The following is a 115,343-nucleotide window of genomic DNA, read 5'->3' as shown; positions in this document are numbered from 1 at the left end:
TACGTCGAGGAGATCCCCTCGTCCCAGAAGGTGCTGACCTCGGCGCCCACCGCCGTGACGGCCTTCGTGGGCTTCACCGCGTCGGCACCCACCGACGACCCGGCCGACCCGCAGGGCCTGGCCCCGCGGCTGGTGACCAGCTGGACCCAGTACGAGGCGCTGTACGGCGGGTTCGTCGAGGGCGCGATGCTGCCGCTGTCGGTGTACGGCTACTTCCTCAACGGCGGCACGCAGGCGTACATCGTCCGCGTCCCCCACGCGGAGCCGTCGGGCAGGCCGGCGACGCTCGAGCTGCCCGCGGCGGACCGCGCGCTGGGGCTGCCCGTCGCCGTCGAGTCGGTCGAGCCCGACGCGCAGCTGTCCGTCGCGGTGCGCAGCGACGACGCCCCCGAGGACCTCGAGGGCCCGACGACGTTCACGCTGACCGTCCTCGACGGTGGCGAGGTCGTCGAGGAGCACCCGGGCCTCAGCCTGGGCGGCCCGCGCGACGCCGCCACCGTGGTCAACAAGACGTCCACGAAGGTGAAGCTGGAGATCCGCCTCGACGAGGCGACCGACCTGTCCAGCCAGCTCGAGCTGCTGCGCCCCGGCACCTACGACCTGCAGCAGGCCGAGCCGGTCAAGGTGCCGGTCACGGGCCGCAAGTTCGCCGGCTCGGAGGCCGCCCGCACGGGCATCAACGGCCTGGCGATCGCCGAGGACGTCACGATCGTGGCGGTCCCCGACCTGGTCACCGCCGCGACGCGCGAGGACGGCACGCTCGACCTCGGGCTGTGGAAGGCCGTGCAGACGGCCCTCATCGCGCACTGCGAGCAGCACGCCAACCGCATGGCGCTGCTCGACGCGCCCCCCGGGATGACGCCCCAGCAGGTCAAGGAGTGGCGCTCCGAGGTCGCGCAGTACGACTCGGCGTTCGCGACCATGTACTACCCGTGGATCAAGGTCGAGAACCCCCTCGGCTCGGGCGCGTCGGCGGAGATCGTCGTCCCGCCGTCGGGGCACGTCGCCGGCGTGTGGGCCCGCACCGACGAGACGCGCGGCGTGTGGAAGGCCCCGGCCAACGACACGATCCGCGGCGTCCTGGACGTCGAGCGCACCGTGTCGCAGACCGAGCAGGGCTTCCTCAACCCGGTCGGCGTCAACGCGATCCGCCCGTTCGGCACCCGCGGCATCCGCATCTGGGGCGCCCGGACCCTCACGTCGGACACCGACTGGCAGTACGTCAACGTGCGCCGCCTGTTCAACATGGTCGAGTCGACGATCCTCGAGGGCACCCAGTGGGCCGTCTTCGAGCCGAACGACGTGACCCTGTGGGAGGGCGTCAAGCGGACCCTCACCGGGTACCTGCACGGTCTGTGGCAGTCCGGCGCGCTGTTCGGGTCCACCGCCGAGCAGGCGTTCTTCGTCCGCTGCGACGAGACCACCAACACCCCGGAGTCCATCGACGCCGGCCGCCTCGTCGTCGAGGTCGGGCTCGCGCCCGTCAAGCCCGCGGAGTTCGTCGTGTTCCGCATCAGCCAGAACAAGCAGAGCGCGGCCTGACGGCCCGAGCCCGCCCCCCACCACCACAGGAGCACCCCATGGCAAGCAGCGGCACCGGCCTGTTCAGCGCCGACCCGATCGTCTCCCAGAACTTCTTCCTCGAGATCGACGGGCAGGTCGTCTCGGCCCTCATCTCGGTGTCCGGCCTCGACGTCGAGGTCGGCGTCGGCAAGGTCACCCAGATCGGCGCGGACGGCAAGAAGCAGCAGGTCAAGTTCCTCGGCCAGACCGTCGAGGTGCCGGACCTGCAGCTCACCCGCGTCGCCCCCGGCGACGTCACCAACGACCCGCTGTGGAAGTGGTTCAAGGCCGTGCGCGACGGCGGTCTGAGCGGGTCGCGCGACACCAACCGCAAGAACGGCTCCGTCGTGCTCTACGACGCCGGCGCCAAGGAGGTCGCGCGGTTCAACTTCTTCAACGGCTGGCCCAGCAAGATCTCGACCGACCAGCTCTCGGTCGACGGGTCGGACGCCATCAAGGAGACCGTCTCGCTGGTCATCGAGCGCCTCGAGAGGGTCAAGTGACCCTGCGCACCCGGTACGAGTTCACGCTCCCTCGCGGGTACGTCGACCGCGAGGGGGCGCTGCACCGGCAGGGCGTCATGCGCCTGGCGACGGCGCGCGACGAGCTCGAGCCGCTGCGCGACCCCACGATCAGCGGCCCGGACGACCCGCGGCTGACCGTCGTGGTGCTCGCGCGGGTCGTCGAGCGCCTGGGGGCGCTGGAGCTGGTGACGACGCACGAGATCGAGGGCCTGTTCGCCGCCGACCTGGCGTACCTGCAGGACTTCTACGGCGTCATCAACTTCGGCACCCCCGCCGAGGTCGAGGAGTTCCTGGCCGGCCAGGACGACGTGGCCGCCGTGGCCCCCGCGGCGCCCGCCGCCGTCGAGGAGCCGACCCCGGCCGCCGACGTCCCGGACGCGGGCTTCGTGCCGTCCGCGCGTCCGGCGCGCTCGGCGATCGAGGAGCTCCCGGCCGAGACCCGGTGAGCGGACGGTGCTGCGCTACCCGGTCGACGCGGTCTGGCAGGAGATCGCCTACCTGGCGTACCACCTGCACTGGCCGCTCGACGACCTGCTGGACCTCGAGCACCTCGACCGGGTCCGCATGGTGCGGGCGGTCGCGGCGATGAACGAGCAGGCGTGGGAGGCGGTGCGCGACAGTGTCTGAGCAGACGCCCCTGGGCGGTGGTGTGCCGACGACGTCCGGCAGGTTCCTGCTGGAGGTCGACGGCGTGGAGATCGGCACGTTCCGCGAGGTGCAGGGCCTGCGCCTCGACGTCGACGTCGTCGAGCACGTCGAGGGCGGCCAGAACGGGTACGTGCACCAGCTGCCCGGCGTGATGCGCTGGCCGCACCTGGTGTTCACGCGCGGCATGGTGCAGTCCGACGCGCTCTTCGGCTGGGTGCAGCGGTCCTCCGGGCAGGGCTTCGCCGGCAACGGCGACACCCTCACGCGCGCCACCGGCGCCGTGACCGTCCTCGACGACCGGGGCAACCGCATGCGCTCGTGGGAGCTCGACGGCGTCTTCGCCGTGAGCTGGACGGGCCCGGCGCTGTCCGCCGACTCCGACGCACCCCTGACCGAGTCCCTCGAGGTCGCGCACCACGGGTTCCGCGCGGTGACGCGGTGACGGGCCCGGGCGCTCCGCGGCCGACCCCGGCGACCCCGCTGGGCGCCGCCGTCGCGCAGCGGTGGCGGCGGCCCGGCCCCGTCGGCCGGGCGCGCCCCGCCGCGATCGGGTCGCTCGCGTCCGCCGCCGTGCGGTTCGCGGCCGGCACCGGACGCCCCGTGGCCGTGCGGCGCGCGCTCGCGGGCCCCGCCGCCGCGCCCGCCCCGGTCCGCGTGGTCGACGACGTGCGTCCGCCCCGCTGGTGGTCGCCCGGCCTGGCCGCCGAGCGTCGGGCACGCGCCGCGCAGGACGCCGGCGTCGTCGCCGCTCTCGGTGGCCGCCCGCGTGGCCTGCCGCGTTCGGCGGACCGGCTGCCCGACGAGCGCGGCCACCGCCCCGGCGCGGTCCAGGCACGCCTCGCGCCGCGCGTCGTGCCGATGCGCCTGCCCGACGCGGTCCGCGCGGTCGGCACCATGACCACCCCCTCCGACGTCGCCCCACGACGCCGGACCGCCCGGGGCCGCCCGGGGCCGACCACGGCGCCGCAGCAGCCGTCTCCCGGCCGTCCCGCGCCGGGCGCTGCGGCGCCGACGAGCCCGACGGTCCCCGGCAGCGCCGCTGCCCCCTCCGGTCGCCCCGGTCCCGGGGGTGCGCTGGTGCGCCGCCAGGTCCACGCGGGTGCCGCGGTGCGCCGCCACGCGGCTGCGCGCGCCGAGCGCGCGTCCGAGGTCGCGCGCCGGTCCGTCACCGAGCGGACTGCAACCGAGCGGACTGCGACCGAGCGGACTGCAACTGAGCGCCCTGCGACCGGGCGCACCGCGACCGGGCGCACCGCGACCGGGCGCACCGCCGCCGACGGCACCGCGGGCCCCGCCGCGCGGGAGCCCGGGCGGCCTCCCGCCGCCGGCGCGAGGCCGGAGCGACCCCTCGCCGACCGACCCCTCGCCGGGGGTGCGGGTGCGACGGGCGGGCCGACCGGGTCGCCCGCGCCCGCCCACTCCTCCCCGGGCGCCGGCGAGCAGCCCGGACGGGTCGGGACGCTGCACCGACCTCTCGCAGGACCCCGCGCCGGCGCGGTGCGCCACCCGGCAGCCGGTCTGCCGACCGCGACGGCTGCCCTCGCCGGGCCCGTGCGCCGCGCCGCGCTGGCGCTGCGCGGGCCGCGCGACCTCGACGTGCGTGTCTCCGTCCCCGGCACGACCCTCTCGGGTCGCGGGCCCGTCGCTGCGGTGCGGCGGTGGGCTGCGGAGACCCGCTCCACGACGGCATCCGACCGGACCGGCCTGTCGGTGCCGGCGTGGCCCGCTGCGGTCGGGTCTCCGGCGTCACCGTCCGCCGCGGGGGCCCCGGGCCGTCGCGACCCCGCCCTGCCCCCGGCGTCGGGCGCCGTCGACCGCGGACGCGTCCTGACGGGTCGCCCGGGCGTGCCCGGATCCCTGGCGGGATCGTCCGACGCAGGCTCCCTGGCCACCGCGTCGGCGATGCCCGGCGCGCACGGCATCGGCCCGGTCGCGTCCGGGCGCAGCGCCGGGCGGGTGCCGGGCGCCGGCCACCGGCGCGGCCTCGTGCGGCGCTCGGCCGGGCTCGGCACGGGTGCGCCCGCGCTGCCTGTCGGGCGTCACGGCACCGCCGCCCACCCCTCCCTGCGGGCGGCCACCCGCACACCGGCCACCGGCGCCCGGGCAGGAGCCCGTCCCGTCGGGCCCGTCGCCCCGGGCATCGCCCCGGCAGCCGGACCGGCCGTCGGGTCGCGCCCCGCCGCGGGCGCCCAGGACGTGCAGCCGAGCACCGTGCGCCGGTCGCTCGCCCCCGCAGCACCGGCCGTCGCCGCCGCGGCCCGCGCCCCGCAGGCCGCGACCCACGTCATGGTGCCGGCCGCTGTCTCGCGGCCGGGCGGACCGGCGCGACCCGGTTCGGCGGGACCCGGCTCGGCGCAACCCGGTTCGACGGGACCCGGTTCGGCGGGACCCGGCGCGGCACCCGTCCCGACGTCCCGTGCCGCGACGCCCGTGTCGGTACCGCCTGCCGCGACGCCCGCGTCGGCACCGGCCACCGCGAGGTCCGTCGCGGCTCCGCTCGCCGCGGCCTCCGCCGCACCGCGCGCGACGTCCGCACCGGCCCGTGGCACACCCGTCGGCACCGGCGGCGACCCGCACGGGCACGCCGGGTCGGCACCCCGACCGGCGCCCACCGGAGGAGCGGTGCGACGCTCCGTCGTGCGCGCCGGCGGTCCGGCGGCTCGCACGCCCGCTGTCGCGTCGCTGCGGGGGGCCGGGGAGCTCGCCCGTGCGGTCCAGCCCGTCGGGGTCCGCGCCACCGCGCCCGCCGGCGCGCTGCGCACGGCCGTCGCCGCACCGGTACTCCCTGCCGTCGCGCGCCGGGGCAGCGGGTCGGCCGCCGCGCTCCTCGCGTCCGGTGGCGGCCCCGGGCGCGCCGGGGCACCGGTCCCCGGGCTCGGGACGTCCGTCGCCCCGCTCGGCGCGCCGAGCACCCCCCGTGGTCGGGGACTGCCCGGCGCACCGGCGGTTCCCGCGGTCCCGCACCCGACGTCGCACGGGGCACGGAGCCGCGTGCCCACCGGTCGCGCAGCGGCGGGTGGCCCGTCGACGTCCGGGGCGCACGCGACCGTCGCCGGCGCCCTCACACCCGCCCCGGCGTTCGCCGCGGCGGGCGTCGTCCGACGCCTGACGGTGCTGCCGCCGCGCACGGTCGTGCGCCACGACCCCGTCACCGCACCGCCCACGGCACCCGCGTCCGGCGGGCTCCCGCCCGCGGCCACCCGCGGCGCGCCCGGTGCCGCCCCTGCCACCCCCGCCTCGGCCGCGGGCGCCACCGTCGTCCGGCGGTGGCTGCCGCCGGCCGGCCAGGAGAGGACCCCCGTGCACGACGAGGTACGCCCACCCCACGCGGACGTCGAGCGCCGGCTGCGCGCCGAGCTGACGTCGTGGCTGGAGCACGAGCTCGACGACCGCGTCGTGCGGCTCGTCGAGGAACGGCTGGCCGAGCAGGACGAGAGGCGCACCTGGCGCCGGACGCGGGAGGTCTTCTCATGACGGCGACGACGGCCCCGGTCAAGGCGTTCCTCGAGATCGAGGGCGGGCAGAAGGTGCCCTGCCTGTTCAACCCGGCGCAGCTGCAGCTCACGCGGGAGAACCACTGGGTGGGCGACCCGCGCCCGGGCCGCGGCGTGCCCCGGCTGCGGTACGCCGGGTCGTCGTCCGGCGTGCTCAGCGTCGACCTGTTCTTCGACACCACGCACGACGGCACCGACGTCACCCGGCACACCGGACGCCTGCTGGAGCTCATGGAGGTCGACCCGTCGCTGCCGGGTGCGGACGAGGCCACGGGCAACGTCCGCCCGCCGACCGTCACGTTCCACTGGGGCGACCTGCACTCGTTCACGGCGGTGGTCGCGGCCCTCGAGCTGACGTTCACGTACTTCTCCGCGTCGGGGACCCCGCTGCGGGCCCGGGCGGGGCTGGAGCTGCGGCAGTACGAGCCGTCGCGCGCGTTCGGCCCGCAGAACCCCACGTCGGGCACGCCCCAGCCGCACCGCGTCCACCGGGTGCAGGCCGGCGAGACGCTGGACCGCATCGCCGCGCAGCACTACGGCGACCCGACGCGGTGGCGTGCGCTCGCGCAGGCCAACGGCATCGACGACCCGCTGGACCTGCGCCCCGGCACCGTCCTGTCCGTCCCGCGGGGTGACGCGTGAGCACGGACGTCGGGACCGCCCGGCTCAACCCGCTCGTGCACACGTCCTTCGACGTGCGCCTCGGTGGGCGCGCGCTGGGCGTCACGGAGCTCGACGACCTGCTCGACGTGCGGGTGCAGCGCGGCGTGCGGACCGTCGGCCGGGCGTCGCTGACGTTCGTGGACCGCGGGTACCGGCTGGTGACCTCGCGCCTCGCGATCGGGCAGGACGTCGAGGTGCGCGTCGACGGCACGGCCCTGTTCACCGGGACCGTCACGGCGCTGGGCACCCGCGCGGACGACCGCGGCAGCACCACCACCGTCACGGCCCACGACGGCGCGTACGCGCTGACCACCGACGCGGGGGTGGTGGCGCGCGCCAACGTCGACGCCTCCCAGGTGGTCGCCGAGCTGGCCCGCGCGGCCCGTCTGACCGTCCAGGGCTGGCCGGTCGCGCGCACCGAGCCGTGGCACCTGCAGGCGGACTCGCCGCTCGGGCTGGTCGACGAGCTCGCGGTCGCCTCCGGGCTCGACTGGGTGGTCGACGGCACGACGCTGCGCGTGTGGCGGCGGGCCGACGGCACCGCGTCCGGGTCGCGCCGCCCGCGCCTGACGGTCGGCGTGGACCTCGAGGAGCTGTCCGCGCGCCAGGTGGGACGTCCCGACGCGACGTACGTCGTGCAGGGCTGGGACGCCGCGACCACGACGTCCGTGCGCGCCACCGCCGACGCACCGGCGCCGCGCGCCGGGTTCACCGCCCGGGTGGACGCCGGGGGCGCCACGCCGCAGATCCAGGTCGGCGGGCTGCAGGTGCGTTCCGCCGAGGAGGCGCGGGTGCGCGCGCAGGCCGTGGCCGCCCGGCACGGCCGCGTCGAGGCGCAGGGGCGCGGCCCGCTGCTGCCCGAGGTCGTGCCCGGTGGCGAGGTCGAGGTCGTCGAGGGCGGCCCCCTCGACGGCACGTACTACGTGCAGGAGGTCGAGCACCGGTTCGACGGTCGCGCCTCGCGCACGACGTTCGTCGCGGGCGACCGTGAGCCGGTCCGCCTGGGCGGCGCCACGGGGGAGCGGGCCGTGCGGTCCGCGCGGCACACCGGGCTCGTCGTCGCGACCGTCAACAGCACCGACGACCCGGACCGCCTGGGTCGCGTGCGCGTCACGTTCGTGACCGCGTCGGACCGCACGTCGTCCGACTGGGCCCGCGTGCTCGCGCCCGGCGGCGGCAGCGCGGGCGGCATGGTCCTGCAGCACGAGCCGGGGGACGAGGTGCTCGTCGCGTTCGAGGGCGGCGACGTCAGCCGGCCGGTCGTGCTGGGCGGGCTGCACTCCGCGCAGGCGCTGCCGCCGCAGACCGTGCGCGCCCAGGGTGGTCCGCGCGTGCGGGCCCTGCACTCGCGCCACGGTCAGCGCCTCGTCCTGGGCGACGGCGAGTCGGGTGACGACGCGTACGTCGAGCTCGCGCTGGGCGCCGCCGGTCACGGGCTGCGGATCTCGCAGCAGCGGGCGGTCCTCGAGGTGGGGCAGGTCCCGCTGCGCATCGTCGCCGGGTCGTCGTCGATCGAGCTGGACGGCACGGGCAAGGTCACCGTGCGCGGCACCGACGTCGCGGTGCAGGCGGACAACGAGCTGCGGCTGAAGGGCACGACCGTGAGGATCGAGGGCACCGCCAAGGTCGAGGTCACGGGCGCGCAGGTCGCGCTCAAGGCCAGCGGCACCGCCGAGGTCTCCGCGTCGGGGCCGACGAAGGTCGTGGGCAACCCGGTGGCGATCAACTGATGAGCGACCTCCAGCACCCGTCGGCGCGCATGACGGCGGCCGCGGACTTCGTCGGCCGCGGCTTCGCCTGGCCCTTCGCGGTCGACCACACCGGGTCGATCGCCATGACCGACGGGACCGGTGACGTCGAGGACGCCATGCGTGTCGTCCTGCTCACCGCCCCCGGCGAGCGCCTCATGCGCCCCGCGTTCGGCTGCCGCATCTGGGACCTGCTCTTCGAGCCGATCACCCCGAACCTCGTCGGGCTGGTGCGCCAGGCCGTGCGCGACGCGCTGGCCCAGTGGGAGCCGCGGGTCGACGTCGAGGACGTGCGTCCCGTGCAGGACCCCGGCGAGTCCGGCCTGCTCCACATCCAGATCGACTACCGCGTCCGGTCCACCAACGACCGCCGCAACCTGGTCTTCCCCTTCTACGTGATCCCCCGCGAGGACTCCTGACATGCCGCCGCTCGACCCGCCGAACCTCGACGACCGCCGGTTCCAGGACATCGTCGACGAGACCAAGCGCCTCATCCCGCGCTTCACGCCCGAGTGGACCAACCACAACCTGTCGGACCCCGGCGTCGCGCTCGTCGAGCTCTTCGCGTGGGTCGGGGAGATGGTGCTGTACCGCGTCAACCAGGTGCCGGACCGCATGTACGCGCACTTCCTGGAGCTCGTCGGCGTCGAGCCGTTCCCCCCGTCGGTGGCGCGCACGCGGCTGACGTTCCTGCTGGCCGCACCGGCCACCGAGCCCGTGGTGGTGCCCGCGGGCACCACGGTGTCGACCGTGACGGTGGGGGGCCAGGACGCCGTGGTGTTCGCGACGTCCGCCGAGGCCGTCGCGGTCCCGCCCGTGCTGGTCGCGGCGCGGACGGCCGGGCCCGACGGCGCCGCGTCCACCGACGCGTGGGAGGCGCTGCAGGTGCCCGGCGAGTCCGTGCGCTGCTTCCCGTCGTCACCGATCCGCGACGGCGACGCGCTGTACCTGGGCTGCACCGGCCCGCTCGCGGACCTGGTGCTGCGCCTGGACGTCACCGCGCACGCCGAGGGCATCGGCGTGGACCCGACCCGGCCGCCCCTGGCGTGGGAGGTGTGGAGCGGTGAGGCGTGGGTGCCCACGGTCGTGGACGACGACACCACGGGCGGGCTCAACCGCGACGGCACCGTCACGCTGCTGGTCGGCGACCGGCACGCGCCCCTGACGATCGGCGGCACGACCGCGTACTGGCTGCGGGCGCGGCTGCTCGACCGCGCCGACGGCCGCCCCGCGTACCAGGCGTCCCCGCACGTGGGCTCCGTGCAGGTGCGCACGGTCGGCGTCGGCGTGCCCGCGGAGCACGCGCAGGCGATGCCGGCCGAGGTGCTGGGGCGGTCCGACGGGCGCCCGGGCCAGCGGTTCGCGGTGTCCGCCGCACCGGTCGCCACGCGGCGCCCGGACGAGCGCGTGGTCGTCGTGGACCGCACCGGCGCGACCGAGTGGGACGAGGTCCCCGACTTCTCCGCCTCCGGCCCGGACGACCGGCACGTCGTGTGGGACTCCGCGACGGGTGAGGTGCGCTTCGGCCCCGCCGTCCGCCAGCCCGACGGCCGCACGCGCCGGCACGGCGCCGTCCCGCCGGACGGTGCGCAGGTGCGCGTCACCGGCTACCGGACCGGCGGCGGGTCGCGCGGCAACGTCGGTGCCCGCACGCTGACGTCGCTGCGCACCGCGCTGCCGTCGGTGCGCTCGGTCACCAACCTGGTCCCGGCCACGGGTGGCGTCGACGCCGAGACGGTCGAGGAGGCCAAGGTGCGCGGGCCGCTGGCGCTGCGCGCGGGGCAGCGTGCGGTCACGGCGTCGGACTTCGAGCAGGTGGTCCGGCAGGCGTCCGTCGAGGTCGCGCGGGCCCGGTGCCTGGTCGTGCCTCCCGACGGGCCGGTGCGACCGGTGCACGTGCTGCTCGTGCCGCAGGTGCGCACGGACCCGCGCAGCCACACGATCGACGACTTCGTGCTCTCCCCGCGGCTGCTCGACACCGTCGCCGCCGAGCTGGACCGGCGCCGGACCGTGGGGGTCTCGGTGGGGCTGGGGGCGCCGTACTACCACGGGGTGTCCGTCGCGGCGCTGGTCCGGGCGGTCCCCGGGCGGCCCGCGCAGGCCGTGCGCGAGCGCGTCGTCGAGGCGCTCACGCGGTTCGTGCACCCCCTGGTCGGTGGTCCGCAGGGCACCGGTTGGCCGTTCGGCCAGACGCTCACCGCGACGGCTGTCGCGCAGGTCGTCGAGGGCGTCGACGGCGTCCTCGGCGTCGACGAGGTCACGCTGTTCGGGTACGACCTGCGCAACGGGCGGCGCGTCGGCGAGGGACGGGAGTCCCTGACGATCGACGCGGACACGCTGCTGCTGTCCGCCGGGCACCGCGTGGTCGTGCGATGACGGCGGTGCTGACGACGGCGGTGCCGACGACGGCGGGGGTGGACCGTGGGACGCGCTGACGACTGGCTGCTGGCGCAGCTCCCCGGCGGGATGGTCGCGGAGGACTTCTTCGCGCGCTTCGTGCGGATCTTCCAGGCCGAGGCGGAGACGCTGCTCGCCCACCCGGACTCCCTGCCGCACCTCGCGGACCCGCGGCTCGCGCCGCCGGAGATGGTCCGGTACCTGGCCCGCTGGATCGGCCTGCCCGGTCTGGACGCGGACCTCCCCGACGACCTGCAGCGCGACCTGCTCGTCGCCGGCGCGGCCGCGCTGCCGTGGCGGGGGACGGCCCACGGGCTGCGCCTGCTGCTGGAGGGGTACACCGGCGGGCCGGCGCGGGTCGTGGACGGCGGTGGTGTGCACCCGCTGGGCGAGGAGCCGGACGACGACACCGCGTGGGTGCGGCTCGAGGCCACCACCCCGGGGCGGTTGACGCAGGACGAGCTGGTCGAGCTGGTGCGTGCCGAGGTGCCGGCGCACGTGCGGGTCGAGCTGGTGGTGGGCGGTCGCACGGTGTGGCCGCGACCCGAGGAGGGGTCCCGATGACCGAGGTGGTCCGTGAGCCGGTGCTGCCGGCGCGTGCGGGTGCGGCGGGAGGCACCCTGACCGTGTGCCCCGAGTGCGGCACACGCACGGCGCTGGACCTGCTGCGCCGTGACGCGTCCGGGTTCTGCCCGCAGTGCGACTTCCCGCTGTTCTGGGCCGACCGTGGCGGCGCGGGGGCGCCCCACGGGGACACCGACCCGGGCGCCGTGCGCCGGTCGCCCGGCGTCGAGGGCGAGGTCGCGGACGTCGTCGTCGTCTGCCACGGCTGCGGGGAGCACAACGGGCACACGCGCGGTCCGTGCGTGCGGTGCGGCGGGGACCTGACGCCGCCGCAGGCGCCGCTGCTGCTGCCGCCGCCCCCGGCGCCGGAGCCCGCGCCCGTGGTGGTCGAGGTGCCCGTGCCGGTGCCGTGCGGGCACCCCCGCACGTGGGTGGTCGCGCTGGTGTCCGGCCTGCTGGGTGCCGGTGCGGCGTTCGTGGCGGCGATGCTGCTGCTCGGCTGACCGTCGGGACCTCGCCGCAGCCCGTCGGGACGGCGAGGGCGGCGGGGCGGCCTCAGCGCGGGAGCGTGAGGATCTCCGCGCCGTCCTGCGTGATCGCCACGGTGTGCTCGCTGTGCGCGGTGCGGCAGCCCGTCGCGCTGCGCAGCGTCCAGCCGTCGGGGTCCGTGACGAGCCGGTCCGTGTCCGCCATGACCCACGGCTCGAGGGCGAGCAGCAGGCCGGGACGCAGCGGGTAGCCACGGCCGGGACGGCCGGTGTTGGGCACGTGCGGGTCCTGGTGCATGGTCGTGCCGATGCCGTGCCCACCGAACTCGGTGTTGACGGGGTACCCGGCGTCGGTGAGCACGGTGCCGATGGCGTGCGAGAGGTCACCGACGCGGGCCCCGGGCCGCGCGGCGGCGATGGCGGCGGCCAGCGCGCGCTCGGTCGTCTCGATGAGCGCGACGTCGGCGGGGTCGCGCGGCGTGCCCACGACGAAGCTGATCGCGGAGTCCGCGGCGATCCCGCGCAGCGACACCGCCAGGTCGAGCGTCAGCAGGTCCCCGTCGCGCAGCGCGTAGTCGTGCGGCAGGCCGTGCAGGACGGCGTCGTTGACGGCCGTGCAGATGTAGTGGCCGAACGGGCCGCGGCCGAACGACGGCGCGTAGTCGACGTAGCAGGACTGCGCACCGGCGTCGACGATCATCTGCTGCGCCCACCGGTCGATCTCCAGCAGGTTGGTGCCGACCGTGGCGCGGCGGCGCAGCGTCTGCAGGATCTCGGCGACCAGGGCTCCCGTGTCCCGGGCACGGGACACCTCGGAGGGGCTGAGGATCTCGATCACGTGTCAGTCCTTCTCGGCCGTGCGGCGCGACGCGTGGTGCCACGCGTGCGCCCCATCCTCTCCCACGGTGCGGCTCACCCGTCGACGAGGGCAGTGCCGCCCTGGCCGCCCCCCTGGTCGCCCCCCGGGGTGCCCCCGCCGCCCGGTCCCGGGACGACCGCCGCGGGCTGCACCTGCACGCCCACGGTCGTGCTCGACGGCGCCCACGTCGTCGTCGACGCGGGCACGTAGCGGACCGCCAGCGTGGTGCTCCCCGGCGACCAGCCGGTCGTCGGAACGCGGACGGCGGCGGTCCCGCCGGCGAGGGGGACGGCGGCACCCCACACGGTCGGGGACCCGACGCCGACCTGCACCTGCCCGGCCGGTGTGCCGGAGGCGGTGGTCACGGTGACCGTCACGGTCAGGTCGGCGCCGACCTCGACCGGTCCGGACGTCCGCGCGGACACCGTGGTCACCGCGGGCACGGGCGTGGTGGTCGCGGTGACCAGCAGCTGCGTCGCACCGGCGGGCACCGTCGCCTGCGACAGCGCGACCCGCCACCCGGCGCTCGTCGTCGCGGTGAGCGCGGCGGCCGGTCCGCCGGTGGACCCGGGCACGTACAGCACGGAGTCGCTCGCGCCGTCGAGCAGACGCACGTCCACCGGGGTGCCGCCGGTCGGCGCGATCGTGACGTCCACCGCGGGCGCCCCGCCCGTCGCGCGCAGCCGCAGCTCGACCTCGCGCAGCTCCAGCGGCAGGGTGGTCGGACCGGACACCTGGACCGTCTGCTGCACCGTCGCCAGGTGCCCGGCGGGGCCCGCGGCGCGCACGGTCCACGTGCCGGGCGGCACCTGCGGGAACGTCGTCACGTGCCGCGTGCCGGACCGCGCGACCGACTGCGGCCCGAGCACCGTCCCGGTGCCCGACGTCAGCGTCACGAGGCCACCGGTCAGGTCCGCCCCGATGCTCGACGTGAGCTGCACCGTCACCGCGTGCCGTGTCAGCGGGAACGTCACGTCCAGCACGGTGCCCTGCCCGGGCACGACCTGCACACCGCGCGTGAGGGTGGTCCCGGACGCGGTGAACGTCAGCGCGTACGTGCCGCCGCCCAGCCCGCTGAGCAGGTAGCGCCCGTCGGCGTCGGTCGTGACGGAGACCCCGTCGGTGCTGCCCTGCGGCGTCGCCGTCACGGTGACGCCCGGCAGCGCGCCGGACGACCCGTCGGCGGCCTCCTGCGTGACCTGGCCCTGCACCGCACCCGTGGGGGTCGCCAGCGGCACCTCGACGCGCCCCGGCTGCCCCGGGCCGACGGTCACGCGCGTGCTGACGGTCGTGTACTCGCTGGTCGAGGGCACCACCCACAGCGTGTACGTGAGCGGCAGCAGGCCGCTGAACACGAACTCGTCGTCCTCCACCGTGGGCGGTGCGATCGTCACGGCGTGGTCGGAGTACGCCAGGCGCACGCTCAGACCCGACGTCACGGCGGCACCCGCGGCGTCGGTGACGCGCACGGTGAGGGTCGAGCCGAGCGGGTCGAGCTCCACGTGCGAGGTCGTCGCGCCCGGTGCGACGACGGCCCGGACCGTGGCAGCGGTGTGGGCGTCCGCCGAGGCGGTGACGTCCCAGTCGCCGTCCCACAGGCCCTCGCGGTCCAGGTCGCCCACCAGCGTGAACGCGCCCGAACCGTCGGACCGTGCCGTGAACGTGACGTCGCCGGACCCGGTGCCGTCCGCGGGGCCCACCGCGCGCACCTCGGCCCCCGGCAGCGCGACCGTCCAGCCCGCACCCAGGCGGGTGGACACCGTGCCGTGGATGCGGCCCAGGCCAGCGAGCGGCACGGACGGCGTCGCGACGGACCCCGCACCGACCTCGACGCCCACGGGTGCGGGCGTGCGGAACCCGGCGGCCACGACCTGCAGGTCGTACGCCCCCACGGGCAGGGCGCCCAGGTCGACCACGGGCGTGCCCGTGACGTCCCGCTGCGCGACCACGGCCCCGCCGGCGGACAGCGTGACGCGGGCGGCGGCCAGCGGCGCGGCCCCGTCGGGGGCGAGGGTGACGCGCACACCGCCGTCGCGCAGCAGCACGGTCTGCGAGCGCGTCGTGCCCGCCGTGCCCGTGGTGCGGTAGGGCACGTCGACGACGACCTCGGTGGTCGCGGTGGGCGTGCTCCACCCCGGGGCGCGCAGCGCGAAGCGGTACGTGCCGGGGCGGATGCGGTTCTCGACGCCGATCGCGGTGTCGACGAACGTCAGGGCCACGCGCGTCGCGGGTCGCGCGTCGGGCACCTCGCCGTGGGTCGTGGCCGTGCCGGTGGCCGCCGGCGTGAGACGCACGGTGCCCGTGCCGGGCGGCGCGGACACCAGCTCGAGGGCCAGGTCCGGCACGGCGGCGACGGCGGGGACCAGCAGGACCGACGCGTCGAGCAGCTGGTACGACGGGGTCAGGACCACCCGGTCCACCGCGCCCAGCTCGACCGCGCCGAGGCGTTGCGCGTCGAACCCGTCGGCCTGGACCGCGATGTCGACCTGCCCGGACACCAGCGCCAGCACCGGCAGACCGGCGCAGGCGGCGGTCGCGGCCGTGCAGACGAGCACCTCGCCCGACGCGTCGGTGGTGAACGTCTGGCTGCGGCGCACCTGCGTGGTCCCCGAGTACCCCACGACGCCCGTGACGGTGACGCGGGCACCGGGCAGCGCCTGGTAGGCGTCGTCCGCGGACTGGACGACGACCTGCACGACCTGGTCCCCGACGGGTGACGCGAGCACGACGGTCGCGTCGAGCTGCTGGTTCAGGGAGATGTCGCGATCGACCGCGACCTCGACGCCCGGGTCGTCGGGTGCGGAGGTGACGATCCGGTACGTGCCGGGGGTGAGCCCGCGCAGCTCGGCGACGCCGTGCGTGTCGCTGACGGCCGTCCGGACCGTCGGGCCGCCCACCTGCTCGGCCCGCACGGAGGCGTCGCGGGCCACGTCGATCGCGCCGGTCGCGTCGGCGCGCAGCGTCGTGACCCGGATGATGCCGAGGCGTTCGATGGTCGCGTCGTACCGCCGCGTCTCCCCGGGCAGCAGGACGACCTCGACGGGGTCGGGCGTCACCCAGTCGTCACCCGGCAGCCCCACGACGACGACCTCCCACGTCCCGGCGGGCAGGCGCCGCAGCTCGTACATGCCCTGCGTGAGCCGGGCGCAGCGTGCGTCGGCGCCCGTGCAGGTCGCGGTCGCGGGGGCGCACGTGGTGGCGGACCCGGCGGGGCGCGCGACGACGCACACGTCGGTGGGCAGGGCGCCGACGCGTGGCAGCACCGAGCCGACCAGGGACGGCGACGGCGTCAGGGCGACCGTCGCGGCCTCCACGACGACGCCCATCGGCACGGTGACGGCGACGGTGCCGGTCTCGTACCCGGGCACCGACACGGTGAGCGTGTACCGGCCGGGCAGCAGGCCGCCGTCGCCGTCGGCGGGCAGGACGTACGCGTCGTCCGGGGCGGCGGTCGCGGTGACGGTGCGCGTCGTGCCGTCCAGGCCGGCGGCGGTCGTGGTGACCGTCACCAGGCAGGGCTCGGTGGTGGCCGGGCACTGCACGCGCCCGCCGGTGGAGGCGTCGGTGACGCGGCCCGTGACGCCCGCGGTCGCGACGAGCCCGTCACCGGGCACGGACGTCAGCACGAGGTCCGAGGACGCCGCCGCACCGGCGGCGACCTCGACCTGGGCGTGCCCGGTGACGTACCCGAACGCCTCGGCAGACAGCACGTACGTCCCGGCGGTGACGCCGACGAACCGGTAGGACCCCCGGCCGTCCGAGGACGACATCGACTTGTACGTGGTGGTGCCGTCGCTCAGGGTGAGCCCGGCCGCGGTGACCCCGGCGTCGTCGGCGTCTCGGACCGTGCCCGAGACGGACCCGCCGACGGCCGTCATGGCGACCTCCCACCCCGCGACGCCTGCCGCGGTGAGGTCCAGCTCGCGCGTCACCGTCGCGTACCCCGGGCCGCCGACCGTCACCGTGTACGTGCCGGGCACCGGCAGGTCCGCCAGGACGAACCGGCCGGCGTCGTCGCCGGTGAGGGTCGTGGCGGTCCGCGTGACGGTGCCGTCGGTCGCGGTGACCGTCAGGCCGCCGATGCCGCCGACGCCGCCCAGGGCCGCGGTGCCGACCGCGACGCCGGTGACCGCCGCGACCCCCGGCTCCACCGCCAGGTCGACGTCGCGCTCACCCGCCGCGCCCAGCGCCACGAGCCGCGACGTGCTGCCCCAGCGGTCGGACGACGCCGTGACGAGGTACGTGCTCGGTGTGCTCAGGCCCTCGACGGACCAGGTGCCCACGCGTCCCTCGGTGACGGTGCGCGTGGTCACCGTCGTCGTGCCGTCGGTGAGCGTGAGCTCGACGCCGCCGACGGGCCCCTCGGGGCCGGTGACGAGGCCACGCAGCGCGCCGTCGCCGGCGCGCAGCTCGGTGCGCAGCGGCGTCGCGGACAGCTCGGCACCCGTGAGCACGTACCGCTGGGTGCGGTAGCCGGGCTTGGCGACCGTCACGAGGTAGCGCGTCGTGGGGGACAGCCCGGCGACCGCCCACGTGCCCGCCGCGTCCGTCGTGGTGCGCAGCCGCTGCGCGGTGCCGGTGGTGCCCTCGACGGCCAGCGCGGTGCCCAGCAGCCTGCCGGGCGCCGCGTCGGCGGTGCCGGCGAGCACCCGGCCCACGGCGGCGGCGACCGGACCCGCGGCGGGGGCCAGCGCGGCGGTGACGGCAGCCCCGAGGGCCGCCCGTCCCACGGCGGCGACGGACGTCGGGGCGTCGGTGCCCGTCGTCGTCGCGGGACCGGTCGAGGCCCACAGCTCCGACGTCGGCACCACCTGCACGCTCGCGTCGCCGGGGTCGGGCCCGGAGACCTGCCCGGCGACGCGCAAGGTGGAGGTGCCCGGGGCGGCGTCCGGAGCCGCCGGCGCGTCCCCGGTGCCGTCCCCGCCGTCCCCGCCGGTGGCCGTGCCCGACCCGTCGCCCGACCCGTCGCCCGACCCGTCCGCCGCCGGGGACCCGGGGTCCACCACGAGCGTGTCGCCGTCCCGGTCGCCGAGCGCCGTCACGACGCGCGGGATCCCGACCAGTGCCCCGCCGACCCACAGCGCGAGCACGGCGACGACCGCGGCGACCTTGAGCACACCCGGCCCCAGCCACGCGCGCGACGTGAACGTGCCCGGCACCTGCTGCGGCGCGCCGCGTCCCGTGACGGTGACGGTGTACGTGTGGCGCTGCGCGTGCCCGACCCAGCGGGGCGCGGTCCGCAGCACGGCCGGCACGCGCACCGTCCCCGCGGCGGGGACCTCCACCGCCGCGTGCGGCACGGCGACGTCGACGCCGTGGCCGGTGGCCGACAGCCGCACGGACGCCGGGGTCGCCGCGGTGTTGGCGAGCACGACCTCGACGCGGCGGCGGCCGCGCCCCCGCGCGTCCGTGGGCTCCACACCGGCGACCAGCCCGCCGGCCACGGCGAGCGTGAGCACGGCGTCGGTGACGGTGCGCCCAGCGGCGCTCTCGACCACCACGAGGAACGGGTAGTCGCCGGGGGCGGCGCCCGCCGGCGGCGTCACGCGCAGCGTCGTGCCCGCGGTCGCGCCCGGTGCCAGGGCGGGCACCGTCACGGCCTGCGCGGCCCACGCCGGCTCGAGGCCGATCGCGTGGACCCGCACGTCCAGCGGCCCGGCGGCGACGTTGCGGACGCGGACGGTGACGTCCACGTCGCGGCCCGGGGACCCGTGGGCGTCGCTGCCGACCGTCACCGTCGGGGCGGTGGCGCTGCTGCGCCGGGAGGCGTCGCTCACTGCGGTGCTCCGATCCGGCGTGCCGCGGCACGCGCGCTCACGAGGTCACGTCCACGGTCCGCTGCTCGCTGGCGCCCAGCGTGAACGGCGCCGAGACGCCGAGCACGGAGCCGCCCGCGACCACGCGGACCTCGACGAGGTAGTTCTGCGGTGCGTCGACGTCGTCGAGGGCGTACGCACCGGCGGCGTCGGTGGTGGTCGACGCGACGGGCTGCGCACCCGCCAGGCCGTAGTCCGCGGCGCGGAACAGGCGCACGGTCGCACCGGCGGCCGCGGCACCCGCGCGCGTGACCGAGCCCCGCACGCCCGCGGGTCGCACGAGCACCGGGCTGAGCGTCGCGTCCTGCCCGGCCTGCACCACGACGATCTGCGACACGCTGCGTGTCCCGGCACGCGTGAACGTCACGGTGTACGTCCCGGGCGGCAGGGCGTCGACCGCGTACCGGCCCACGGTCCCGGCGGGTGTCGAGGCGGTCGTGACCGTGCGGGTGACGGTCCCGGACGCCACCTGCACCGTCACGTTGCCGGCCGGTGCCGCGGCACCGGCGGCGTCCTGCTGCTGCACGGTGCCGGACAGCGTGCCCGTCGCGGAGCGCATCGTGACGTCGAGCCCCTGCGCGGACGCGGCCCCCGACGTGACGCGCCCGAACCCGTCGACACTCACCGACAGCACCTGCGACTGCAGGTCCGCGCGCGCGAACGTCACGGTGTACGTGCCGGGCACGGGGACCCCGGTCATCCGCCACGTGCCCGACCCCGACCGTGCGGCGGTGCGCCACGTGCTCGCACCGTCGGTCACGGTGACCTCGACCCCGCCGGGGTCGCCGAGCGGCACGCCCACCGTCCCGCCGAGGGCGCCCTCGGCGTCCCCGAGCACCACGGCGACGCCCGTGAGCTGCTGGCCCTCGCCGAGCGTCAGGGTCAGCGTCGAGGGGGCGCGACCGTCGGCGCTGACGACGACCGTGTAGGTGCCGGGGGTCGGCAGGCCGCGCAGCACGAACGAGCCGACGGCGTCCTGCGTGAGCGACACCGTCTCGACGCGCACCGCAGCGGACGACGCGACCACGGTGGCGCCGCCCAGCGGGCCGCCGCCGCCGCCGACCGTGCCGCTGATCGTGCCGTCACCGAGCAGCAGCGCCAGCTCCAGGCCGCTGCGGGACTCCCCGGCGGCCACGTCGACGCGCTGCACGTGCGTCGCGAACCCCGGCTTCGCGACCACGAGGTCGTACACCGCCGGCGACGGGACGTCGGCGACGTCGAACGTGCCGTCCTCGCCCACGGGCACGGTCCGCACGACGACGCCGTCGCCCGCCACCGGTGCGCCGCCCTCGCGCGCGACGTCCGTGCCCAGCAGCGGCGCGGTGTCCAGGGGCATCTGCACCTGGACGGTCGCACCGCCCACGTCGTCGCCCGTGACGACGCCGGTCAGGGTCGCGGGCACGCCGCCGACCACGACCACGAGCCCCTCGGTCGCGGCGCCGTCCTCGACGTCGACGGCGGTGGCGTCGTCCGGTGACGACGCCGCGGGGTACCAGACCTCGGCGAACCCGGCCCCGCGCACCCGCAGCAGGTACGACCCGCCGGCGAGCCGCCCGACCGTGAACGTCCCGTCGGGTGCGGTGGCGACCGTGGCGACGGCGGCGGTCGTGTCGTCCGGGTCGACGACCTCGACGCTGACGCCGCCGAGCGTCGCGCCCGTCGTCAGCTCCACCACGGTGCCCGCGACGCGCGCGGTCCCGCTCGTCGCCGCGGCGTCCCGCGCCTGCGCGACCTGCAGCGCCAGGTCCCGGTCCGCGGCCGAGCGCTGCACGACCGTGCCGAGCGCCAGCGCGATGACGGTCGCGAACACCGTGACGGCGGCGAGCAGGCCCACCAGGGCCAGCGCACCGCGGGTGAACCGCGGGCGCTGCACGAACACGCCGGTCGCGGCCGGGGGCGCGTCGAGGGCGGGTGCGTGCGGGCCGGTGGTCCGCAGCTCGAAGGGCCGCAGCAGGGGGTCCCCGACCCACGGGCGGCGGGCGCGCGCGGTCAGCGTCACGGACGTCGACGCGCGCGGGGGGACGACGACCTGGGGCGGGTCGAACGCGAAGACGGCCCGCGCCTCGGGGTCGACCGCCGCGAGCCCGCCGACGTGCTCGGTGTTGCCCTCGTTGTGCACGACGGCCGTGAACACGGCCTGCCGGCCCGCGGTGACGGTCGGCGGGTCCAGCACGACGCGCGTGCGGCGCACCGCGGGCACCTCCAGCACGACCTCGTGCAGGCTCACGGCCGCCGGGTCCGCCAGGTCGACGACCTCGACGGTCGCGGTCCCGCGGCCCGCGGGGGCGTCGGGCGGGAGCGTGAGGGCGATCCGCACGCCCACGGTCGCACCGGGGAACAGCCGGGGCTCCGGGTCCCCGACGTGCACCCACGCGGGGTCGACGCCGAGGACGCGCACGGCGAACCCGGTGATGACGTCGCGCGTGTTCGTCAGCGTGACGACGACCTCACCGGTGACGCCGGCTCCGGCGGGCAGGTGGCGGGGGGTGACGTCGACGTGCATCAGGCGCCCGCCACCGTCAGGTCGGTGCGCACCGACGCGCCACCGGTCACGGTGACCAGCGTGGTCACCAGCACGCGGCCGTCCGCGTCCAGCACGGAGACGGTCCACCGGCCGGCGTGCAGGCCGTCGAGGGCGTACGTGCCCGCACCGAGCGTCCCGCTCTGCGCCGACGTCGTGGTGCGGACCTCGGCCCCGTCCGTGGCCCGCACGGTCAGCCCCGCGGTGCCGGCGCCCCCGCGCAGCACGCGCCCGCTCACGGTGCCGGCCGCGGGCCGCAGGGTGACGGTCCCGGCGGACCCGGACGGGGGGTCCACCGCGACCGTGGTCGACGTGTACCCGTCCCGCGTGAACGTCAGCGTCAGCTCGCCCGCGCCGACACCGGCCAGGGTGAACGCGCCGACGTCGCCCGCGGTGAGCGTCGTGGTGGTGCCGCCCGCGCCGCCCGCGGTGACCTGCACACCACCGAGCCCGGTCCCGGCGGGGTCGACGACCCGGCCCGTGACCGTGCCGGCGCCCGCGGGCAGCGCGACCCGCACGTCGTCGCGCTGCTCGCCGGCGGCGAGGTCGACGACGAGCGTCTGCGTGCCGTAGCCGGTGCGCGTGAACGTCAGCACGTACGTCGCCGGCGTCGGCAGCGCGGGCAGCACGAACCGGCCGACCTCACCGACCGTCGGCGTGCCGACCTGCACCTCCTCGCCGTCGACCGTGGTCGTCACCGTCACGCCGCCGAGCGGACGGACGCCGTCGGTGACGACCCCCGCGACCTGCCCGGTGCCGGCGCCGAGGGTCACGGCCGTCGCGATGCGCTGCTGCCCGCCGAGCACCCGCTCGGTGGTGGTGGTCGGCGCGTACCCCTCGGCCGTGAACGTCAGCGTGTACGTGCCGGGCGCGGGCAGCCCCTCGAACAGGTAGGTGCCGCCCTGCGTGGCGGTCGTCCACGTGAGCGCCGGGTCGGCGCCGTCCCACGCAGCGGTCGCGGTGACGTCGACGACGACCTCACGCGTCGTCTGCCCCACGTCGACCGTGCCCGTCAGCGACGCCGCGTCGCCCGTGACGCGCAGGTCGACGCCCTCGGTGGCCTGCTGCGCGGGGGCGCGGACCTCCCGGGCCGCCCCGTCGGTCGGCGCCGCCGGGTACCAGAGGGTCGTGTACCCCGGGGACTGCACGCGTACCAGGTACGGCCCGGGGAAGAGCCCGGACATCGTGTACGTGCCGTCCGACTGCGTCGCGGCCGACGAGACCACGCTCAGGCCGTCCCGGGTGCGCCGCAGGGCGTCGACCGTCAGCCGTCCGACCCCCGCGCCGTCGACGGCCGACGTGACCGTGCCGGTGAGCGTCGCGCCGACGGCCGCGGGCACGGCGCCGTCCTTCGGCAGGGCACCGTCCGGGGTGGCACCGGCGCCCACGGTCGCCGCGTAGAAGGACCCCGCGACGACCTTGCCGACGGGCTCGGCGCCGAGCGCCGTGCGCATGCCGAACCACATCGCCGCCGCCCAGCCCGCCACGATCGCGACCAGGACGAGCGCGGTGACGGCACCCCGGCCCACCAGCGGACGGTGCCGCAGCGTCAGCAGGACGTCGCCGCGGACGGCCACGTCCCCGAGGCCCGCCGCCTCGACGCGCACCGCGCGGTCCTGGTCCGCACCGAGCAGGCGGCGCGGCGCGTGCACGACGACCGTGCTGCCGGCGGTCGCGGCCACCGGCAGGTGCAGGGTCGAGGGGGTGAGCGTCGCGGTGAGCGCGCGGTCGGTGTCGACGGCCCGCAGCGCCAGGTCCAGCGGGACGTTGCCCGTGTTGGTGGCCTGGACGGTGTACGCGGCCCGCCGGCGGGCGCGCACGAGCGTGGGCGCCGCCCCGAGCCGCGTGCCGGGCCGCGCGGGCACCGTCAGCTCGACCGGCAGCGGTGCGGGCGTCGCCCCGCCGGTGCGGCCGGTCAGCACCACCGACAGCACGTGCGTCCCGGCCGGGAAGGTCCCGGGCAGCCGGAACGTGAGCTGCACGTGCGCGGTCGCGTCGGGGAACAGCACCACCCGGCTGGGGCTGACCTCGACCGCGCCGGCGGGCACGCCGAGCACCTGGACGGTCAGCTCGTCGATCACCCCGGAGGTGTTCTGCACCTCCAGGGGGACCGTCCCGGTGCCGCCGGGCGCGACCTCCAGGGCGCTGGGTGCGCTGACCGCCCTCATCGTCGCCCGTCGACGCGGGGCGACAGCTCCGCCTCGACCCCGGAGACGGCGGTCGGTGCGTCCTGCCAGGGGTAGGCGTCCGCGGCCACCGTCGCGACCAGCGTGAACGACGCGCGGACCTGCCCGCCGAGGGACGTCCACAGGTCGCGCGGGCGGTTGCGCTCGTCGGACGCGATCGACAGGTCCACGGGCGAGGCCAGCGCGGCGGGCGCGAGGTCGGCCGGCACGGTCGGGTGGGCGAGCAGGCGCGTCAGCACGTCGCCCAGCAGCTGGTGCTCGTCGCGCGTCGAGCCGGCCCACGCGCTGACGAGGAAGCTCAGCTCGACCATCGGCAGCGGGAACCGGCGGCGTGCGACGGTGCCGTCGGCGTTGCGCACGGGTGCGTCGACGCGGGCGGGCCGGCCCGATCGTGCGACGTCGTAGAGGAAGAGGTTCACGGTCAGGCGGTTGACGGTGGCGGACCACGTGGACGTCGGCGCGTCGAAGACGACGTCGCCCTGCTGCTCGCTCAGCGGCAGCGCGGTGCGCAGGAGTCGCTCCAGCCCGTCCTGCACGGCGGGGATCAGCACGGCACCTCCCGGCGGGCAGCGGACCACGGACACGCCCGTCCGGCGCCGGCGCGCAGGAGAGTGCTGCGGGACCTGCCGTCGGGTGGCCCCACGCTACGGACGGGTCCGTGCGGCGGGCATCGGTAATCGCTACGGAACCTGCCGCGGACCGCTCGACGTGCCGTCGCGCGGGGTGCCAGGGTGCCGACGGGCGAGCGGACCGACCGCACGCGGTCCGGGCGCGACCCGGCGGAGGTGGGGGAGCACGGTGGGCACGTCGGGAGCGCTGCGGGCGTTCGGGGCAGCGGTCGCGCGACGCGGCCCCGGGTGGGCCGACGGGGCCGCGGCCCGCGGGGCGCTCGACGCGCTGACGGCGGACGCCCCGGGGCTCGGCGCCCTCGACCCGGCCCTGGACGACCTCGTCGACGCGTGCGCGCTGACGCCGACCGACCGGCAGGTCGTCGCCGTCGCGCTGCTGGCCGAGACGCACCCGGTCGCGCACCTGCTGTGCGGGCTGCTCGCGGGGGACGGCGCCGCAGGGCTGCCGACGACGGCGCTCGCGGTGGAGCTCGCCGGTGCGTCCGTGCTGGACCCCGCCGCGCACGGCCGGTTCGCCCCGGGGGCTGCGCTGCGCCGCGCCGGGCTGCTGCGGCTGGTGGCCGCCGGCACGTTCGCCACGACGCGTGTCGGGCTCGTGCCGCGGGTCGTCGCCCACCTGCTGGGCCGTCGTGACGCGGCCGCCGAGGTGCGTCCCCTGCTCACCGAGGCGGTGCCCGCGGACGTCACCGGGTACGCCGAGGTCGCGGCGGCGCTGGCCGCGGACGAGCCGCTGGTGTGGGTGCACGCGCCGGTGGGTGCGGCGGGCACGGGCCTGGCGGTCGCGGCGTGCCGTGAGCTCGACGTCGCGTGCGTCGTCGTCGACCTGGAGCGCGTGCCCGCCGTCGCCGGCTCGGACGGGCCGGCGCGGGCGGCGCTGCACGACGCGGTGCGGGCCGCGCAGCTCGAGGCCGTGCTGGGCCGCTGCGTCCTGGTGCTGGCCGGTGCGCACCTGCCCGGCCCCGACCTGGTCCGCCTCGTCACCGACGGGGCCGTGCCGGTCGTGGCGGTGGGCGGCACCGTGTGGGACCCCCGCTGGGCGGGTCCGCTGCCGCCCACGGTCACCGCCGGGAGGCTGACGCTCGCGCAGCGCGCCGAGCGGTGGGCCGCGATGACGGGCCCGGACGTGGCGACCGCGGACGTCGTGTCGCTGCGCATGACCCCGGAGGAGATCGTCCGGGTCGGGCGCCGGGCGCGGGCCGACGCGGCACGGGACTCCCGCGACGTCGACGTCGACGACGTGCGCCGCACGGCGCGGCGCCTCGGCGGGGCCGCCGGCTCGCGCGTGCGCACCCAGGGCACGGCCGCGACCCTCGACGACCTCGTGCTGCCCGACCACACGCGCCGCGAGGTCGAGCGGCTCGTCGCGTGGGCGCGGCACCGCGACGACGTCCTGGCGCTGGGCGACCTGCACGGCAAGGGCGGCAAGGGCACCGGCATCAGCGCGCTGTTCTCCGGCAGCCCGGGCACCGGCAAGACGCTCGCCGCGCACGTCGTGGCCGACACCCTCGGCATGGACCTGTTCCAGGTGGACCTGTCGTCGGTCGTCGACAAGTACATCGGGGAGACGGAGAAGAACCTCGAGCGCGTCTTCCGCCAGGCCGAGTCCCTCAACGCCGTGCTGTTCTTCGACGAGGCCGACGCGCTGTTCGGCTCCCGCTCCGCGGTGACGGACGCCAAGGACCGGTACGCGAACCAGGAGGTCGCTTACCTGCTGCAGCGCATGGAGGCGGCCGAGGGCCTGACGATCCTGGCGACCAACCTGCGGGGCAACCTCGACCCGGCCTTCGCCCGACGCCTGCACTTCATGGTCCACTTCCCCGACCCGGACGTGCCCACGCGCCGGGCGCTGTGGCAGCACCACCTGGCGCAGCTGCCGGCCACGGACCCCGAGGACCCCGTGGACCTGGACCTGCTGGCCGAGACCGTGGAGGTCTGCGGCGGCGACATCCGCAACGTCGTCCTCGCCGCGACGTACGACGCGGTCACCGGCGGGGTGCCGCTGGGGATGCGGCACGTGCGTGCCGCGACGGAGCGGGAGATCGCGAAGCTGGGGCGGCGGCTGACCGACCCGCGGTGGTGAGCGCCAACATGCGTAGTGCTTACCGATGTGCCGGACCGCGGCCCGCGGCGAGGCTGGGCCGCGGGCACGTCCCGGCGTCCCGGCGCTGCGGCCCGCCCGTCCCGCACCCGTCCGCGCACCGTCACCGGAGGCACCGATGAGCACCCACCACGCGCGCGTCCCCGTGCCGACGTCGGCCGCACCGGGCCCGGCCACGCCGCAGCCCGCCGCCCCGACCGCGCCGGAGGCGCTGCGTCCCGCCGCCGCGACGCTGACGGTCGGTGCCGCCGACGACCACGCGGAGCACGCCGCCGACGCGCTGGCCGACCGCGCGCTGTCCCGGCTCGACGGCGAGGACCCGCACCGGCACACCCCCGGGTGCGGGCACCTGCGCCGGTCGTTCGACGGGGCGTCGGGCGTCGTCGGGTCCGACGGCGGGGCGCTGGACGCCGACGTGACGTCGCAGGTCGAGGCCGCCCGGTCGGGCGGCACGGGGCTGCCCGGCCCGGTGCGCCGGCGCATGGAGTCCGCGTTCGGCACGGACCTGGGGCACGTGCGCGTCCACACGGGCCCCGAGGCGGGGCGGCTGTCGCGGGCGATGTCGGCCGAGGCGTTCACGACCGGCGACGACATCTTCTTCGGCCACGGTCGGTTCGCGCCGCACGACCCGGTGGGGGAGAAGGTGCTGGCGCACGAGATCGCGCACGTGGTGCAGGAGACCGGATCGCGGGCCGTCCGCCGGTTCTCCAACCCGTTCAAGAAGCTCTTCGGCAAGGGCGCCCCGACCGCGCCGACGCAGAAGGAGCTCGACGCGCAGAAGGTCAAGGAGGGCAAGGTCGCGGAGAAGGCCGAGCTCGCCGCCCTCGCGCGGGACCGGGCCACGGGGCAGCAGGGCCGCGCGGACCTGTCGAGCATGGTCCACGAGGACGACGGCCTCACGTCCGTCACGGCCGGCGAGCGCATGGACGTCCTGTGGGCGCGGTTCGACATGGCGCTGGCCCACGAGCTGCGGATCTACCGCAAGGTCCTGCGCAGCGGCGTCCCCCAGGAGGAGGCCGCGACGTACGCGTACGACAAGACGTGGCACGGCACGTTCCGGTCCCTGGAGTCGGTCCGGCCCCCGCGCGAGACGGCCGCCGAGCGGCTCATGCTCCAGGTGCGCTCCGCCCGGGACGTCGAGGCGCGCCACGAGGAGGCGATGGAGTCCGAGGAGGAGGAGCTCGCCGGATCGCGCGTCATGCCGAAGGACCTCGAGGACGTGTACGACCGCATGGTCACCGCCATGCGGTCCATCACGACGGCCGAGCCGGAGGTGCACCCGGAGCTCGCCCGCGACCGGGCCGCCAAGCAGGTCCGCGACTCCCTGACGCCGAAGGTCGCCGGGCGGCTGCCGCTGCGCAACTCGGCCGTCGACCGCGAGGCGTGGGCGCTGGCGGAGCAGCGCGCGCCGATCCTGGAGGCGCGCCGCGAGCGGCAGGCGCAGGGCGTCGCCGCGAACCTCGAGGCGCTCGGCGGGCTCGACAAGGCCGACGCGACGTCGGGCACGGTCGAGTCCGCGGGCGGCTCCGTGCTGTCGATGATCGGCACCGTCGGCGGCAAGATCGCTGACCACTACACCCCCGAGCTCGCCAAGGCCCCCGGTGCGTCGAACCTGAAGATCCCGAAGAAGGTCGACGGCGGCGCGGTCAACAAGATCGTCGAGGCGAAGTACCGCACGGGCAAGGGCCTGAGGTCCGACGACGACTTCGAGAAGGGCGCCGGCGACCCGCTGAAGACCGCGGGCGGGCGGGCCAAGGAGGGCATCTCGACGGTCACCGGGATGCTCGGTGGCCTGCTCACGGCGGTGCGCGAGGCGTTCGCGACCGCGCGCTCGGTGCGCGACGCGTGGAACGAGAGCGACCCGTACGCCGCGATGTCGGCGACGAAGTCCGGCGCGTCGGCGGTCGACGGGCTGGTGTCCGCGGCGAAGTCGACGGCGAGCCTCGCCAAGCTCCTCGGCGACAAGGGGGTGGCGGACGGCGTCGCGAAGGTCGTGCCCGGTCTGGACATCGTCGCCTCGGCGCTGGCCATGGTGAAGGCCGTCACCGACGTCGCCGTCGCGGGCATGCGCCAGCACGAGACCGACACCGCCATGTTCTCCGCCCGCGTCAACCGCCCCGGCAAGAACGCGAACGTCATGGTGTGGCCGCTGATGAACGTGTCGCGCAGCCACACGAAGAACCTCGAGAGCACGACGTGGGCGCTGGGCTCGTCCGTGGTCGACCTGGGTCTGTCCATCGGGCAGGTCGCGTCCGCCGGCGGGTTCGGCATCCCCGCGGCGATCAAGGGCGTCAAGTCGGTCGTCGACAGCGTGCACTCCCTCGGCCACTTCATCGCCGACGAGGTGTTCGTCGTGCAGGCGCAGGCCGCGGAGCGCGAGTCCGCCGTGCAGCATCTCGAGGGCGGCGCCGAGCACGAGCTGCGCCGCCACCCCAAGGCCGCGGTCGACGGGATCATCCTGCGCGCCGCCGCCGGTGACGAGACCGCCAAGGCGTTCCTCGCCAACTACCGGGTGCAGGGCCGCCCCGTGGGGCCCGACCTGCTCAACCGCATCAAGCCCCGGACGGTCGTCGCGCACGACCCGCAGAAGCGGCGCTCGTCGCCGCAGGACCTGCGCGCCGCGGAGAAGGAGCAGCTGACGACGGACGACGGCGCGCTCGCGCTGATCCGGGAGGCCGTGCTGGAGTCCATGGGCGTCGACGCCGACCCGCAGACCGTGTTCGAGCGGACGCGTGCGGCGTTCGAGGACGCCGTCGGCGCGGCGGGCGGCACCGCGGGCGGGCTGCTGGACCGCTGGCGGCGGTCCGGCTCCCTCGCGGGCGAGCGCAACACCGCGCAGGCGGGTGCCGAGGCGAACGGCGGCAGGGTCCGCGACGACCGTGGTCTGTTCTGGCGCGTGCGGCAGACGCTGAAGGGCGAGGAGCACCTGGCCCGCAAGGAGCGGATGACCGCGCTGCTGACGGCGCAGGGGACCGGCGCCCCGGCAGCGGGCCTCGTCGTCGGGGCGCACACGCTCGCCCCGGACGCCACACCGCCGCAGTTCGCGCAGTTCGTCGACACGGTCAGCGTCGAGGACCTGGAGGCCGAGCTGGCAGCCCGTCCGCAGCGCAACTCCCCGGAGATGGTCGACCTGCTGCTCGAGCTGCTGCAGCGCAAGCTCACCGAGGCCGCGGGGGCCACCCCGTGAGGCCGCTGCTGACCGCGGTCGCCGCAGCCCTCGCCCCGGCGCGTCCCCTGCGCGTGGACGACGCCGCGGGCACGCTCGACGTCGCCTCCCAGCTGCCCGGCGGGGAGCCGGTGCTGGTGCTCGTCCGGGAGGAGGCCGCCACGGTCACCTGCTACGGCCGTGTGCCCGTCGACGTCCCGGCGGACCGTGCGGCCGACGTCGCCCGGCTCGCGGGTGCGCTCACGGCCGACCTGTTCACGACGTGCGTCGAGGCCGGGTCACCGACCGGGACGGTCGCCGTGCGCGGCTCGCTGGCCCTCGGTCCGCTCGCACCGGTGCCCGACGGCCGGCCCGTCCTGCACCCCGACGTGCTCGGTGCGCTGCTGCTGGCGGTCGTCGAGGACGTCGAGGCGACGGTCGAGCGCGTCCTGGACGCGGTCGAGGACGTCGTCGCCGGCACCCGCGGTCCCGCCGAGGCCGCGTACGACGTCCGCACCGCGGACCTCGACGCGCTCGTCCTGCAGGTCGAGGCGCTCGAGGCCGACTGACCGTCAGGCGACCGTCGTGCGGACCGGGCCCGGCACCACGACCTGCACCACGCCGCCGTACGCGCACACGCACATCGCGCCCTGCGCGAGGACCGGCTGGCCGCCGACCACGGTGCGCGGGGCGGCGGGCGTCCACGTCCCGGTCGTGGCCGGCACGCACGGCATCGGGGTCAGCACGCCCAGGGCCGCCGCCGTCGCCGCCGCGACCTGCGGGTTGGCCAGGGACAGGCACATGGCGAACGGCGGGACGTTGACCAGGGGCGCCGCGTCGGAGACGGTCGCGACCGGGCGGCCCTCGACCAGCACGCGCGGCGTCGGGAGCGCGACGAGCGTGGCGGGCGCCGTCCCGAACGAGCAGGTGACGGTGGCCGACGTGGTGACGGGCAGGGGCACGGCTCAGCGCCCCGAGCCCGCGACCGACGCGATGAGCTGCTCACCGGTGGTCGTGACGAGGCAGGTCACCGTCGTGTCGCCCTCGGACCAGCCGCGCGCCGACGGCAGCAGGTAGGTGAGGAAGAGGTCGGAGTCGCGGTAGTCCACGCCCACGTACCCCGCGAACCGCTCGGCGCACACGCCGTCGGCGAACGCCGCCAGGGCGTCGACGCCCGGGTGGGCCTCGGGGCCGTCGAGCGCGTCGGGCACCAGCGCGTAGACCTCCATCTGGTGCGGGGCGTCGCACGCGACGGTGGTGACGTCGGTCAGCTCGGCCTGCACGTCGTCGGGGGTGACGACGCAGTCGCCCACCGCGAGGTCGAGCACCTGCGTCGCGTTCGTCCCGTCGTCGCCGAACCACGCGCAGCCCGCGACGGCGACGTTCGTCAGCAGTGCCGCCCCGACCAGGGCTGTCGCCCGGGGCCGTCGCGTCGCCGTCCTGCGTCCCACTGTCCCTCCCACCGTGCTGCCGGTGCGCACCGGCCCGTGCAGCGTAGGTCGCGGGTGGGGCGGTGCCATCCGTAGTCGATGCGCAAGTCCGGTGCGCACGACGGCGGCAGCGGGGTGGGAGACCGGGCTCCGCCTGCGGCGAACACGGGACGTGGCGGAGGTACCCCGCCGTTAGCATCGAAACACGCCGCTTCGTCGGCTCCGCCCGGACCCCTGCCGGGTGGCGCAGCCGGGGCACGCCGCTCGTGAGGAGTGCACATGTTCGAGAGATTCACGGACCGAGCCCGTCGCGTGGTCGTCCTCGCCCAGGAAGAGGCGCGGATGCTCAACCACAACTACATCGGCACCGAGCACATCCTCCTGGGTCTGATCCACGAGGGTGAGGGTGTCGCGGCCAAGGCCCTGGAGTCCCTCGGCATCTCCCTGGAGGCGGTCCGCGCCCAGGTGCAGGAGATCATCGGCGAGGGCCAGCAGGCGCCGAGCGGGCACATCCCGTTCACGCCGCGCGCCAAGAAGGTCCTGGAGCTGTCGCTGCGCGAGGCGCTGCAGCTCGGCCACAACTACATCGGCACCGAGCACATCCTGCTCGGCCTGATCCGTGAGGGCGAGGGCGTCGCCGCCCAGGTCCTCAACAAGCTCGGCGCCGACCTCAACCGGGTCCGCCAGCAGGTCATCCAGCTCGTCTCGGGCTACCAGGGCAAGGAGCCGGTCGCGTCGGGCGGCCCCGCCGAGGGTCAGCCCTCGGGGTCGGCGGTGCTCGACCAGTTCGGCCGCAACCTCACGCAGGCGGCCCGCGACGGCAAGCTCGACCCGGTCATCGGGCGCGAGAAGGAGATCGAGCGGGTCATGCAGGTGCTGTCCCGCCGCACCAAGAACAACCCGGTGCTGATCGGCGAGCCCGGCGTCGGCAAGACGGCGGTCGTCGAGGGCCTGGCCCAGGACATCGTGCGCGGCGACGTGCCGGAGACGCTGAAGGACAAGCAGCTCTACACGCTCGACCTCGGCGCCCTGGTCGCCGGCTCGCGCTACCGCGGTGACTTCGAGGAGCGCCTGAAGAAGGTCCTCAAGGAGATCCGCACGCGCGGCGACATCATCCTGTTCATCGACGAGATCCACACGCTCGTCGGTGCGGGTGCCGCCGAGGGCGCGATCGACGCCGCGTCGATCCTCAAGCCCATGCTGGCGCGCGGCGAGCTGCAGACCATCGGTGCCACCACGCTCGACGAGTACCGCAAGTACGTCGAGAAGGACCCGGCCCTGGAGCGCCGCTTCCAGCCGATCCAGGTCGCCGAGCCGAACCTGCAGCACGCGATCGAGATCCTCAAGGGCCTGCGCGACCGCTACGAGGCGCACCACCGCGTGTCCATCACGGACTCCGCCCTGGTGGCCGCCGCGACGCTGGCCGACCGGTACGTCAACGACCGGTACCTGCCGGACAAGGCGATCGACCTGGTCGACGAGGCCGGCGCCCGCCTGCGGATCCGCCGCATGACGGCCCCGCCGGAGCTGCGCGAGCTCGACGAGCAGATCGCCGAGACGCGTCGCGACAAGGAGTCCGCGATCGACGAGCAGGACTTCGAGAAGGCCGCGCGCCTGCGCGACGAGGAGAAGCAGCTCGGGCTCAAGCGCGCCGAGAAGGAGAAGGCCTGGAAGAACGGCGACCTGGACGCCGTCGCCGAGGTCGACGAGGAGCTCATCGCCGAGGTGCTGGCGAACGCCACGGGCATCCCGGTGTTCAAGCTCACCGAGGAGGAGTCCAGCCGGCTCCTGCACATGGAGGAGAACCTGCACAAGCGGGTCGTCGGGCAGGACGCGGCGATCAAGGCGCTCTCGCAGGCCATCCGCCGCACGCGTGCGGGTCTGAAGGACCCGAAGCGTCCCGGTGGGTCGTTCATCTTCGCCGGCCCCACCGGCGTCGGGAAGACCGAGCTGGCCAAGGCGCTCGCCGAGTTCCTCTTCGGGGACGAGGACGCGCTGATCCAGCTCGACATGTCGGAGTTCTCGGAGAAGCACACGGTGTCGCGGCTGTTCGGGTCGCCTCCCGGGTACGTCGGGTACGACGAGGGCGGGCAGCTCACCGAGAAGGTGCGTCGCAAGCCGTTCTCGGTCGTCCTGTTCGACGAGGTCGAGAAGGCGCACGCGGACATCTTCAACTCGCTGCTGCAGATCCTCGAGGACGGTCGCCTGACCGACTCGCAGGGCCGCGTCATCGACTTCAAGAACACCGTGATCATCATGACCACGAACCTCGGCACGCGGGACATCGCCAAGGGCGTCATGACCGGCTTCCAGGCCGGTGGCGAGCTGGCGACGGACTACGAGCGCATGAAGTCGAAGGTCAACGACGAGCTCAAGCAGCACTTCCGGCCCGAGTTCCTCAACCGCGTCGACGACGTGGTGGTCTTCCCGCAGCTCTCGCAGCCCGAGATCTTCCAGATCGTCGACCTGATGATCGCCAAGCTCGACAAGCGCCTGCGCGACAAGGACATGGCCATCGAGATCACGCCGGCGGCCAAGAAGCTGCTGTCGGAGAAGGGCTACGACCCTGTCCTCGGTGCCCGTCCGCTGCGTCGCGCGATCCAGCGGGACATCGAGGACGCGCTGTCCGAGAAGATCCTGTTCGGTGAGCTGAAGGCCGGTCAGAAGGTCATCGTCGACGCCCAGGGCGAGGGTCTGCTCGGGGAGTTCCTGTTCCGTGGCGTGCCGCGCGGCGCGCAGGACGTGGACCCGCTGCCGGTCGGTGCGTCCGTCGGCACGCCGGGCTCCGGCACCGACGTCCCGGCGGCGCCCACGGCGCCGGCCCGCGGTGACGGCGGCACGGGGCTCGCCCCCGCCTGACCCGCACGCACGACGCACGCAAGGCCCCGGTCCCGCGAGGACCGGGGCCTTGCGCGTGCCCGGGGCCGGGGGCGGCCAGCACGCCGCCCGTGGTGTTCTGCCCGTCCTGCCCTCTGCTGGGTGTTTGACGATATATCTCCCGCCCTGGGAGAGTCGGTCAGCCGTCGACGGCAGGGCACGTCCGGTCGGTGCCCGACGAGGGGCGCGACGCACCGGGCGGTACGCGAACCGGTGGACCTGGCGTCGGCAGGGGGCCCCGGGCGTCGCCCGGGATCAGCTGGCTCGACGAAGAGGACAGATCTGATGAGGGTGACGAGGACGGTGGCGGCATCGGCCGCGCTGGTCATGGGGGCGCTGGTGCTGGCCGCGTGCGGCGGCTCCACCGACGAGGGCGGGCAGGAGGACGGTGCCGTCACGATGACGTTCTGGCACAACTCCACCACCGACGCCGGCAAGGCGTACCAGCAGGAGATGGTGGACGCCTTCGAGGCCGAGAACCCCGGCGTCGAGATCACCCTGCAGGTGGTCCAGAACGAGGAGATGGACGGCAAGCTGCAGACGGCGCTGAACTCCGGCGACGCGCCGGACATCTTCATGGCCCGCGGTGGCGGCAAGCTCGCGGACATCGCCGAGGCGGGCCAGGTGATGGACCTGACCGACCTCGTCGACGACTCCACCCGCGACGCCCTGGGCGGCACCATCGAGGCCTTCACGATCGACGGCAAGGTCTACGGCATGCCCACGGCGGTCCTGCCCGGCGGCATCTTCTACAGCAAGGACCTGTTCGCGCAGGCGGGCATCACGTCGACGCCGACGACCATGGCCGAGCTCGAGCAGGCCGTCGCCGCGCTGAAGGCCGCCGGCATCGAGCCGATCGCCCTGGGGGCCAAGGACGCGTGGCCCGCGGCGCACTGGTACTACTTCTACGCCCTGCGGTCGTGCTCGCAGGACACGATCGACCAGGCGGCGAAGGAGCGCAGCTTCGACGACCCGTGCTGGACGCAGGCGGGTCAGGAGTTCGCCGACTTCGCGGCGCTGCAGCCGTTCAACTCGGGCTTCCTCACCACCAGCGCGCAGCAGGGTGCGGGGTCGTCGGCCGGCCTGGTCGCCAACCACCAGGCGGCGATGGAGCTGATGGGCGCGTGGAACCCCGGTGTCATCGGCGGGCTGACGCCCGACGGCGAGCCGCTGGCCGACCTCGGCTGGTTCCCGTTCCCGCAGGTCGAGGGCGGTGCGGGTGACCCGACCGCGATGATGGGCGGCATCGACGGGCTCAGCTGTCACGTCGACGCCCCGGCCGAGTGCGCCGAGTTCCTCAACTTCCTGCTCCGCAAGGAGAACCAGGAGGGCTTCGCGGAGGCGTTCGTCTCGCTGCCCGCCAGCAAGGAGGCCCAGGGCGTGGTGACCGACCCCGCGCTCCAGGAGGTCCTGGCCGCCTACGACGACGCCGCGTACGTGTCGGTGTGGCTCGACACGCTCTTCGGGCAGAACGTCGGCAACGCGCTCAACGGGGCCGTGGTCGAGATGCTCGCGGGCGACGGCGACGCCGCGGGCATCGTCTCCGCCGTCAACGACGCGGCCGCCAAGGAGTAGCGGTGACGGGGCGCCGGTCGACCGGTGCGGCGTGCACGGCACCGCGTCGCGCAGGTGCGGCGGGTAGGACCTCGGTCCGTGGTCGGCCCGACGGCGTGCCCACTATGACGGAGGAGCGTCGGCCGACGTCCAGCACATATGCCCCCACTGTTTCGATATCGTTATCGAACCAGTTTGACGATCCCGCGAGGCCGCTGTCAGAGTCAACGACAGCCCCGTACAGCGGGGTGAGGGTGGAGGCGCCGCACGGTTGCGTCGCACGTCGTCCGGACGTGAGCGCACTGCAACGCTCGACCCGCCCTCGAGGCGGCCCCCACGGGCTCGTCCAACCACTGTGTGGCTCAACGAAGAGGGACAGACCATGAAGGTAAGGAAGACACTGGCGGCCACGGCCGCCGTGCTCATGGGCGCTCTGGCGCTCACCGCCTGCGGCGGCTCCGACGACAACGCCGGCGGGGGCGACGGCGGCGACGCCGAGCTCACGTTCTGGCACAACTCCACGACGGGTGACGGCAAGGCCTACTGGGAGGCCACCGCGGCGGCCTTCGAGGAGGCCAACCCGGGCGTGACCATCAAGATCCAGTCCATCCAGAACGAGGACATGGACGGCAAGCTCCAGACCGCCCTCAACTCGGGCGACGCGCCGGACATCTTCATGGCGCGTGGTGGCGGCAAGCTCGCCGACATCGTCGACTCGGGCCAGGTCATGGACCTCACCGACAAGGTCGACGACGACGTGCGCGAGGCCGTCGGCGGCGCGCTCGACGCGTTCAAGGTGGACGGCAAGATCTACGGCATGCCGACCGCCGTGCTCCCCGGTGGCATCTGGTACAGCAAGGACCTGTTCGCGCAGGCCGGCATCACCGAGACGCCGAAGACGATGGCCGAGCTCGAGGACGCCGTCGCCAAGCTCAAGGCCGCGGGCGTCCAGCCCATCGCCCTGGGCGCCAAGGACGCCTGGCCCGCCGCGCACTGGTACTACTTCTTCGCGCTGCGTGCCTGCTCGCAGGACACGATCAACGAGTCGGCCGCCGAGATGAACTTCGACGACCCGTGCTGGGCCGAGGCGGGCAAGGCGTACGAGGAGTTCGCCGGTGTCGAGCCGTTCAACAACGGCTTCCTGACGACGACGGCGCAGCAGGGTGCCGGCTCCTCGGCCGGTCTGCTGGCCAACCACCAGGCCGCGATGGAGCTCATGGGTGCGTGGAACCCGGGCGTCATCGCCGGTCTGACGCCCGACGGCGAGCCGCTGGCCGACCTCGGCTGGTTCCCGTTCCCGGCGATCGAGGGTGGCGAGGGTGACGCGACGGCCATGATGGGTGGCGTCGACGGTTACGCCTGCCACGTGGACGCGCCGGACGTGTGCGCCGACTTCCTCAACTTCTACATGGGGCAGGAGCACCAGGAGGGCTACGCCGAGGCGTTCGTCACCCTGCCGGCCTCGAAGGACGCGCAGGGCGCCGTCACCGACCCGGCCCTGCAGGACGTGCTCGCCTCGTACAACGACGCCGCCTACGTGAGCGTCTGGCTGGACACCCTGCTCGGCCAGAACGTCGGCAACGCGCTCAACGGCGCGGTCGTCGAGATGCTCGCCGGCAACGGTGACGCTGACAGCATCGTGTCCACGGTCCAGGCCGCGGCAGCCAAGGAGTAACTGGTCCGATGAGCAACTCCCAGGGCGGGAACGCGCTGCTGAGGACGTCGACGCCCGGGGATGGCTCGGTCGTCGGGGGCGGTGCCGGTACGGCACCGTCCCCGGCGCGCCGGCCCCGCCGCAGGGGTGACTGGCGCAAGCGTGCCGAGATCACCCTCCTCGCAGGCCCCGCGATCGTCGTCTTCGTCGCGTTCGTCATCTTCCCCGTCGTCATGGCGGCGTACTACGGGTTCTACAAGTGGAAGGGCTACGGGGTCCCGACGGACTTCGTGGGACTGGAGAACTACGCCACGATCCTGCAGGACACCACCTTCCACGACGCGTTGATGCACAACGGCTTCATCGTCGTGATGTCCCTCGTCATGCAGGGACCGGCGGCCGTGGTCCTCGCGCTGCTGCTCAACCGCAAGATGCGGGGCCGCGGGCTCATCCGCGTCCTGATCTTCGTGCCCTACGTCGTCTCCGAGGTCATCGTCGGGACCGGCTGGAGCCTCATGCTCCAGACCACGGGTGCCGTGAACGACCTCTTCGCCAAGATCGGGCTCGAGGGGTGGGCGGTCGACTGGCTGTCCGACCCCGACGTCGCGATCTGGTCGCTGATGATCATCATCACGTGGAAGTACATCGGCTTCGCCGTGATCCTCTTCCTCGCGGGTCTGCAGTCCATCCCCGAGGAGCTCCACGAGGCCGCCGCGATCGACGGCGCGTCCTACTGGCAGGCGCAGCGCAGCATCACGCTGCCGCTGCTCGGCCCGACCGTCCGCATCTGGGCGTTCCTGTCGATCATCGGGTCGCTCCAGCTGTTCGACCTCGTCTACATCATCTGGGGCCAGTACGTGTCCGCCACGGCGGGTACCTCGACGATGGCGACCTACATGGTGCTCAACGGGCGCAACGCGGGGAACTACGGCTTCGGTAACGCCGTCGCCGTGGTCCTCTTCCTCATCTCGCTGGTCATCGCGCTGACCTACCAGCGCTTCGTGCTCAAGCGGGACACCGAGGGCGCGCTCACGGGAGGGAAGAAGTGATGGCCGCCAACGCGGTTCAGGCAACCCCGGCGAAGCTGCCCGCACCCGTGCGGCGGCGCGTCAAGACGCTCGACAAGGTCAACCCGCTCGTCTACGTGGTGGCGTGGCTCCTCGTCGGCATCTGCGTCGGGCCGGTCATCTACATCATCCTCGGCGGTCTGCGCACCAACTCGCAGATCACCGCGGACCCCTCCGGGTTCCCGACGACCTGGGAGTGGGGCAACTACTCCGCGGTCCTCAACAGCTCGCTGTTCTGGCAGCAGGCCGGCAACTCGGCGATCAGTGCGATCGCCACGACGGCCGGTGTCGTGATCCTCGGGGTCATGGCGAGCTTCGTGCTCGCCCGCTACGACTTCAAGGCGAGCACGGCGATGTACTCGCTGTTCGCCGCGGGTCTGATGTTCCCGATGACGGTCGCGATCACGCCGCTGTACATCATGATCAAGAACCTCGGTCTGATGAACAGCCTCGCGGGCATCATCCTCCCGCAGATCGCCTTCGCTCTGCCGACGACGATCATCATCCTGGTGCCGTTCCTGCGGGCCATCCCCAAGGAGCTCGAGGAGGCCGCCGCGATCGACGGGGCCAGCCGCATCGGGTTCTTCTTCCGGATGGTCGTCCCGCTGTCGGTCCCGGGCGTCGTCACGGTCGGTATCCTCGCCTTCGTGGCGGCCTGGAACAGCTACATGCTGCCGTTGTTCATCCTCAACGACGAGTCGATGTACACCCTGCCTCTGGGTGTGCAGTCGTTCGCCTCGCAGTACTCGGTCGACACCGCCCGGGTCCTCGCGTTCACGTCGCTGTCGATGATCCCGGCGCTGATCTTCTTCTCGCTGTTCGAGCGGCGGATCGTCGGCGGTCTGACCGGCGCCGTCAAGGGCTGACGACCCCTTCTGCGCGCCCGTCCGGGTTCGTCCCGGGCGGGCGCGCAGCCGTACCACCTCGCCATACCTTCCGAAGGAGCACCACCCCGTGTCCGACACCCTCGGCAGCGCCGCCCAGCAGCGGTCGTCGCACGTCCCCGCCATGCCCGTCGTCTCCTCCCGGGTGCGTGACCTGCACGCCCGGATGACCCTCGAGGAGAAGCTCGCGCAGCTGGTCGGCTACTGGCTCGACCAGAACGGCACCGTCGCCCCCATGCAGTCCGAGATGGCCTCGGGCCAGAAGGACTCGGGGCAGCTCGCGGAGATCACGCGGCACGGCCTCGGGCACTACACCCGCGTGTACGGGACGCGTCCTGTCGAGCCGGCCGAGCGCGCCGCGTGGCTGTGGGCCGAGCAGCGTCGCCTCAAGCGCGAGACGCGCCTGGGCATCCCCGCGCTGGTGCACGAGGAGTGCCTCACGGGCCTGGCCGCCTGGCAGGCCGCCAGCTACCCGACGCCGCTCGCGTGGGGCGCGTCCTTCGACCCCGAGCTGGTGCACGAGGCCGCGCGGGCCATCGGCGACTCGATGCGCGAGCTGGGCATCCACCAGGGCCTGGCCCCGGTGCTCGACGTCGTCGGCGACCCCCGCTGGGGCCGCGTCGACGAGTGCATCGGCGAGGACCCGTACCTGGTCGGCACCGTCGGCACGGCGTACGTCCGCGGCCTGCAGGACGCCGGCGTCCACGCCACGCTCAAGCACTTCGTCGGGTACTCGGCCTCCGCGGCCGGCCGCAACCACGCACCGGTCCACGCCGGCCCGCGCGAGCTCGCCGAGATCTACCTCCCGCCGTTCGAGATGGCCGTGCGCGACGGCGGCGTCCGCTCGGTGATGAACTCCTACGCCGACGTCGACGGCATGCCGGTCGCGGCGGACCCGCACTACCTGACCGAGGTGCTGCGCGAGCAGTGGGGCTTCGACGGTGTCGTCGTGGCCGACTACTTCGCGGTCGCGTTCCTGCAGGTCATGCACGGTGTCGCCGCGGACCGCGGCGAGGCGGCCGCCCTCGCGCTGGCCGCCGGCCTGGACATCGAGCTGCCGACCGGTGACGCCTTCCTCGAGCCGCTGGCCGAGCGCGTGCGCGCCGGCCTGACGGACGAGGCGCTCGTGGACCGCGCGGTGCTGCGCGCCCTCGCGCAGAAGGAGGAGCTGGGTCTGCTCGACCCCGAGGCGTTCGAGGACGAGCCTCCCACCGAGATCGACCTCGACTCGCCGCGGCACCGCGAGCTCGCGCGTCGCCTCGCGCAGGAGTCGGTCGTCCTGCTGTCGAACGACGGTGTCCTGCCCCTCGCGCAGCCGCGCAAGGTCGCCGTCGTCGGCCCCAACGCGGCCCGCCCCGAGGCGCTCATGGGCTGCTACTCCTTCGCCAACCACGTGCTGGCGCACCACCCCGGGCTCCCGCTCGGCTTCGAGATCCGCAGCGTCCACGAGGCGCTGGCGGCGACCCTGACCGGCGACGTCACGTTCGCCGAGGGCTGCACGGTCGAGGGCGACGACACCAGCGGCTTCGACGCCGCGGTGGCCGCCGCGCAGGACGCCGACGTGGCGGTCGTCGTGGTCGGCGACCAGGCCGGGCTCTTCGGCCGCGGCACGGTCGGTGAGGGCAACGACGTCCAGTCGCTCGAGCTGCCGGGCGTGCAGCGCCGGCTCGTCGAGGCGCTCGTCGCCACGGGCACGCCCGTCGTCATGGTGCTGCTGACCGGGCGTCCCTACGCCATCGGCTGGGCGCTGGACGGCGAGGGGCCGCGGCCCGCCGCGGTGGTGCAGGCGTTCTTCCCCGGCGAGGGCGGCGGCGACGCGATCGCCGACCTGCTCACCGGCGTCGCGAGCCCGTCCGGCCGGCTGCCCGTCTCGCTGCCGCGTGCCGCGGGTGCCCAGCCGTTCCGGTACCTGCACCCGGTGCTCGGTGGCCCGTCCGACGTGACGTCGACGGACCCCACGCCGGTCCGGCCGTTCGGCTTCGGCCTCGGCTACACCACGTTCGCGTACGACGACCTGCAGGTGGACCCCGAGGTCGACTCGGCGGGCGTCTTCACCGCGTCGGTCACGGTGACCAACACCGGTGACGTCGCCGGGGCGGACGTCGTCCAGCTCTACGGCCGCGACGTCCAGGGCTCCGTGGTGCGTCCCGTCGCGCAGCTGCTGGGCTACGCCCGCGTGGAGCTCGAGGCGGGTGCGTCGCGCCGCGTGACGTTCCGCGTGCCGACCACGCGCCTGGCGCTGGTCGACCGCCGCCTGGTGCGCGTGGTCGAGCCCGGTGACGTCCAGGTCTGGGTCGCCTCGCACGCCGGTGTCGCGGACCCCTCCGACGTGGCCGCGGCCACCGGCGGTGCGATCACCAACAGCCGCGAGGTCACCCGCCACGTGCTGCCGGGCAGCAGCACGCGCCGCGCCGCCCTGCGGGTGACGGGCGCCGTGCACGAGGTCACCGCCGCCGACCGGCGGATCGTCGACGTGGAGGTCGACCACGCATGAGCACCGTGAGCAACCCGATCCTTCCGGGGTGCTACCCCGACCCCTCGATCTGCCGGGTCGGTGACGACTACTACCTCGTCACCTCGACGTTCGAGTACCTGCCGGGCCTGCCGGTGCTGCACAGCCGCGACCTGGTGAGCTGGGAGCAGATCGGGCACGTCGTCGACCGGCCCGGGCAGCTCGACTTCACGGGGATCGCGTCGTCCGGCGGCCTGTACGCGCCGACGATCCGGTACCACGACGGGCAGTTCTGGGTCGTGTGCACGCTCGTCGACCAGCGGGACGGCAGCCGCGGCGGCAACTTCCTCATGACCGCGAAGGACCCGGCCGGGCCGTGGTCCGACCCGATCTGGCTGGAGTCGTTCGGCATCGACCCGTCGATCTTCTTCGACGACGACGGTCGCATCTGGGTGCACGGCACCCGCCTGGCCCTCGAGCCCCGCTGGCACGACCAGACCGAGGTCTGGGTGCGGGAGCTCGACCGCGAGACGATGCAGTGGGTCGGGCCGGAGACCGTCATCTGGCACGGCGCCGTCGAGGGCGTCGTGTGGTCGGAGGCGCCGCACATCTACAAGGTGGACGGCACCTACTACCTCATCGCGGCCGAGGGTGGCACCGAGTTCCACCACGCCGAGAGCGTCGCGCGCTCGGACTCCGTGACCGGCCCGTACGTCGGGACCAGGGGCAACCCGGTGCTCACGCACCGTCACCTGGGGCGGCGGCACCCGGTCGTCGGTGCGGGGCACGCCGACCTCGTCGAGGCGGCCGACGGCAGCTGGTGGGCCGTGCTGCTGGCGATGCGCACCTACGGCGGGTACCACTACCCGCTGGGCCGCGAGACGTTCCTCGTGCCGGTGGTCTGGGAGGACGGCTGGCCGGTGTTCGCACCGGGCGTCGGCAAGATCCCCGACGAGGTCGAGGTGCCGTTCGCCGGCACCCCGACGCCCGGCGTGGTCCAGGGCGCGGCGTCCGGCGTCGTGCCACCGGCCGACCTGCGCTGGACCGCCGTGCGCGCCCAGCCGAGCGAGGTCGCGACGCCCGCCGGTGAGGGCTGGGACCTGCCGCTGCGCCCGGCGACGCTCGCCGACCTGGAGGTCCCGGCGTTCCTCGGGCTGCGGCTGCAGCACCGGGACGCCGACCTCACGGCGCGCGTGCGCGCCGACCTGGGCCAGGGCGAGGAGGTCGGGCTGGTCGTCCGGCAGTCCGAGAAGGACCACGCGCGGCTCGCGGTCACGGCCGACGGCGACGTCCGGCACGTCCGCGTCGTGCACCGCCAGGGCGGGCAGGAGCGGGTGCTCGGCGAGGTCACGCTCGCGGCGTCCGCCGACGCACCGCTGGTGCTGGGCGTCCGGGCCCGCGGCGCGGACCTGCAGCTGCTGGCCGGCGTGGGTGACACGGCTCCCGTCGTCGTGGCCACGGCCGACGCGACGCAGCTCGACACCGTGGCGACCGGTGGCTTCCTGGGCCTGTGGCTGGGGGTCTACGGCACGAGCGCCGGCGCCCCGACGCAGACCGTGGCGCACGTCGAGCGCGTGGAGTACGCCCCCGCCGGCTGACGTGCCGACGGGCGGCCGGCGCACCGCACGGCCGCACGACGACGAGGCCCGACCCCCGCGCGGGGGTCGGGCCTCGGTCGTCGTCGGGTCAGGCGACGGCGCTCATCATGCCGACGACCGCCCCGAGCACGATGCCGATGACCGTGGCCACGATCGAGATGACGAACGCCACCGTCCCGAGCGGCTCGCGCCGCGAGAACTTGGCGATGCTGGCGAGGACGATCGCGACACCACCGAACAGGATCGGCACGAACAGCAGCGCGATCGCCGACAGCGGGAACGAGATGATCGACAGCAGGTTGGACCGCTTGGCCGGCATCGGCGGCAGCGAGTCCTGCTGGTCGGAGGCCGGGTAGGACGGGTACGGGGCCTGGGACATGTGGCTCCTCGGTGAGGCGGGTGGGACCCCGAAATCTCATCACCAGGACGCGGGGCCCGCCCCTCGAGCGGCGACGCTCACCCGTTCGCCGCAACGCCCCCGTGCCGCGCCCCGCCCGGGCCCCTCCCGCAGCCCGACGCAGCGGACGCCGGCGGGTCAGCGCCGGCGGGTGGTGGGGTCGGTGACCGACGGGGGGTGCCAGCCCGCGTCGGCGGGGTTGAGGGTGACGCCGGGCGGGACGATGCGGTCGATCTCGTCGAGGACGTCCGCGGGCAGCCGGACGTCCAGCGCCGCGAGGGCCGCGTCGAGGTGGGCCTGGGTGCGCGGGCCGATGATCGCGCTCGACACCGCCGGGTGCTCCAGGACGAACCCGAGCGCGAGCTGCACGAGCGTGAGCCCGGCGGCCTCGGCGACCTTGGTGAGCTGCTGCACGGCCACCGCCTTGCCGACGTTCTCCGGCAGTGACGGGTCGTGCCGTCCCGGCTGCCGCTCGTGGCGGGGCGAGCCCGCGCGGGACCCGTCGAGCGCGCGGCCCGACAGCCAGCCGCCGGCCAGCGGGCTCCACGGCAGCACGCCGAGCCCGTACTCCTGGGCCAGCGGCAGCACCTCGCGCTCGACGCCGCGCGCCAGGATCGAGTACGGCGGCTGCTCGGTCGCCGGCCGCGCGAGCCGCCGGTCGGCCGCGACCCACTGCGCCTGCACGAGCTGCGAGGGCAGGAACGTCGACGTCCCGACGTACAGCACCTTGCCGGCGCGCACGAGGTCGTCGAGCGCACCGAGGGTCTCGTCGAGGGCCGTCCCCGGCTCGGGGCGGTGCACCTGGTAGACGTCGATGCGGTCGGTCTGCAGCCGGCGCAGCGAGTCCTCGACGGCCCGCACGATCCACCGGCGCGAGCTGCCCGCGTGGTTGACCTCGTCGGACAGGCGGCCGTGCACCTTGGTGGCCAGCACGACGTCGTCGCGACGACCGACGAGCGCCTTGCCGACGATCGTCTCGGACTCCCCGCGGGCGTACACGTCGGCGGTGTCGACGACGTTGATGCCGGCGTCGAGCGCGCGGTGCAGGATCGCGACCGTCTCGTCGTGGTCGGGGTTGCCCCAGGCGCCGAAGTTCATGGTCCCGAGCGTCAGCGGGGACACCTGGACCCCGGTGCGGCCGAGCGGGCGGTACGTGGTCATGCGTGTGCTCCTTCGTGGGTGGTGCCGGAGGTGGCGTCCGCGGCGAGGACGCCGATGCCCAGGCCGGGCGTGGTGCGCGTGCGGGGGTGCGGGGGCCTCGCGAGCCCGTAGTGGTCGCGCAGCGTGGTGCCGGTGTACCCGCTGCGGAACAGGCCCCGGTCGACGAGGACGGGCACGACCTGGTCGACGAACTCCTCCAGGCCCGACGGCAGCACGGCGGGCATGATGTTGAACCCGTCGGCGGCGCCCGCGTCCCACCACTCCTGGATGGCGTCGGCGACCTGCTCGGCCGTCCCCGAGAACGTGCGGTGCCCGCGGCCGCCCCCGAGCCGGCCGATGAGCTGCCGCACGGTCAGGTGCTCGCGCCGCGCCAGCTCGACGATCAGCGTGTACCGCGACTTCGCACCCTCGATCTCGTCCTCGCTCGGCAGGTCGGCGGGCAGCTCGCGGTCGAGCGGCAGGTCGTCGGGGTCGACGCGCAGGGTCTTGGCGAGCTGGGCGCGGGCGTACTCGGGCCGGATGAGCCGGTCGAGCTCCTCCTCCTTCGCCCGCGCCTCATCCTCGGTCGCCCCGATGACGGGCACGATGCCCGGCAGCACGAGCAGCCCGGCGGGGTCCCGGCCCCACTCGACGGCCCGGCGCTTGAGGTCGGTGGTGAACGCCAGGGCGTCGTCGAGCGTCTGCTGCGCCGTGAACACGGCCTCGGCGTAGCGCGCGGCGAGGTCCTTGCCGTCCTCCGAGGACCCGGCCTGCACCAGCAGCGGGTACGCCTGCGGCGACCGCGGCGTCGTCAGCGCCCCGGCGACCCGGAAGTGCTCGCCGACGTGCTCGGGCGGGTGGATCCGCGTCGCGTCGCCCCACAGTCCGGCCTCCTTGTCGCCGATCTCGACGTCGTCCTCCCACGAGTCCCACAGCCGCAGCGCGACGTCGATGAACTCCGCGGCGCGCTCGTAGCGGGACCGGTGCGACGGCAGCTCGTCCTGGCCGAAGTTGCGGGCGGCCTCCAGGTGCGCCGTCGTCACGATGTTCCAGCCCGCGCGCCCGCCGCTGATGTGGTCGACGGACGCGAACCGGCGGGCCAGGTTGTACGGGTCGTTGTAGGTGGTCGACGCGGTCGCGATCAGCCCGATGCGGCTCGTCACCGCGGCGATCGCCGCCAGGACGACCGTCGGCTCGAGCGTGCCGGACGGGCGTCGGCCCACGTCGCGGAACAGCGCCGGGCCGTCGGCGAAGAAGATCGAGTCGAGGTGCCCGCGCTCGGCCGTCTGCGCGAGCCGCTGCAGGTAGCCGATGTCGGTGCTGCGGTACGACGGGTCGGACTCGGGCAGCCGCCACGACGCCTCGTGGTGGCCGGTGCTCATGAGGAACGCGTTGAGGTGCAGCTGCCCCTCGCGTCGGGGTGCGGTCATGGGGTGCTCCTGTGGGGCAGGGAGGTGGGCAGTGAGGTGGACGGGGTGCCGGACGAGGGGACGACCGGGGGCACGCCGAGGGCGTCGAGCAGCCCTCGGCGCAGGGCCACGAACCCGGGGTCGGCCGGGTCGCGGTGGGTGACGGGGGTGTCGAGGGTGATGCGTCCGGCGTCGAGGACGACGACCCGGTCGGCCAGCACGATCGCCTCGTCGACGTCGTGCGTGACCAGCAGGACCGCCGGCCGGTGCCGCGCGCACAGGTCGCGCAGCAGGGCGTGCATGCGGGTACGGGTGAGGGCGTCGAGCGCCCCGAACGGCTCGTCGGCCAGCAGCAGCTGCGGCTCGCGCACCAGGGAGCGGGCCAACGACACCCGCTGCTGCTCACCGCCCGACAGCTCGGTGGGCCAGGCGCGCTCGCGGCCCGCGAGCCCCACCTCCGCCAGGCGCTCGGCGCCCAGGTCACGCGCCCCCGGGCCGCGCAGGCCCAGCACCACGTTGTCGAGGACCCGCGCCCACGGCAGCAGCCGCGAGTCCTGGAACACCACGGACACGCGCTCCGGCACGGCGATCGTCCCGGTGCCGTGCACGTCGTGGTCGAGGCCGGCCAGCGCGCGCAGCAGCGTGCTCTTGCCCGAGCCGCTGCGTCCGAGGATCGCGACGAACTCCCCGGCGGCGATCGTCAGGTCCAGGCCGCGCAGCACACGCCCGTCGCCCTCGCCCAGGCCGTAGGCCCGGGCCAGGTCCCGCACGCGCACCGAGCCGTCGTCGGTGGTGACGCGCTCGTCGGCGAGCACCCCGTGCGCGGGTGCCGGCACGGCCGAGCGGACCGGGACGCGGGTGTCCTCCGTGGGGCCGGGTGCGGTCAGTCCGCCAGGGTGCGTCGCCACGACAGGGCCCTCCTCTGCACGATCCGGACGAGCAGGTCGGAGCCGTAGCCGAGGATCCCGTAGAGGACGAGACCGACGACGATCACGTCGGTCTGCCCGTACGTGCGGGCCAGCTCCATCATGTAGCCGATGCCGGCGGTGCCGTTGATCTGCTCGACGACGACGAGCGCCAGCCAGCAGCCGGTGACGGCGAACCGCAGCCCCAGCAGGAAGCCCGGCAGGGCGCCCGGCAGCACCACCCGGGTGAGGAACCCCCACCGCGACAGCCCGACGGTCTCGGCGAGCTCGACGTACCGCGCGTCGATGGTCCGCAGGCCGTTGTGCGTGTGGATGTAGACCGGGATGAGCACGCCCAGCAGGATCGTGACGATCTTCATCGTCTCGCCGATGCCGAGCCACAGGATGAGCAGCGGCAGCAGCGCGAGGCTCGGGACGGCCCGCTTGAGCTGCACCGGCCCGTCGACGACGGCCTCGCCCCAGCGGCTGAGGCCGGCGACCACGGCGAGCACCGTCCCGGCCAGGACGCCGAGGACGAGCCCGGACAGCGCGCGCCCGGCCGACACCGCCAGGTGCTCCTGGAGCCGGCCGTCGGCGACCAGGTCGGCGGCCGTGGTCACCACGGTCCAGGGCGCCGACAGCGTGCGCTGGTCGATGAACCCGACGGCCGAGCCGACGGACCACACGGCGAGCAGCGCGCCGAGGCCGATGAGCGTGCCGCCGCGCAGCGGACGGCCGGGGCCGAGGCGCCGGGTGCCGCGGGCGCGACGCCGGGCGGGTGCGGCCGGTGGTGCCGTGCGGGCGGCGGGCCGGCGGGCCAGGCCGTGGGGGAGGGACAGCGTGGACATCAGCCGGCCTCCCTCGCGCGGTAGTCGGCGGCCGCCTGCGCGACCACGGGGGCGAACCGCTCGTCCCACAGGTCGGCCGCGTCCAGCACCTCGTTGCCGGTGGCGGCGGCCAGCAGCTCGACCGTCTCCTGGTGCCGGGCGATGTGCTCGGTCCAGTCCTCGGGGATGTCGGGGACGCCGGCGCGCTCCACCAGGTAGTCCGCGTCCTGCGGGCTCAGGCCCTGGTCCTTCACGTAGTACCCGGCCTTCCACTCCTCCGGGTGGTCGTGCACCCAGAGCTTGGCCTGCGTCCACAGCTGCACGTAGGCGCGCAGCGCGGCGGCCTTGGCGGGGTCGTCCAGCACGGACGTCGGCACGTAGAGGTGGCTCGGGTCGTCGCGCAGGCCGTGCCGCACGGTGTGCGCCCCGTCGACGCCGTACTTCTTGAGGTAGCGCGCGATCTGCACGCCGCCGATGGGCGCGATGTCGACCTCGCCCGCGGCCAGCGCGGTGGTGTAGACGTCGCCGTTGCTGGGCAGCTCGACGAGCGTGACGTCGTCGGTCGTGAGACCCGCCGCCTCCAGCGCGCGCAGCACGATGACGCCCTGGGCCTGCCCGGGCGAGTACGCGATGCGGTGCCCGGCGAAGTCCTCGAGCGACTCGACGCCGTCGACGTCGGGGCCGACCCCGAACTCGTAGATGGGGTTCTGCTCCCAGTCCTCGCGGTAGACCGCCGCGACGATCTTGACGTCGAGCCCCGTCCACTCGGCGTGGATGGGCGGGATGTCCGCGACCGCGCCGACGTCCAGGGCGCCGGCCCGGAACGCCTCGCTGGTCTGCGGACCGCCGGACAGGTTGGCCCACTCGATGGTGAAGCCGAGGTCCGCGTCGAGGTCGTCGCCCGCGATCTCGACGGCCTCCTGCGTGGTGGGGTCGCCGACGACCAGCGTGGTCCCGGCGGGTACCGCGGTGGGCAGGGCCGACGGGGCGCCCGTCGCGGCGGGGGTGTCGGCCACGGCGTCGCCGGTGCACGCGCCGAGCAGGGCGGGCAGCAGCGCGGCGGCGGCGAGCGCGGCGAGCCGGCGTCCACGGACGCGAGCGGGCACGGGCCGGGCGGTGGGCGGGGCGGGTGTCCGGCCGGTGACCGGGCCGGGGGGTGCGAGGGGCATGACGGGCCTTCCGGGCAGGGTGCGGGTGCCGGGCGCGAGGTGCGCACGGCGGTCGTGGTGGGGGTGGTGCGGGCACGCCTCGGGGTGTCGGCCTGCGGGTGGTGGGCGTGACGGAGGCGTGCCGGGATCAGGGGCGGGGACCGGCGGGACCGGTGACGGCGGGACCGCGCGGCCGGGCGGCGGCGGGGTCCGGGGCGCTGGTCAGCGACAGCGCGGGGCCGGGCACGACCGACACGCGCGGGACCGCAGCACGGGGGCGGCGGCGTGCGTGGGGGTCGGTGCGGGCATGCGTCGACAATTGCATACCGGATCAGTCGGGAATAACCCGGTGATCGCATCCTGAGACGTCACGGGCGCGACGTGCCGCGGGATCCGCCGTGCCGCCCGCTGCGGGCGCCCGCACCGGCTTGCTCCCGGCGGCCCGACGTGTCGTACTAGCCGCAGGTCCGTGGCGCGCGCGCCGCACCGCGACACGAGGGAGGGCGGGACCCATGGCGGAGACCGACCGGGTCGAGCTGGTCGACGAGGACGGTCGGGCGACCGGCACCACGACCGTGGCCGAGGCCCACCGCGCGCCGGGACGGCTGCACCGCGCGTTCTCGGTCGTCCTCACGCGCCCCGACGGGCGCATGCTGCTGCAGCGCCGCGCGCTGACCAAGCTGCGGTTCGCGGGCCTGTGGACCAACTCGTGCTGCGGCCACCCCCTGCCCGGGACCGACCTGCACGAGCGTGCCGCGCTGCGCGTCCGCGAGGAGCTGGGCGTCGAGCTGGTCGACGCCCGCGAGGTCGGCACGTTCCGCTACCGCGCCCCCGACGACGTCTCCGGGCACGTCGAGTGCGAGTACGACCACGTCCTGGTCGGCCGGTGCGAGGGCGAGCTGGCCCCCGACCCGCTCGAGGTCGACGGCACCGAGTGGGTCACGCCGGCCCGCGCGCACGAGCTCGTCGCCGCCGGCGTCGTCACCCCGTGGTTCGCCGACGTGCTGCGCGTGCTCGACGCCGCCGCCGTGGGGGCCTGAGCCCGACCCTGCCCGTCACGACCCGACGGTCCACCAGGTCTGCGCGTCCGGCGTGAACGTGCTCCCGAGCCGGTCACCCGTACCCCGGAGCAGCGCACCCGTCGCCGCGTGCAGCAGACGGACGCGCGACCCCTCGCGCCAGGCGCCGCCCCCCTCGACGACGACGCGCCACGCCTCCGGACCGGGTGCGTCGTGGCCGCCCGGCGCCCCTGCCCCGGCCGGTGGGTCGGCCAGCGCGGGGCCGTCGGGACCCAGGGTCAGCGCACGGGGTGCGTCGCCCGCCGCCACCAGCAGCACCAGGGCGCCGTCGGCCAGGCCCCGTCCCGTGCGCGGTGCGGACGGCGCCCACGTCGTCGTGCCCTGCGCCCGCAGCGCCGGCACGCCGTCGGCCACGACGAGCCGGCGCCCCGTCGCGACGTGGACCAGGGCGAGCGACGCGTCGGGCCGCACCGCGGTGCCGGGGCGTCGCGACGCGCCCGGCAGGGGCGGCGGCGTCCGCGGCCGGTAGGTGTGGGCGAAGAACCCGCGCCACAGCCGCCCGTCGTCCGCACGCCAGCCGTCGGCCGTCGCATGCAGCGTGACCTCGCGCCGCGGGCTGTTGGGGTCCAGCACCGTGAGCGTCACGGCGCCGGTCACCGGGTCGCGGACGAACCCCGTCGCCACGACCTGGTGGTTGTCCCCGGAGCGCACGAGGGTGCGCGCGACGACCAGGCCGAGCACCACGGGGTGGCCCTCCGCCAGCGCGCGCAGCACGCGGGGCAGCTCGCGGCACGTCCGCGTGCGGACCCCGGCCAGCGGCCCGACGTCGGCGTCGGGCAGCACGGACCACGTGAGGAACCGCAGCGCCGAGGCGGAGCGGAACGAGTCGAGCTGGCGGGCGCGCAGGTGGTCCGCCACGAGGTGCCCGTCGGGCGGCACCCGCCCCGGGGCGAACAGGGCGGGCGGCCAGGACGGCGCGTCGCGTCCGGCGGCCAGGTGGTCGAGCACGGAGAACGACATGCCGCCGCACCGGCCCGCCGTCCGCACGCGGACGCCGCCGGGCAGGGTGGCGACCACGTTGACGAACTCGTTGGCGAACGCGTAGCCGGCCCGGGCCGCCTCGCGGGCGGTCGTGCTCGTCCCGCCCGTGCTGTCCGTCCTGTCGGTCACGTCGCCTCCCGGCGCCCACCCTCACACACCTGCCGTGCGCCTCGCACCCGCGCCCTCGCGCCCGCGCGGGGTGGCCCGGCGCGGACGCGACGACGCCCCCGGAGGCGGTCTCCGGGGGCGTCGGTGCGTCGGTCGCGCGGCGGGGTCAGGAGATCGCCGCCTCGACCTCCTGGACGAACTGCTCGGCGGCCTGCTGCGGCGTCATCCGGCCGAACAGCACCTCGGCGTTCAGGCGCTTGGTGATCTCCGTGACCTGCCCCGCACCCGCGGGCGGGACGACGGGGCCGTCGACGATCTCGTCCTCGAGCGAGGACAGGAACTCGGCGGCCTGCTTGTCCGTCTCGGCGAACTTGTCGGTCACCGCCGCGCGCACGTCGGTGTTGGCGGGCAGGCCGCGGTCGGACAGCAGGATCGCGCCGGCGTCGGGGTCGTTGAGCAGGAAGTCGACGAGCTTCGCGGCGGCCTCCGGGTGCTTGGACTTCGACGACACCGAGTAGTACATCGCGGGCTTGAAGTACATGCCGGTGCGGTCGAACTGCGACTCGCCGGGCACGCGCAGCAGCTGCAGCGGACGGCCGGACGCGTTGGACAGGGCGGTGAGCTGGTTGGACCAGAACCACGCCATCGCACCGGTGTTGGTGCCGACCAGCGACTGCTCCGGGCCGCCCGCGTCGACCTCGACGGTCTTCGCGGCCTCGGGCTGGCCGCCCGCCGCCTGCATGTCGAGCGAGTGCTGCCACCACTGCGCCAGCAGCTCGGGCTCGAAGCCCAGCGCGCCGTCCTCGTCGTACAGGGACTGGCCGTTCTGGCGGGCCAGGATCGAGAAGCCCGGCTCGTTGAACCCGTAGTCCTGGGCCCCGTAGACGGCGCCGCCGGACTTCTCGGTGATCTCGTTGGCGATCTCGACGTAGTCCTCCCACGTCCAGGTCGTGTCGTCGGGCATCTCGACGCCCGCGTCGGCGAAGGCCTGCGGGTCCGCGACCACCGAGTACACGTTGACGCCGGTGGCGATGCCGTACACCGCGTCGTCGATGGTGCCCGACTGCAGGATCGTGTCGTCGATCTTCGAGGTGTCGACGTCGAGGGCCGACAGGTCCGCCAGGACGCCCTTGGCGGCGTAGTCCGCCAGGTAGCGCTCCTCCTGCGTGATGACGTCGGGCGCGTCGCCGCCGGCCACGGAGACCGAGAGCTTGTCGAAGTAGCTGCCCCAGTCGGTGTAGTCGGGGACCACGGTGATGGTGGGGTTCTTCTGCTCGAAGAGGTCGATGACCTCCTGCGTGAGCGTGTGGCGGGTGTCCGAGCCCCACCACGACCAGCGGATGGTGACCGGCTCGTCCGGGTCCGCGGCGTCGGACGTCGCGGAGCCGCCCGTGTCGGCGCTGCCGCCCTGGGCGCAGGCGGTGAGGGCGAGGGCGGCGGCCAGCAGGCCGGCGGTCAGGCCGGCGGGCCGCAGGCCGCGGCGGGTGCGAGGGGTGCGCATGTCTCTCCTAGGGGTGAGCAGGACGGCGGTGTCCGTCACGACGACAGCCCCGGCCGGGCCGGGGTGCTACTTGATGCCGGTCGTGGCGATGCCCTTGACGAGGTACTTCTGGCCGAGCAGGAACACGAGGAAGATCGGCAGGATCGAGACGATCGACATGGCGAACATCGGGCCCCAGGAGCTCTGGCCGGTGGCGTCGATGAACGTCCGCAGCGCGATCGGTGCGGTGTACATGTCGGGGTTGGTGAGGAAGATCAGCTGGCTGAAGAAGTCGTTCCACGTCCAGATGAACGTGAAGATCGCCGTGGTCGCCAGGGCAGGCATCGCCAGCGGCATCATGATCCGCAGGTAGATGCGGCCGTGGCCGCACCCGTCGAGCCGCGCCGCCTCGTCGAGCTCGCGGGGGATGCCCCGGAAGAACTGCACCATGAGGAAGACGAAGAACGCGTCGGTGGCCAGCAGCTTGGGCACGATCAACGGCAGGAACGTGTTGATCCACCCCAGCTGGGAGAACAGCACGTACTGCGGGACGATCACCACGTGGATCGGCAGCATGATCGACATGAGCATGATCGCGAACCACACCCTGCGGCCGCGGAACTCGAGGCGCGCGAAGGCGTAGGCAGCCATCGAGCACGCCACCAGGTTGCCGACCAGCGACCCCAGGACGACGATCGCGGAGTTCAGCATGTAGTGGCCGAAGGGGTGGAGCAGCGCGTTCCAGCCCTCGGTGTAGTTGGTCAGGTCGACCTGCGTGGGGATGATCGACACGTCGCGGAAGATCAGCTCGCTGGGCTTGATCGAGCTGACCAGCAACCAGATCAGCGGGTAGATCATGGCCACGGCGAGCAGCACGAGGGCCACGTGCTTGCCGACGGAGCGCAGGCGCCGGGGCCACGGGGAGCGCGGGTGGCGGCTCGTGCTCTCGGCGGCGAGGGCGGACGTGCGCGCGGCCAGGCCGGCGTCGCGGGGGGCAGGGGGGTGCGGATCGGTGCGCACGCGGACCTCAGTCATCGTAGAAGACCCAGTACTTCGAGGCGAGGAAGTTGATGGCGGTGAGGACCGCCACGATGATCACCAGCAGCCACGCCATCGCCGAGGCGTACCCCATCTCCAGCGACGTGAACCCCTTCTGGTACAGGTAGAGGGTGTAGAACATCGTGGAGTCGGCCGGGCCGCCGGTGCCGCCGGAGACGACGAACGCCTGCGTGAACGACTGGAAGGCCCCGATCACCTGCAGGACGAGGTTGAAGAACACGATCGGCGTGAGCAGCGGCAGGGTGATGTGGACGAACTGGCGCACGCGTCCGGCGCCGTCGATGGACGCGGCCTCGTAGTACATCTCGGGGATCTGCCGCAGCCCGGCGAGGAAGATGATCATCGGGGCGCCGAAGGTCCACACGTGCAGGATCACGAGCGTCCACAGCGCGGTGTCGGGGTCCGACACCCAGCCCCGGCCGGGCACGCCGAAGAACGCGAGGAACGAGTTGACCAGGCCGTCGACGCCGAAGATCTGGCGCCACAGGATCGCGATCGCCACCGAGCCGCCGAGCAGCGAGGGCAGGTAGAACACCGAGCGGTAGAAGGGCAGGCCCCGCATGCCGCGGTCGAGCAGCATGGCCAGCCCCAGTGCCACGACGAGCTGCAGCGGCACACCCGTGAGCACGTAGGTGAACGTGACGCGCAGCGCGTTGTGCAGCCGGGTGTCGTCGAGCATCCGGGCGAAGTTCTCCAGGCCGACCCAGCTGGGGTCGGTCAGGAGGCTGTAGTCCGTGAAGGCCAGGTAGGCGGACGCGACCATCGGTCCCACGGTGATGGCGAACAGGCCGAGGAACCACGGGGCCAGGAAGACGGCGGCCGCGCGGCCGTCGCCCCGTCGCAGCGGAGCTCGCCCCGGTGGGCCCGGCGGTCCGGGGCGCGCCGCGCGGCGCAGCTCGGAGACCACGGACATCGTCGATCACCTCTTCGTGCTCGGCCCGGCCCCGTCGCGTCGTCGCGGCGGAGGCTGCGGTGCGCGGCCCGGCTCCGCGGTGCCGCGTCGACGCGCTTCACCCGGAACTGGAAACCGGTTCCCGGCCGGGACGCTACCACGCACGATGTCCGCTGGGAACCGGTTTCTCGTGGTGTATGGTCCCGACCACAGTGCTGGGTCCGGGTGCCACGACGGCGTGGCCCACGCCGACCCGCCCGACCCGCAGGAGGCCGCAGTTGACCACGCCACGGCCGCAGACCCGCCGACCGCGGGGCACGGCGACGATCGCCGAGGTCGCGGACGCCGCCGGCGTCTCGCGCGCGACCGTGTCCCGCGTGATGAACGGCCACGACACCGTCGACGCCGACCTGGTCGCGCGTGTCCGGGAGGTCGCAGACCGCCTGCACTACCGACCCAGCAACGTCGCCCGCAGCCTGTCGCTCGGCCGCACCGAGACCGTCGCCGTCGTCGTGCCCGACCTGGCCAACCCGATGTTCCAGCAGGTGCTGCGCGGCGTGGCCACGGCCGCCGGTGACGCCGGCTACCGCGTCCTGGTCGCCGACACCGCCGAGCACGCGGGCGAGGAGGAGCGCGTCGTCCTCGACGCGCGCATGCGGTGCGACGCGCTCGTCCTCGTGTCCCCGCGCATGCCGGAGCGTGCGCTGCGCGCACTGCTGCCCGAGGTGCGGCCCGCGGTCGTCGTCAACCGTGCGCCCGACGGCACGACCCCCACGCTCGAGATCGACTACGCGCACGGCATCGGCCAGATCGTGGAGCACCTGCTCGCGCTCGGGCACCGGCACCTGCTGTACCTGGCCGGTCCCACGGAGAGCGCGTCGCACCGGCGCCGGCTCGAGGCGCTGCGGGCCGCCGCCGCCCACCGCGCGGACGTCCGGCTCTCGGAGATGCCCGCGGGCGCCACCGTCGAGGCCGGCTACGTCGTCGCCGAGGACGTGCTCGCGGCCCGCCCCACCGCCGTCGTCGCCTACAACGACCTGGTCGCCTTCGGGCTGCTGGCGCGCCTCAACGAGATCGGCGTCGCCGTGCCCGGGGACCTGTCGATCGTCGGGTTCGACGACGTCGAGCTCGCGCGCTTCGCGACCCCCTCGCTCACCACCGCCGCCGTCCCGCAGGCCGAGCTCGGCCGCCTCGCGTGGCAGCACCTGCGGCCCCTGCTCACCGGGGAGGACCCCGTGCCCGATCCTGTCCCGATCCGACCGCGGCTGGCCGTGCGGGCGAGCACCGGGCCGGTCCCGCCGTCCGTACGGCTCGCCCGCACCGCCGTCCCCGGCGGCGCGCAGCCCGCCGACCCCGCCCCGCTGCGCGACGTCGCGTGGCGCCTCGCGGCGGTCGGCGCCGACGCGCCCGACGGTGCGGAGCCGCACCCCGGTGCCGCCGTGCCGACGGCCGAGCTGCTGGGCACCTCGCAGGCCGCCGGGATCGGGGAGCTGCCGCTGGCGCGCTACGTCACCGGCGCCGCCGTGCCGCCCGTGCACTCCCCGCGCCCCTACCTGCACCCCGTGCACACGCCGGGGGGCACGTCGCTCACGGACGTCAGCCCCGTCGACCACCGGCACCACTACGGCATGTCCTTCGCCGTGCCGGTCGTCAACGGGACGTCGTACTGGGGCGGGCGGACCTTCCTGCGCGACGAGGGCCCCACGCTGCTGCCCAACCACGGCCGGCAGGTCCCCACGGCGCGCCGCGCTGCCGGCGCGACGCTCCACGAGGACCTCACGTGGCTGGACGAGTCCGGCCGCCCGCTGCTGCGCGAGGAGCGCACCCTCGACGCCGCGCCCTGGCCCGACGCCCTGGCGTGGGCGCTGCGCTGGCGCAGCGTGCTGCACGCCGAGCACGGCGCCCTGCGCATCGAGAGCCCCGCCACCAACGGCCGCCCGCAGGCCGGGTACGGCGGGCTGTTCTGGCGGCTGTCGGCCGCCGACACCACGTCCGTGCTGGGCGACGGGCTCGTCGGGGAGGCGGCCGTGCACGGGTCGCGCTCGCCGTGGCTGGCCTTCGTGCAGCGCCGCGAGCTGGCGACCACGACGCTGCTGCTGGTGCAGCCGCCGGCGCAGGTGCGCCCGTGGTTCGTGCGCGTGTCCGAGTACCCCGGGGCCGGGCCGTCGCTCGCGTGGGACCAGGTCTGCGACGTCCCGGACGGCGGCACGCTCGACGCCGGGCTGGCGGCCGTGCTCGTGGACCGGGCCCTGTCCGCCGACGAGGCCGCCGACCTGGCCGCCCGGGCCTGGGCGTGAGCGCGCCGGCACGCGTCGCCGTCGTCGGCGTGCACGGCCACGGCAGCAGCCACCTGCGCACCGTGCGCGCCCTGGCGGCCCGCGGCCGGGCGGTGCTGCACGCGGTGGTGGACCCGCGGCCCGTCGCGGGCACGACGCTGGCCGCCGACGGTCCGCAGGGGCCGCTCGTGCCGGCCGCCACGCCCTGGTACGCCGACCTCGGCGCGCTGCTCGCCGACTCCCCGCCGGACGTCGTGGTGCTGGCCACCCCGATCCACACGCACCTCGACCTCGCGCGGTCCGCGCTGCTCGCCGGGTGCGACGTGCTGCTCGAGAAACCGACGGCTGCGTCGCTGGCCGAGCACGACGCGCTCGTCGCCGCCGCGGCAGCCGCCGGCCGCCGGGTCCAGGTGGGGTTCCAGACGTTCGGGTCCGGGGCGCTCGCCGAGCTGGCGCGGGTCGTCGCGAGCGGGGAGCTGGGGGACGTCACCACCGTGGCCGCGGTGGGGACCTGGGTGCGGACGTCCGCCTACTACGCCCGCTCGCGCTGGGCGGGCCGGCGCACGCTCGACGGGGTGCCCGTCGTCGACGGCGTGGTCACCAACCCCCTCGCGCACGCGGTCGCGTCCGCGCTGCTGGTCGCCGGTGCCACGCGCGCGGCCGACGTGCTCGACGTCGAGACGGACCTGTGGCGCGCGCACCCCATCGAGGCGGACGACACGTCGTCCGTCGTCGTGACCCTGGCCGGGGGGCGCCGCGTCGCCGCGGGCCTGACCCTGTGCGCGCCCGAGCGTGCCGACGCCACGGTGGTGGTGCGCGGCACCGAGGGCAGCGCCACGCTGCGGTACGAGCACGACGACCTGCGGATCACCTCGCACCGTGGGACGCGCGGCGTGAGCGCGACGCGGACGGACCTGCTGGAGAACCTGCTCGCCGCCCGGGCCGACCCCTCGGTACGGCTGAGCTGCGACGTCGCCGACACCGGGGCGTTCATGGCGGTCCTCGACGCGGTCCGCACCGCCCCCGCCCCCCGGCCGATCGCCGCCGAGCACGTCACGTGGCAGGGCGACGGCCCGGACGCCCACCCGGTCGTGCACGACGTCGTGGCGTGGTGCGACCGCGTGGGCCGGGAGTCCGCCACCTTCACCGCCCTCGGCGCCCCCTGGACCCGCTGACCCGCCTCGCACCGGCAGGACCGGCGCAGCGGGTCAGCGGACGTAGATCCTCGGCTGGGCGGGCGCCGTGAACGGGTCGCCGAGGAAGAACGACGGGTGCGGGGGCTGGTTGTAGGCGGTGTTCTGCCAGGCCAGCGCGACGCGGTACATCGAGTCGTGGAGCAGGGTCGGCACCCGCAGGGACGTCAGCGCGGGCGTCGCGTAGATGCGCAGCCCGCCCTCGTCGGACCGCGCCCACACGACCTCCTCGCGCCAGTCGCCGAGGATGTCGCCCGACAGCACCGGCGTCGCCTTGGTGCCGTTGTTCGACCGGACGTCGGTGCCGGTCAGCAGGCGCGTGTCACCGCCCGGTCCGTACTTGTCGATCCGCGTCTGGTCGAGCAGCTCGCGCACGGGGTCGCCGTCCCACCAGGCCAGGAAGTTGGCGGACGACGGCTTGCGGCCCACGGACGCACCGGTGGCGGCGTTGCGCAGGTCCGCCTCGGCCGACGACCACGCCTCGGCGCCCGGGCTGCCCGCCCACACGTCGCCGGCCACCCCGCGCCCGTTGTCCGCGCCGCTGCCGCTGCGCCAGAGGGTCTGGCCCGTCCGCGCGTCGGCCACCCACATGTTCGGCTGGTTCGTCGCCTCGGTGACCTTGAAGTACTCCAGCCCGGGCCGCGACGGGACCAGGTCGCCCACGTGCCCGGCGTCGCCGTGGCCCGTGCCGTTGACCCACAGCCCGCGGCCGTCGTCGTCGATGGTCGACGCGCCGTACACGATCTCGTCGCGCCCGTCGCCGTCGACGTCCGCGACGGACAGCGAGTGGTTGCCCTGGCCGGCGTACGCCGCGTTGCCCGGCGTCGAGCTGGTGGAGTCGAACGTCCACCGGCGCGTCAGGCGCCCGTCGCGGTAGTCCCACGCCGCGACGACGGTCCGCGTGTAGTAGCCGCGCGCCATGATGATCGACGGCCGCTGACCGTCCACGTACGCGGTGCCGGCCAGGAAGCGGTCGACCCGGTTGCCGTAGGAGTCCCCCCAGCTCGACACCGTGCCGCGCGGCGGGACGTAGTCCGTCGTCGCGCCGATCGCCCCGGTGTCGCCGCGGAACACCGTGAAGTACTCCGGACCCGAGAGCACGTAGCCCTCGGAGTTGCGGTGGTCGGCCGACGCGTTGCCGATGACCTGGCCGGTGCCCGAGCGCGTGCCGTCGGCGGTCTTCACCGCGACCTCGGCGCGCCCGTCGCCGTCGTAGTCGTAGACCTGGAACTGCGTGTAGTGGGCGCCCGCGCGGATGTTGCGGCCCAGGTCGATGCGCCACAGCCGCTGGCCCTGCAGCGTCACGCCGTCGAGGTAGACGTTGCCCGTGACCCCGGCCTGGCTGTTGTCCTTCGCGTTCGACGGGTCCCACTTGAGGACGACGTCGAGGTCGCCGTCGCCGTCGAGGTCGCCGACGGAGCCGTCGTTGATGACGTGGTCCGACGACGGGCGCTGCAGCGGCACGTCGAGGTAGCCGTCGTCGAACGTCAGGGACGGCGCGGACGCGGGCTGCTCGGCGCCGCCCACCACGGCGCGCACCGTGTACCGCGCGCCCGGGGTCACCGCGGGGTCGAGGTGGTTGGTCGAGCCGGTGACCGGGGACGACGTGATGCGCGTGCCGTCGCGGTACACGTGGAAGCCCGTCGTGCGGTCCTCCCAGCCCAGCAGCCGCCACTGCACGAGGTTGCCGGTGCCGGACCGCACGGAGATCAGCCCACGGTCGAGGTTCTCGAGCTGTCGGGAGCCCGCGACGGGCGTCGTGGGGACGGGGACCGGTACGGCCGTGGGCGACGGCGTGGGGGACGGCGTGGGCGAGGGCGTGGGCGAGGGGTCGCGCGTCGGCTCCTGCGTGGGCGACGGCACCACCGTCGGCACCACCGTCGGGGACGGCGCGGGCGACGTCGGGGCGGCCGACCCGGTGCAGGCCGTGCCGTTGAGCGCGAACGACGTCGGCGCGGGGTTGCTCCCACCGGAGCTGCCGTTGAACCCGAACGAGAACGTGCCGCCGCTCGCGACGCCGCCGTTCCACGACGCGCTGGTCACGGCGACCTGGGCGCCGGACTGCGACGCGGTGCCGTTCCAGGCCTGCTGGACGGTCTGGCCACCGGTGAAGGCCCAGGTCACGGTCCAGCCGGACAGCGCGTCACCGAGGTTGTCGACGCGGACGTCCGCGCCGAAGCCACCGGGCCACTGGTTGGTCACCGTGTACGTGACACGGCAGGCCACCGCGGCGGACGCGGCCGGGGCGGTGACGACGGTCGCGACCGCCGCGGCGACGGCCAGGACGGCGAGGGCAGAGGACGTCCGACGTGGCATGGCTGAGCCCTCCGGGGGTCGTCGCGCGGCGAGGGCACCGGTCGCCGCGGCGCTGCGGCGCCCGGTGCCGTGCCGAACGTACGAGCGAGCGCTTGCCGGCGCAGGGCGTCGAAACATTTCACCGGGGGACCCGGGTGGGACGGCCGTCCACCGGACCGGTGCCCGACGCATGGCAGGCTGGGACCGTGCGCACGACCCCGCCCGCGATCCTGCCCGTGGAGACCGCCGGTGGCGGGCGCGCATCGGCGCTACTGTGCCAGGAGCGGCTCACGGTGGAGCCCGGTCCGGCCGACGACCAGGTGGAGGTGAGCCCCGTGCCTGCCGCTGCCCGTGCACCGATGCCCGCGGCACCCGTCCGCCCGGTACACCTCCGCCCCCGGGGGGACGCCCGGTGAACGCGCGCCCCCGCCCACCGGCCATCACCGACGTCGCCAGCGCCGCGGGCGTGTCCTACCAGACGGTCTCGCGCGTCATCAACGACCACCCCAACGTCGCGACGGACACCCGTGAGCGCGTGCTCGACGCCATGCAGCGCCTCGGGTACCGCCGCAACATCGCGGCGCGCGCCCTCAAGACGCGGCGCACCGGGGTGTTCGGCGTCGTCGCGTCGGGATCGCACCTGTTCGGACCCACGCGCACGCTGGTCTCGATCGAGCAGGCCGCGCGGGCCAAGGGCCTGTTCGTGTCCCTGGCGACGGTCGACCTGCAGCACAAGGACGAGGTCGCGGCCGCCATCGAGCACCTGCTCGACCAGGGCGTCGACGGCATCGTCGTCGTCGCGTCGCACGACGAGGCCGCCGCGGCCGTGCTCGAGTCGACGACGCAGGTGCCGGTGGTGGTGGCGGGGCGCGCCGGCGGGGAGCACGCGCTCGCGGTGGCGATCGACCAGGAGGCCGGGGCCAAGGTGGCGACGCGGCACCTGCTGGACCTGGGGCACCGTGACGTGCTGCACCTGGCGGGTCCGGCACCGTGGGTCGACGCGCGGGCGCGGGCCGTGGGCTTCCGCGAGACCATGGCCGCCGCGGGACTGGCGCCGCGCACGCTGTGGGCCGACGACTGGAGCGCGGAGGTCGGGTACCTGGCCGGCCAGGAGCTGGTGGCCCGCGTCCGCCGGCGGCGGTCCACGCTGCCGACCGCGATCTTCGCGGCCAACGACCTGCTCGCGCTGGGCATGATGCACGCGCTCGCGGACGCCCGGCTGAAGGTGCCGTACGACGTGTCGGTGGTCGGGTACGACGACGGCGACGGGTCCGCGCACTTCGTCCCGCCGCTGACGACGGTCGCCCAGGAGCTGGAGGAGCTGGGGTACCGCTGCGTCGAGCTGCTGCTCGCCGCCCGGGACGGGACGGCGACGTCGTCGTCCGTGGCGGTCTCGCCGCGGCTGCTGGTGCGCGAGAGCACGGCACCGCCGCGGGACCCGGCGCGCGTGCTGCTCTGACGGCGCACGGGGCGAGGAGGCGGGCCGTGGCGCGATGTGATCGCTCACACGGGCGCCCGCCCGCCCGGCGGTTTCCGCTCGTGGCCTGCGTCGACACCCGTGATCGAACCGCAACCAGAGACCGTTGACGTGTCCGTTGAGAACGTTCACACTCAACGCGTCACACGCATCCTGGACCGGTCGACGACGACGTCGGCCGCGCTGCTCGAGGAGGAGTTGCATGAAGGGCATCAACCGCGCGCGGACCGGCATGGCCGGTGTCGTCGCGACGTTCACGATCCTGGCCCTCGCCGCCTGTGGCGGCGGTTCCGACACGGCGGGCGACGGCGGCGACGGCGAGGACGGTGGGGGTGACGTCATCCGCGTCGGCTTCTCCCAGCTCGGTGCCGAGTCCGGCTGGCGCACCGCCAACACCGAGTCCGTCAAGGAGAGCCTGTCGGAGGAGAACGGCTTCGACCTGACGTTCGTCGACGCGCAGCAGAAGCAGGAGAACCAGATCAAGGCGCTGCGCGACTTCGTCGCCCAGGACGTCGACGTCATCGCGTTCTCGCCCGTGATCGAGACCGGCTGGGACGAGGTGCTGCAGGAGATCAAGGACTCCGGGATCCCCGTCGTGCTCGTCGACCGCACCGTCGACACCACGGTGGACGACCCGTTCGTCACGTGGATCGGTGCCGACTTCACGCAGGAGGGCACCACCGCCGGCGAGTGGGTCAAGGAGAACGCGCCCGACGCCAAGATCTTCGAGCTGCAGGGCACGCTCGGCTCCGGTGCGCAGGTGGACCGCGAGGAGGGCTTCGGCGAGGTCGTGGGCGAGCAGGTCATCGGCAAGGCGTCGGGCAACTTCACCCGCGCCGAGGGCAAGACCGCCGTCGAGGCGGCCCTGCAGGCGTACCCCGACATGACCATGATCTTCACGCACAACGACGACATGGGCCTCGGCGCCATCGAGGCCATCGAGGCGGCCGGCAAGGTGCCGGGCAAGGACATCCAGATCGTGTCCGTCGACGGTGTGCGCGACGGGCTGCAGGCGCTCGTCGACAAGAAGTTCAACTACGTCGTCGAGTGCAACCCGGTGTTCGGCGACCAGCTCGCCGAGCTCATCAAGAAGGTCTACGACGGCGAGGACGTGCCGAAGGAGACCATCGTCATCGACGAGGCGTTCGACCAGACCATCACGCAGGAGACGGTCGACGCCCGCGCGTACTGACACGTGACCGGTGCCCCGGACGGCAGGTGACCACCTGCCGTCCGGGTCCCGTCCGCAGGAAGGACACCGATGTCCGCACCACTGCCCGACGACGCGCGCGGCGACGCGCTCGACGACACCCCCGGCGACGCGCTCGACGACGACCGTGCCCCCGGCCGCCCCACGACATCCGGCCCCCACAGCGGTGCGCCGGTCGTGCAGATGAGCGGCATCTCCATCTCCTTCCCGGGCGTCAAGGCGCTCGACGACGTGTCGTTCCGGCTGTTCCCGGGCGAGGTGCACGCGCTCATGGGGGAGAACGGTGCGGGCAAGTCGACCCTGATCAAGGCGCTGACCGGTGTGTACACGATCGACGCCGGGCACATCGAGGTCGACGGCCGCGACCTCCGGTTCGACGGGCCCAGCCAGGCGCAGGCCGCCGGCATCTCGACCGTGTACCAGGAGGTCAACCTCTGCGCGAACCTCACCGTGGCCGAGAACGTCATGCTCGGCCACGAGGTGCGCCGCGGGCCGTTCATCGACTGGCGGGCCACGCGCCGGCGCGCGGCGGAGTTCCTCGCCCGTCTCAACCTGGACCTCGACCCGCGCTCCATGCTGTCGTCGCACACCATCGCGGTGCAGCAGCTGTGCGCCATCGCCCGCGCGCTGGTCGTCGACGCCAAGGTCCTCATCCTCGACGAGCCGACGTCCAGCCTCGACAACGCCGAGGTCGCCGAGCTGTTCCGCGTCGTGCGCCGCCTGAAGGACGAGGGCGTGGCCGTGCTGTTCGTCTCGCACTTCCTCGACCAGATCTACGAGATCTCGGACCGCGTCACCGTGCTGCGCAACGGCAGGTTCGTCGGTGAGCACCGCATCGAGGACCTGCCGCGACGCGAGCTCATCGCCGCCATGATCGGCAAGTCCGGCGACGCGCTGGCGGGCATCGAGGAGAAGGCGCGCTCGACCATCACCATCCACTCCGAGCGCGAGACGCCGTTCCTCACCGCGGTCGGGCTCGGCAAGTCCGGCTCCGTCCAGCCGTTCGACGTCAACCTGTACGCCGGGGAGATCCTCGGGGTGGCTGGCCTGCTCGGCTCGGGCCGCACCGAGATGGCGCGGCTGCTGGCCGGCGCCGACCGCCCCGACGCCGGGGAGGTCCGCGTCCAGAGCGTGCTCACCCGCCTGACGTCGCCGCTCGCCGCCCTCGCCCGTGGCATCGCGTACTCCACCGAGGACCGCAAGAAGGAGGGCATCGTCGCCGACCTCACGGTCCGCGAGAACATCGCCCTCGCCCTGCAGGCCCGCCGCGGCACCTGGCGTCCCCTGCCGCGCCGGCAGCTCGACGACGTCGTCGCGAAGTACATCACCGCCCTGCAGATCAGCCCGCCGAACCCGAACGCGCTGATCCGCAACCTGTCGGGCGGGAACCAGCAGAAGGTGCTGCTCGCCCGCTGGCTGGCCACCGCGCCGCGCCTGCTCATCCTCGACGAACCGACGCGCGGCATCGACGTCGGTGCCAAGGCCGAGATCCAGAAGCTCGTGACCGAGCTGGCCCAGGACGGCATGTCCGTCGTGTTCATCTCCTCCGAGCTCGAGGAGGTCCTGCGCCTGAGCCAGCGGCTCGTCGTGATGCGGGACCGGGAGAAGGTCGACGACCTCGTCAACACCGACGACGTGACCACGTCGACCATCCTCGAGACCATCGCCGCGACCGTCCCCCCGAGCGGAGCCCACGCATGACCCCGACCACCCCCGCGCCCGCCCCCGCGGCGTCCCGCGGTGCCGCCGTCTGGCGCGAGGTCACCCACCACGGCCTGTTCTGGCCGCTCCTCGCGCTGGTCCTGCTGATCCTCGCCTGCGGTGTGGCGAGCCCCGGCTTCCTCGACGTCACGGTCCGTGACGGGCACCTGTTCGGCCAGCTCGTCGACCTGCTGCGCAACAGCGCCACGCCGCTGCTGCTCGCGCTCGGCATGTGCCTCGTCATCGCGACCGGTGGCATCGACCTGTCCGTCGGCGCGGTCATGGCGATCGCGCTCGCGGTGTCGCTCACGTACCTCGACAACGCGGCCGACCCGCGGTCCGTCGCCACGGTGCTCACGGCGATCGTCCTCGGGCTGGCCGTCGGGGCGCTCGGCGGGGCGTTCAACGGGGCGATGGTCGCCGGGCTGGGCATCCAGCCGTTCATCGCGACGATGATCCTCATGGTCGCCGGGCGCGGCATCGCGATGCTCATCACGCAGGGGCAGATCACCACGGTCACGAGCCCGCCGTTCAAGACCATCGGCTCCGGGTTCTTCCTGGGCGTGCCGACGCCGGTCGTCATCGCGATCGCCGCGTTCGTCGTCGTGGCCGTGGTGGTGCGGCGCACCGCGCTGGGCATGTTCCTCGAGTCGATCGGCATCAACCGCGAGGCCAGCCGGCTCGCGGGCGTCCGGTCACGGCGCACCACGTGGACCGTCTACGTCATCGCCGGTGTGCTCGCCGCGCTGGCCGGCCTGGTCTACGGCGCGCCGACGATGGCGGCCGACGCCAACAACATCGGCCTGATGAAGGAGCTCGACGCGATCATGGTCGTCGTGCTCGGCGGCACCAAGCTCGACGGCGGCCGGTTCTACCTGGGCGGCCTGCTGGTCGGCGCCATGCTGCTGAGCACGCTGGAGCGTGCCGTCATCATCTTCCAGCTCCCGTCGCAGACCACCCCGCTGTTCAAGGCCCTCGTGCTCATCGCGGTGTGCGTGGCGGCGTCGCCGACGCTGCGCGCCATGCTGCGGGGACGACGGCGCGCCGACCGGGAGGACGCCCCCGCCGCCCCGGTGGACACGACGACCGCCGCGGAGGTGACGGCATGAGCACCGACGAGATGGTCCGCACGCCACGGACGGCCGTGGCGACGCGCGCGCGCCGGGCGCTGAGCGGGTTGGACCGCCGGTTCCTGCCCGTGCTGGGCACGCTGCTCACGCTCGCGCTGATGCTCGGCATCGGGCAGCAGCGGTACTCCACCGAGCGCGTCGACTTCGTCAGCATGAAGCTGCTGTCGAACCTGCTGGTCGACAACTCCTACCTGCTGGTCCTCGCGGTCGGCATGACGTTCGTGATCCTCACCGGCGGCATCGACCTGTCCGTCGGGGCCGTCGTCGCACTCGTCGGGCTGTCGATCGCCGAGATGTTCACCGCCGGGCTGCCGCTGCCGGTCGTGCTCGTCGTCGGCGTGCTGATCGGCACGTCGTGCGGGCTGCTCATCGGCGTGATGGTGCAGGTGTTCGACATCCAACCCTTCATCGCGTCGCTCGCGGTGATGTTCCTCGCGCGCGGCCTGGCGAACGTCATCAGCGTCAACTCGCTGAAGATCGACGACGAGGGGTTCTCGGCGCTCGCGGCGTGGGGCCTGAAGTTCGGCGAGGGGCGCCAGCTGTGGCGCATCAACGCCAGCATGCTCATCGCGCTGGCGGTGCTGCTCATCGCGTTCCTCGTCCTGCACTACACGCGGTTCGGCCGGTCCGTGTACGGGCTGGGCGCCGGTGACGGGGGAGCGGCCGTCAACCTCATGGGCCTGCGGCCCGCGCGCACCCGCGTGTGGGTGTACGTCATCTCCGGCACGTGCGCCGGCATCGCGGGCGTGCTGTTCGCGCTGTACACCAAGTCCGGGTTCAACCTCACCGGCGTCGGCATGGAGCTCGACGCGATCGCGGCGGTCGTCATCGGCGGCACGCTGCTGTCCGGCGGCGTCGGGTTCGTGCTCGGCACCGGCGCCGGCGTGCTCGTGTACGGGCTGATCCAGGTGCTCATCGCCCGCGAGGGCCTGGACTCCTGGTGGACCCGGGTGTTCATCGGCGTCGTGCTGCTCGCGTTCGTCATCCTGCAGCGGGTGCTGGCGGTCCGCCGCCGCTGAGGCGCCGCCCTCCGACGACGAGAGAGGTCGACCCAGCGCTCGGGCTGGGTCGACCTCTCTCGCCGGTTCCGGGGGGTCAGGCGTAGGCGGCCACCGTGCGGGGACCGACGGCCTGCCGGGCGCGAGCGGCCGCCCCGGCGGTCGCCAGGAGGCTCGCGACGCCCCACAGGACCAGCGCGACGACCGCCCCGAGCAGCGACGCGGAGGACTCGTCGACGATCGTGCCGAGGGCGTCGGCCGTGGGTGCCAGGGGCAGCCAGCCGACGACCGACCCGACCCAGGTGGGCACCGTCGCGGCGAGCCCGGCGACGAGGTACACGAACGCCGCCACGACGCCGACGATGCGGCCGGCGGTGCCGAACCACGCGCCCACGGCCTGGTGGAACGCCGCCAGGGCGACGGCGGCGACGGCCCCGACCGCCACGAGCCCGAGCGTGCGGCCCAGGCCCTGGTCGGTCAGGCCGCCGGCGAGGGCGCCGACGGCGGCACCGGCCACGGCCGAGACCGCCGCCGGGAGCGCCAGGGCGCCGGCCGCCTGGGCGAACGCGGAGCGGGTCGAGCCGGCGACGCGCACGGGCAGCGGCCGGAAGACCAGGAAGAGCACCAGCGCGCCGACCCACAGGGCCACGGCCACCAGGACCGACACCTGGCCCAGGGGGGCCGAGACCGTCGTCGTGGGTGCCGCCACCGGTGCGGTCACCACCTTGGCCAGGTTCGCGCGCTGGTCCTCGGGCGTGGTGGGCAGCTGCTCGACCGCCTGGCCCAGCCCGGTGCCGAGCTCCGCCGTGCCGGTCGCGAGCTGCGTCGCGCCGTCGTTCGTCTGCCGCACGCCGTCGGCGAGCTGGGTGCTGCCGTCGGCGAGCTGCTCGGCACCGCTGTCGAGCTGCGCGACGCCGGCCGCGAGCTGCGAGGACCCGCCCGCGAGCTGCGAGGCGCCGCCGGCGAGGGTCGACGCGCCGTCCGCCAGGCCCGTGGTACCCGCGGAGAGCTGGTCGAGGCCGTCGGCCAGCGCGGTGGCGCCGCCCGCGAGCTGCTGCGCGCCGGTGTCGAGCGCGGCGGCGCCGCCGGAGAGCTGCTGGAGGGTGGCCACGAGGCCCGGGTTCTCGGGTGTGCCGTCGCCGTCGAGCGCAGCGGTGATCCCGCCCGCGAGGCGCCCCGTCCCGGAGGCGAGCTCGTCGAGCTGCGTCATCTGCTCCTCGAGCGTGTCGATCTGCGACTCCAGGACGCCCTGCTGGACGAACAGTGGGAGGCAGGTGGGCGTCGGCGCCGCGGCGTCGCAGGCCGCGGCCTCGATGCCCTGCTCGACCCGGGTGAGACCACCCTGGGCCTGGGCCAGGAACGTGTCGAGGTCGGCACGGGACGCGGCGACCTTGCCCGCGAGCTGCCGGGCTCCCGCGGCGAGCGCGGGCAGACCTGCCGGGTCGCTCACCCCGGCCGCGGTCTGCGCCAGCCCGCCCGCGAGCTGCGACGTCCCGGCGGCGAGCCCAGCGGCCCCGGTCGCGAGCTCCCGCGCGCCGTCCGCCGACTGCCCCGCCCCGTCCGCGAGCTCCTGCGCCCCGCCGGCGAGGGTCCGTGCCCCGCCGGCGAGCTGCTGCGTGCCCGTCGCGAGGTCGTACGACCCGCCGCGCAGCTGCTCCGTGCCGTCGGCGAGGGCCGTGGCACCGCCGGCGAGCCCGTCGGCGCCGGTCGCGAGCTGTCCCGTGCCCGCCGCGAGCTGCGCGGCGCCGTCGGCCAGCTGCGTCGCGCCGTCGGCGGCCCCGCCGAGCTGCTCGCTGAGCGTCGTGAACCCGACCAGCACGTTCTCGATGTACGTGGTGGTCAGCTGCTGCCCCAGCACGCGCGTCGCGGTCGTCGTCACGGTCGAGGTGATGACCTGGTCGACGGCGGTGGCCCCCGGGGGCGACGTGATGTCGATGGTGGCCTGCTCGGCCGTGCCGTCGCCGGACGCGAACGACGTGGCCGCGGCCGAGAAGTTCTCCGGGATCGTCACGACGGCGGCGTACGTGCCGTCGGCCAGGCCGGCGGTCGCGTCGGCCTCGTCGGTGACCACCCAGTCGTAGGTGGTGTCGGTCTCGGAGCCGTCGACGAGGGCCCCGGCGAGCTGCCGGCCGAGCGGCGTGTACTGCCCCTCGAGCGTCACGGGCTCGTCCTCGTTGACGACGGCGGCCTGCACGCGCGCCAGCCCGTCGGCGGGCGCCCACGCGGCGGCGAGCAGCAGCACGACCAGCGCGAGCGGTGCCGCGAGGGCGACGACGACGGCGGGCCAGCGCCGGTCGGACGGGCGGGACACCGGGGTGCGGGACATCGGGGTTCCTTCCTGCGCGCTCACGCGAGGACGCCGGTCTGCGGCGCGAGGGTGGTCACGGTGGTGCCGTCGGGCAGCAGGTCGTCCGCGGCGCCGGTGCCGACGACGCCGAGCAGGAGCGTCGCCCCCGCGTCGACGGCGCGGGCGAGCGCCGCCGCGACGTGTGCCCGCTCGTGCGGGTCGGTGACGAGGTCGGTGCGGTCGACCGCCAGGACGGCCGGCTTCTCGGCCACCGCCGCGTCGAGCGCGTCGACGCCCTCGGTGCGCAGGTCGACGTACCCGACCCGGCGCCGCACGGCGGCCGCCCGCACGGGCAGCAGGTACCCGTCGACCTTGAGGTCGCCGCCGGCCGGGGCGAGGCGCCCGGCGACGGTGAGCAGCAGCGCCGCGACGCGGGCCGGCTCGTCGGCGTGCGCGACGAGCGCGTCGCCGCGGCGCACCGCGAGGTCGAGGACGTCGCTGCCGTCGGCTGCGGCCAGGCGCAGCCCGCGCGCGGCGACGACGACGTCGGGGTCCTCCGGCCAGCGGGCCATGCTCAGCTCGCGGTGCAGGGCCTCGCCCTCCACGTCGAACGACGGCAGCGCGCGGTCCAGCCGGCGCGGCATCCACCACGCGCGGTCGCCGAGGATCTGCAGGACGGCCGGGACGAGCGTCATCCGCACGACGAAGGCGTCGACCGCGACGCCGACGGCGAGCCCCAGGGCGATGGGCTTGATGTTGATGTCGCCCTCGGGGACGAAGGCGAAGAACACCGCGACCATGATGACCGCGGCGGCGGTGACCACCTTGGCGGACCCGACGAACCCGCTGGCGATGGCGCCGCGCGCGTCACCGGAGTGCACGTAGTCCTCGCGGATGCGGGACACCAGGAAGACCTCGTAGTCCATCGCCAGCCCGAACAGCACGCCCATGAGGACGATCGGCATGAACGAGATGATCGGGCCGAGCTTGGCGACGTGCAGCAGGTCGGCGCCCACGCCGTGCTCGAAGACGCTGGTGACGACGCCGAACGCGGCGGCCACCGACAGCAGGTACCCGAGGGTGGCCTTGAGCGGCACCGCGATCGAGCGGAACACCATCGTCAGCAGGACGAGCGACAGCCCGACGACGAACACCGCGAACGGCAGCAGCGCCGCGCCGAGCTTGGCGGACACGTCGATGCCGACGGCCGTGAAGCCCGTGACCGACAGGTCGAAGCCGTACTCGTCGAGGATGTGGGGGCGCAGCTCGCGGATCGCGTTGACCAGCTCGGCGGTCTCCGGGTCGGTCGGCCCCGTGGTGGGCACGACCTGCACGATGCCGGTGTCGATCGACGCGTTCGGCGTGGCCAGCGGGACGTCCTCGACGCCGGGCAGGGCGCGCAGCTCGTCGGCGACGTCCTCCATGAGCTGCAGCGGGTCCTCGCTGGTGACGATGCTGCCGGTCACCACGAGCGGGCCGTTGGCGCCGGGGCCGAAGTGGTCGGTGATCCGGTCGTAGGTGACGCGCGCCGACGAGTCCTCGGGCTGGACGCCGGCGTCGGGCAGGGCGAGGCGCAGGTCGAGCGCCGGGAACGCGAGCGCGAGCAGCGCGCCGACGGTCACCACGACGGTGATCCACGGGCGGGCGGTCGCGAGGCGGACCCAGCCGGCGAAGAAGCGGTTGTGGTGCGGGGGCAGGTCCCAGTCGTCGCCGGACGTGGCGTGGGCGGCAGCGGGCGCCGCTGCGGCGGCCGGGGTGCCCGTCGCCGGGGTCGTCGCGGCGCGCCGGGCGCGGCGCGAGGGGCGCGGGCGCAGCCGCTCGCCGGCGAACCCGAGCATCGCGGGCACGAGCGTGATGGACACCAGCACGGCGATGCCGACGGCGACGGCACCCGCGACGCCCATCACGGTGAGGAACGGGATGCCGGCGACGCCGAGGCCCACGAGCGCGATCATGACCGTGAGGCCCGCGAAGATCACGGCGGAGCCCGCGGTCGCGTTGGAGCGGGCCGCGGCCTCCTGCGGTGGCAGACCCGTGGCGAGCAGCTCGCGGTGCCGCGAGACGATGAACAGCGCGTAGTCGATGCCGACGGCCAGGCCGAGCATGAGCGACAGCAGCGGCGTGGTGCTGGTGACCGACGTGAAGGCGGCCGCGACGAGCACGAGCAGCGTGGACAGCCCGACGCCGAGCAGCGCGTTGAGCAGCGGCATGCCGGCCGCGGCGAACGAGCCCAGCGTGACCAGCAGGACGACGAACGCGACCGCGACACCGAGCGCCTCGGTGATCGTCAGGCCGGGGAACTCCTGCGAGAAGAGCTGCCCGCCGATCGTCGCCTCGTAGCCGTCCGGCAGCGCGGTGTCGAGGTCGGCGGCGATGTCGCGCAGGCCGTCCTTGACGTCGTCGCCGATCGCGACGCCCTCGCCCTCGAGCGAGAGCGTCACCAGTGCGGCCTCACCGTCGTCGCTGACCGGGGTGGCACCGGGCCCCTCGGAGTCGAAGGGTGACACGACGGACGTGACGCCCTCGACGTCCTCGAACGCGCCCACCGCGTCGGTGACGGCGTCGACCACGGCCGGGTCGTCGACCTGCGCGCCGTCCTCGCCGACCACGAGCACCTGCGCCGTCGTGCCCGCGGCCTCGGGGAACGTCGCCGCGAGGCGGTCGAGCGCGGCCTGCGACTCGGTCCCGGGGATGGTCACCGAGTTGTCGAGCTTGCCGCCGAGGAGCAGGGCGCCGCCCCCGACGAGCACGAGGAGCGCCAGCCAGGCGGCGACGACGGCGCGGCGCCGGGCGAATGCCGAGCGGCCGAGGCGGTAGAGCGCAGAGGACACAGGGGCTCCTGGGTCGGTGGGGTAGGAGGACGACGGTGTCCGGTCGGCGCGCGTGCACGGTGAGCCGATACAGGACTGTATGCGATACAGGTGTGTATCGAAACCGCTACGCTCGTCCTCGTCACGCAAGGACCCGGCCGGAGGAGTGTGAGGGCATGGCGGGCACCGGAGCCGCCCCCGCGCCTGCCGCGGACCCGGCCGTCTCGCCGCGTCGGCAGCACACGCGCGAGCGGCTGCTCGACGCGGCGTTCGACCTCTTCGCGGACGAGGGAGTCGACGCCACCTCGATCGAGGCCGTCTGCGAGCGCGCGGGGTTCACCCGCGGCGCCTTCTACTCCAACTTCGAGAGCAAGTACGCCCTCCTGCTGGCCCTGGCCGCGCGCGAGCACGGGCGCCGGCTGAGCGAGCTGCGGGGCGCGCTGGCCGCCGCCCAGGCGGAGTTGGGGCACGGCACGGGCAGCGACCTCGACGTCGACTCCCTGAGCCGCTTCCTCGAGATCCTGCTCGAGCGCATGTCCGACGACCGCCGCTGGCGGGTCATCAGCGCCGAGCTGACCCTGCTGGCGATGCGCCAGCCCGCGATCGCGCGGCACCACCACGACCTGGACCGGCAGATGACCGACGAGGTCGCCGACGAGATCGAGCGGCTGATGCCGGTGCTCGGCCGCCGGCTGGTGCTGCCCGCGCGCCAGGTGCTGCGCGTGCTCACCGCCGGGTACATGGCCGACCTCAGCGCCGCGGACCTCTCGGGCGGCCCGCAGCCCGCCGCCCGCGCGCGGGAGCAGGCCGCGGCGTGGCTCCCGACGGTCGTCGACCGTCTGACCGAGCCCGTCTGACCGAGCCCGTCTGACCGGGGCCGTCTGACCGGGCCTGTCCGACCGAGCCTGTCCGAGCGAGCCTGTCCGACCGAGCCTGTCCGACCGAGCCCCGCGGTCAGGCGGGGTACGCCGCCGACAGCGCCGTGTGCTGCGCCCGGGTGAGCGGCACCACCACCCCGTGCTTCGTGTTCGGCGGCAGGACGAGCGCGCCGTCCGGCACCTCCTGCCAGTCGCCGGACGCCAGGTCGTCGGTGCGCAGCGCGACGTAGCCCTGCGGCCGCACGGAGTACTGGTCGAGCCACAGGTACCACGTGCCGGTGCGGTGGTCGCGGAACACCAGCGGTGCCTCGACGTGGTCGAACCGGTGGTCCAGCAGGCGCGAGGCCAGCACCTCGAAGTCGTCGGCGTCCAGCGCGGAGCCCACCTCGTGGAAGGCCTTCAGGGAGTCCGGTGCGTCGGCGTCCTGCTTGGAGAAGCGGTGCACCCGGCCGTCCGGTGACAGCGACGCCGGGACGACGGTGGTGTCGATGACGCCCGTCCCCCGGTCGATGAGGACGCGTGCCGGTGAGGCGGTGCGGAAGTCGCGGGTCCGCACCACCAGGACGCGCGAGTACGCGGCCGTCGTGTGCGCGGGGTCGTCGTCGGGGTACAGCGACGACGAGAACGTCACCGCGAACTCGCCGGTCGACGGGTCGTACGTCGCCTCGGGTGCCCAGGCCATGCCCGCCCGCGGCGGCGCGACCTCGAGCAGCCACGGCTCCGACCAGTGCACGAGGTCGGTGGAGCGCCACACCACGAGGTCCCGGCTGCCGTGGCGGGTCCACGCGTCCCAGCCGGCGTCGTCGCCGCCGTAGATGCGCAGGTCGGTGGCGAGGAGGAACCACTCGCCGTCCCCGGCGACGAGGTACGGGTCGCGCACCCCCGTCGTGCCGAGGTCGGACCGCAGCACGGGCCGGCCGCCGTTGGCGCGCCGCCAGCGCAGCGGGTCGTCGCCCTGCGACAGCGAGAAGTAGATCTGCTCGCCGTACCCGTCGGGGTCCTCGACGTGGTGCACCAGCAGGTAGCCGTACTGCTCGTCCATCGGAGCTCCTCGAGGGCCGGCGGTTCGTCGTGCGCGCCGGGGGAAGGGGAGGACTGGATCGACCTCTCGCGGGGAGGGGTCGATCCAGCCCGTTCCGGGGTGGGTCAGGCGAGGGTCGCGGTGCCCGCCAGGGCGGTCCAGGACTCCGGGGCGAGGCGGACGGTGGTCGTGCCGGTCGTCGTCGCCGTGACGGGCGCGGCGTCGAGGGTCGTGACGTGCTCCGCCTCGACCTTCGCCGCGTGCGCCGGGCCGTGGACCGCGGGCTCGTGGTCCGCGGTGACCTGCACACCCCCGCCGAGGGTCAGGGCGACGCCCGGGTGGCGCAGCTCGACCTCGACGGGCTCGGCCGTGCGGTTGACGAGGAAGACGCCCAGCTCGCCGGCGTCGGGCTCACCGGCCCACGTCACGGCCGCCGTCACGGTCGGCACGTCGCCGTGGCGCCGGGTCGTGAGGGTGGGCGCCTGCACGCGCACGTCGAGCGCGTCCCCCTGCGCGAGGCGGGCCGTGGCCGCGAACGGGTGGAACGTCGGCTGCTTCCAGGCCTCGCCGCCCGGCTCGGTCATGATCGGGGCGATGACGTTGACGAGCTGCGCGAGGCACGCGACGGGCACGCGGTCGGCGTGGTTGAGCAGCGTGACCAGCAGGTCACCGACCACGACGGCGTCGAGGCCCGAGTAGACGTCCTCGATGATGCGCGCGGGCTGGTGCTGCAGCGGCAGGTTGGTCTCGCCCGGGAACCGCGACTCGAGGTACCAGACGTTCCACTCGTCGAACGAGATCGTGATCCGCTTGTCCGAGCGCTTGCGGGCGCCCACCGCGTCGGCCGACGCGACGACGCGACGGATGAAGCGGTCCATGCCCGTCGCGGAGCCGAGGAACGAGGCGCGGTCGCCGTCCAGCTCCTCGTAGTACGCGTGCATCGAGATGTGGTCGACCAGGTCGTACGTGTACGACAGGACCGTCTGCTCCCACTCGCCGAAGGTCTCCATCTGCATGGAGGACGACCCGCAGACGACGAGCTCGATCGACGGGTCGACGAGCTTCATGGCCTTGCCGGCCTCGGCGGCGAGCTTGCCGTACTCGTGGGCGTCCTTGTGGCCGATCTGCCACGGCCCGTCCATCTCGTTGCCGAGGCACCACAGCGTCACGCCGTAGGGCTCCTCGCGGCCGTTGGCGATGCGCAGGTCCGCCCAGCGCGAGCCGGCGACGCCGTTGCAGTACTCGACCAGGGCGGCCGCGGCCGCGACGCCGCGCGTGCCGAGGTTGACCGCCATCATCGGCTCGATGCCCTCGCGCTCGGCCCACTGCAGGAACTCGTCCGTGCCGACCAGGTTGGGCTCGACGGTCCGCCACGCCAGGTCGATGAACGGCTTGCGGTCCTCGACCGGCCCGACGCCGTCCTCCCAGACGTAGTTGGAGACGAAGTTGCCGCCGGGGTAGCGCACCATGGTCACGCCGAGCTCGTGCGTGAGGTCGGCGACGTCGCGCCGGAAGCCGTGCTCGTCGGCCGTGGCGTGCTCCGGCTCGTAGATGCCGGTGTAGACGGCGCGTCCCAGGTGCTCGACGAACGAGCCGAACAGGCGACGGTCGATGGCGCCGGTGCGGAAGTCGGGGTGCAGCAGGACGGTGGCGTGCGGGGTCATCGCGGAGCTCCGATTCGAATTCACAACGTTGTAAACGGGTTCAGCATAGCGCCGCCCCGGGGTGCGCCCGGCGGTACCTGGGCTACTGTGACCCACGCGACGGAACGCGCTTTCCGCACGGTGCGGCACGCACCGCGGACGCCGCCCGCGCCCCATCGTCGACGCCGCCGGAGGACACCTGTGACTGAGCCGACCGACCCCCGCACGCTCGACCAGAACCCCACCGCCCCGCGGCCGCCGTCCGCGCGCCGCACGCAGGGCGACCCGTCCGTCGTGCCCACCTTCGCGCCGCCGCCGCCCGGACGACGCCGCCGGCGTCACGCCGTGGTCGGCACCGGCCACCGCGCGGGCATGTACGTCGGGGCGCTCACCGGCGACCACGCGGACGTCGCCGAGCTCGTCGCGTGGTGCGACACGAACCCCGCCCGCATGGCGTACCACGACGCGCAGGCGGGGGCCGCCCTCGGCCTCGGTGGCCCGGCGGGCCTGCCGCAGTACGGCCCCGACGACCTCGAGCGCATGATCGTCGAGGAGCGGGTCGACGTCGTCGTCGTCACCACGCCCGACGCGACGCACGCCGACCTCGTCGCGCGGGCGCTCGACGCGGGTGCGGACGTCGTGGTCGAGAAGCCCCTGACGACGACGGTGGAGGGCTGCCGCACCATCACGCGCGCCGTCGCCCGCACGGGCCGCGACGTCGTCATGACCTTCAACTACCGCTACGCGCCGCGGAACTCCGCGCTGCGCGAGGTGATCGCGTCGGGGGAGATCGGGCGCGTGACGTCCGTGCACTTCGAGTGGGCGCTGGACACCGTGCACGGAGCCGACTACTTCCGTCGCTGGCACCGGGACAAGCGGATGTCCGGCGGGCTGCTCGTGCACAAGTCGAGCCACCACGTCGACCTCGTCAACTGGTGGCTGCAGGACGTCCCGGCACGCGTGTTCGCGTCGGGCGGGCTGCGGTTCTACGGGGACGCCAACGCGGCCGAGCGGGGCATGGGGCCGCGCCCGGAGCGCGGCACCGGCGCGCAGGGTGATCCCTGGTCGCTCGACCTGACCCGCGACCCGCGGCTGCGGGCGCTGTACCTCGACGCCGAGCAGCACGACGGGTACCGCCGCGACCAGGACGTCTTCGCACCCGGGATCACCATCGAGGACAACATGGCCGTGCTCGTCGACTACGCGGGTGGTGCGACCCTCACGTACTCGCTCACCGCGCACAGCCCCTGGGAGGGCTACCGGGTCACCGTGAACGGCACCCGGGGGCGGGCCGAGCTGGAGGTGGTCGAGCGGGGCGCGGTCGTGCTCGACGACGACGGGCACGCCGTCCTCGACCCCTCGGCCACGCCCGAGGCCGTGCAGGCGGCGGGCGGGCGGCCCGCGGGGGAGCGGCTGCTGGTCCAGCAGCACTGGGGTGCGGCGCGCGAGTGGCCGATCCCGGCGGGCGTCGGCGGGCACGGCGGCGGCGACGCGATCCTGCTGATGGACGTCTTCCGGCGGGACCTGCGCGAGGGGCCCGACCGGCTCGGGCGCGCCGCCGGCTACCGCGACGGGCTGCGGGCGGTGGTGGTCGGCATCGCCGCCAACCGGTCCATGGCCACCGGGCTGCCGGTGCGCGTCGAGGACCTGGGGCTGGCGGACGACGTCGCCCTGACGCCCGCGGGTGAGTCGGTGCCCGGCGTCGCGTCGTCGGCCGCCGGAGGAGGCATGCTGGACACATGACCAGTCTTCCCGGTGGGGTGTCCGTCAGTCGGCTGCGCGTGTACGACTGGCCGGCGCCCGACGGGGTCGGCCGCGCCGGGAGCGGCACACCGCACCTGCACGTGGCCTCGACGGAGGCGTACGTCGTGCTGTCCGGCACCGGCGCGCTGCACACGCTCGGCCCGGAGGGGTTCGTCGAGCACCCGCTCCGGCCGGGCGTGGTCGTCACGGTCCAGCCCGGCGTCGTCCACCGGGCCGTCAACGACGGCGACCTCGAGGTGCTCGTCGTCATGTCGAACGCCGGGCTGCCCGAGGCGGGCGACGCGGTCATGACGTTCCCGCCCCCGGCCCTCGCGGACACGGTGACGTACCGGGACGCCGCGGCGCTGCCGGTCGGCGGTGCGCACGCCGAGGTCACCGACGAGCACGTGGCCCAGGCGGTCCGGGCACGGCGGGACCTGGCGCTGCAGGGCTACGGCCAGCTGCTGCAGGCGGCGGCGCGGCACGGTGCGGCCGCGGCGCTGCGGCCGTTCCACGAGGCCGCGGTGCGTCTGGTGCGACCCTCGGTGCCCCACTGGCAGGACCTGTGGGGCCGCACGGCGTTCGCCGCGACCGACGCGACCGCGGCAGTGCTCGAAGGGCTGATGCGCGGGGCCGCGCCGCACCTCGCCCACGGTCGTTCCGAGCGGGTCGAGTCCGACCCCGCGCCCCGCCGGTACGGCATGTGCGGTCGGATGGAGACCTGGGACCTGCGCTGACGGTCGGCGCCCCGGCGGTGGGGTCCGGGTCAGCGGGGTGCGGCGGCCGCGAGGACCCGGTGCCGGTCCGCCGTCACCGCGACGAGCAGGTCCCGCTCCGACTCGGCGTGGGCCCGCAGGTCCGCCCGGCCGGTCGCGGCCTGCTGGCGGCGGAACGCCAGCGTGGTCGCGTCGCGCTGGAACCGGCGCATCGCCTCGCCGGCCGCCGGGCCGCCCGCCCGCGTCGCCCAGGCCACGGCCGTGCGCCGCCGCTGCAGGGACGCCAGCATCTCGACCTCGTGCGGGGCGAACCACCCGGCCGCGGCGTACTCGGCGAGCCGGCGCGCGATGACCACCGACTCCTGGCGCCGCAGCCAGAACGTCAGGCCCACGACGCCGGCGAACAGCGGCACCTGCACCGCCGCGAAGACGAGGAGGTACGCGCCGCCGGCGACCAGGCTGGTCGCGTTCCACAGCGCGTGCCCGACGGTCGCTCCCAACAGCCCCAGGGGGAACAGCCACCAGGCGGCGTGCCGGCCGCGGGAGCGGGCGGCCAGGCCGAGGGCGGCGCCCGTGCACGCCGTGAACAGCAGGTGCGCGAACGGCGTGGCCAGGCCGCGCAGCACGAACGTCTCGGCCAGGGCGTCCCCCGCCCGGCCGAAGTACAGGATGTTCTCGATGAACGCGAAGCCCGCCGCGACGACGCCCGCGTAGACGAGGCCGTCGACCACGCCGTCGAAGTAGCGGCGCCGGGCCAGGAACAGCACCAGCACGCCCGCGCCCTTGGCGAGCTCCTCGACCACGGGCGCCGACACGACCGCGGACGCCACGAGCCCGGCGTCGAGGCTGCCGGTCGCCTGCGCGACGGTGTACAGGGTGAGGTCGTTGACGACGATCGAGACGAGCACGGCGACGCCGGCGCCCCACAGCAGGCCGAACAGCAGCGCGCCGCGCGGCTCCGGCTCCCAGCGGTCGAGCCAGCGGATGCCGAGCAGCACCACCGTCAGCGGCACCACCGCGAGCACGGTGCCGACCACCCCGGCCCCGACGCCCACCTGGACGAGGACCATCGCGAGCGCACCGAGCGCCGCCACCGCGATCAGCGCGACCGCCAGCATCGCGAGCACGTCCCGCACCGTCGTCGTCCGCCGCGGCGGGACCCACCCCGCCGGGACGGCACCGGGTGGGACGTCGGGGCGGATCGTCTCGGTGCTGCTCACGCGCACACCCTAGGGCCCGCAAGGACGCCTGTCCCCGGTGACGCCCGGCGGGCGACCGTAGGGTGGCGCAGGTCCCGGCGCCCCGGCCGGGCCGAGGGAGAGGCAGGCATGGACGAGCACGAGGTGCGGCGCGCGATGCGCTCGCAGGAGCTGTACGACGACGAGGGGCCGGGGCTGGAGGCGCTCGTCGCCGAGCGGCAGCGCGCCAAGGAGCTGACGTGGCGCTTCAACATGACGAACCCGACGGACGTCGCCGCGCGCCAGGCGATCCTGCGTGAGCTCTTCGGCCCGATGGGCGAGCGCGTGTGGATCGAGGCGCCGCTGCAGGTGTCGTACGGGTACAACGTGTCGTTCGGCGACGACGTGTTCGTCAACGTCGGGTTCACGCTCGTCGACGACATCGAGGTGACGATCGGCTCGCGCGTGATGATCGCGCCGAACGTCACGATCAGCGTCACCGGTCACCCCGTGCACCCCGAGCTGCGCTCCGGCATGGCGCAGTTCTCCGCACCCGTGACCATCGAGGACGACGTCTGGCTGGGCGCCCACGTCGTGATCCTGCCGGGCGTGACCGTCGGTGCCGGGTCGATCGTCGGCGCGGGCAGCGTCGTGACGAAGGACGTGCCGCCCGGGGTCGTCGTCGGCGGGGTGCCGGCCCGCGTGCTGCGTCCGATCACCGACGCGGACCGCGAGTTCGTCTACCGCCGGCCGGGCACGCTGGCCTGACCCCCGCGCCGGACCCTCGCGACCGTGCGCTTCTCCCGGTCCGCGTCCGACGCCCGTCAGGCGCGGGCGCCGCGGGACCGCGCACGCGCCCGGCCGGGGCGGCGCTCCGGCGGGCGCGCGTGCGACCCGTCCGCCGCGCCCCCGCGGCCGGCCGGGTGCGCGGCGGGGCGGTGGTCCAGCTCGGCGTTCACGACGCCGCCCGTGAGGACGACGATCGCGGAGATCCACAGCCACAGCACGGCCGCCAGGATCGTGCCGAGCACCTGCGCGGCCACCTGGACGGTGCCCTCGCCGTCGACCTGCGGCGCCGTGGGCCCGGCGGTGCGCAGGTACCAGGCGAAGCCGGCCGCGACGACCAGCACCCCGAGCGACCCGACGACGGCGCCGGGCACCGCCCGGCGCCACGTCGTGCCCGGCTCGTGCTGCGGGCCGTACCGGTAGAGCACGGTGAGGTACGCCCCCGCGACGCCCACGGCGACGGGCCAGCGGACCGGCGCCCACACGGTGCCGAACGCGTCGCCCAGGCCCAGGCGGTCGGCGATCTGCTCGCCACCGCCCAGCAGCGGCCCCACGACGACCAGCACCAGCACCACCAGGAGCGTCACCACGGCGCCGAGCGCCAGCGCGACCCCCAGCACGCCCTGCGCCACGATCCCGCGGCGCTCCGGCACCGTGTACGCGTCGTCGAGCGCCCTGATCGCGGCCCGGAACATCCGGCTCGCCAGGAACAGCGTGAGCAGCAGGGAGCCCACGGCGACGCCCGTGCGCTCCTCGCGCAGCAGCCCCTGCACCAGGGGGACCAGGGCGTCCTGCGCGACGTCGTCCGCCAGGACGCCGGACACGGCGTCGACCACGCCGTCCTCGACCTGCGTGACCTGCTCGCGGCTGGTGAACCGCTCGAGGTAGCCCAGGCTCGCGCCCAGCGCCGAGGTCAGCGGCACCACCGACAGCAGGGCGTAGTACGTCATCTCGGCGGCGAGGCCCGTGACCCGGACGTCGATCACCCGGCGCACGCACCGCACGACGAACGGCAGGAGGTCGAGGCCGCGCACGCGCACCGGGTGCCGTCGAGCCCAGGCGTCCGCGCGGTCCAGCACCGTCGGCCGGTCGCGCTGCGGTACCCGGGCCCGAACCCGGGGGACGGCGCGCGCCGCCCCGAGCACGGCGGCCGGGGCCACGACGGCGGTGACGAGCAGGACGAGCCACGCCGGGGTGCGCCCCGGGACCACGGCTGCGGCGGCGCCCCACGCGGCGAGCGCCCCGGTGAGCGCCGTCAGCGTCGTCGTGGCGACCGCCAGGCGCGCGCTCGCGTCGTCCGACCGGCGGCACGCGACCGCGCCGAGCACCGCCAGCACGGCGACGGCGACGAGCAGCACGGGCACTCCGGGGATCGAGGGGGTCGCGGGCATCGTAGGCGGCCCCCGCAACCGCGGGGCTGCGTCGCACCGCCGTGGGGGGCGACGTAGCGTGACGCCCATGCGTGACACCCCCGGCACGACCCCGCAGGTGACCGCCGCGCACGGCCGCCCGCCCGGTGCCCCCGGCCTGGTCGCGCGCGGCCTGGTGGGGCTCGCGCTGCTGGCCGCTCCGGCGTGGGTCGTCGCGACGGCCGGCGACGTCGTCGCGCACCAGCACCGTGCCCTGACCGTGCTGCTCGTGGTGGCCGCCCTGGCGGGCGTGGCCGTGCTCGTGCGTGTCGTCGTCCTCGCGCGGCGCCGGTCCGCGCGCGCCGTGGCCCGCACCGCCGCGGCCCCCGCTGCGGGGACCAGCGGAGCCGTCGGGCGGCGGGGGCCCGCGTCCCGCGTGCTGGCCGCGAGCGGCGTCACGGTCGGGTACCTGGTCCTCGCCCTCCTCGCCGGCGCCGTCGTGTGGCTGCGGCCGTTCGCCGCGACGGACGACGCGCTGGCCCCCCTGCGCTCCGACGACCTCGTCGAGGTGCGGGAGGAGTCCGGCTGGTACGCGTTCGTCCCGCAGGGACCGACGTCGCCCACCGCCGGCCTCGTCTACTCCCCGGGTGCCCGGGTCGACGTGCGAGCGACCGCCGCGGTGCTGCGCCCGCTCGCCGAGGCGGGCTACCTGGTGGTCGCCCTCAAGGAGCCGCTGGGTGTGGCGCTCACGTCGTCCGCGCAGTCGGGGCAGGCGATCGCCGCGTACCCGGAGATCGACGACTGGGCCGTCGGCGGGCACTCGCTCGGCGGCGTCGTGGCGTCGACGTACGCCGCCGCGAACGACGACCTGGTGGACGGGCTGCTGCTGCACGCGTCGTACCCGATGGGCGACATCAGCGACGCCGACCTGCGCGTGGCCTCGGTGTCCGGCTCGCGCGACGGCCTGACGACCCCGGCGGACGTCGAGGCGTCGGTGGCGGACCTGCCCCGCGGCACGACGTTCACGGTGGTCGACGGGGCGGTGCACGCGTTCTTCGCGGACTACGGCCCGCAGCCCGGCGACGGTGAGCCGACCGTGACGCGCGCCCGGGCGCAGCAGGAGATCACCACGGCCGACCTCGCGCTGCTCGGGAGCCTCGGGGACTGAGGCGGGCCGGGCGCTCACGCGTCCGCGTACGACTCCACCACCGCCAGGTCCAGCGCGAACTCGACCGGCGCGGTGCCGAACAGCAGCCGCCCGGCCTCGTCGGCCGCGTCCCGCACGGCCTGCGCGACGGCCTCGGCGTCCGCCACGGGGGAGTGCACCACCACCTCGTCGTGCAGGAAGAACACGAGGTGCGCGCGACCGTCGCCGATCTCCCGCAGCCGGCGGCGCAGCGCCGCGAGCCAGCACAGCGCCCACTCCGCGGCCGTGCCCTGGACGACGAAGTTGCGTGTGAACCGGCCGCGGTCGCGGGCCCGGCGCCGGGCGTCGCGCACGTCGTCCGGGTCCGCGCCCTCGGCGCCCGCCGATCCCAGGCGGTCGAGGAAGGCGGCGCTCGCGGGCGGCGACGTGCGACCCAGCCACGTCGAGACGGGCTCACCGCGCTCACCGGCACGGGCGGCGGCCTCCACCAGCGCGACCGCCTGCGGGTACGCGCGCGTCAGCCGGGGCATGAGCATGCCCGCCGCGCCGGTGGTGGCGCCGTAGATCGCGCCGAGCAGGGCGTACTTGGCGTCCGTGCGGGTGGGCACCGTGCCCGCGTCGGCGATGCGCTGGTAGAGGTCGGACCCCCGGGCGGCCTCGGCCATCGCGCGGTCGCCGGACATCGCCGCGAGCACGCGCGGCTCGAGCTGGGAGGCGTCGGCGACGACCAGGCGCCACCCGTCGTCGGCGCGGGCCGCGGCACGCAGGGAGGCGGGCAGCTGCAGCGCCCCGCCGCCGTCGGTGGCCCAGCGCCCGGTGACGACGCCCCCGACGACGTACGTGGGCCGGAACCGCCCGTCGTGCACCCACGCGTCGAGCCAGGCCCAGCCGTTCGCGCTGAGCAGGCGCGACAGGCGCTTGTACTCCAGCAGCGGCTCGACGACGGGGTGGTCGAGCTCGCGGATCTCCCACTTGCTGGTGGAGCCCACCGAGAAGCCCTGCCGGCGCAGCGCCGCGAGCAGGTGGGGCTGCGAGTCGGGGTTGAGGCGGGGGTCGTCCAGCAGCTCGCGGATCCGGCCGACCAGCTCCTCCAGCCGGCGGGGACGCCCCCCGCCCACGGGCCGGGGGCCGACCATCGCCGTCAGGAGCTCGTCGTGGCGCACCGGGTCCCAGGGCAGGCCGTCGTGCTGCATCTCCGCGGCCAGCAGGGCGCCCGTGGACTCCGCGGCCAGCAGCAGCCGCAACCGGCCCGGTCGGGTGGACCCGGCGACCGCGGCGAGCTGGTCGCGCAGCTCCGCGAGCAGGTCGGGACCGTCGTCGGCGTCCGGCGCGTGCGGGGCGCCCGGCGCGTGCGGGGTGCCCGGGTGGGCGGCCGGCTGCCCGGCCGGCGTCGCCGCACCCGCTCCGGCCGCACCGGCGCCGGCCGCACCGGCGCCGGCCGGCCCCGTGCCGGCCGGCCCCGCCGCTGCCCGCGGCGTCGTGGGCGACCCTGCCGTGGGCGGCGCGTCGTCCGTGAGCTCGCGCAGCGCGTCGAGGAGGTCGGGCTCACGCGGCGCCTCCTCGTGCGGGGCCGGTGCGTCGAACGGGCCGGGAGGCGCGCTCTGGAGCCGCGACCCGGCCGCCGTCGCGGCGTGCCGCAGGATCGCGTGGCACAGCCGCAGGTCGTGGCAGCGCTCCACGCGCACGCCGGCGGCGATCAGCGCGGGGTACCAGCGGCGCGTGTCGTCCCACACCCAGCGTGGGCGGTCCTCGGCCTCGACCCCGGCGACCGCTGCCGGCAGCGCGTCGGCGTCGACCGCGCGCGACCCGATGACGGCCGCGTCGGCGTCCAGCGAGGTCAGCGTGACGGTGCGGCCGCGCGGGTCACGGGTGAGCAGGACGTACGCGGGCACGCCCCATCCTCGCGCGCCCCACCGACAGCAGCCTCACTGCTCGCGGCTGGACAGCACGCAGAACTCGTTGCCGTCGGGGTCCGCCAGGACGGTCCACGAGACGTCCGGCCCCTGCCCGACGTCCGCGAGGGTCGCCCCCAGGTCGAGCAGCCGGGCGATCTCGGCGTCGCGGTCGTCGGAGGTGTGCGGCGCGAGGTCCAGGTGCAACCGGTTCTTGGTCGACTTGTCGTGCTCGACCTGCACGAAGCACAGGCCGGGCGGCACCTGGTGGAAGGGGAGGGTGGGTGCGAGCTCGCGGGCCCACGGCGGCAGCACACCGGCCTCGTCGTCCGCATAGCGTGCGTAGTCCCAGCCCAGCGCGTCGGCCCACCACCGGGCCAGGGCGTGCGGGTCGCGGGACTCGATCACGGTCGTGTACCAGCGCAGCGGCATCGGTGCTCCTCGGACGTGCTCCTCGGACGTGCTCCCGGTCGGGTGCGCCCGACGCTACCGGTGCCCGCCGACACCCGCCGGGTCAGCGGGCGAGGGCCGTCCGGACCGCCTCACCGGGCACCGCGAGCAGCGCGCTGCCGTCCGCACCGTCGAGCGTCACCACCAGGTCGGCGGTCTCGGGGTCGACGACCACCTCGATGGCGTCGTCCCCCCGCACCACGCCGGGCGTCGCCAGGGCCGCGGCGACGACCTCGCACGGCCACGTCCAGCGGGTCACCCCGCCGAGCTGCAGGAAGTGCACGACCAGGTCGGGTCCTTCGCGGTGGACCGTCGTGGCCACCGTCGCGGACGTGTGCACCAGCACGCAGTCCGCCGAGGTCAGTACCGGGACGGCACCCGTCTCGCCCATGTCGTCACCCTCTCGCTGCTCGTCCCCCGACGCCCGGGCCCCTGCACCCGGGTCGACCGCGGGCCGGGCCGCGCCGGTTCGGACGGTAGCCGGGCCCACCGACACAGGGGGGTGGATCGCGGGGTGAGATACCGGGCGATCGGGTGACGCGGTCCGGAGTGCCGACCCGCGCGGCCCGGCCGGGGCCGCGCGACCCGTCGACGGCGGGCGCGCGACCCCGTCACGGGCGGTTACCGCACCCGGCCCGACCTGCGTTAGCGTCGTGCGGCCGGTCGCAACGCTCCGAACGTCACAGAGGACCCTTCGTGGACACGCTCCCGTACCAGGACCCGTCGCTGCCCGTCCCGGCGCGCGTCGCCGACCTGCTGAGCCGCATGACGCTGCCCGAGAAGGCGGGGCAGATGCTGCAGCTCGACGCCCAGCCGGGCGTGGAGGACCTCGTCCTGGAGAAGCACGTCGGGTCGATCCTGCACGCGTCGCCGCAGCGCGTGCTCGAGGCCCTGGACGCGGTCGAGCGCACGCGGTTGCGCATCCCGCTCCTCGTCGCCGACGACGCGATCCACGGCTACTCCTTCTGGCGGGGCGCGACGATCTTCCCCACCCAGCTCGGCGTCGCCGCGTCCTGGGACCCGGCGGCGGCCGAGGCGATGGCGCGGGTGACGGCCGTCGAGGTGTCGGCCACGGGCCTGCACTGGACGTTCTCGCCGGTCGTCTGCATCACGCGCGACCTGCGCTGGGGCCGGGTCGACGAGACGTTCGGCGAGGACCCGTTCCTGCTGGGTGAGCTCGCGGCCGCGATGGTGCGCGGCTACCAGGGTGACGGCCTGGACGACCCGACCGCGGTGCTCGCGTGCGCCAAGCACTTCGCCGGGTACTCCGAGACGCAGGGCGGGCGCGACGCGTCCGAGGCCGACATCTCGCGCCGCAAGCTCCGCTCGTGGTTCCTGCCGCCGTTCGAGCGCGTCGCCCGCGAGGGCGCCCGCACGTTCATGATCGGCTACCAGTCCACCGACGGGGTCCCGATCGTCGTCAACAAGTGGCTCCTGCAGGACGTGCTGCGCGGCGAGTGGGGCTGGACCGGCACCCTCGTCACGGACTGGGACAACGTCGGGCGCATGGTCTGGGAGCAGAAGATCGCCCCGGACCACGAGCACGCCGCCGCGAACGCCGTGGACGCCGGCAACGACATGGTCATGACGACCCCCGGGTTCTTCGAGGGCGTGCAGAAGGCGGTCGCCAACGGCCTGGTCGACGAGGCGCAGCTCGACGCCGCCGTCGCGCGCATCCTCACCGTGAAGTTCGAGCTGGGCCTCTTCGAGGACCCGCGGCGGCCCGACCCGGTGCGGCAGGCCGAGGTCATCGGGTCGGACGACCACCAGGACATCAACCTGCAGGTGACGCGCCGCTCGCTGGTGCTGCTGCAGAACTCCGGCGTGCTGCCGCTGGGTGGTGGCCTCGTGTCGCGGCTGGACGGGCACGCCACGGCCCCGGACGGCGCCGCCCCGGCGCCGCTGCGGCTCGCGGTGGTCGGCCCCAACGCGGACGACGTTGACGCCCAGCTGGGCGACTGGGCCGGTCGCTCCGGCCAGGTCGACTGGATGCGCGAGGAGGGTCACCCGCGCGAGATGACCGAGACCGTGCTGGACGGTCTGCGCGGTCTGCTGCCCGAGACGTGGGAGCTCACGTACGCGAAGGGCGCCGAGATCGGCACCCTCGGGCCCGACCCGGAGGGCGAGTTCTACCCCGACGGGCAGCCCAAGATGCCGATCCTGCACGCGGCCGCACCGGACGCGGCGATGATCGCCGAGGCGGTCGCCGCGGCGCGGGCGTCCGACCACGTGGTCGCCGTCGTCGGCGACACCATCGGCCTCATGGGCGAGACGCGGTCCACCGCGACGCTCGAGCTGGTGGGCGGGCAGGTCGCCCTGCTCGACGCGCTGGCCGCGACCGGCACGCCGATGACGGTGGTCCTCATCGCGTCCAAGCCGCTGGTGCTGCCGGAGTCGGCCCTGGGCGCCGACGCGATCGTGTGGGCCGCCAACCCCGGCATGCGTGGCGGGCGCGCGATCGCCGAGCTGCTGCTCGGCACCATCGAGCCGGCCGGTCGGCTGCCGCTGACCTTCCCGCGGCACGTCGGCCAGCAGCCCGTCTACTACAACGGGCTGCGCGGTCAGCACGGCACCCGGTACGCCGACCTCACGCAGGACCCGGCGTTCGCGTTCGGCGAGGGCCTGTCGTACTCGACGGTGGAGTACACCGACCTCACGGTGGCCACGCCGGTGCTCGGCCGCGACGACGTGGTCCGCGCGCGGGTCACGCTGACGAACACCGGCACGCGCCCGTCGCACGAGGTCGTGCAGGTCTACGTCAGCGACCTCGTGACGTCGCTGACCTGGGCGGACAAGGAGCTCAAGGCGTACCGGCACGTCGACGTCGCACCGGGGGAGTCCGTCGTGGTCGACGTCGAGGTGCCCGTGGCCGACTGCACGATCGTCGACTCCGAGGGCCGTCGCGTCGTCGAGCCGGGGGAGTTCGAGCTGCTCGTCGGCCGCTCCTCGCGGGACCGCGACCTGCTGCGCGCGGGCTTCGCCGTCACCGGCTGAGCCGGCGCCGCGGGCTCAGCGCGGGTCGGGTGCCGCGGCCCCGGCCGTGCTGGCCCGCACGACGAGCTCCGGCTGGAAGAGCACGCGCTGGTGCTCGACGCCGCGGCCCGCCGCGGCCTCCCGCAGCAGCAGGTCCGCGGCCGTCCAGCCGAGGGTGTGGGTCGGCTGCCGGACCGAGGTCAGCGGCACGGGCAGCAGGCCGAGCACGGGGATGTCGTCGTACCCGACGACGGCCATCTGCTCGGGCACGGCGACGCCGGCGCGCCGCAGGGCGCGCAGCGCGCCGAGCGCCAGGAGGTCGTTGGTGCAGAACGTCGCGGTCGGTCGGCGGGCGGGGCCGAGCGCCAGCAGCTCGGTCATCGCCGCGTCGCCCGCGTCCGCGGTCATGGCGGGCACGGTCACCTCGGCGAGCACCTTGCCCGGGTCCAGGCCGGCGGCGGTGAGCGCCGCGACGGTGCCGGCGCGGCGGTCGGCGCACGGCCGCACGTCGCCCGGGCCGTTGACGAGCCCGATGCGGCGGTGCCCCAGCGCCAGGAGGTGCTCGGTGGCCAGCGCGCCGCCCCGTACGTCGTCGACGCCCACGCTCGAGATCTCGGTGACGTCCGCCGACGCGTCCAGGAGGACGACCTGCATGCCGCGGTCCCGCACCGCCAGCACCTGGTCGATCGAGGCGCGCGCCGGGCTGACGAGGATGCCCTGCACGCCGTGCTCCTCGTGCAGCCGCAGGTAGCGGGCCTCACGCTCGGTGTCCGCGTCCGACGACGAGAGGACGAGCGTGTAGTCCTCCGGGGCGATCCGGTCCTCGACGCCGCGAGCGATCCCCGTGAAGAAGGGGTTGGCGAGGTCGAGGACCAGCACCCCCAGCATGTTCGCCGAACCCACCCGCAGCTGGCGCGCCGACGCGTTGCGGACGAACCCGAGGTCCTCGATGACCGCCTGGACGCGGTCGCGTGTCGACGAGGCCACGTGGTCGGGGCGGTTGAGGACGTTGGACACCGTCCCGACGGACACCCCTGCGCGCCGCGCGACGTCGGTGATCGACGGTCGTCGCGGTCGGTCGCCGCTCGTCGTCATCGACGACCCCCCCGCCCGTCTGCGACCGCCGTCGGTGGCCGGTCCGCCGCCCGATGCTAACCCCCGAAAGCGGTCCCGGCTGGTGGAAACGGGGTCAAAACGGCGCGCCCGCCCGACGGGGTCTGCGGGAGGGCCGCGCGGAGGGCGGCGCGCGCGGCGGCGAGGCCCTCCGCGAAACGATTCGCCGTCGCGCAAGCCCTTCGACTCCGGTGGCCCGCGTGGGATTGTGAACGTACACAACGGCTGGAACGGGACCCTGCACCACCCGGCCGTGCGGCGGGCCGACGGCGTCCACCCGCGCGGTCGGCACCGGACGCACCAGGCCTGCACCCGCACACGGGTGGGACCGCCGTGCCCTCCGAGGTGCCCGGTACGGCCGCGATCCCCGCCGTCCGGCGGGCCGCAGAGAGGGTGACGCATGACGAACACGACGCGACCAGGGCGGCGGGTGCTGGTCGCCGCGACCGCGGCCGCCGCCATCACCATCACCGGGGTCCTCACCACGCTGCCGGCGCAGGCCGCCGAGAGCACGCTCGGCGCGGCCGCCCAGCAGAGCGGGCGCTACTACGGTGTGGCCATCGCCGCCGGCCGCATGAACGACTCCACCTACATGGGGATCGTCGACCGTGAGTTCAGCTCGATCGTGGCCGAGAACGAGATGAAGATGGACGCCACGGAGCCGAACCGCAACCAGTTCAGCTTCACCAACGGCGACCGGATCGTCAGCTACGCGCTCGGCAAGGGCAAGCAGGTCCGCGGCCACACGCTGGCCTGGCACCAGCAGCAGCCCGGCTGGATGCAGAGCCTGTCCGGCCAGACGCTGCGTGACGCGCTGATCAACCACGTCACGCAGGTCGCGTCGCACTACCGCGGCAAGATCCACAGCTGGGACGTGGTCAACGAGGCGTTCGCGGACGACGGGCGCGGCTCGCGGCGTGACTCGAACCTGCAGCGCACGGGCAACGACTGGATCGAGGCCGCGTTCCGTGCCGCTCGTGCCGCGGACCCGGGCGCCAAGCTCTGCTACAACGACTACAACACCGACGGCGTCAACGCGAAGTCCACCGGCGTCTACAACATGGTCCGGGACTTCAAGTCCCGCGGCGTGCCGATCGACTGCGTGGGGTTCCAGTCGCACCTGGGCACGAGCGTGCCGAGCGACTACCAGGCCAACCTGCAGCGCTTCGCCGACCTGGGCGTCGACGTGCAGATCACCGAGCTCGACATCGAGCAGGGCTCGAACCAGGCCAACGCCTACCGGCAGGTCACCGAGGCGTGCCTGGCGGTCTCGCGCTGCACCGGCATCACCGTGTGGGGCGTGCGCGACTCGGACTCCTGGCGCACCGGGGCCAACCCGCTGCTGTTCGACTCCTCGGGCAACAAGAAGGCCGCCTACACCTCGGTGCTCAACGCGCTGAACGCAGCCGCACCCACGACCCCGCCGCCGACGACCCCGCCGCCGACGACGCCTCCGCCGACGACGCCTCCGCCCACCACCCCGCCGCCCACCACCCCGCCGCCGGACCCCGGCACCGGGACGTGCAGCGTGGTCTACACGGTCACCGCGCAGTGGCCCGGCGGCTTCACGGCCGACGTGCGCATCACCAACCGCGGTGCCGCGCTCAACGGCTGGACCCTCGGGTTCACGTTCCCCGGCAGCCAGTCGGTGCAGCAGGCGTGGAGCGGTGTGGCCACGCAGAACGGCAACCAGGTGACCATCAGGAACGCCGACTACAACGCGTCGGTGCCCAGCGGTGGGACCGTGCAGCTCGGCTTCAACGGCGTGTTCTCCGGCAGCAGCAACCCGGTGCCCACGGCGTTCACGCTCAACGGTGCCGGCTGCAACGGTGCGGTGACCCCGACCCAGCAGCCGACCGCGTCGCCCACGGTGAACCCCACCACGCCGCCGCCCACGACGCCGCCGCCGACCACCCCGCCGCCCACCACCCCGCCGCCCACCACCCCGCCGCCGGCCACGTGCACGCTGCCGTCGACGTACCGCTGGTCGTCCTCCGGTGCGCTCGCCCAGCCGCGCTCGGGCTGGGTCTCGCTGAAGGACTTCACGGTCGCGCCGGTCAACGGCCAGCAGCTCGTGTACGCCACGACGCACGACACGGGCACGCGCTGGGGCTCGATGAACTTCGGGCTGTTCTCCAGCTGGTCGCAGATGGGCTCGGCGAGCCAGAACGCGATGCCGTTCAGCGCGGTCGCGCCGTCGCTGTTCTACTTCGCGCCCAAGAACGTCTGGGTGCTGGCCTACCAGTGGGGCGGTCCGGCGTTCTCCTACCGGACGTCGACCAACCCGACGGACGTGAACAGCTGGGGTCCGCACCAGGACCTGTTCACCGGCTCGATCAGCAACTCGGGGACCGGTCCGATCGACCAGGCGCTCATCGGTGACGACAGGAACATGTACCTGTTCTTCGCCGGCGACAACGGCCGCATCTACCGGGCCAGCATGCCGATCGGGAACTTCCCCGGCAGCTTCGGGTCGAGCTACGAGACGATCATGACCGACTCGACGAACAACCTGTTCGAGGCCGTGCAGGTCTACAAGCTCGCCGGCCAGCAGCGGTACCTCATGATCGTCGAGGCCATCGGCAGCCAGGGCCGCTACTTCCGGTCCTTCACCGCCACCAGCCTGGACGGGCAGTGGACCCCGCAGGCGGCCACCGAGTCGAACCCGTTCGCGGGCAAGGCCAACAGCGGCGCGACGTGGACGAACGACATCAGCCACGGTGAGCTGCTGCGCACCAGCGCGGACCAGACCATGACGGTCGACCCGTGCAACCTGCAGCTGCTCTACCAGGGTCGCAGCCCCAGCTCGGGCGGCGACTACGGGCTGCTGCCGTACCGTCCGGGGCTGCTCACGCTGCAGCGGTAGCCGGGACGGTCCCACCGGCAACCGGTCCGCACCGTCGCCCGCGGGGGCGGCGGTGCGGACCTCGTGGCCCGGGCTCGGAGCCGGGGAGGGCCGGGCGGCAGGGGCCGCCCGGCCCGCTCCGTGCGGGATCCCGACCGGTCGCCTGTCGCGCGCCGGTCAGGCGGACCGCGCCGGTCAGGCGGGCGGCCGGCCGCCCGTCAGCTCGGGCAGCGACGCCGCGACGGCCTGCGTGTCCGGGTGCTGCGGGTCGCGCAGGACGTCGCGCAACGGGCCGGACTCGACGAACGTGCCGTCGGCGAGCACCAGCACCCGGTCGGTCAGGCGGTCGAGCAGCCGCACGTCGTGCGACGCGACCAGCAGCCCGATGCCGTCGGCGCGGACCAGGGCGCGGATGTCGTCGGCGATCTCCTCGCGCATCGACTGGTCGACGGCCGTGAGCGGCTCGTCGAGCAGCAGCAGGTCGGGCCGGGTGGCCAGGGCTCGTGCGATCGCGACGCGCTGCCGCTCCCCGCCGGACAGCGTGCCGACGCGCCGCGTGACGAACCGGATCGGCAGGCCCACGACGGCCAGCGCCGCCTCGACGTCGTTGTTCGTGGTGCGACCGGCCTTCCGGGCCTCCTTGAACGCGTCGAGGATCGTCTCCTCGACCGTGCGCTGCGTGTCGATCCCGGCCAGGCCGTTCTGGTGGACCGTGCGCAGGCGCGCCTTGACCTCCTTGCGCCGTCGGCGCGGGGTCTTGCCGACCGGCACGCCGTCGAGGGTCACGTGTCCCTGGCTCGCGCGCATGCCGCCGCCCAGGATCTCGACGAGCGTGGACTTGCCGACGCCCGAGCGTCCGAGCACGCCCAGGGCGTCGCCCGGGCGCAGGGTGAGGGAGACGCCCGCCAGCACGGGCGGGCCGCCGTACCCGGCCCAGACGTCGGTGGCCTCGAGGACTGCGGGGGTGCTGCTCATGCGTCGGTGCTCGTCTCGTCTCGTCGTGGCGCCGTTCTGGCGCGCCTGCTGGTCCCAACGTACGGCCCCGGCGGATCGATCCCGCCCCCGCCGGGCGCACGGCGACGTCCGCCGCGCGGTCGGCGACGTCGGAGGCCAGCAGGCGACGAGGGCTGCCGCGGGCCCGACCGGCCGCGGTCACCCGTGGTGGTGGGCGTCCTCGCCGGCGTCGTCGCCGCCGGCGTCGTCCCCGCCGCGGGGCGGTTGCCCGCCCGTCGCGTCGTCCGGGTCCACGACCACGAGCTGGCCCATCATGCCCTGGTCCTCGTGCAGCAGCAGGTGGCAGTGGAACATGTAGGGCGTGTCGGGGTCCGCGTAGTCCTCGAACCGCATGATCAGGCGGTACGTGCGGTTCGGTGCCAGGTAGACGGTGTCCTTCGCGCCCGCGAGCGCCGCCGGCGGGGCCTCGCCGTCGATGTCGAGGACCCGCATCTGCACGTCGTGCACGTGCAGGCTGTGCGGGAACGCGTTGCGGTTGCGGACCTCCCACACCTCCGTCGTGCCCAGCTCGGCGGTGACGTCGACGCGGTCCATGTCCATGCGGCGGCCGTTGATCGAGCGGTCCTCCAGCTCGAAGGTGCGCGTCACGTCCGCGTCCGCGGCGGACATCGGCTCCAGGGTCGTCAGCGTCGGCGCCACCTCGGGCGACGGGGCCAGGTCGGGCGCGGCGCGCAGCTCCAGGACGTCGAAGGTGTCCTGGGCGCCCATCGCGAAGCCCGCGACGACGCGCCCCAGGTCCGGCGGGAACGAGCGCAGCCGGACCCTCTCGCCCGGCGACGCCGTGACGACGACCTCCGCCCGCTCGCCCGGTGACAGCTGGACGCGGGTCGTGGGCAGCGGCTCGGTGAGCAGCCCGCCGTCGGACGCGACCTGCAGGAACCGGCGGTCGTCCGCGAACCCGAACGCGTACGTGCGCGCCGTCGACCCGTTGAGCAGCCGCAGGCGCACGCGCTGCGTCGTCACCGGCAGGTGGGCGCCGCGCACGCCGTTCGTCGTCACCAGCGAGCCGAGGACCCCGAGCTCACCGCCGGACATGTCGAGCGACCCGTCGCGGTCGACGTTCCGGTCCTGCACGACCACCGGCACGTCGTCGACGCCGTACTCCGTCGGCAGGCCGACGTCCGGTGCGGCGGGGTCGTCGAGCAGGAAGAACCCGGCCAGCCCGCGGTAGACGTGCTCCTGCGTCTGGCCGTGCGGGTGCGGGTGGTACCAGAGGGTCGCGGCGGGCTGGTCGATGCGCCAGGTCGGGCGCCACGTGGCGCCCGGCTCGACGCTCTGGTGGGGGCCGCCGTCCATCGCGGCGGGCAGGTGCATGCCGTGCCAGTGCACGCTCGTCGTCTCGGGCAGGTCGTTGCGGACCTCGACGGCGACCTTCTCGCCGCGTGCCGCCCGCAGGGTGGGGCCCAGCAGGTCGCCGTCGAACCCCCAGGTGGGGGTGTCGACGCCGGGGGTGAACTGGGTCGAGCCCTCCTGCGCGGTCAGCCGGAAGGTGCGGGTGCCGTCCGCCGCGACGCGCGACGGCGCGAGCGGGGGGACGGGCAGCGGGACGTCGAACGTCTCCGGCACGTCGACCGCCGAGACGGACACCTCGCTGCAGGCGCTCACGCCCGCGGCCACGAGGAGGGCGGCCCCTGCGCTCGCGACGAGCCGCAGCGCACCTCGGGGGCGCCTCACGGCCGTCGCCCCCGGATCTGCTGCAGCCCGCTGCCGAGCAGCCCGAGGCCGGTACCGAGCAGCGTCGACCACCCGATCTCGAAGACGGCGGCCACGGCGTGCAGGCCCGGCGACACCTCGCCGGCGCCGGACACGAGCGACACCGTCATGAGGACGGCGCCGTACGCGAGGCCCGCGAGGGTGCCCGTGAGGACGGGCCGGGGGATGTCGCGCAGGCCGAGGACGGCGACCCAGATGGCCACCGTGACGGGCAGGACGATCGCCGGGACCACCTGGTCGGGCGCGTTGGTGACCCCGATCGCGGGGAAGAGCAGGACGGTCGCGGCGAGCGCGGCGACCACGCGGCCACGCACCCGTCGGCGCGCGGTGAGAGGGACGGACTGGCTGGTCATCGGTGTGTTCTCCATGCCTCCCGACGCTAGGCAGCCGGGGTCCGCGGGGAATCCGGCAGGTGTCGTCCGTGTCGCTCGTCCGTCGTCGACTGCGGGTGTCGTCAGGAGGCGACCCGGGGGAGTCGACATGCCGGGGATGTCCCGGAGGGCCCGGTGTTCCTACGCTCGGGGTGTGACCGCACAGCTGACGCCGCGCGCGACCGACCTCGGGCTCGCGCTCGGGACGGTCGCCGTCGTCGCGCTCACCATCGGCGCGGGCGTCTCGGCCGAGCGCGACCCGTCGCCCGTGGCGTACGCGTTCGCCGTGGGGTTCGGTGCCGTGCTGCTCGTGCGCCGCCGGTGGCCCGTCGCGGTCCTGGTCGTGACGGTGCTCGGCATCTTCGTGTACTACGCGCTCGGGTTCCCCGCGATCGGGCAGGCGCTGCCGGCGACGGCCGCGCTGTACTCCGCGGCCGAGCTGGGGCGCACCCGGGCGGCGCTCGCCGTGGGGGCGGTGCTCGTCGGCGTCGCCGCGTACTTCCGCATCGCCGAAGGACTGCCGGTGAGCTACCTGCTGAGCTACGACCTGCTCACCAACGTGGCGCTCGTCGCGGCGGCCGTGGCCCTGGGCGAGAGCGTGCGCGCGCGGCGCCGGTCGCGGGAGGACCAGGAACGGCTGCGGGTCGCGGCGCTGGCCGAGCAGGCCGCCGACGCGGAGCGCCGCATGGAGGCGCAGCGCGTGCGGATCGCGCGCGACCTGCACGACAGCATCGGGCACACCGTGTCCGTGGTCGCGGTGCACGCGGGCGTCGCCGCCGAGGCCGTGGGCCGGGACGACGCGCTGGCCGCCGCGTCGATCGCGCAGGTGCGGGAGGCGACCGGTGCGACGCTGCGCGAGCTGCGCGCGACGGTCCGGCTGCTGCGCGCGTCGCACGAGGGGACGGCCCGCGGCGCCGTCGGGCTGGCGGGGGTGGGCGCGCTCGCGGCGTCGGCGCGTGCCGCCGGGCTGGAGGTCGACCTGCGGCTCGACGTGCCGGACGGCGCGGTGGACGGGGCGATCGGCGCCGGCGCCTACCGGATCGTCCAGGAGGCCCTGACCAACGTGATGCGGCACGCCGACGCCGCCCGGGTCACGGTCGCGGCGGGCGTGGCCGACGGCTGGCTCGACCTGCGCGTCGACGACGACGGCACCGGGCCGGTGCGCGCCGCGGCGACCGCGGGGCAGGGGCTGCGCGGCATGGCCGAGCGCGCCGCGCTGCTCGGGGGGACGCTCGCCTCCGGCCCGGGCGACGGCGGCGGCTTCACCGTGCACGCCCGGCTCCCCGCGAGGCTCGACGCATGATCGGCGTCGTCCTGGCCGACGACCAGGAGCTGCTGCGCGCCGGCCTGCGCGCCCTCGTCGAGCGGGACGGGGACATCGCCGTGGTGGGGGAGGCCGCGACCGGGCGGCAGGCCGTGGCGCGCGTGCGCGAGCTGCACCCCGACGTCGTGCTCATGGACGTCCGCATGCCCGACCTCGACGGCATCGAGGCCACCCGCGCGATCGTCGACGACGCCGCGCTCGCGGGCACCGCGGTGCTGGTGCTGACCACCTTCGACGAGGACGAGAACGTGTTCGCCGCGATCCGGGCCGGCGCCGCCGGGTTCCTGCTCAAGGACGTGGCCCCCGACGAGCTGCGGCAGGCGGTCCGCACCGTCGCGGCGGGCGAGGCGCTGCTCGACCCCGCCGTGACCCGGCGCGTCATGCGTGCCGCCGCCGCGCGACCGCCCGCCGCCGACACGGCCCCCCTCGGGGTGCTGACGGACCGCGAGCGTGAGGTGCTGCGGGAGATCGGGTCCGGTCGCTCCAACCAGGAGATCGCCGACCGGCTGCACCTCAGTCCCGCGACGGCGCGGACCTACGTCTCCCGCCTGCTGACCAAGCTCGCCGCGCGCGACCGCTCCCAGCTCGTGGTGCTGGCCCACCGCACGGGCCTGGTCGGCGCGTCGGCGGCGGACGACGCGCCACCGGGCTCACGTCCCGCGCGGTGACCGCGCGGCCGTGCCGTCAGCGGCGACGCGCCACCAGGACCGCGTCGCGCACGGTGACCTCGACGCCGTCGTGCGGGATCGTGCGCACGAGCACCTGCGGCTCGATCGACGCCCACTGCGTGGGGTCCAGGTCGGCGGCCACCTGGTCCGCCGTGTGCCCCAGCCGCGCGAGGTGGGGCCGGGGCACGGGCCCGTCGAGGTCCGACGGGTCGTGCCCGACGACGAGCAGCGTCCCGCCCGGCGCGACGGCGTCGGCGAGCCAGTGCCACCCACGCCCACCCTCGGCGTGCAGGTAGTGCGACGTCACCAGGTCGTACCGCTGCGACGGCACCCAGGTCCGCAGGTCGGCCTGCACCCAGGTGACGTCGAGCCCGCGCCGCGCCGCCTCGGCGGCACCCCGGTCGAGGGCCGTGCGCGACGCGTCCACCGCCGTGACCCGCCACCCCCGCTCGGCGAGCCACACGGCGTCCCCGCCCTCGCCCGCACCGGCGTCGAGCGCCGTCCCGGGCGGCAGGTCGGACGCGAGCTGCACGAGCGAGGCGTTGACCCGCCCGCTCCACAGCCGGTCCTGCGAGCGGTACCGCTCCTCCCACCAGGCGGGGTCGAGGGTCTCCTCGGGCAGGTCGTGCACGGTCCGGTCGTGCACGGTCCGGTCGTGGTCGGTCCGGTCGTGGTCGGTCCGGTCGTGCCGGCTCTGGTCGGGTGTCGAGTGCTCGTGCACGGGGTCTCCTGAGGGGCGGGTCGGTCGGGCGGTCAGGTCGTGCGGGCGCCCGGTCAGGCGTCGACGGTCGCGCGCGCCGCCGCGACGTCCGCGGCCACCAGGGAGGCGTTGACGTGCGCACCCGCCTTCGACCCCGCGGCGATGCTCGACGGCAGCGCGTGCTGCGGGCCGGTGACGTTCCCGGCCGCCCACACGCCGGGGACGGACGTGGCCCCCGTCTCGTCGACCGTGACGGCGCGTCCGGTGTCCTCGCCGTCCGCGTCGAGCGTCGTGGTCTCGAGCCCCAGCGCGTCGACCACGGCCGCGTCGAGCACGGCCCGGGTGGCGATGAACACCGCGTCGCAGGGCACCAGCCCGCCGTCGGCGAGCACGAGGCCGGTCAGCGTGTCCTGCTCGGTCCGCACGCCCGTCACCGGGCCGCGGACCACCCGCACGCCGCGGGCCGCGAGGTCCGCCGCGTCGTCGGCGCCGGGTTCGAAGGTGTCGCCCGTCAGCAGGGTCACGTCGTCGCTGAGCTGGCGCACCAGCAGCGCCTGGTGCACGGCCCGCGGCCCGGTGGCCAGCACCGCCAGGGTGCGCTCGCGGACCTCCCAGCCGTGGCAGTACGGGCAGTGCAGCGCGTCACGGCCCCACCGGGCGGCCAGCCCCGGGACGTCGGGCAGCTCGTCGCGCATGCCGGTGGTCACGACGAGGCGACGCGCACGGTGGGTGGCGCCGTCGGCGGTGCGGACCTCGAAGGCCGGCTCGGCCGGGCCGCGGTCGCCGGCGGCGTCGTCCACCTCCCGTGCGTCGACGACCCGTGCCGTGACGATCTCGACGTCGTACCGCTCGACCTCGTCGCGTGCGGTCGCGAGCAGGTCGGCGGGCGCCGTACCGTCCCGGGTCAGCAGGTTGTGCGCGTGCGGCGACACGGCGTTGCGCGGCTCGCCCGCGTCCAGGACGCGCACGGTGCGTCGGGAGCGTCCCAGGCTCATGGCGGCGGCGAGCCCGGCGGCGCCGCCGCCGATGACGAGGACGTCGACGGGGGTGGGGGTGGTCGGCATGGCACGAGCCTGCGCCTCACGTGCCGGGTTGACAAGTGCAGTTGCCGTATCGGCAAACTGCGGGATGGACGACGACCTCGACGCGGTGCTCGGCACCGTGGGACCACGACTGCGGGCCCTGCGCGAGCAGCGGGAGGCGACGCTCGCGGACGTCGCGGCGGCCACGGGCATCTCCGTGAGCACCCTGTCGCGACTGGAGTCGGGGCTGCGCCGGCCCGCGCTGGAGCTGCTTCTCCCGCTCGCGCGGTTCCACGAGGTGACGATCGACGAGCTCGTCGACGTCCCGGCGGGCGACGACCCGCGCGTGACGGCGCAGCCGACGGTGCGGCACGGCGTCACGTACGTGCCGCTGAGCCGCCGTGCGGACGGGCCGCGCGCGTACCGGATGGTGTACCCGCCGCGCACGCCGGAGCAGGGCGAGCCGCGTGTGCACGACGGGTACGAGTGGGTCTACGTGCTCAGCGGCACGCTGCGGCTGGTGCTCGGCGGGCGCGCGCTGGACCTGGCCCCGGGCGAGGCTGCCGAGTTCGACACCCGTGTGCCGCACTGGCTGGGGAACGTGGGCGACGAGCCCGTCGAGGTCCTGGCGCTGTACGGACCGCAGGGGGAGCGCATGCACGTGCGCGCCCGGCCCCGCCGCGCCGACGGCTGACCCGAGGGGCCCTCAGCCGAGGGCCGCCGCGACCACCAGCAGCACCGGCACGCACAGCACGGTGGTGAGCAGGCCGGCGTCGCGGGCCAGCGCCTCGCCGTGGCGGTACTGCATCGCGTAGACCAGCACGTTCTGGGCGGTGGGCAGGGCGGCCATGGCGACCACGGCGAGCAGCGCCGGCGCGGGCAGCCCGAGGGCGGTCCCGACGCCCCAGGTGAGCACCGGGTGCACGACCGACCGCAGCCCGACGGCCAGCGCCAGGTCGCGGCGGGGTGCGGCGTCCGCGGTGGTGCGCGGGGCGGCGAGCGACATGCCGAACGTGAGGAGCGCCAGCGGTGCGGCCGCGGCGCCGACGAGCGCGAACGGCTGGAGCACGACCTCGGGCACCGACCACGGCAGCGCCGCGAGGACGAGCCCGACGAGGGTCCCGACGATGATCGGGTTGCTCAGCGTGCGGCGCGCCACCCCGGCGACCCGCATCCCAGCCGGTGCGGTGTCGGAGCCGTCCGGGCCGGTGCCCGCGGGTTCCGGGCCGTCCAGCGGCGGCGCGGGGCGGGCGTCGAGGACCGCGAAGGCCACGGGCGCGAGGACCAGGAGCTGGAAGAGCAGCGTGGGCACGACGACGACGGGGTCGTCGAGCAGGTAGACCGCGAGCGGCAGGCCGATGTTCCCGGCGTTGACGTACGACGAGACGAGAGTGCCGACGGTGACGTCGGCGGCGGACCGGTGCCACACGACCCGCAGGACGAGGGCGGCGAGCAGCGCGACCAGCGCGGTGGACGTCCACGTGACGACGGCCGTGCGGGACACCAGCAGGTGCAGGTCGGCGTGGGCGACGGTCGACAGGAGCAGCGCGGGTGCGGCGACGACGAACACGACGCGCGCCAGCACCGGGGCGGCGCGCTCGCCGAGGACGCGCCACCGCCCGAGCACCCAGCCGAGCGCGACGACGGCGCCCATCGTGCCCAGCGCGGCGAGGACGGCACTCACGCGCGGGTCCGGCGCGCGAGGTCGCGGGGTCGCGGGGTCCCCGGGCGCGGCGGGGCGGCGGGGGGCGTCCGGAGCACGCGTCGATCCTCGCACGGACGTCGACCTGGCAGGAAAGCGCTTGCCAACCGAGCGCGCGGCATGCGACGATCCCCGCGTCGGTCCGCGCCCCGTCGGCAACGACGACGGGGCCGCCCGACGCCGTCGTCGGGACTCCCCGGCCCGCACGACCCGCCGCACCGCCGCGCCGGACCGCGCACCCGCGCGCCGCCCTCGGTGCACGACCCGCAGGAGGGCACCGATGCCGCCCGTCGCGCTCGTCACCGGAGGCAACCGCGGGATCGGGCTCGGCATCAGCCGTCGCCTGGTCGCCGACGGGTTCGCCGTCTCGATCCTGGCCACGCGCGAGGAGCCCGCGGACGTGCTGGCCGAGCTGCGCGAGGCCGCGGGCGACCCGGCGCTCGTGCGGTACGTCCGGGGTTCCGTCGCCGACCTCGACGACCACCGCCGCTACGTCGCCGACGCCGTCGACGCGTGGGGCCGCCTCGACCTGCTCGTCAACAACGCGGGCGTCGCGCCGAGCGTCCGCGCCGACCTGCTCGACGCGACGCCCGAGTCGTTCGACCGCGTGCTCGGCATCAACCTGCGCGGGCCGTACTTCCTCACGCAGGAGTTCGCGCGGCGCGTGATCGAGCTGCGCGGCCCCCTCGACGCGCCCCCGGAACCGCCGCAGCGGCCCGTCGCGACGATCGTCAACGTCTCGTCGATCTCGGCGACGACCGTCTCGACGAACCGCGGCGACTACTGCGTCTCGAAGGCCGGCGTCGCGATGGCGACGCAGCTGTGGGCCGTGCGCCTGGCCCCCGAGGGCGTCGTCGTCCACGAGGTGCGGCCGGGCGTCATCGCGACGGACATGACCGCGGGCGTGACCGAGAAGTACGACGCGCTCATCGCGCAGGGCCTCGCACCGGTCAACCGCTGGGGCCGCCCCGCCGACGTCGCGGGCGCCGTCGCGCTGCTCGCGTCCGGTCAGACGCCGTACTCGACGGGCGAGGTCTTCCACGTCGACGGCGGCATGCACGTCCCGGTCCTGTGACCCACGGAGGCGATCACCCATGAGCAGAGGCGACGACCCGACGGGCGCCGCACGTCCCGCGGCTCCCGAGCGGCGCCACGAGCCGCGGACCCTGCGTGTGGCGGGCCACGACGTGCCGGTCGTCACCGCGACCACCGTCGTGGTCGGCACCGGCTCGGCCGGGTACTGCGCGGCCGCGCGGCTGGTGCAGCTCGGCCACGACGACGTCGTCATGGTCGCCGACAAGGTGAACGCGGGGGCGTCGCGCAACGCGGGCTCGGACAAGCAGACGTACTACAAGCTGACGCTGTCCGGCGGTGACGACGACTCCGTGCGCGAGATGGCGCAGACGTTGTTCAGCGGCGGTGCGATGGACGGCGACAACGCGCTGGCCGAGGCCGCCCTGTCGGCGCGCGCGTTCCTGCACCTGGTGGACCTGGGGGTGCCGTTCCCGCAGAACCGGTTCGGGGAGTTCATCGGCTACAAGACCGACCACGACCCGCGGCGGCGCGCCACGTCCGTCGGCCCGTACACGAGCCGGACCATGGTCGAGCGGCTCGAGGCGAGGGTCCGCGCGGACGGCACACCGGTGCTCGACGGCTGCCGCGTCGTCGACGTCGTCACGGTGCCCGACCCCGACGCCGGGCCGGGCGCGCGCCGGGTCGCCGGCCTGCTCGTCCTGCGCACCGACGTGCCGCACGACGGCGCGGCGAGCCCGTGGCTGCTGCTGCGCTGCACCAACCTCGTGTACGCCACCGGCGGCCCGGCGGGGATGTACGCGACGCGCGTGTTCCCGCACGGGCAGTGGGGTGCATCCGGGGCGGCGTACCGCGCGGGCGTGCACGGCAAGAACCTCACCGAGTGGCAGTTCGGGCTCGCGTCGACCAGGCCGCGGTGGAACGTCTCGGGCACGTACATGCAGGTCGTCCCGCGCTTCGTGTCCACCGACGCGGACGGCGGCGACGAGCGCGAGTTCCTCACCGAGGCGGTCGAGGACTACGGGCGCCTGCTGACCCTCGTGTTCCTCAAGGGCTACCAGTGGCCCTTCGACATCCGCAAGGCGCGCGACGGGTCGTCCCTGATCGACCTGCTGGTGCACCGCGAGACCGTGCTGCGCGGGCGCCGGGTCTTCCTCGACTTCCGCCGCAACCCCGTGCGCGACGACTTCGACGCCACCGCGATGAGCCCCGAGGCGTACGGGTACCTGGAGCGGGCCGGGGTGCTGGGCGGCACGCCGATCGAGCGGCTGCGGCGCATGAACGAGCCCGCGTACCGGTTCTACCTCGAGCGCAACCCCCAGGTGGACCTGGAGACCGACCTCCTCGAGGTGGACGTCTGCGCGCAGCACAACAACGGCGGCCTCGTCGTGGACGCCTGGTGGGAGTCGAACGTCAGCGGCCTGTTCCCCGTCGGCGAGGCGGCCGGGGCGCACGGCGTGTACCGCCCGGGCGGGGCCGCGCTCAACAGCGGCCAGGTGGGGGCGACGCGGGCCGCGCAGCTCGTCGCTGCGCGCCGCGACAGCCCGCCGCTCGACGACGCGGCGTTCGCGGCGGCGGCCGCGCCCGTGCTCGGCGCCGCGCTCGACCTGACGGTCCGTGCGACCGGCCGGGCCGCGGCCGGCGTCCCCGACAACACCGGTGACCTGCTGCGCGACGTGCAGGTGCTCATGAGCCGCGACGCCGGGCCGGTGCGCTCGGCCGCGTCCGTCCACGCCGCGCTCGAGCAGGTGCACGCCTGGCTCACCGGCTACCGCGACCTGGTCACCGCCGACCCCGGCTCCCGGCGGTCCGTCGACCGGACGTTCCTGGTCCGCGACGTGCTGACCAGCGCGTACGTGTACCTGTCGGCGATGGCCGACTACCTGGCGCACGGCGGGCGGTCCCGCGGGTCGGTGCTGTACACCGACCCCGACGGGGAGCTGCCGCTGGCCGGGCCGGACGGTGAGCCGCTCGACCTGCCGGAGCTGTACCGGTTCCGGCTCGACGCGGGCGCCCTGGACGGCGAGATCCAGGAGACGGCCTGGGTCCCGCCGGGTGGGGCGTCACCCGTCACCGACGACGGCCGGGCCTGGGCGCCGGTGGCGCCGCGCGACGCCGACGACCCCGCGGGGCTGCCGGTCTTCCGGTGGCGACCGCGGCGTCCCGTGCCGGAGGACGACGACTTCTTCGAGAACGTCTGGCGGGAGTTCCGCGAGCACGGCAACGTGCCCTGATGCGTCCGTCGCCGCGTCGGGTGCGACCCCGTCCGGGAGGTCCCGGGCGGGGTCGTCGGCGTGCGCGGCCACAGTGCGGACGCCTGCGGACGAACCGGACGTCCGGGGGTAGCGTCGGCGGCGTCGTGACACGGGGTGCCGCATCCGCGGCTGAGATCACACCCGTCGAACCTGATCTAGGTCGCACTAGCGAAGGGATGTCGCGCATGTCTCCCATGCGTCCGCTGCCGTCCGCCCATCTGCACCCGCACGCCCTGCACCCGCACGGCCTGCCCGGCGTGCGAGCACGGCGAGGTCCCGGGGCCGGCTGACCCGCCCACGCCGGCCCGCGTGACGTCACGCGGGCGGGCGTCGTCGTGCCCGTCCCGTACCGCCGCGCGCGGTGGGCGGCGCACGCCTCCGCGCACGTCCTGCCGCCCGCGTCGTCGTGGCGGGGGTGACGCGCGCCTGGAGGCGGTGCCGTCGCGCCCGCACCGACCCACCGGAGACACCCGTGCCCGCAGCACCCGCCGGTCCGACCCCGGCTGCACCGACCCGCACGGCCCCGACCCGCACGGCCCCGACCGCGGACGGGGCCACGCCGTGACCCGGGCCTCGGGCCGCCGGACGGGTGGTTGGCGCGCGTGGTGCAGCCTGGGCGCCGTCCTCGTGGCGTGGGCCGCCGCCAGTGCGACGGGTGCGGTCGACCCCCGGGTGCTGCCCGGACCGGTCGACGTCGCGCGCGCCGCGGCCGACCTGGTGGCCACCGGGACGCTGCTGCCCGCGCTCGCGGTCAGCGTGGGCCGTCTCGCGGCGGGTGCGCTCCTCGGCACGGGGGCCGGGCTGGTCCTCGGGCTCGTCGCCGGGCTGTCGCCGATCGGCCACGACGTCGTCGACCGGCCCCTGCAGGCCGTGCGGGCCGTGCCGTTCACCGCCCTGACCCCGCTGCTGGTCGTGTGGTGGGGGCTGGGTGAGACGCCCAAGGTGCTGCTCGTCGTGCTGGCGAGCGCCGTGCCCGTGTACGTCGCGACCGTCACCGGGGCCCGGAGCGTCGACTCCCGCCTGCGGGAGGTCGCGGCGGCGCAGGGCGTGGGCCGGTGGGTCACCGTGCGGCGCGTCGTGCTGCCCGGCGCGCTGCCCTCGGTGCTCGCCGGCGTGCGGCTCGCCCTGGGCACCGGCTGGGTCGCGGTGATCGTCGCCGAGCAGGTCGCCACCGACCGCGGGGTCGGGGCGCTGCTCACCGACGCCCGGACGTGGGCGCGCACCGACGTCGTCCTCGTCTGCGTCGCGCTGTACGCGGTGCTCGGCCTGGTCACCGACGCCCTGGTGCGCGGTGTGGAGCACCGGGCGCTGCACTGGCGTGCTCCCGGGCCCGTCGCCCGGGCCGTCGCCCCCACCCCTGCCGTCCCGGCGTCCGACGCCCCCGGCGGGCCCCCGCCGGCCCGGCATCCCCTGCCACCCGCCCGACCCCCGACCCAGGAGCCCGCATGACACCGCGCCCCCGTCCCCGCCGTGCACCGCGCGGAGCCGTCCCGTGCCGCACCCGGTCACGCCCCCGTCCGCCCGGCGCGTCCGCGTCGGCCGTGGTCGCGGTGCTCGCGCTGGCGGGCTGCGCCGCGGCGGGCGCTGGGTCCGGAGGGTCGTCCGCGCCCACCGGCGCACCCGCCACCACCCTGCGCGTCGGTCCGCTGTCGACGCAGAACCTGCTGACGCTCGCGGTCGACGACGGCCTGGCCGCCCAGCACCTGGCGGACGTCGGCGTCGACCTGGCGGTGTCCCCGTCGTTCCCGGCCTTCGCCCCCGCCGCCGAGGCGCTCGCGGCGGGCCACGTCGACGTCGTCTCCGGCTCCACCACGGCCGTGGTCGCCGCGCTCGCCGGCACACCCGACCTCGTCGTGGTGGCCGTCGAGCACGACGCGGGCGACACCCAGGGCATCGTCGCCCACGGTGACGTCACGGACGTGGCCGGCCTGGCCGGGCGCTCCGTCGCGGTGAACCGCGGCGGCACGGGGGAGTACCTGCTGCGGCTCGCGCTGCGGGAGGCGGGGCTGACGCCCGAGGACGTCACGGTCGAGCACCTCGCGCCGCCGGACGCCGCGAGCGCCTTCGCCGCCGGGCGCGTCGACGCGTGGGCGACGTGGGACCAGTACCTCGTGGGCGCGCAGGCGCTGCCGGGGGTGCGGACCGTCGCGCTCGCGCGCGACCTGGGGTCGGACAACCGGACCGTGCACGTCACGACCCGCGACGTCGTCGAGCGGCACCCGGCGGCCGTGGCCGCGCTGTACGACGCCCTGGTCGCGGAGGCCGACGCGCTGCGGGCCGACCCGGCGCGCCGGGCCGGGGCGTACCGGGCGTCGGGTGCGGACGCGCAGGTCGCGGCCGCGCTCGGCGCGCTGGAGACGCCGGACGTCCGGCCGGCCGACGACGGCTTCGCCGCCGAGCTGGCGCGCGTCGCCGCGCTCTACGTCGAGGAGGGGATGATTCCGGGCGCGGTCGACGTCACGGGCGTCGCCGTCGACGCGACGCGGCTCATCCGTGCCGAGGACGGCGGGGTGCGGCCGTGAGCGTGCGGGCGCGCGGGCTGCGGCGGGGGTTCGGCGGTCGGGACGTCCTGGCGGGCCTCGACCTCGACGTGCCCGCGGGCGCGTGCGTGGCGGTCGTCGGGCGCAGCGGGGGCGGCAAGTCCACGCTGCTGCGCGCGCTGGCGGGCCTGGACCCGGGCGCGCGGGCCGACCACCTGGAGGTGGCGGACCCCACGGCCGTCGTGTTCCAGGAGCCGCGGCTGCTGCCGTGGGAGCCGGTGTGGCGCAACGTCCTGCTCGGCCCGGGCCCGGTGCCGCGCGCGTCGGACCGGCCGCGGGCGCTCGCCGCGCTCGTCGAGGTCGGCCTCGCGCACCTGGCCGACGCGTGGCCGCTGACGCTGTCCGGCGGGGAGGCGCAGCGCGTCGCGCTGGCCCGCGCGCTGCACCGCGAGCCGCGCGTGCTGCTGCTGGACGAGCCGTTCGGTGCGCTCGACGCCCTCACCCGTCTCGGTGCGCACGCGCTGCTGCGGGAGGTGCGGGCGGCGCGGCCGGTGGCCACGGTGCTGGTCACGCACGACGTGGACGAGGCGCTCGCCCTCGCGGACGAGGTCCGCGTGCTCGACGGCGGCCGGCTGACCGCCGCCGTCGAGCCCGGGTCGTGCGACGCCCGCGGGGTCCTGCTGGAGCGGCTGGGGGTGCCGCGGCCGGTCAGAGGGCCGAGTCGCGCATGCTCCCCGTGAGCCCGCCCTCGAGGTGCACGACGAGGCACTGGACCACGTCGTCGCCCTGCGCCCAGCTCTCCGGGGTGGGGGAGAGGTAGGTGTAGTCGAGCGTGGACTCCTCGTACGACGTCCCGACGAACCCGGCGAACGCGTCGTAGCAGAACTGGTCGGCGTGCGTCGGCGTCTCGGCCTCGGCGTCCGCGGCCAGCGCCAGGTCGCTCTCGTGCTGCTCCTGGGTGAGGGTCGTCTCGGCGTAGATCTCGGCGTCGTGCTGCTCGGCGCACGGCACGGTCGGCAGTGCCGCGAACTCGGTGGCCTCCTCCGACTCCGCGAGGTAGTTGAGGCAGTCGCCCACCTGCAGCGAGAAGACGTCGGCCTCGGCGGAGGCCGTGATCTCGCCGCCGGGCTCGTCGCGCTGGGCGGCCTCGGGGCTGTCGCCCAGGACGGCGTCGACGACGGTGCCGCAGCCGGACAGGGCCACGGTGAGGGCGAGAGCGAGGGCGGGGACGGCGGTCGTGCGCCGGGTACGGAAGGTCACGGCGAGCAGTGAAGCAGCCCGACCCCTGCGGCCGTGATCGTGTCGGATCTCGATCCGGTGACGATCCTGTGAGTGCGCCGCGCGGCGGTCACAGGTGCGGCAGGACGTACCGCACGTGCCGCTCCGCCATCGTGCCGAGCGTCCGCTCGGGCGGCGCCGCCCAGACCTCCTCGTGGAAGATCTCGACCTCCACGTCGCCGGTGTAGCCGGCGTCGCGCACCCACCGGGTGATCGTCGCGAAGTCCACGTAGCCGTCGCCCACGTGCCCGCGGGAGAGCAGCGGGTCGGCCGCGAGCGGCAGCACCCAGTCGCACACCTGGTACCCGGCGAGGCGCCCCTCGGCTCCCGCGCGGGCGATCTGCCGCTGCAGGTCCGGGTCCCACCACACGTGGTACGTGTCCACCACGACGCCGACCACGTCGGGGTCGAACGGGGCCGCGAGGTCGAGCGCCTGGCCGAGCGTCGAGATCACGGCGCGGTCCGCCGCGAACACCGGGTGCAGCGGCTCCAGCACGAGTCGCACGCCGTGCGCGGCCGCGTACGGGGCGAGCTCGGCGATGCGGTCGGCGACGCGCCGACGGGTCGCGACGACGTCGCGGGCCGGGTCGTCGGGACCGTCGGCGGCCGGGGTACCCGCGGGGTAGGGGAGCGCCGGGCCGCCCGGGCCGGACGCGGCGGGCAGGCCGCCGACGACCAGGACGAGCTCGTGCGTGCCGAGCGTCGCGGCCTCCCGGATCGCGAGCCGGTTGTCGTCGAGGGCGACGCGGGCGGCGTCGTCGTCGGCCGTCGTGAGGAAGCCGCCGCGGCACAGCGACGAGACGCGCAGCCCGTGGTCGGCGACGACCTTCGCCGCGACGTCGGCGCCGACCTCCTGCACGCGGTCGCGCCACACGCCGATGGACGACAGCCCGGCGTCGGCGGCGGCGGCCGCCGCCTGCGGCAGGGTCAGGTGCTTGGTGGTCGCGGTGTTGAGCGACAGGCGGGCCAGGTCCGGGCGGCGCCCGGCGGCCGGCTCGCCGACCGGGGCGACGGGCGTGCTCACAGCGTGATCTCGGGGACGTCGAGCCGACGGCCCTCGTCCGACGAGCGCAGCCCCAGCTCCGCGAGCTGCACGCCCCGCGCGGCGGACAGCAGGTCGAACCGGTGCGGGCGGCCCAGGGCCACGTCGACGAGGAACTCCTCCCACTGCGCCTTGAACCCGTTGTCGAGGTCGGCGTTGGCCGGGACCTCGAGCCACTGGTCGCGGAAGCGCTCGGTGGTCGGCAGGTCGGGGTTCCACACGGGCTTCGGCGTGGCCGAGCGGGGCTGCGCGACGCAGTGGAACAGGCCGGCGACCGCGGACCCGGCGGTGCCGTCGACCTGGAACTCGACGAGCTCGTCACGGTGCACGCGCACGGCCCACGACGAGTTGATCTGCGCGACGACGGGGTCGCCGGCCGGCGTCTCGAGCTGGAAGATCCCGTACGCCGCGTCGTCGGCCGTGGCCTCGTAGGCCTCGCCCTGCTCGTCCCACCGCGTGGGGATGTGCGTCGCGGTCTGGGACGTCACCGTGCGCACCCGCCCGACGATCCCCTCGAGCACGTAGTTCCAGTGGCAGAACATGTCGACGGTCATGCCGCCGCCGTCGGCCGCGCGGTAGTTCCAGGACGGGCGCTGCGCGGGCTGCACGTCGCCCTCCCACACCCAGTACCCGAACTCGCCGCGCAGCGACAGGATCCGGCCGAAGAAGCCCTCGTCGACCAGGCGCCGGAGCTTGACCAGCCCCGGCAGGTAGAGCTTGTCGTGCACGACGCCCGCGGTGACGCCGGTCGTCTCGCGCAGCCGGGCGAGCTCGACCGCCTCGTGCAGCGTCTCGGCGGTCGGCTTCTCGGTGTACACGTGCTTCCCGGCCTTCATGGCCTCGGTGAGGGTGGCCGCCCGCAGGCTCGTCATCGACGCGTCGAACACGACGTCGGTCGCGGGGTCGTGGATCGCGGCCTGCAGGTCCGTGGTCCAGTGCTCGACGCCGTGGCGCTCGGCGACCTCCCGCACCTTCTCCGGGTTGCGGCCGACCAGCACCGGCTCGACCTGCACGCGCGTGCCGTCGGGCAGCGTGACGCCGCCCTGCTCGCGGATGGGCAGGATCGAGCGCAGCAGGTGCTGGCGGTACCCCATGCGGCCGGTGATGCCGTTCATGGCGATGCGCAGGGTGCGCGTGGTCATCGTCGTCTCCGTGGGTCGCGGCGTCGTCGCCTGGCGCCGGGGTGAACCGGCAGGAGGAATGCGCTTTCCGGCACTGTAGCGGCCCGCACCCACCGGCCGTCAACACCCACCCCTCCCGCGGGGAGGGGTGGGTGCCGACGGGTCAGGGGGTGGTGGGCAGGGGGGTGAGGTCGCGCAGCGCGGACGTGACGGCGTCCCGGAACGGCGTCGACGCCGCGACGGCCTCGGGGAACACCTCGCGCAGCGCGAGCAGCCCGCCGACCGGATCCGGCCCGGCGGCCGCCTCGGCCAGCCGCGGCGCGAGCGGGTCGTCGAGCGCCACGGTGCGCCCCGCGACGACGAGCTCACCCGCGGCGGCGGCGCGCACGTACGCGACCCACCCGGCCACGGCGTGCGCGGCGGCGTGCGGGACCGCGCCGGCGGCGAGCCGGTCGGCGACGGTCCCCAGCAGGCGCACCGGCAGCTTCTGCGACCCGTCCATGGCGACCTGCACGGTGGTGTGGCCCGTGCGGGGGTTGGCGAACCGGTGCAGCACCTCGTCCCGGTACGCGGCCAGGTCCGTGCCGTCGGGGGCGACGAGCGTGGGCATGACGTCCTCGTCGACCAGGGCGCGGACCAGGGTCGCCAGGTGCGGGTCGGCGACCGCCTCGGCGATCGTCGCGTACCCGCGCAGCGCGCCGAGGTACGCCAGCGTCGAGTGCGTCGCGTTCAGCACCCGCAGCTTCGCGCGCTCGTACGGCGCGACGTCGTGCGTGAACGTCGCCCCCGCGCGCTCCCACGCCGGACGCGGTCCGGCGAAGTCGTCCTCGACGACCCACTGGAGGAACGGCTCGCCCACGACCAGCGCCTCGTCGTGCAGGCCCAGCAGGCCGGCGGCCTCCGCGCGGTGCGCGTCCGTCGTGGCCGGCACGATGCGGTCGACCATCGTCGAGGGGAAGCGCACGCTCGCGGCGACCCACGCGGCCACGTCCTGCGCCCCGTGCACCGCGGCGAGGCCCTGCGCGACGAGGCCCGCGAGCACCGCGCCGTTGTCGGTGAGGTTGTCGCAGCACACCACCGTCAGCGGGGCGCCGGACGTGCGGTGGCGGCGCACGAGCCCGCGCAGCAGCAGCCCGATCGCGGTCCGGCTGGGCGTCTCGTCGTCGCGCGTCAGCTCCACCGCGGCGGCCGCGAGGTCCGCCGCCACGTCCGGAGCGGCGGCGTCGATCCCGCCGTCGGCCGCGCGCCGGTAGCCCTTCTCGGTGACGGTCAGGGTCACGACGTGCGTCGTCGGCGCCGCGATCGTGTCGAGGACCCGTGCGGTGTCCCGGCCGGGGAAGGCGACGTCACGCACCGACCCGACGACGCGCAGCGTGGAGGCCTGCGCACCGGCGGTCAGCACGCCGTACAGCCCGTCCTGGGGGCGGAGCTGGTCGACCACGCGAGGGCTGCGCTGGGTGACGCCGAGGATCCCCCAGTCGGTCCGGCCGGTCGCGGCGGCGGCGTCCTCGGTGCACACGGCCTGGTGCGCCCGGTGGAACGCGCCGATCCCGAGGTGCACCTGGCCCACCGTGAGGGCGCGGGGGTCGACAGCCGGGCCGCGGACGGTGTCGGGCAGCCCGCGCGCGGTGCGCTGCGCCCAGGTGTCGGCGGACAGGCGGGGCAGGCTCATCGGGTCTCCGGGGGTCGGGGTGGTGGTGCGGTGGTGCCGCGCACCACCAGCTCGACGGGCAGCACGGTGTGCGGCGCGTCGTCGTCGTGCGGGGTCAGCAGCAGGTCGACCGCGGTGCGCCCGAGCCGGGCCAGCGGGACCGCGACGGTCGTCAGGGAGGGCGTCACGAGCGTCGCGACGGGCGCGTCGTCGAACCCGACCACGGAGACGTCCTGCGGCACCCGCACCCCGCGCGTCCGGAGCCGGTCGAGCACCCCGAGCGCCATGAGGTCGTTGTAGGTCAGGACGGCGGTGGCGCCGCTGGCGACCGCGAGGTCGGCGGCACCGACGCCCCCGGCGAACACCGGGGCGTGCGCCCCGAGGTCCAGCACCTCGAGGTCCAGGTCGAGTGCCGCCAGGCCGTCGCGCCGCCGGGCGTCGGACCAGGACCCGGCGGGGCCGCCCGCGTAGGCGATGCGGCGGTGGCCCAGGGCGTGCAGGTGGCGCACCGCCTGACGCAGGCCGTCCCGGTTGTCGACGACGACCGAGGGCAGGTCGGCACCCTCGCGGTTGACCAGCAGCACGGGCCGACCGTCGGCGGCGACCGCCGCGAGGTCGTCGGAGGACATGCGCGGGGAGCAGAGCAGGACCCCGTCGGCCTGCGCCCCGAGCTGTGCGACGAGCTCGGCCTCCAGCCGGGGGTCCTCCTCGGCGTCGGCGACGACCACGGCGTGCCCCGCGGCGCGGGCGCGCGCCTGCACGGCCTTGGCGACGGCCGAGAAGAACGGGTTCTCGAGGTCCGGCACGACGAGGCACAGGTGGCCGCTGCGTCCGGTGATGAGCTCGCGGGCCGCGCGGTTGGGGCGGTAGCCGAGCTCGCGCGCCACGCGGCGCACGAGCTCACGCCGTTCGGGGGAGACGAGGTCCGGCGCGGACAGCGCGCGCGACGCGGTCGCGGCCGAGACGCCGGCGGCACGTGCGACGTCGCGCAGCGTGACGGCCATGGATGCTCCTCCGCGTGGTTGCCCGCACGAGCAGATGATGAAAGCGATTGCAGCACGCTGGCCGCGGCCGCGGCAAGTACGGGGTGCAGTTCTTGCATCAGGCTGGACACGGTGGCATGGTCAAGCCTGCAAACGTATTCATCGAGGCGGTCGACGTCTGTCGGCCGCACCGTGGGGCGCACCGCCGCGCCGTCGCGGACCGCGCCGGAGGACCTGATGCCCGACACCGCACCCGCCGCCCCCTGGGTGCTGCACCCCGACCGCGCGCTCCCCGCCGACCCCGTCACGCGGCCCGTCGCCCGGCAGATCCTCGAGGCCACCCGCACGCTGCCCATCGTCTCGATGCACGGCCACGTCGACGCCGGCCTGCTGTCCCGGGACGAGCCGTTCGGGGACCCCGCGTCGCTGCTCGTCGTGCCCGACCACTACCTGGTGCGGATGCTCGTGTCCCAGGGCGTCCCGCACGACGCGCTCGGCGTCCCGCGGCTCGACGGGCGGCCGGTCGAGACGGACCCCCGCGCGGTCTGGCGCACGTTCGCCGCGCACTGGCACCTGTTCCGCGGCACGCCGACGCGCTTCTGGATGGAGCACGTGCTCGTCGACGTGCTCGGCGTCACCGAGCGGCTCTCCGCCGCCACCGCGGACGCCGCGTACGACACGATCGCGGCACGCCTCGCGGAGCCGGGCTTCCGGCCGCTGGCGCTGCTCGACCGCTTCGGCATCGAGACGATCGCGACCACCGACCCGGCCTCCGCGACCCTCGCCGACCACGCGGCGCTCGCCGCCCGCGGCTGGGGCGAGCGGATCGTGCCGACGTTCCGCCCGGACGCCGTGCTGCACGTCGACCGCCCCGGCTGGGCGCAGGACGTCGCGCTGCTCGGTGAGCGCGCCGGCACCACGATCGGCTCCTACCGGGACTACCTGCGCGCGCTCGAGGCCCGTCGCTGGGCGTTCGTCGACGCGGGTGCGCGGGCGACCGACCACGGCCACCTGCTGGCCGACACGACGCCCATGGACGAGACCGACGCGGCGGCGGTGTTCGCGGCAGCGCTGCGCGGCGACGTGGACGCGGCCGCGGCGCGGGCGTTCTCGGCGCACATGCTCTTCGAGATGGCGCGCATGTCGACGCAGGACGGCCTGGTCATGCAGCTGCACCCCGGTGCCCTGCGCGACCACGACCCGCACGTGCTGGCCGTGCGTGGCAACGACGTGGGCTACGACATCCCGGTGGCCACCGAGTACGTGCGCGCGCTGCGCCCGCTGCTCACCGCGTTCGGGCACCACCCGAACCTGCGGCTGGTCCTGTTCACGCTCGACGAGGACACGTTCAGCCGGGAGCTGGCGCCCCTCGCGGGGGTCTACCCCGCGGTACGGCTCGGCGCCCCGTGGTGGTTCCTCGACACCCCCGACGGCATGCGGCGCTTCCGCGAGACGGTCACCGACACCGCCGGGTTCGCCAACACCACGGGGTTCGTCGACGACACGCGCGCGTTCCTGTCGATCCCGGCGCGGCACGACCTGGCGCGCCGCATCGACGCGGGCTACCTGGCGCGGCTGGTCGTCGAGCACCGGCTCGACCTCGACGAGGCGCTGGAGACGGCTGTCGACCTGGCCTACGGACTGCCGCGCACCGCGTACGCCCGGCCCCCGGCCGGGACCGTCGAGCGTGCCACCCCGGCGCCCGGGTCGGACCGGCAGGTCGCCGGCGCCTGACCCGCCGTCCCGCCACCCCCGCGCGGCGGGACGGAGGACCGGCCACGCGACGCCGACGCGTGCCCTAGCCTTCGACCATGGCCGCCAGCGTGACCCTGAGCGACGTCGCCCGAGAGGCGGGCGTCTCGCTGGCGACCGCGTCGCGGGCCATCAACGGCAGCGCCACGCGCACCGTCCGCCCGGACCTGCGCGACCGGGTCCTCGCCGCCGCGGAGCGCCTGCGGTACACGCCCGACGCGAACGCCCAGGCCATGGCGCGCGGCCGCACGACGTCGGTGGGCCTGGTGGTGCACGACATCACCGACCCGTACTTCTCGTCGATCGCGGCGGGCGTCACCGGCGCGGCCGACGCCGCGGACCTGCAGGTCACCCTGACGAGCACGCAGCACCGGCCCGAGCGCGAGGTCGAGCTGGTGCGGCTGCTGCAGCGGCAGCGCGCCCGCGCGGTGGTCGTGGCCGGCAGCCGGTACGACGACGAGGACGCGAACGAGGTCATGCGCACCGCGCTCGCCGACTACGCCGCGGCGGGCGGGTCGGTCGCGCTGGTGGGGCAGCCGGTGCTGGGCGTGGACACGGTGGTCGTCGAGAACGCCGCGGGGGCCGCCGCGCTGGCCCGCGCCCTGTACGCGCGCGGCTACCGGCGTCCGGCCGTGCTGGGCGGTCCGCTCACGCACCTGACCGCGCGGGAGCGGCGCGAGGCGTTCGCGGACGTGTTCGCCGACCTGGGCTCCCCGGTGGACCCCGCGCACGTGGTGCCGGGGGAGTTCACGCACGAGGGCGGCGAGGCGGCCATGCGTGAGCTCCTGGCCGTGGCTGCCGACGTCGACGTCGTGTTCGCGGTGAACGACGTCATGGCGCTCGGCGCCCTGGCCGCCGCCCGCGACCTGGGGGTGCGCGTGCCGCAGGACCTCGCGCTCGCGGGGTTCGACGACATCCTCACGCTGCGGGACGTGGTGCCGCCGCTGACGACCGTCCGCGTGCCGCTCGTGGAGGTGGGCCGGCTGGCCACCGAGCTCGCGCTCGCGGACCGGTCCGCCGAGCCGCGGGTGCGCACGGTGCCCACGGAGGTCGTCCTGCGCGCGTCGACCCCGGAGCGCACCGCCTGACGCGACGAGGGGTCGGACGCCCGGTCGGTCCGTCCGCCGACACCGCGGCCTACCGCCGCGCCCCGCACGGTGCCACGCTCGACCCATGGGTGGCAGGGTGCGCGGGCAGGGGTCGGGGGGCCTCGTCGTGGCCGGTCTGCTCGCCCTCGTGCCGGCCGCGTGCGGCACGGGCGGTGCGCGCCCCGCGGCGACCCTGCCGGCCGCGGTGACGTTCGAGGTGGAGGTCGCGCAGGCGCGCACCGACCGCGTGGCGCGCATCGTCCAGCTCCAGGTGCGCAACACCGGCCCGCTGGACGTCACGGTCACCGGCGCCCGCCTGACCGGGACGTCCGTCGGCGGTGCCACCGACGAGGACCGCGTCGTCGAGGCGGACCGGTTGCGCCGCCTGGCGGTGCCGCTGGACGCCACCCGGTGCGACGCGGCGCCGGACGCGGACCCCGACGCCCGGGTCGCGCTCGACGTCACCACCGCCGACGGCCGCGCCGGGACGGTCGTCGTGACCCCCAGCGACGAGACCGACGACCTGCGCCGCATCCGGGGCGAGGACTGCGCACGTGCCGCCGTCGCGGCGGGCCTGGACGTGCGGCTGTCCGACGAGCTGACGGTGCGGGAGGTGGGCGGGGACGTCGTCGCGGACGTGACGTTGCTGGTGCGGACCGTGCCCGACGGGCCGCACGTGCGCCTGACGGCCGTGCGCTCGACGACGCTGCTGCGGTCCCCGGGCGCCGAGCCCGACTGGGCGGTGGACGTGG

General features: G+C 75.2%; 87 protein-coding genes and 1 riboswitch (2 of these 88 running past the window's edge). Of the genes, 48 read left to right on the top strand and 39 right to left on the bottom strand.

From position 1 onward, the window contains the following. The 12 genes from KG103_RS15715 to KG103_RS15660 all read left to right on the top strand — a co-directional run. A protein-coding gene (locus KG103_RS15715; RefSeq protein WP_207339442.1) for a phage tail sheath family protein crosses the window boundary here: on the top strand, positions 1 to 1,542 show its 3' portion. The gene continues 27 nt to the left of window position 1, outside the view; 1,542 of the gene's 1,569 nt are visible here — the last part of the coding sequence; its start codon lies beyond the left edge, outside the window; it ends in the stop codon at positions 1,540 to 1,542. A gap of 38 nt (positions 1,543 to 1,580) precedes the next feature. Further along, entirely contained in the window at positions 1,581 to 2,066 is a 486-nt protein-coding gene (locus tag KG103_RS15710) for a phage tail protein (protein ID WP_207339441.1), read from the top strand. Continuing rightward, positions 2,063 to 2,533, top strand: a complete 471-nt coding sequence (locus KG103_RS15705; RefSeq protein ID WP_207339440.1) for a hypothetical protein — start codon at positions 2,063 to 2,065, stop codon at positions 2,531 to 2,533. The genes KG103_RS15710 and KG103_RS15705 overlap by 4 nt, the downstream gene beginning before the upstream one ends. Positions 2,534 to 2,540: 7 nt before the next feature. Beyond that, positions 2,541 to 2,714, top strand: coding sequence for a DUF6760 family protein (locus KG103_RS15700; RefSeq protein WP_207339439.1), 174 nt, complete (start codon positions 2,541 to 2,543; stop codon positions 2,712 to 2,714). Beyond that, complete coding sequence (locus tag KG103_RS15695; protein ID WP_249670629.1) at positions 2,707 to 3,177, top strand: phage tail protein; 471 nt, start codon at positions 2,707 to 2,709, stop codon at positions 3,175 to 3,177. Before KG103_RS15700 ends, KG103_RS15695 begins: the two co-directional genes overlap by 8 nt. Positions 3,178 to 5,726: 2,549 nt before the next feature. Further along, positions 5,727 to 6,209: a hypothetical protein gene (locus KG103_RS15690; protein ID WP_207339438.1), complete on the top strand. Its 483-nt coding sequence runs from the start codon at positions 5,727 to 5,729 to the stop codon at positions 6,207 to 6,209. Then, positions 6,206 to 6,871, top strand: coding sequence for a CIS tube protein (locus tag KG103_RS15685; protein WP_207339437.1), 666 nt, complete (start codon positions 6,206 to 6,208; stop codon positions 6,869 to 6,871). Before KG103_RS15690 ends, KG103_RS15685 begins: the two co-directional genes overlap by 4 nt. Next, on the top strand, positions 6,868 to 8,622 hold the full coding sequence (locus KG103_RS15680) for a phage baseplate assembly protein V (RefSeq protein ID WP_207339436.1): 1,755 nt from the start codon (positions 6,868 to 6,870) through the stop codon (positions 8,620 to 8,622). Before KG103_RS15685 ends, KG103_RS15680 begins: the two co-directional genes overlap by 4 nt. Then, positions 8,622 to 9,059, top strand: a complete 438-nt coding sequence (locus KG103_RS15675; RefSeq protein WP_242635201.1) for a GPW/gp25 family protein — start codon at positions 8,622 to 8,624, stop codon at positions 9,057 to 9,059. Before KG103_RS15680 ends, KG103_RS15675 begins: the two co-directional genes overlap by 1 nt. 1 nt (position 9,060) lies before the next feature. Then, positions 9,061 to 11,016: a putative baseplate assembly protein gene (locus tag KG103_RS15670; RefSeq protein ID WP_207339435.1), complete on the top strand. Its 1,956-nt coding sequence runs from the start codon at positions 9,061 to 9,063 to the stop codon at positions 11,014 to 11,016. A 45-nt stretch (positions 11,017 to 11,061) separates the two neighbouring features. Beyond that, positions 11,062 to 11,601 carry a phage tail protein gene (locus KG103_RS15665; RefSeq protein WP_249670628.1) on the top strand — a complete coding sequence of 180 codons (540 nt, stop codon included), beginning with the start codon at positions 11,062 to 11,064 and terminating at the stop codon, positions 11,599 to 11,601. Further along, positions 11,598 to 12,104 carry a hypothetical protein gene (locus KG103_RS15660; protein ID WP_207339434.1) on the top strand — a complete coding sequence of 169 codons (507 nt, stop codon included), beginning with the start codon at positions 11,598 to 11,600 and terminating at the stop codon, positions 12,102 to 12,104. Before KG103_RS15665 ends, KG103_RS15660 begins: the two co-directional genes overlap by 4 nt. A gap of 52 nt (positions 12,105 to 12,156) precedes the next feature. Here KG103_RS15660 and map read toward each other — a convergent pair whose 3' ends face one another. The 5 genes from map to KG103_RS15635 form a co-directional block, all read right to left on the bottom strand. Next, on the bottom strand, positions 12,157 to 12,927 hold the full coding sequence (gene map, locus KG103_RS15655; RefSeq protein WP_207339433.1) for a type I methionyl aminopeptidase: 771 nt from the start codon (positions 12,925 to 12,927) through the stop codon (positions 12,157 to 12,159). A 74-nt stretch (positions 12,928 to 13,001) separates the two neighbouring features. Then, a complete protein-coding gene (locus KG103_RS15650) occupies positions 13,002 to 18,725 on the bottom strand; it encodes a carboxypeptidase regulatory-like domain-containing protein (RefSeq protein ID WP_207339432.1) in 5,724 nt (1,907 codons plus the stop codon). 37 nt (positions 18,726 to 18,762) lie between these two features. Continuing rightward, positions 18,763 to 21,267, bottom strand: coding sequence for a carboxypeptidase-like regulatory domain-containing protein (locus KG103_RS15645; RefSeq protein ID WP_207339431.1), 2,505 nt, complete (start codon positions 21,265 to 21,267; stop codon positions 18,763 to 18,765). Then, positions 21,267 to 23,453: a carboxypeptidase regulatory-like domain-containing protein gene (locus tag KG103_RS15640; RefSeq protein WP_207339430.1), complete on the bottom strand. Its 2,187-nt coding sequence runs from the start codon at positions 23,451 to 23,453 to the stop codon at positions 21,267 to 21,269. Before KG103_RS15640 ends, KG103_RS15645 begins: the two co-directional genes overlap by 1 nt. Then, on the bottom strand, positions 23,450 to 24,022 hold the full coding sequence (locus KG103_RS15635; protein ID WP_207339429.1) for a DUF4255 domain-containing protein: 573 nt from the start codon (positions 24,020 to 24,022) through the stop codon (positions 23,450 to 23,452). The genes KG103_RS15640 and KG103_RS15635 overlap by 4 nt, the downstream gene beginning before the upstream one ends. A 247-nt stretch (positions 24,023 to 24,269) precedes the next feature. Here KG103_RS15635 and KG103_RS15630 point away from each other — a divergent pair, with 247 nt between their 5' ends. From KG103_RS15630 to KG103_RS15620, 3 genes are all read left to right on the top strand, one after another. Beyond that, on the top strand, positions 24,270 to 26,180 hold the full coding sequence (locus tag KG103_RS15630) for an ATP-binding protein (RefSeq protein WP_207339428.1): 1,911 nt from the start codon (positions 24,270 to 24,272) through the stop codon (positions 26,178 to 26,180). A gap of 136 nt (positions 26,181 to 26,316) precedes the next feature. Continuing rightward, the gene (locus KG103_RS15625; protein ID WP_207339427.1) at positions 26,317 to 29,385 is read left to right on the top strand and encodes an eCIS core domain-containing protein; all 3,069 of its coding nucleotides are present in this window, start codon (positions 26,317 to 26,319) and stop codon (positions 29,383 to 29,385) included. Then, positions 29,382 to 29,912, top strand: a complete 531-nt coding sequence (locus KG103_RS15620; protein ID WP_207339426.1) for a type III secretion system chaperone family protein — start codon at positions 29,382 to 29,384, stop codon at positions 29,910 to 29,912. The genes KG103_RS15625 and KG103_RS15620 overlap by 4 nt, the downstream gene beginning before the upstream one ends. A gap of 3 nt (positions 29,913 to 29,915) precedes the next feature. Here the strand turns inward: KG103_RS15620 and KG103_RS15615 are convergent, their stop codons facing one another. Together KG103_RS15615 and KG103_RS15610 are read right to left on the bottom strand one after the other, a co-directional pair. Then, on the bottom strand, positions 29,916 to 30,305 hold the full coding sequence (locus tag KG103_RS15615; RefSeq protein ID WP_207339425.1) for a DUF4280 domain-containing protein: 390 nt from the start codon (positions 30,303 to 30,305) through the stop codon (positions 29,916 to 29,918). 3 nt (positions 30,306 to 30,308) lie between these two features. Continuing rightward, the gene (locus KG103_RS15610; protein ID WP_207339424.1) at positions 30,309 to 30,794 is read right to left on the bottom strand and encodes a septum formation family protein; all 486 of its coding nucleotides are present in this window, start codon (positions 30,792 to 30,794) and stop codon (positions 30,309 to 30,311) included. Between the two features lie 258 nt (positions 30,795 to 31,052). On the opposite strand from KG103_RS15610, the gene KG103_RS15605 reads away from it, so the two are divergent. The 7 genes from KG103_RS15605 (at position 31,053) to KG103_RS15575 (ending at position 42,859) form a co-directional block, all read left to right on the top strand. Further along, entirely contained in the window at positions 31,053 to 33,632 is a 2,580-nt protein-coding gene (locus tag KG103_RS15605) for an ATP-dependent Clp protease ATP-binding subunit (protein WP_207339423.1), read from the top strand. Between the two features lie 303 nt (positions 33,633 to 33,935). Then, complete coding sequence (locus tag KG103_RS15600; RefSeq protein WP_207339422.1) at positions 33,936 to 35,225, top strand: extracellular solute-binding protein; 1,290 nt, start codon at positions 33,936 to 33,938, stop codon at positions 35,223 to 35,225. A gap of 361 nt (positions 35,226 to 35,586) precedes the next feature. Further along, positions 35,587 to 36,879, top strand: coding sequence for an extracellular solute-binding protein (locus KG103_RS15595; RefSeq protein ID WP_207339421.1), 1,293 nt, complete (start codon positions 35,587 to 35,589; stop codon positions 36,877 to 36,879). An 8-nt stretch (positions 36,880 to 36,887) separates the two neighbouring features. After that, a complete protein-coding gene (locus tag KG103_RS15590; protein WP_207339420.1) occupies positions 36,888 to 37,907 on the top strand; it encodes a carbohydrate ABC transporter permease in 1,020 nt (339 codons plus the stop codon). Continuing rightward, on the top strand, positions 37,907 to 38,791 hold the full coding sequence (locus KG103_RS15585) for a carbohydrate ABC transporter permease (protein WP_207339419.1): 885 nt from the start codon (positions 37,907 to 37,909) through the stop codon (positions 38,789 to 38,791). Before KG103_RS15590 ends, KG103_RS15585 begins: the two co-directional genes overlap by 1 nt. 142 nt (positions 38,792 to 38,933) lie before the next feature. Continuing rightward, the gene (locus KG103_RS15580; RefSeq protein WP_207339889.1) at positions 38,934 to 41,303 is read left to right on the top strand and encodes a beta-xylosidase/alpha-l-arabinosidase; all 2,370 of its coding nucleotides are present in this window, start codon (positions 38,934 to 38,936) and stop codon (positions 41,301 to 41,303) included. Then, positions 41,300 to 42,859 carry a glycoside hydrolase family 43 protein gene (locus KG103_RS15575; RefSeq protein ID WP_207339418.1) on the top strand — a complete coding sequence of 520 codons (1,560 nt, stop codon included), beginning with the start codon at positions 41,300 to 41,302 and terminating at the stop codon, positions 42,857 to 42,859. Before KG103_RS15580 ends, KG103_RS15575 begins: the two co-directional genes overlap by 4 nt. Positions 42,860 to 42,947: 88 nt before the next feature. Here the strand turns inward: KG103_RS15575 and KG103_RS15570 are convergent, their stop codons facing one another. From KG103_RS15570 to KG103_RS15545, 6 genes are all read right to left on the bottom strand, one after another. Then, the gene (locus KG103_RS15570; protein ID WP_207339417.1) at positions 42,948 to 43,238 is read right to left on the bottom strand and encodes a M48 family metalloprotease; all 291 of its coding nucleotides are present in this window, start codon (positions 43,236 to 43,238) and stop codon (positions 42,948 to 42,950) included. Positions 43,239 to 43,394: 156 nt separating this feature from the next. Next, positions 43,395 to 44,417 carry an aldo/keto reductase gene (locus tag KG103_RS15565; protein WP_207339416.1) on the bottom strand — a complete coding sequence of 341 codons (1,023 nt, stop codon included), beginning with the start codon at positions 44,415 to 44,417 and terminating at the stop codon, positions 43,395 to 43,397. After that, on the bottom strand, positions 44,414 to 45,826 hold the full coding sequence (locus KG103_RS15560; RefSeq protein ID WP_207339415.1) for an LLM class flavin-dependent oxidoreductase: 1,413 nt from the start codon (positions 45,824 to 45,826) through the stop codon (positions 44,414 to 44,416). Before KG103_RS15560 ends, KG103_RS15565 begins: the two co-directional genes overlap by 4 nt. Then, positions 45,823 to 46,713, bottom strand: a complete 891-nt coding sequence (locus tag KG103_RS15555; protein WP_372434849.1) for an ABC transporter ATP-binding protein — start codon at positions 46,711 to 46,713, stop codon at positions 45,823 to 45,825. The genes KG103_RS15560 and KG103_RS15555 overlap by 4 nt, the downstream gene beginning before the upstream one ends. Beyond that, positions 46,689 to 47,558, bottom strand: coding sequence for an ABC transporter permease (locus KG103_RS15550; RefSeq protein ID WP_207339414.1), 870 nt, complete (start codon positions 47,556 to 47,558; stop codon positions 46,689 to 46,691). The genes KG103_RS15555 and KG103_RS15550 overlap by 25 nt, the downstream gene beginning before the upstream one ends. Beyond that, positions 47,558 to 48,706 carry an ABC transporter substrate-binding protein gene (locus KG103_RS15545; RefSeq protein ID WP_207339413.1) on the bottom strand — a complete coding sequence of 383 codons (1,149 nt, stop codon included), beginning with the start codon at positions 48,704 to 48,706 and terminating at the stop codon, positions 47,558 to 47,560. The genes KG103_RS15550 and KG103_RS15545 overlap by 1 nt, the downstream gene beginning before the upstream one ends. Before the next feature lie 491 nt (positions 48,707 to 49,197). Here KG103_RS15545 and idi point away from each other — a divergent pair, with 491 nt between their 5' ends. Continuing rightward, positions 49,198 to 49,725, top strand: coding sequence for an isopentenyl-diphosphate Delta-isomerase (idi, locus tag KG103_RS15540; RefSeq protein WP_207339412.1), 528 nt, complete (start codon positions 49,198 to 49,200; stop codon positions 49,723 to 49,725). Positions 49,726 to 49,740: 15 nt separating this feature from the next. Here the strand turns inward: idi and KG103_RS15535 are convergent, their stop codons facing one another. The 4 genes from KG103_RS15535 to KG103_RS15520 form a co-directional block, all read right to left on the bottom strand. Continuing rightward, positions 49,741 to 50,874, bottom strand: coding sequence for a hypothetical protein (locus tag KG103_RS15535; RefSeq protein WP_207339411.1), 1,134 nt, complete (start codon positions 50,872 to 50,874; stop codon positions 49,741 to 49,743). 145 nt (positions 50,875 to 51,019) lie between these two features. Further along, a complete protein-coding gene (locus KG103_RS15530) occupies positions 51,020 to 52,354 on the bottom strand; it encodes an ABC transporter substrate-binding protein (RefSeq protein WP_207339410.1) in 1,335 nt (444 codons plus the stop codon). 66 nt (positions 52,355 to 52,420) lie between these two features. Further along, positions 52,421 to 53,368 (bottom strand): carbohydrate ABC transporter permease, encoded by a 948-nt coding sequence (locus tag KG103_RS15525; protein ID WP_207339409.1) that lies wholly within the window; start codon positions 53,366 to 53,368, stop codon positions 52,421 to 52,423. Then, positions 53,361 to 54,305: a carbohydrate ABC transporter permease gene (locus KG103_RS15520; protein WP_207339408.1), complete on the bottom strand. Its 945-nt coding sequence runs from the start codon at positions 54,303 to 54,305 to the stop codon at positions 53,361 to 53,363. The genes KG103_RS15525 and KG103_RS15520 overlap by 8 nt, the downstream gene beginning before the upstream one ends. A gap of 257 nt (positions 54,306 to 54,562) precedes the next feature. Between KG103_RS15520 and KG103_RS15515 the strand changes: the two genes are divergently transcribed. Continuing rightward, the gene (locus KG103_RS15515; protein ID WP_243656170.1) at positions 54,563 to 56,581 is read left to right on the top strand and encodes a DUF6807 family protein; all 2,019 of its coding nucleotides are present in this window, start codon (positions 54,563 to 54,565) and stop codon (positions 56,579 to 56,581) included. Beyond that, complete coding sequence (locus KG103_RS15510) at positions 56,578 to 57,735, top strand: Gfo/Idh/MocA family protein (protein WP_249670627.1); 1,158 nt, start codon at positions 56,578 to 56,580, stop codon at positions 57,733 to 57,735. Before KG103_RS15515 ends, KG103_RS15510 begins: the two co-directional genes overlap by 4 nt. Before the next feature lie 33 nt (positions 57,736 to 57,768). Here the strand turns inward: KG103_RS15510 and KG103_RS15505 are convergent, their stop codons facing one another. Beyond that, the gene (locus tag KG103_RS15505; RefSeq protein WP_207339406.1) at positions 57,769 to 60,069 is read right to left on the bottom strand and encodes a rhamnogalacturonan lyase family protein; all 2,301 of its coding nucleotides are present in this window, start codon (positions 60,067 to 60,069) and stop codon (positions 57,769 to 57,771) included. Positions 60,070 to 60,460: 391 nt separating this feature from the next. Here KG103_RS15505 and KG103_RS15500 point away from each other — a divergent pair, with 391 nt between their 5' ends. The 5 genes from KG103_RS15500 (at position 60,461) to KG103_RS15480 (ending at position 66,585) form a co-directional block, all read left to right on the top strand. Beyond that, positions 60,461 to 61,507, top strand: a complete 1,047-nt coding sequence (locus KG103_RS15500) for a LacI family DNA-binding transcriptional regulator (RefSeq protein ID WP_249670626.1) — start codon at positions 60,461 to 60,463, stop codon at positions 61,505 to 61,507. A 220-nt stretch (positions 61,508 to 61,727) separates the two neighbouring features. Further along, a complete protein-coding gene (locus tag KG103_RS15495; protein WP_207339404.1) occupies positions 61,728 to 62,717 on the top strand; it encodes an ABC transporter substrate-binding protein in 990 nt (329 codons plus the stop codon). Positions 62,718 to 62,918: 201 nt separating this feature from the next. Beyond that, a complete protein-coding gene (locus KG103_RS15490; RefSeq protein ID WP_207339886.1) occupies positions 62,919 to 64,436 on the top strand; it encodes a sugar ABC transporter ATP-binding protein in 1,518 nt (505 codons plus the stop codon). Next, positions 64,433 to 65,545, top strand: coding sequence for an ABC transporter permease (locus KG103_RS15485; protein ID WP_207339403.1), 1,113 nt, complete (start codon positions 64,433 to 64,435; stop codon positions 65,543 to 65,545). The genes KG103_RS15490 and KG103_RS15485 overlap by 4 nt, the downstream gene beginning before the upstream one ends. Continuing rightward, the gene (locus KG103_RS15480; RefSeq protein ID WP_207339402.1) at positions 65,542 to 66,585 is read left to right on the top strand and encodes an ABC transporter permease subunit; all 1,044 of its coding nucleotides are present in this window, start codon (positions 65,542 to 65,544) and stop codon (positions 66,583 to 66,585) included. Before KG103_RS15485 ends, KG103_RS15480 begins: the two co-directional genes overlap by 4 nt. A 76-nt stretch (positions 66,586 to 66,661) precedes the next feature. Here the strand turns inward: KG103_RS15480 and KG103_RS15475 are convergent, their stop codons facing one another. Then, positions 66,662 to 68,890 carry a YhgE/Pip domain-containing protein gene (locus tag KG103_RS15475; protein ID WP_207339401.1) on the bottom strand — a complete coding sequence of 743 codons (2,229 nt, stop codon included), beginning with the start codon at positions 68,888 to 68,890 and terminating at the stop codon, positions 66,662 to 66,664. Between the two features lie 20 nt (positions 68,891 to 68,910). Beyond that, positions 68,911 to 71,682, bottom strand: a complete 2,772-nt coding sequence (locus KG103_RS15470) for an MMPL family transporter (RefSeq protein WP_207339400.1) — start codon at positions 71,680 to 71,682, stop codon at positions 68,911 to 68,913. 155 nt (positions 71,683 to 71,837) lie between these two features. Here KG103_RS15470 and KG103_RS15465 point away from each other — a divergent pair, with 155 nt between their 5' ends. Continuing rightward, on the top strand, positions 71,838 to 72,518 hold the full coding sequence (locus KG103_RS15465) for a TetR/AcrR family transcriptional regulator (protein ID WP_207339399.1): 681 nt from the start codon (positions 71,838 to 71,840) through the stop codon (positions 72,516 to 72,518). A gap of 97 nt (positions 72,519 to 72,615) precedes the next feature. Here KG103_RS15465 and KG103_RS15460 read toward each other — a convergent pair whose 3' ends face one another. Together KG103_RS15460 and arfA are read right to left on the bottom strand one after the other, a co-directional pair. Further along, a complete protein-coding gene (locus KG103_RS15460; protein WP_207339398.1) occupies positions 72,616 to 73,581 on the bottom strand; it encodes a glycoside hydrolase family 43 protein in 966 nt (321 codons plus the stop codon). 104 nt (positions 73,582 to 73,685) lie between these two features. Continuing rightward, complete coding sequence (gene arfA, locus KG103_RS15455) at positions 73,686 to 75,224, bottom strand: arabinosylfuranosidase ArfA (protein ID WP_207339397.1); 1,539 nt, start codon at positions 75,222 to 75,224, stop codon at positions 73,686 to 73,688. A gap of 180 nt (positions 75,225 to 75,404) precedes the next feature. Between arfA and KG103_RS15450 the strand changes: the two genes are divergently transcribed. Both KG103_RS15450 and KG103_RS15445 read left to right on the top strand, forming a co-directional pair. Beyond that, complete coding sequence (locus KG103_RS15450; protein WP_207339396.1) at positions 75,405 to 76,946, top strand: Gfo/Idh/MocA family protein; 1,542 nt, start codon at positions 75,405 to 75,407, stop codon at positions 76,944 to 76,946. Then, entirely contained in the window at positions 76,943 to 77,683 is a 741-nt protein-coding gene (locus KG103_RS15445; RefSeq protein ID WP_207339395.1) for a cupin domain-containing protein, read from the top strand. The genes KG103_RS15450 and KG103_RS15445 overlap by 4 nt, the downstream gene beginning before the upstream one ends. Positions 77,684 to 77,712: 29 nt before the next feature. On the opposite strand, the gene KG103_RS15440 is transcribed toward KG103_RS15445, so the two are convergent. Continuing rightward, a complete protein-coding gene (locus KG103_RS15440) occupies positions 77,713 to 78,882 on the bottom strand; it encodes a PrsW family intramembrane metalloprotease (protein ID WP_207339394.1) in 1,170 nt (389 codons plus the stop codon). Between the two features lie 108 nt (positions 78,883 to 78,990). Between KG103_RS15440 and KG103_RS15435 the strand changes: the two genes are divergently transcribed. Next, positions 78,991 to 79,608, top strand: coding sequence for a sugar O-acetyltransferase (locus KG103_RS15435; RefSeq protein WP_207339393.1), 618 nt, complete (start codon positions 78,991 to 78,993; stop codon positions 79,606 to 79,608). 56 nt (positions 79,609 to 79,664) lie between these two features. On the opposite strand, the gene KG103_RS15430 is transcribed toward KG103_RS15435, so the two are convergent. Further along, positions 79,665 to 81,017 carry a YihY/virulence factor BrkB family protein gene (locus KG103_RS15430; RefSeq protein WP_207339392.1) on the bottom strand — a complete coding sequence of 451 codons (1,353 nt, stop codon included), beginning with the start codon at positions 81,015 to 81,017 and terminating at the stop codon, positions 79,665 to 79,667. A gap of 67 nt (positions 81,018 to 81,084) precedes the next feature. Here KG103_RS15430 and KG103_RS15425 point away from each other — a divergent pair, with 67 nt between their 5' ends. After that, complete coding sequence (locus KG103_RS15425) at positions 81,085 to 82,143, top strand: alpha/beta hydrolase (RefSeq protein ID WP_207339391.1); 1,059 nt, start codon at positions 81,085 to 81,087, stop codon at positions 82,141 to 82,143. A gap of 14 nt (positions 82,144 to 82,157) precedes the next feature. Here the strand turns inward: KG103_RS15425 and KG103_RS15420 are convergent, their stop codons facing one another. The 3 genes from KG103_RS15420 to KG103_RS15410 all read right to left on the bottom strand — a co-directional run bounded on the left by KG103_RS15420 (position 82,158) and on the right by KG103_RS15410 (position 84,855). After that, positions 82,158 to 84,014: a bifunctional 3'-5' exonuclease/DNA polymerase gene (locus KG103_RS15420; protein WP_207339390.1), complete on the bottom strand. Its 1,857-nt coding sequence runs from the start codon at positions 84,012 to 84,014 to the stop codon at positions 82,158 to 82,160. 33 nt (positions 84,015 to 84,047) lie between these two features. Further along, positions 84,048 to 84,446, bottom strand: coding sequence for a VOC family protein (locus tag KG103_RS15415; RefSeq protein WP_207339389.1), 399 nt, complete (start codon positions 84,444 to 84,446; stop codon positions 84,048 to 84,050). Between the two features lie 82 nt (positions 84,447 to 84,528). Next, a complete protein-coding gene (locus KG103_RS15410) occupies positions 84,529 to 84,855 on the bottom strand; it encodes a hypothetical protein (RefSeq protein ID WP_207339388.1) in 327 nt (108 codons plus the stop codon). A 305-nt stretch (positions 84,856 to 85,160) separates the two neighbouring features. Here KG103_RS15410 and KG103_RS15405 point away from each other — a divergent pair, with 305 nt between their 5' ends. After that, the gene (locus KG103_RS15405; protein ID WP_207339387.1) at positions 85,161 to 87,458 is read left to right on the top strand and encodes an exo-beta-d-1,3/1,6-glucosidase; all 2,298 of its coding nucleotides are present in this window, start codon (positions 85,161 to 85,163) and stop codon (positions 87,456 to 87,458) included. Between the two features lie 15 nt (positions 87,459 to 87,473). Here KG103_RS15405 and KG103_RS15400 read toward each other — a convergent pair whose 3' ends face one another. Next, on the bottom strand, positions 87,474 to 88,532 hold the full coding sequence (locus tag KG103_RS15400; protein ID WP_207339386.1) for a LacI family DNA-binding transcriptional regulator: 1,059 nt from the start codon (positions 88,530 to 88,532) through the stop codon (positions 87,474 to 87,476). 418 nt (positions 88,533 to 88,950) lie between these two features. Here KG103_RS15400 and KG103_RS15395 point away from each other — a divergent pair, with 418 nt between their 5' ends. Continuing rightward, entirely contained in the window at positions 88,951 to 91,416 is a 2,466-nt protein-coding gene (locus KG103_RS15395; protein WP_207339385.1) for a non-reducing end alpha-L-arabinofuranosidase family hydrolase, read from the top strand. A 174-nt stretch (positions 91,417 to 91,590) separates the two neighbouring features. On the opposite strand, the gene KG103_RS15390 is transcribed toward KG103_RS15395, so the two are convergent. From KG103_RS15390 to KG103_RS15380, 3 genes are all read right to left on the bottom strand, one after another. Beyond that, positions 91,591 to 92,370 (bottom strand): ATP-binding cassette domain-containing protein, encoded by a 780-nt coding sequence (locus tag KG103_RS15390; protein ID WP_207339384.1) that lies wholly within the window; start codon positions 92,368 to 92,370, stop codon positions 91,591 to 91,593. A 177-nt stretch (positions 92,371 to 92,547) separates the two neighbouring features. Then, complete coding sequence (locus KG103_RS15385; protein ID WP_207339383.1) at positions 92,548 to 94,083, bottom strand: multicopper oxidase family protein; 1,536 nt, start codon at positions 94,081 to 94,083, stop codon at positions 92,548 to 92,550. Further along, positions 94,080 to 94,490, bottom strand: coding sequence for a hypothetical protein (locus KG103_RS15380; RefSeq protein WP_207339382.1), 411 nt, complete (start codon positions 94,488 to 94,490; stop codon positions 94,080 to 94,082). The genes KG103_RS15385 and KG103_RS15380 overlap by 4 nt, the downstream gene beginning before the upstream one ends. Before the next feature lie 157 nt (positions 94,491 to 94,647). Between KG103_RS15380 and KG103_RS15375 the strand changes: the two genes are divergently transcribed. Both KG103_RS15375 and KG103_RS15370 read left to right on the top strand, forming a co-directional pair. Beyond that, positions 94,648 to 95,796: a sensor histidine kinase gene (locus tag KG103_RS15375; RefSeq protein ID WP_249670625.1), complete on the top strand. Its 1,149-nt coding sequence runs from the start codon at positions 94,648 to 94,650 to the stop codon at positions 95,794 to 95,796. Beyond that, entirely contained in the window at positions 95,793 to 96,485 is a 693-nt protein-coding gene (locus KG103_RS15370; protein ID WP_207339381.1) for a response regulator transcription factor, read from the top strand. Before KG103_RS15375 ends, KG103_RS15370 begins: the two co-directional genes overlap by 4 nt. Positions 96,486 to 96,501: 16 nt before the next feature. Here the strand turns inward: KG103_RS15370 and KG103_RS15365 are convergent, their stop codons facing one another. After that, entirely contained in the window at positions 96,502 to 97,206 is a 705-nt protein-coding gene (locus KG103_RS15365) for a class I SAM-dependent methyltransferase (RefSeq protein WP_207339380.1), read from the bottom strand. Between the two features lie 53 nt (positions 97,207 to 97,259). Beyond that, positions 97,260 to 98,249 carry an NAD(P)/FAD-dependent oxidoreductase gene (locus tag KG103_RS15360; RefSeq protein ID WP_207339379.1) on the bottom strand — a complete coding sequence of 330 codons (990 nt, stop codon included), beginning with the start codon at positions 98,247 to 98,249 and terminating at the stop codon, positions 97,260 to 97,262. A gap of 64 nt (positions 98,250 to 98,313) precedes the next feature. On the opposite strand from KG103_RS15360, the gene KG103_RS15355 reads away from it, so the two are divergent. Further along, complete coding sequence (locus tag KG103_RS15355) at positions 98,314 to 98,901, top strand: helix-turn-helix domain-containing protein (RefSeq protein ID WP_207339378.1); 588 nt, start codon at positions 98,314 to 98,316, stop codon at positions 98,899 to 98,901. A 12-nt stretch (positions 98,902 to 98,913) separates the two neighbouring features. Here KG103_RS15355 and KG103_RS15350 read toward each other — a convergent pair whose 3' ends face one another. Next, positions 98,914 to 99,891 (bottom strand): AEC family transporter, encoded by a 978-nt coding sequence (locus KG103_RS15350; protein ID WP_207339377.1) that lies wholly within the window; start codon positions 99,889 to 99,891, stop codon positions 98,914 to 98,916. Positions 99,892 to 100,189: 298 nt separating this feature from the next. Between KG103_RS15350 and KG103_RS15345 the strand changes: the two genes are divergently transcribed. The 5 genes from KG103_RS15345 to KG103_RS15325 all read left to right on the top strand — a co-directional run bounded on the left by KG103_RS15345 (position 100,190) and on the right by KG103_RS15325 (position 106,416). Then, on the top strand, positions 100,190 to 100,984 hold the full coding sequence (locus KG103_RS15345; protein WP_207339376.1) for a 3-ketoacyl-ACP reductase: 795 nt from the start codon (positions 100,190 to 100,192) through the stop codon (positions 100,982 to 100,984). Positions 100,985 to 101,003: 19 nt separating this feature from the next. After that, positions 101,004 to 103,175 (top strand): FAD-dependent oxidoreductase, encoded by a 2,172-nt coding sequence (locus tag KG103_RS15340; RefSeq protein WP_207339375.1) that lies wholly within the window; start codon positions 101,004 to 101,006, stop codon positions 103,173 to 103,175. Between the two features lie 121 nt (positions 103,176 to 103,296). After that, positions 103,297 to 103,390: riboswitch (TPP riboswitch) on the top strand. 478 nt (positions 103,391 to 103,868) lie between these two features. Continuing rightward, complete coding sequence (locus KG103_RS15335) at positions 103,869 to 104,645, top strand: ABC transporter permease (RefSeq protein WP_213319926.1); 777 nt, start codon at positions 103,869 to 103,871, stop codon at positions 104,643 to 104,645. Between the two features lie 92 nt (positions 104,646 to 104,737). Beyond that, positions 104,738 to 105,718 carry an ABC transporter substrate-binding protein gene (locus tag KG103_RS15330; protein WP_207339373.1) on the top strand — a complete coding sequence of 327 codons (981 nt, stop codon included), beginning with the start codon at positions 104,738 to 104,740 and terminating at the stop codon, positions 105,716 to 105,718. After that, positions 105,715 to 106,416 carry an ABC transporter ATP-binding protein gene (locus tag KG103_RS15325; protein WP_207339372.1) on the top strand — a complete coding sequence of 234 codons (702 nt, stop codon included), beginning with the start codon at positions 105,715 to 105,717 and terminating at the stop codon, positions 106,414 to 106,416. The genes KG103_RS15330 and KG103_RS15325 overlap by 4 nt, the downstream gene beginning before the upstream one ends. On the opposite strand, the gene KG103_RS15320 is transcribed toward KG103_RS15325, so the two are convergent. The 5 genes from KG103_RS15320 to KG103_RS15300 all read right to left on the bottom strand — a co-directional run bounded on the left by KG103_RS15320 (position 106,385) and on the right by KG103_RS15300 (position 111,772). Continuing rightward, on the bottom strand, positions 106,385 to 106,936 hold the full coding sequence (locus tag KG103_RS15320; RefSeq protein WP_207339371.1) for a septum formation family protein: 552 nt from the start codon (positions 106,934 to 106,936) through the stop codon (positions 106,385 to 106,387). The two genes, KG103_RS15325 and KG103_RS15320, sit on opposite strands and share 32 nt — an antisense overlap. An 88-nt stretch (positions 106,937 to 107,024) precedes the next feature. Then, complete coding sequence (locus KG103_RS15315; RefSeq protein WP_249670624.1) at positions 107,025 to 107,978, bottom strand: sugar phosphate isomerase/epimerase family protein; 954 nt, start codon at positions 107,976 to 107,978, stop codon at positions 107,025 to 107,027. Next, positions 107,975 to 109,138: a Gfo/Idh/MocA family protein gene (locus tag KG103_RS15310; RefSeq protein WP_207339370.1), complete on the bottom strand. Its 1,164-nt coding sequence runs from the start codon at positions 109,136 to 109,138 to the stop codon at positions 107,975 to 107,977. Before KG103_RS15310 ends, KG103_RS15315 begins: the two co-directional genes overlap by 4 nt. Before the next feature lie 142 nt (positions 109,139 to 109,280). Then, positions 109,281 to 110,789 carry a mannitol dehydrogenase family protein gene (locus tag KG103_RS15305; RefSeq protein ID WP_207339369.1) on the bottom strand — a complete coding sequence of 503 codons (1,509 nt, stop codon included), beginning with the start codon at positions 110,787 to 110,789 and terminating at the stop codon, positions 109,281 to 109,283. Continuing rightward, positions 110,786 to 111,772, bottom strand: coding sequence for a LacI family DNA-binding transcriptional regulator (locus KG103_RS15300; protein WP_207339368.1), 987 nt, complete (start codon positions 111,770 to 111,772; stop codon positions 110,786 to 110,788). The genes KG103_RS15305 and KG103_RS15300 overlap by 4 nt, the downstream gene beginning before the upstream one ends. Before the next feature lie 216 nt (positions 111,773 to 111,988). Here KG103_RS15300 and uxaC point away from each other — a divergent pair, with 216 nt between their 5' ends. The 3 genes from uxaC to KG103_RS15285 all read left to right on the top strand — a co-directional run. Continuing rightward, on the top strand, positions 111,989 to 113,485 hold the full coding sequence (uxaC, locus tag KG103_RS15295) for a glucuronate isomerase (RefSeq protein ID WP_207339367.1): 1,497 nt from the start codon (positions 111,989 to 111,991) through the stop codon (positions 113,483 to 113,485). A gap of 77 nt (positions 113,486 to 113,562) precedes the next feature. Beyond that, positions 113,563 to 114,591 carry a LacI family DNA-binding transcriptional regulator gene (locus KG103_RS15290; RefSeq protein ID WP_207339366.1) on the top strand — a complete coding sequence of 343 codons (1,029 nt, stop codon included), beginning with the start codon at positions 113,563 to 113,565 and terminating at the stop codon, positions 114,589 to 114,591. An 85-nt stretch (positions 114,592 to 114,676) separates the two neighbouring features. Beyond that, a protein-coding gene (locus tag KG103_RS15285) for a hypothetical protein (protein WP_207339365.1) crosses the window boundary here: on the top strand, positions 114,677 to 115,343 show its 5' portion. Its footprint extends 230 nt past the window's final position; the window shows 667 of its 897 coding nt (coding positions 1–667); it begins with the start codon at positions 114,677 to 114,679; its stop codon lies beyond the right edge, outside the window.

The sequence above is a fragment of the Cellulomonas wangleii genome, from assembly GCF_018388445.1.
In the GTDB taxonomy this organism is placed as follows: Bacteria; Actinomycetota; Actinomycetes; order Actinomycetales; family Cellulomonadaceae; genus Cellulomonas; species Cellulomonas wangleii.
The sequence above is the reverse complement of the archived record's forward strand: the minus strand, read 5'-3'. Positions and strand labels throughout refer to the sequence as shown.

Coding starts and splice junctions, on each gene's coding strand:
- KG103_RS15400 (WP_207339386.1), bottom strand. CDS start 88,532: ATGACGACGAGCGGCGACCGACCGCGACGACCGTCGATCACCGACGTC.
- KG103_RS15525 (WP_207339409.1), bottom strand. CDS start 53,368: ATGACTGAGGTCCGCGTGCGCACCGATCCGCACCCCCCTGCCCCCCGC.
- uxaC (WP_207339367.1), top strand. CDS start 111,989: ATGCCCGACACCGCACCCGCCGCCCCCTGGGTGCTGCACCCCGACCGC.
- KG103_RS15575 (WP_207339418.1), top strand. CDS start 41,300: ATGAGCACCGTGAGCAACCCGATCCTTCCGGGGTGCTACCCCGACCCC.
- KG103_RS15560 (WP_207339415.1), bottom strand. CDS start 45,826: ATGACCGCACCCCGACGCGAGGGGCAGCTGCACCTCAACGCGTTCCTC.
- KG103_RS15490 (WP_207339886.1), top strand. CDS start 62,919: ATGAGCGGCATCTCCATCTCCTTCCCGGGCGTCAAGGCGCTCGACGAC.
- KG103_RS15435 (WP_207339393.1), top strand. CDS start 78,991: ATGGACGAGCACGAGGTGCGGCGCGCGATGCGCTCGCAGGAGCTGTAC.
- KG103_RS15595 (WP_207339421.1), top strand. CDS start 35,587: ATGAAGGTAAGGAAGACACTGGCGGCCACGGCCGCCGTGCTCATGGGC.
- KG103_RS15480 (WP_207339402.1), top strand. CDS start 65,542: ATGAGCACCGACGAGATGGTCCGCACGCCACGGACGGCCGTGGCGACG.
- KG103_RS15685 (WP_207339437.1), top strand. CDS start 6,206: ATGACGGCGACGACGGCCCCGGTCAAGGCGTTCCTCGAGATCGAGGGC.
- KG103_RS15585 (WP_207339419.1), top strand. CDS start 37,907: ATGGCCGCCAACGCGGTTCAGGCAACCCCGGCGAAGCTGCCCGCACCC.
- KG103_RS15340 (WP_207339375.1), top strand. CDS start 101,004: ATGAGCAGAGGCGACGACCCGACGGGCGCCGCACGTCCCGCGGCTCCC.
- KG103_RS15600 (WP_207339422.1), top strand. CDS start 33,936: ATGAGGGTGACGAGGACGGTGGCGGCATCGGCCGCGCTGGTCATGGGG.
- KG103_RS15465 (WP_207339399.1), top strand. CDS start 71,838: ATGGCGGGCACCGGAGCCGCCCCCGCGCCTGCCGCGGACCCGGCCGTC.
- KG103_RS15370 (WP_207339381.1), top strand. CDS start 95,793: ATGATCGGCGTCGTCCTGGCCGACGACCAGGAGCTGCTGCGCGCCGGC.
- KG103_RS15530 (WP_207339410.1), bottom strand. CDS start 52,354: ATGCGCACCCCTCGCACCCGCCGCGGCCTGCGGCCCGCCGGCCTGACC.
- KG103_RS15290 (WP_207339366.1), top strand. CDS start 113,563: ATGGCCGCCAGCGTGACCCTGAGCGACGTCGCCCGAGAGGCGGGCGTC.
- KG103_RS15360 (WP_207339379.1), bottom strand. CDS start 98,249: ATGCCGACCACCCCCACCCCCGTCGACGTCCTCGTCATCGGCGGCGGC.
- KG103_RS15380 (WP_207339382.1), bottom strand. CDS start 94,490: ATGGAGAACACACCGATGACCAGCCAGTCCGTCCCTCTCACCGCGCGC.
- KG103_RS15590 (WP_207339420.1), top strand. CDS start 36,888: ATGAGCAACTCCCAGGGCGGGAACGCGCTGCTGAGGACGTCGACGCCC.
- KG103_RS15545 (WP_207339413.1), bottom strand. CDS start 48,706: ATGCCCCTCGCACCCCCCGGCCCGGTCACCGGCCGGACACCCGCCCCG.
- KG103_RS15675 (WP_242635201.1), top strand. CDS start 8,622: ATGAGCGACCTCCAGCACCCGTCGGCGCGCATGACGGCGGCCGCGGAC.
- KG103_RS15395 (WP_207339385.1), top strand. CDS start 88,951: ATGACGAACACGACGCGACCAGGGCGGCGGGTGCTGGTCGCCGCGACC.
- KG103_RS15625 (WP_207339427.1), top strand. CDS start 26,317: ATGAGCACCCACCACGCGCGCGTCCCCGTGCCGACGTCGGCCGCACCG.
- KG103_RS15640 (WP_207339430.1), bottom strand. CDS start 23,453: ATGAGGGCGGTCAGCGCACCCAGCGCCCTGGAGGTCGCGCCCGGCGGC.
- KG103_RS15445 (WP_207339395.1), top strand. CDS start 76,943: ATGACCAGTCTTCCCGGTGGGGTGTCCGTCAGTCGGCTGCGCGTGTAC.
- KG103_RS15415 (WP_207339389.1), bottom strand. CDS start 84,446: ATGCCGCTGCGCTGGTACACGACCGTGATCGAGTCCCGCGACCCGCAC.
- KG103_RS15550 (WP_207339414.1), bottom strand. CDS start 47,558: ATGTCCACGCTGTCCCTCCCCCACGGCCTGGCCCGCCGGCCCGCCGCC.
- KG103_RS15645 (WP_207339431.1), bottom strand. CDS start 21,267: ATGCACGTCGACGTCACCCCCCGCCACCTGCCCGCCGGAGCCGGCGTC.
- KG103_RS15605 (WP_207339423.1), top strand. CDS start 31,053: ATGTTCGAGAGATTCACGGACCGAGCCCGTCGCGTGGTCGTCCTCGCC.
- KG103_RS15505 (WP_207339406.1), bottom strand. CDS start 60,069: ATGCCACGTCGGACGTCCTCTGCCCTCGCCGTCCTGGCCGTCGCCGCG.
- KG103_RS15430 (WP_207339392.1), bottom strand. CDS start 81,017: ATGCCCGCGACCCCCTCGATCCCCGGAGTGCCCGTGCTGCTCGTCGCC.
- KG103_RS15495 (WP_207339404.1), top strand. CDS start 61,728: ATGAAGGGCATCAACCGCGCGCGGACCGGCATGGCCGGTGTCGTCGCG.
- KG103_RS15460 (WP_207339398.1), bottom strand. CDS start 73,581: ATGGACGAGCAGTACGGCTACCTGCTGGTGCACCACGTCGAGGACCCC.
- idi (WP_207339412.1), top strand. CDS start 49,198: ATGGCGGAGACCGACCGGGTCGAGCTGGTCGACGAGGACGGTCGGGCG.
- KG103_RS15570 (WP_207339417.1), bottom strand. CDS start 43,238: ATGTCCCAGGCCCCGTACCCGTCCTACCCGGCCTCCGACCAGCAGGAC.
- KG103_RS15520 (WP_207339408.1), bottom strand. CDS start 54,305: ATGTCCGTGGTCTCCGAGCTGCGCCGCGCGGCGCGCCCCGGACCGCCG.
- KG103_RS15485 (WP_207339403.1), top strand. CDS start 64,433: ATGACCCCGACCACCCCCGCGCCCGCCCCCGCGGCGTCCCGCGGTGCC.
- KG103_RS15710 (WP_207339441.1), top strand. CDS start 1,581: ATGGCAAGCAGCGGCACCGGCCTGTTCAGCGCCGACCCGATCGTCTCC.
- KG103_RS15305 (WP_207339369.1), bottom strand. CDS start 110,789: ATGAGCCTGCCCCGCCTGTCCGCCGACACCTGGGCGCAGCGCACCGCG.
- KG103_RS15580 (WP_207339889.1), top strand. CDS start 38,934: ATGCCCGTCGTCTCCTCCCGGGTGCGTGACCTGCACGCCCGGATGACC.
- KG103_RS15355 (WP_207339378.1), top strand. CDS start 98,314: ATGGACGACGACCTCGACGCGGTGCTCGGCACCGTGGGACCACGACTG.
- KG103_RS15475 (WP_207339401.1), bottom strand. CDS start 68,890: ATGTCCCGCACCCCGGTGTCCCGCCCGTCCGACCGGCGCTGGCCCGCC.
- KG103_RS15410 (WP_207339388.1), bottom strand. CDS start 84,855: ATGGGCGAGACGGGTGCCGTCCCGGTACTGACCTCGGCGGACTGCGTG.
- KG103_RS15425 (WP_207339391.1), top strand. CDS start 81,085: ATGCGTGACACCCCCGGCACGACCCCGCAGGTGACCGCCGCGCACGGC.
- arfA (WP_207339397.1), bottom strand. CDS start 75,224: ATGACCCCGCACGCCACCGTCCTGCTGCACCCCGACTTCCGCACCGGC.
- KG103_RS15660 (WP_207339434.1), top strand. CDS start 11,598: ATGACCGAGGTGGTCCGTGAGCCGGTGCTGCCGGCGCGTGCGGGTGCG.
- KG103_RS15345 (WP_207339376.1), top strand. CDS start 100,190: ATGCCGCCCGTCGCGCTCGTCACCGGAGGCAACCGCGGGATCGGGCTC.
- KG103_RS15310 (WP_207339370.1), bottom strand. CDS start 109,138: ATGACCACGCGCACCCTGCGCATCGCCATGAACGGCATCACCGGCCGC.
- KG103_RS15670 (WP_207339435.1), top strand. CDS start 9,061: ATGCCGCCGCTCGACCCGCCGAACCTCGACGACCGCCGGTTCCAGGAC.
- KG103_RS15390 (WP_207339384.1), bottom strand. CDS start 92,370: ATGAGCAGCACCCCCGCAGTCCTCGAGGCCACCGACGTCTGGGCCGGG.
- KG103_RS15565 (WP_207339416.1), bottom strand. CDS start 44,417: ATGACCACGTACCGCCCGCTCGGCCGCACCGGGGTCCAGGTGTCCCCG.
- KG103_RS15300 (WP_207339368.1), bottom strand. CDS start 111,772: ATGGCCGTCACGCTGCGCGACGTCGCACGTGCCGCCGGCGTCTCGGCC.